Consider the following 115343-nt stretch of genomic DNA (forward strand, 5'->3'; position numbering starts at 1 on the left):
ATTAGAGCTTTCTTACCTAAAAAAACTGACCTCAATGAAATCTCAACAGAACAAATACAAGCAATCGAAGCTAAAATCAATAACAGACCCGTTAGAAAGTTTAATTACCTTAGTCCAATACAAAAACTCAAACAAAAATTAGGTGTTGCACTTATAAGTTGAACACGGCATTCATTAAACACTTATCTTCCAATTAAAAATCTCTTCTTTTTAATCTCTTAAATCAACTTTAACCTCCGGTTCGAATAGGATCGGAGGTTTTTTGTTTTTTATGATGGGTCATACCCTCTCTCCAAAGGATTAAATGCCAAAGGCATTTCCTGTCTCAGCCCAGAATTCAATTCTGGGTGTAGGTTTTCAAAAGAGTTTTAAGAGTGCCAACGGCACGATCTGTATAGATTACAAATCGCCCATTCAGGGCTCAAAATCAAAAATCAAATGTTCAAAGCCCCAAATTGAATTTGGGGCTACTATAAGTTGCGCTTTCAGCGCACTTTCACCAATTAATCCAGCACGTACCTTATAAAGTCCTTATCGTCTCATGGGAATTTGTCACTCTAACTTTTCCAAAGTGCAGAACTTTGGAAAAGTTAACTGCCCCTGACATCCATTTCTTTTCATTTCCCAAGCCAAATCCGCTATTTTGCAACACGAACCTAAAAATCGGTTTTCCGGTTTTAGAGACTTGAATCTCGCTTCTAGCATCTCAAAATGAAATCGCATCAACTCAAAGTATACAACACCCTTTCCCGCCAAAAGGAAGAATTTCAACCCATCAACCCGCCTTTTGTGGGCATGTATGTCTGCGGGCCTACAGTGTATGGAGATGCACATTTGGGCCATGGGCGACCTGCAGTCACATTTGACACAGTCAACCGCTACTTAACTCATTTGGGATACAGAGTTCGCTATGTCCGAAACATAACCGATGTGGGGCACTTGACCGGAGATGCGGACGAAGGAGAAGATAAAATCGCCAAAAAAGCCAAGCTAGAGCAGCTCGAACCCATGGAAGTTGCGCAGCAATATACGGACACCTATCATCGGGATATGGCATTGCTCAACACCTGGAAACCAAGCATCGAGCCCCGTGCCACCGGCCACATCCCCGAGCAAATCGCTTTGGTAGAAGCGATCCTGAATGAAGGCTTAGCCTATGAAGTCAATGGCTCGGTTTACTTTGACGTACTCAAATACAACAACATCTACAAATACGGCAAGCTATCCGGCCGGGTATTGGATGAATTGATCAGCGGCAGCCGGGATCTCGATGGTCAAGGCGAAAAGCGAAATTCCGTTGATTTTGCCCTTTGGAAAAATGCAGCCCCCGAACACCTGATGAAATGGGAATCTCCCTGGGGAGTAGGCTTTCCGGGCTGGCACCTCGAGTGTACAGCGATGAGCAGCAAGTACTTGGGCACCCAGTTTGACATTCACGGAGGTGGCATGGACTTGATGTTTCCCCACCACGAATGTGAAATCGCTCAGGGAAATGCCTGCAATCACCGCGATCCGGCCAAATACTGGATGCACAACAACATGATCACCATCAATGGACAGAAGATGGGCAAATCCTTGGGGAATTTCATCACGCTGCAGGAGCTTTTCACCGGCAATCATAAGTTGCTGGAGCAGGCCTATAGCCCAATGACGATCCGCTATTTCATGCTCACAGCGCATTACCGCTCCACCTTGGATTTTTCCAACGAGGCACTAAAGGCTGCGCAAAAAGGCTACAAAAAGATCATCAACGGATTGAGAATTGCCCGCGCTTTGGAATACACGCCAAATCCGGAAATATCTCCTGATCCAGAACAAATCAAGCAGGTCGAAAGCAGCATCACTGCGGCTTACCGAGCCATGGATGACGACTTCAACACCGCACAGGCCATCGGTCACCTGTTTAATCTGCTGAAAAAGATCAATTCCATTTTCACCGGACAGCTATCTTCGGCCGCGTTTGGAGAGGAGGTTTTTCAAAAAATGAAAGATACATTCATCACCTTTGTGGTGGATATTTTGGGTTTGATCGAAGAAAAAAGCGACGTGCAGAGTTCCATGCTGGATCTTTTGCTCAAGCTGTATGGGGAAGCAAAAACAGCCAGGGATTATACCAAAGTGGATGAAATCAGGGCTGGGTTGAAAGCCATGGGATTTGTGGTCAAAGACATGAAAGATAAAATCGACTGGGCGTATGAAGAATAATAAACTTTGGCTTATCGCCCTCTTGGTTTTTGCTTTGGCCTGTTCGGGTGAAAAAACCACCGAAACCCAAGCTCCGGAAGTAGTCGTCAAGCCCTACCCTGCATTCAATGCCGATTCTGCCTATGCTTTCGTCCAAAAGCAAGTGGACTTTGGTCCCCGTGTCCCCGGCACTCCGGGACATGCTGCCACCAAGACCTGGATCATATCTCAGATGGAGTCCTATGGAATGAGTGTTCAGACGCAGGATTTTCAGGTGAAAACCTACGATGGACTAAATTGGAATCTTAGCAATATTATTGCTTCCTACAATCCCCAAGCGACCAAAAGAATCCTTCTCGCAGCCCATTGGGATACACGGAGAATTGCAGATAAAGACACCGAGCGCATCAATGAACCCATTGACGGAGCAAATGACGGCGCCTCTGGAGTAGGTGTGCTACTGGAAATCGCAAGGACCATTTCCAGCCAGGGATTGAAGCCAGAAGTGGGAATTGATTTTATTTTTTTTGACGGAGAGGATGACGGAGAGCCTGAAATGTCTTCAGGAAGAAATAACTCCCAAGTGTGGTGGTGTCATGGCTCCCAATATTGGTCCAAAAACAAGCATATCCCTAATTATTCCGCCTACTATGGAATATTGGTGGATCTTGTGGGTGCGAAAAATGCACGGTTTTACAGAGAAGGCTATTCCAGACAGTTTGCAGGAGGAATTGTTTCCAAAGTATGGGGTCACGCTTCCCAACTGGGCCATTCCGGCTTTTTCATTCAAAAAGATGCTCCGGAGATCGTAGACGACCATTACTTCGTCAATGCACAGGCAGGCATTCCGATGATCGATATTATCGAGTTTTCCCCGGACTTTGGATTTGGGCATTACCATCATACCCATCAGGACAACATGGACCTGATCGACTCACGTACGCTAAAGGCTGTCGGTGAAACCGTTTTATTCACAGTTTATCAAGAATAGCGGTTTTTCTAAAAATCTTTGCTTTATTCGTAACTGCAGACGATTGCATTTTTGAGAATTAAGAAGGAAGAAGTATGAAAAAAGGGCATCAGGTCACGATGAAAGAGATCGCCAAAAAATTGGGCGTATCTGTGTCTACCATTTCCAGAGCCCTGAAGGACTCCCCTGAGCTCCATCCGGAAACCAAGCGAAAAATCGTGGAAATGGCCAAGGAGATGAATTACCAGCCAAACCTACTGGCACAATCTCTCCGGATTTCCCGATCAAAAACCCTTGGAGTCATCGTCCCTGAAATCACTTCTCATTTTTTCGCTTCCTGTATAAGCGGAATTCAGGATCATGCCAATTCTCGCGGCTACAATGTCATCATCTGCCAAAGTAATGAGTCTTTGGATCAGGAAAAGGCAAATATCCGCACTTTGGTATCCAGTCAGGTGGATGGGCTGTTGATCTCACTCAGTCGGGAAACCAATCGCTTTGAGCATTTGTATGACCTCTATGACAGAGAAATCAACTTTGTGCTTTTTGACCGGGTTCAGGAAGATATTCCCGTATCCAAGGTTACCTTCAATGATGCAGGAGGAGCATACCAAGTGGTGCAGCACCTCTTGGAAAACGGTTCCCGAAAAATCGTCTATGTATCTGGCCCTGAGGATTTGTACATTTCCAAAAAAAGGAAAGAAGGGTACCTTAAAGCCCTTAAAGAATTTGGAGTGGACGAAGACCAATCCCTGATCAAAATCACCGATCTCACAGAATCAGGAAATATTCAAGTAGCCAAAGACATCCTCAAGCTCAACCCCAGACCGGATGCCGTCTTTTGCATGATCGACCCGGTGGCTGTAGATGTCCTTACCGAATGGAAAGCTCAGGGCATTCGGATTCCTGAGGACATTGCTTTGGCAGGATTCACCAACAACCCCACCGCAGCAGTGGTAGAACCTCCACTTACCACTGTCTCCCAACCCGGCTACGAAATGGGCAAGTTGGCAGCAACCCATCTTTTGGATCAATTGGACGGAATCGCTTCCGAAGATCCGATCTCCATTGTTTTGGAAACCACCTTGGTAGCCAGAAAGTCTTCCCAGCATTTTGAAGTAAAAAAGTAATCGGATATTGTGATATCGGTTATCAGTCTCAGGTTATGCCCCGACTAGGAACCATTAACCCAATGCCTGTCCCCATGCAAGCTCAACTTACCAAAACTTTTCTATCCCATTTCGCCGCTAATCCCCTGATCACATTTGCCCCGGGAAGAATCAATTTGATCGGTGAGCACACGGATTATCAGGAGGGTTTTGTTTTTCCTGCTGCGGTAAAACAGGGAATCTGGGTGGCCATACAAAAAAACGAGTCCCCTATCTGTCGGCTTGTATCAGCAGACTTTGGACAGGAATTCAGCTTTGATTTGAACTCCTTGGCTCCGAAAAAAGGACACTGGGCCAATTACATCATGGGCATGTGTGCGTTGATGAGACAGTCAGGCTATGAGGTAAAAGGTTTTGACATGGTCCTCGCAGGAAACATCCCAGTCGGATCCGGACTTTCCTCATCGGCAGCGCTTTCTGTAAGCGTTGGAACAGCCATTTCAGCAATTTTTGACTTCGGCATACCCAAAAAAAACCTAGCGCTCTACGCCCAAAAATCCGAGCACCTTTATGCAGGGGTAAATTGTGGGATCATGGACCCCTATGCTTCGGCCTTCGGTGTGGAAGGAAAGGCTCTTTTGCTGGATTGCAGAAGCAAAACCCATCGGGAAATCCCGGTAGGTTTAGGCGACTATTCCCTAATTCTGGTCAATTCGAAAGTAAAACATTCACTGGCAGACTCGGCCTACAATGAACGGAGAGAAGCCTGCGAAGAAAGTGTCCGACTGCTCAAGACCGATTTTCCTGAAATCAACACGCTGCGAGACTTGAGCCTCTCTGAATTGGAAATGGTGAGAGCAATTCTTCCTGATGCGCTCTTTCCTAAAGCCAAACACGTCATTACAGAGTGCCAAAGGGTCCTACAATCGGCGAAGGCGCTTCAAAAAGGGAACCTTGCTTATTTTGGAAGTCTATTGAATGCCTCACATTCTAGCCTAAGTCAGGACTTTGAAGTCAGCTGTCCTGAACTGGACTTTCTATCCCATACAGCACAGGCAAAGCCTGAAGTATTGGGGGTAAGAATGATGGGAGGAGGTTTTGGAGGATGCACACTCAATCTGGTAGAAACGAAATCGATAGAAAAATTCATCGCCCAAATCCAAATTGCCTATGAAAAGCAGTTTTTTAAGTCTCCTGAATTTATCCCGGTAGAGATTTCTGAAGGTGCAAGGGTGATCTAGTCATCAGTTTCATCGACAAAATTGACCGATTGATCCATAATATTCCCCATTGTATTTCTTAGCAGTCAAGCATTTGGACTTTTTTCCTAATTTCCCCAAAAATCTTTCAAACCTTATGAATTACCCAAAAAACCTAAGTAGCCTTGGCTTGCTGCTCATGCTTGTGATTTTTGGTCTTGTTTCCTGTTCGAAAAAACGGGAAGGCAACCCCAAAGTATTGATATTCAGCAAAACAGCAGGCTATTACCATGAATCAATTCCCCAAGGCATTGCAGCCATTCAAAAACTGGGTGCTGAAAACGGATTTGAGGTGGATACCACCAAAAATGCCGAAAATATCAACGAGGAGAATCTGGCCCAATATGCTGCCGTAATCTTCCTGAGTACCACCGGTGATGTACTCAATCCAGCTCAGGAGGCGGATTTCGAACGGTACATCCAGTCGGGCGGAGGATATGTAGGTATCCATGCTGCCGCTGACACAGAATACGAGTGGGGCTGGTATGGGCGACTGGTCGGAGGGTATTTTGCCGATCATCCGGGAATCAACGATCCACATCCCAATGTCCAGCCGGGAAAAATATCCAAAACAGGAGAAAAACACCCTTCCGTTGATTTCCTTCCAGAATCCTGGGAACGTACAGACGAATGGTATAGCTATAAAAACGTCAATCCCATGACCCAAAAACTCTTGATGCTGGATGAAGCCTCCTACCAAGGAGGGATGGATATGGGTGAGCATCCGATTGCCTGGTATCATGAGTATGATGGAGGAAGAGCTTACTACACAGGAGGAGGCCATACCGATGAATCCTTCTCTGAGGAGAATTTCCTCAAACACCTCTTGGCAGGCATTCAATATGCCATTGGAGAAAATGAAGAATTGGATTATTCCAAAGCCAAATCCAAAAGAACTCCTGAAGAGAACCGATTTACTAAGACCACCCTTTCCATCGGAGAGTTTACCGAACCTACGGAAATGACGATTTTACCCAATCTGGACATTTTGGTAGCCCAGCGTAGGGGTGAAGTTTTGCATTATGACAAGGCCTCAGGAGAACTGAAGGAAGTAGCCAAATTGGATGTGTATTGGAAAGCAGAAGTCCAGGGTGTGAATGCAGAAGAAGGTTTGATGGGTCTTCAAAAAGATCCAAATTATGCAAACAACAACTGGGTCTACGCTTTTTATTCCCCATCGGGCGAAAAAGAAATCAACCGCCTTTCCCGGTTTAAGTTTGCCAATGGAACTTGGGATATGGGTTCGGAGCAAATCATTCTCGAGCTGTATTCTCAAAGAAATATTTGCTGCCATACCGGTGGATCTATTGCATTTGATGCCCAAGGTCACCTGTTTCTTTCCACAGGGGACAACTCCACTCCATTCAATCAACCCAATACCCCCTTCAGACTCAATGGGTATGCCCCTGTAGACGGAAGAGAAGGCAATAAGCAGTATGATGCCCGAAGAAGCTCCGGAAACTCGAATGACCTGAGAGGAAAAATCATCCGAATCAAAGTCAATGAAGACGGAAGCTACACCATTCCAGAAGGAAATCTCTATCCTCAAGGTACAGAAGGGACCCGACCTGAAATCTATGTACAAGGTCTTAGAAACCCTTACCGGATTTCGGTGGACCAAAAAACAGGTTTTCTATACTGGGGTGAGGTGGGTCCGGATGCCAACAATGACTCCTTGTCGGTCAAAGGCCCCCGAGGCTACGATGAAGTCAATCAGGCACAAAAAGCCGGAAACTTTGGCTGGCCGTATTCTATCGGTAACAACTTTGCCTATGTGGAATTTGACTACGAAACAGGCAAGCCAGGCAAGCCATTTGATCCCGCAGGACCGGAAAACAATTCCCCAAACAATACTGGTCTCAAAAAACTCCCGCCTGTAGAACCTGCATTTATCTATTACCCGTATGCGGTATCTCCTGAATTCCCGCAGTTGGGAACCGGTGGCCGAAACGCCATGGCTGGCCCGGTGTATTATTCGGATATGTATCCGGCAGATAGTCGGTTTCCGGATTACTACGACGGAAAACTTTTTATTTATGACTGGATTAGAGGCTGGATCAAGGTAGTCACCATGCAGGAAAATGGAGCCTTTGACAAAATGGAGCCCTTTATGAGCGGAACCAAATTCAACGCGCTGATGGATATGGAAATGGGTCCGGATGGAAAAATATACATCCTGGAATATGGAAATGGCTGGTTTTCAAAAAATCCGGATGCAGGTCTTTTCCGAATAGATTATAACGGAGGCAATAGAGCACCGGTCGTAACCAGCCTTTCTGTGGACAAAACCTCAGGAAGCAATCCCTTGACCGTGGTCCTTACCGCACAGGCATCAGATCCGGAAAAAGACCCCATAAGCTATACTTGGGACCTAGGGAACGGAGAAACCAAAACCACTACCGAACCCACCCTCACTCACACTTTCAGCAACATAGGAGAGTTTGAAATCAAAGTTACGGCTACCGATCCTTCGGGACTTTCCGGCACTAGCCCTATAGTTTCGGTGTATTCAGGAAACATTGCCCCTGAAGTTCAGATTGCCATTCAAGGCAACAAGTCTTTCTATTTTCCTGGTAAGAAAGTAGCCTACTCGGTGGCGGTAATAGACCAAGACCACCCCGAGGCCACTAAAGACCTATCCAGCCTATACATTGCCGCCGACTACCTCCAAGGCGTGGACCAGGCAGAAGCCGATATGGGGCATAAAATCATGAGCGAAGCCATGACCGGGAAATCCCTTGTGCAATCTTTAACCTGTAAGACTTGTCATAAGGAAAATGAAGCTTCCATAGGTCCGGCCTATTCAGAAGTAGCAAAGAAGTACAGGGAGAGAAACCGGGATTACTTGGTAGAGAAAATCCGCAAAGGCGGAGGGGGAGTTTGGGGTGAGACGGTGATGCCTGCTAATCCTGACCTCAAAACCTCCGAGGTGAATGCCTTGGTGACGTATATCTTATCCCTACGGCAGGAAACCAAGCCTAGCCTCCCAGTCCAAGGCTCGATTGACCCTACTCTTGGTAAGGCTCCTTCCCCAACAGGTTCATTGGTGATTTCTGCGAGTTACACCGACCAAGGAGGCGAAAACATCAAGCCTTTGACCGGATCGACCTCCGTGGTCTTGACTTCCAACTCAATCAATATGGCCCAAGCCGGCGAATTCGATGCCTATACCAAAATGGAGTTTGACGGAAGAACTTTACTGATGATTCCCAAAGAAAGAGGCGCTTTTGCATTGCCTGCGATTGATATGACCGGTATCGGGTCCATTACCTTGATGACGGCATCTCAAGAACCCGTCAAATCACCGGTAGATTTCGAGATCCGACTGGGAAGTCCTGCTGGGGAAGTGATTGCAAAAGGAACCCATGCTGCCAGTGAAGGGGTTAAGGCTCCAAACATGCCGATCTTGATGCATCAGGCGATGATCCCAGTCACAGGAACTCCCGATGGAAACAAACATAAGCTGTACTTTGTAAGTGATGCCAAAGGCGCAGAATTGGGAACTTTCATTTTAATGGGAATCACCTTTAATGCCAAGTAATTTCACAGTTTTCAAAGAGGGTATCCCAGAAGAAGGCAGTTGCTTTAAACTGATCGGAGTCGAAGTCAAAACCTAGGGATATGGATTACATTCCAACCTGCCCAAGTTCCCCCGGTCAGTTCCTCAGTATGACAAACAGTCTTGGTGAAAATATAGCTTAACTAAAAAAGCCAACTTGATTGAATTCAAGCTGGCTTTTTTGTTTTAATCCAGATTACAGAAGGAATTTTCGGGTTTCCAGATAACTCACCGGTTATGGACATCATTTCTGTAATCTCCCCGATCACCTCACCAAGGCAATCTTGATCTACCTCCAAAGGCAGCTGAATCGGATCACAGGAATTAAAGAAAAAAGACGTCCGCCCTTTTTATCTCCCATGAACAAGATAAATTAAGGCTGACCAATTTTCCTTTTTGGTAATTTCCTTGTTCCTCTGTAAGTCTTCCAATGGATTAACCGGCCCACAATCAGCCTGCCTCACCTCCGCACAGGTTTGGGAAAAAAGAATATCTGATTATCCGTAATTCTGCCGGTTACCAAATTTTATGTGGTTTCACCTCAACTTCGCTCGGCGACCGTTGCTTTCTTAGGTGGGAAAAAGAGGGAAATGAGGAACAGCCCCATTTTTCTCCACGCTCCATCAATGACTCCGATTCCAGAGGCCAAGCAAAGCCGAGGTCATTTTGATCTACGGGTATCCTTGCGGATAATCATTAAAGAATAATTGCAAAACTCCCGATTAGCTTTTTTATGACTGGAAATATTTTAGTTTTTGCCTTTAGAAAGTGAAATCCAGGAATAGGCTACAATCCCTGAAGTTTTGCTTTTCAAAGAAAAAAGGCCACCCTGATCAATTCAGCATGGCTTCCTTTGATTTTTTTGAAAATAACCGGAAGGAATCAGGGGTTTTTAGAAATATCGACTTTCGAAGGATAAATTTTGAACAACAAAAAACAAACTCTGAACCCGCTAACCACCTACTTCATCGTAGAAAAAGGCAAAGTATTGAAAAAGACGGCATCAACTTTCTCCACAATTTTACCTGATTCTTCTGAAGCATCACGCGCCTTGATCCACTCTGGGTCAGTTCTGAATCGGTCAAAAGCAGCATTAAATGCCTCTTTGGAATCATGACCAAGCAAATAGATCAATTTCGGCTGAGCTCCGTCCTTTTCTACAGTCAGCCAGTAAGGGTAATTCTTTAACCCTTGCTTTTCAAACAAGGCTCTGGTATGATCACGGAATCGGGCTTGAATATTTTCGATTTTTCCGGGAAAGCAGTGGTAAGTCCTCATTTGGAAAATCCCACTTCCGGTAGGAATCGGGGTGTCATTCAGTTCCGGTGCGAGGACCATAAAGGTTTGCTCTATGCTTTTGACCAAAGGACCATTGACCTGTGAATCTTCATAAGCTTTTTTCCAAACCGGATCATTCAAGAAGATTTCCCAGCTCTTTTCCCTTGCGGCCTCATCCGGATAGCCCAAAATATAGGTTAGGGAATTGTCCGTGTTTTCTTCAGGTACGAAATAAACGATATTTTCCATCCCGGCCTTTTCAAAAAGGTGACGGGTATGGTTTTCAAACCGCTTAATCAAATCCGGAAGTTTACCGGGGTGAGCAATGTACTTTCTTATCTCGAAGTACTTGGAAGTAGAAGTTTTGGGGAGCTGAGCAAAAGCACCAAAGCAAAGCAAAATGGCCAATGCAGAAAGAATAATTTTTTTCATCAGGTTTAAGGGTTTGGTTTTATTGGAAATTGATTTGAAATACAACGGAAATATTGCCTCCTGCGGAGGTAGAAATACCTTGGAAATACCTCTTGAAATCTATTTCTACCCTTATTTCATCGAGCGAAGCGAGTTGTATTTCTACTGTATTTCTATAGTCTTATATTTTTTACTTTTTCCATGCTTTATACAGTGCCGGGCTGAGCACCAAGGCAATAATTGCCAAGCCAAAGGTCTCGCGGTTTTCCTCCATTTCAGGAGTCTTCATGGTCAGGTCTTTCTGGGCCCATTCGTCAGCAATCCAATCTCCCACTCCTCCGGGAAAGAAATAAATAGCTCCCAAAACGGATAAAACAACGACCAGAGTCAATGGAATCTTCGGGAATATCCCTCTGACTCCGAGCAAACAAAAGATCATCGCTACTCCATAAATGCTCACCCACACCTCAGGATCGGGATCGTTAAACTGCCAATAAGCGAAGAGAGCAAACAGGAAGAACCAGGTTCCGAAGAAGTATTTGTTGAATTTCATTGAGATTAGGTTGGGATGAGATTGTTAAAACTAAGCAATTTCAAACTCAATCTATCCTGCTTGGGATATTTGGTCTGATCTGAATTTAAACAGAAATTACTGGAGTAAATTAACCCTTTCCAATCCCTCTCCCAAGCTATGCTTCAAATCAAATCTGCGGAAACCCAAGCCGAACTGCAAGGAATACTTGACCTGCAATGGGAAAATCACCTTCACGTCCTCTCTGATTCCGAAAAGAATGAGCAGGGTTTCGTGACGGTGAGACACAGCATGGAGCAACTCCAGCTGATGAATTCCATTGCTCGGCACATCATAGCCAAAGAAAGGGAAAAAGTAGTGGGCTATATTTTGGCGATGACCAAAGCGAGCAAGGATTTGGTGCCTATACTGATTCCTATGTTTACCCAGTTTGACCGATTAAACTATCAAGGAAAGAGGGTTTCGGATTTTGACTACTTGGTCGTCGGGCAGATTTGCGTAGGTAAAAACCACAGAGGGCAGGGACTTTTTGACCGGATGTATGCAGCCTATCGGGAGGCCTTCTCAGGAACTTATTCCTTTGCCATCACCGAAATTGCCAAAAGCAATACCCGGTCTCTTTCGGCCCACCAAAGAGTAGGCTTTGAAGTCATTCATGAATTTAAAGACGACTTATTCGATTGGGCTATCGTAGCTTGGGATTGGTTCTGAAGAATAAAGCAGGTCAGAGAAGGATAGTCTCTGATCAAAAGAAAAATATATTGATCCAACTTATAGGGTAATAAGTATATGATTGGGTAAGGGAACGGGAGCCGAATGGCTCCCGTTTTTATTTTGTTCAAATAAATATCTACCTTTTACCTATTCTTTGATTAAAGATCAAGAAAATGGCGATCACGAAAAAACAGGAGACCATCATTAAAAATGTAACCCGAAAATTCCAACCCAAACTTATCGGAGTTTTCGGATCCTATGCCCGTGGAGAACAAAATGAGGGTTCTGACTTGGATCTATTAATCGATTTTGAGGAAAAAATAAACCTTTTGGAACTCATTGGGCTGGAGCAAGAACTATCTGATTTATTGGGAATAAAAGTCGATTTAATCACCCAAAAATCGCTTCATCCACCGCTCAAGTCACTTATTGAAAAAGACCTAATCAGGATCTTGTAATGAAAAAAGATCCTCGAATCTATCTGGAACATATTTTATCCAGTATTCGGAAAATCAGGTCTTACACTCAAGACTTTTCAGAGTCTGATTTTCTAAGTTCCCCACTTGTTCAAGATGCAGTCATTCGTAACCTAGAGGTCATCGGAGAAGCTACAAAAAAGCTGTCTGCAGAATTTCGAGGAACTTATCCCAAGATTGAATGGAAGAAGATCGCCGGAATGAGAGACAAACTAATCCACGATTATATCGGAGTGGATCTTTGGGCTGTTTGGGCAGTTGTGGAACAAATCATTCCGGATTTTGAGGAGAAAATTGATTCAATTATTAAAGAATTGAACGGCAAAAATCTGGGCTAATTTTTTTCATCCAAAAACAGATTAAAGACCGGATTCTTAAATCTTGAATCCTTAATTATTCTTTCCAATTCCTCTACCTTTTCCGGATTTTGAGCTGCCAAATCTTTATTTTCTTGTGGATCATCCGCTAAGTTAAACAGCTCGATGGTGGTCTGGGTGGAATCCTTCACCTGATATTTGACCAGCTTCCAACCATCTTTCAGTACAGCCTGCCTGCCTCCCAATTCATGAAACTCCCAATACAAATGATCGTGCTTCGCTTGTTCAGATTCTCCCAAGAGAGCTGGCAAAAATGAAATCCCATCAATCCCATCCGGGGATTTTTGCCCCAAAATCTCAGCAAAAGTCGGCAACCAATCCCAAAAAGCAGAAACATGGTCCGATTGGCTTCCAGCTTTTACTTTTGCTGGCCACTTGACTACTAGGGGTACATGGATTCCTCCTTCATACAGATCTCTTTTCAATCCTCGGAAAGGTCCATTGCTATCAAAAAAATCATAATCGGCTCCTCCCTCAAAATGAGCCCCATTATCGGAAGTGAAGACGATCAGGGTATTTTCGCTTAGCCCCAATTCCTCCAATTTCCCAACCACTTCTCCCACATACCGATCAATCCGCTCCACCATAGCGGCAAAAGTAGCTCTCGGATAGGGATTGGATTGGTAGCCGGGAATCTTCATCTCCGGGCCATAATCACCTCCGGGAGGAGCTTGATGGGGTGTTTCATCTCCAAATTTTGCCCGATATTTTTGAAAAATCTCATCCTCGAGAGCCGCCAGTTCCGCATGGGGCATCACGATCGGCATGAAAAGAAAAAAGGGATTTTTGGCATTTTTCTCAATAAACTCCACCGTTTTTTCCTGAATCAGATCAGGAGCATAGGTGAATTTATTAGTCCAGTCATTCCCAGGAAGATTGACTTGAGACTGATTTTCCCACAAATACGCGGGATAGTAGCGATGCGCATAGCGCTGACAGTTGTATCCAAAAAACTGGTCAAAGCCCTGATTGATTGGGTCACCGGATGTGCCGATAAAGCCCAAGCCCCATTTGCCAAAGGCTCCGGTGGCATAGCCGGCTTGCTGAAATACCTTACTCAAAGTCAGAAGAGTATCCGGCATGGGATATTGCCCTTCGGGCTGTACTTCGTAATTACCTCTGACCGGCGTATGCCCGGTATGCAGACCGGTCAACAAGGTGGAGCGGGAAGGTGCACAGACTGGGGAACCTGAATAGTGATTGAGAAAAACCATCCCTTCAGCAGCCAAGCGGTCAATGTTGGGAGTTTCGATATATTGCTGACCCAGAAAACCCAAATCTCCATAGCCCAAATCATCGGCAAGGATAAAAATCACGTTGGGGGGCGTTTCTCTGGTTTCTTCTACAGGACTCTGACAGGAAAAAGACCCTATTACCATCAGAATTATCAATAGGCGCATGGACATGGTGTGGATTTTTTCAGAAATTAAGAAAGACAAAACAATAACCCCATCCTGTCCCATAATTTTTATGAAAAAGCTGATTTCATTAAGCGTTTTGCTGATTATAGTGTCTTTTTATCCTGGATTTCCTCAAGAAAAGATACCGGTGATCATTTCGACCGATATCGGTGGGGATGATCCAGATGACCATCAATCTTTGATTCACTTTTTGATTTATGCAGATCGGTTTGAAACCTTGGCAATTCTCTCTTCTCCTCCCGGAAAAGGACGTCTGATTGATATGGAAGAAGTATTGAATGCGTATCAGCTGGATTTTCCCAAATTAGAATCCACGGGGTTGGACTATCCCAGTCCGGAACTGCTTCGTAGTGTATCGCTTCAGGGTGAAAAAGAAATACAGTCTTCCGAAAAGCCGGAACGCTTAAGCGAGGGAGCAAAATATATGGCCGAGCAAATTCTGAACTACGGGAAACCTGTCTACATCCTGGTTTGGGGATCGATGACTGACTTGGCCCAGGCCATCCATTATTATCCCGAAATCAAGCGGCTGATCCGGGTCTATTCCATAGGGTCTTGGAATACACAGCAGGATCAAAAATCCAGGGATTATTTGTGGAATTACCATCCTGACTTTTGGTGGATCGAAAACAACACCACCTTCAGGGGCATGTACATGGGAGGGATTCAGGATGATCCTTGGGGGAATATTTCCTTTGTGGAGCGGTATGTGAAAGAGTTTGGAGCAATGGGTAAGCTGTTTTTTGAAAAAAAGCCGGATATCAAAATGGGGGATACCCCCAGCGTCCTCTACTTGCTCAGTGGAAATCCGGAAAATCCGGAAGGAGAAAGTTGGGGAGGTTCATTTATAAAAGATCCTGAAAGACCAGAATATTGGACTGATCGGCCCGATCCCGACTTAGTGGAAAATAATAGGCCCGGCGCAAAGACGGTCAACCGGTTTCGGTCAGCCTATTTGAGGGATTGGATGGAGCGGATGAAAGTATTGAAATGATCCCCCTCCCCCTGATTGATAGTGAAATATTTTTTTTAAAAAGGAAATATTCTTTTTCGAAAAAAAAATTAAGTAACTTATGTTTAATTAATCATTTTAAACAAACTTTTTAAACGGCTCAATACGATGAAAAACATTTACCTAACCTTTTTGCTGGTTTTTACTTTCGCATTCTTGGCAAATGCCCAAAAGAAAGATACTACATCCTTAATTTCAAGGTCAAGATTATGGGAAAGCAATCTTTCAAAGGTGGATCAAAACCAGCTTGAAAAACTAAAAAAATTACATTACCTCAATTCCGATTCTCTAATTGACATTGTAAATATTGATGACCTCATGGGTCATGGCAAATCAGGGTAGAATCACAAAATGAGCGACAAATAACCCTTTCTGTCGATAAATTAAAACCGGGAGTATATTTATTCAGCTATCAAAACTCCCTAAATGAAATTATTCACCTGCGATTCATTAAAAACTAACTATGAAATCGAGCATGACCCAAAGCGAAACACAGAGGGATGTTTATTATCCATGGGAAGATTCCTTGTGGCCTTTGAAAATCAAATTATAAACACATGAAAAAATTAATTATTGTATTAATTCTAGCAGGTGCCTTTCTTTCTTGTAATCAAGAAGATAATGAACCTGATATGAGGAACTTTAATGGAGAAATGACCGTGTTTTTCAACGGAGAAGAATGGAAATCTCCAATAAGGTTTTATTTGCAAAAACAAATAACCTGTTCACCTAGTAATTCAATTATCCCGCTTGGATTCGGCTTTACTGCTTATGACGAGAGTGGTTACTTTCAACGAACGTTAGATTTGGGTTTTATTCTTCCCACCACTAAAATCCAGTCAGCTCAAGAATTACTCAAAAACACATCTCAAAATGATCCAAATTCCGCAAATACGCTGGGGCAACCTGCACGACCAGGCTACTATACTACTATAGATTATGATGCAGGAAGTACGTATTATAAGTTGGATTCTGAACTAAGGGAAAGCTATTTCCAGTTAACGCATTATGATTCTAATAAAAAAGAAATCCACGGAGTATTTGAACTGGAGTTTTTTCTTTCATCTAAAAGTTCAAGTGAACCCAATGCTCCTGATCGAATTAAATTTACTCAAGGGAAATTTGTAGCAAAGGCGCCGCAGGAATGGTTTCAGTGGGGAAGAGAATGTGATCCTCGATAAAAATGAACTTGCCTAAAAACAGAAATGGGAAGCATTTCTTGACGAAAGCTTCCCATTTAGTGAATTGAAAACCATAGTCCCCAACCCACTCCAAGCTACAGTTAGTATGGCTTTTCTCAGTTGCCCGAGTCAAAACCGAAGGTCTGCAGTCGCTCCGAAGAGCATGTCCCCGTTTTCAGATACCTTTTTGCATTTCTGCGGTTGCCCTTCTCAGACTTTCCCGGAGGAAAGCCCCTTCATGCCCGGTATCCTGAATCTACCCTGCGGTGGATTCTAGGGCCGATCGTGATAGCACTTCTGCGGTGGTCCGTTTCAAACCGCTGCATTTGAGCAGCTGTTCCTTTGTGCCCGATGGTTTTGCTTTTCACCCGAGGGATTCAAGCACTGATTAATCCGTGGATGCACTTCTGGAGTTGCCTCTTTCAATAGGGAAATTGCTTTCCCAATCCTTCATGCCGGAACTCTAAATCCTCCGAAGAGAAACTCAGATTCAGCTCATCGTTTTTGGCACTTCTGCGGTGATCCGTCTCAGAAATTTACCTTGCGGTAAACTCCCCTTCGCGCCTGATCTCAACCTGTCAAACTACGGTCCGAAATCTTACTTTCGGCCTTTTATCTCTCACTTGGTACAATCAAAGTTGCATCAATAAAGCCCTGAAAACAAGCTTTTAACTAAAAACTTTCCCACAACTTTTCCCCGAATAAATTCCTATAAAACCACAGGATATCCACCTATTTTTTTGACTTATGCACATTTTTTGAAATATTTTTTCAAAAAGCTGACGGAGATCAGTATTTTCATTCCCTGACTGTTTTCTGTCCAATCTTTTTCGGCTATTTTAAAAATTACAAACGCCCATCCAGAACCAAAATGACCCAGCGAAGAAACTTTATCCGCCAATCCAGTCTCATCGCCGGAGGCCTTTGGCTTTCTCCGGCACTTCTTCAAGCCCGGCAGCGAATTGCATCGAGTGATCAAATCCGAGTCGCCTTGATCGGCGCCAATAACATGGGCTTTGGTATCCTCCGACACCATTTAGCCTTACCGGAAGTCAACTGCGTGGCCATCTGTGATGTGGATCAAAATGTACTGGACAAGCGACTAAGGGAGGTAGAAGAGGCCACCGGAAAAAGACCGGAGCGATACACAGACTTCCGAAAACTTCTGGAGCGGAATGACTTGGATGCCGTCATCATTGGCACTCCGGATCACTGGCATTGTCTGATTGCAGTGGCTGCCTGCCAGGCAGGAAAAGATGTCTACGTCGAAAAACCCATGGCCAACTCCATCGGAGAGTGTGATCTCATGGCCCAGGCAGCAGCTAAACACAAACGAATCATGCAGGTGGGTCAGCAGCAGCGTGCAGGACAAGCCTTTATCGAATCCCGGGATTTGGTCAAAAGTGGCTACTTGGGCAAAATCCGAAAGGTAAATATCTGGTCCAACTTCAATTATGGTCTCGGAAATGAATTCAAACCAGCCACGCCTGTTCCGGATGGAGTGGACTATGACTTTTGGCTGGGCCCGGCTACGAAGCGGGATTTCAACCCCAATCGATTCCATGGCAGCTGGAGACACTTTTGGGATTACGGAGGAGGATTGATGTCGGATTGGGGCGTACATCTACTGGATATGGCGATCTGGGTGGAAGAAAATCCCTCAGCTCCCTCCACCGTGATGACTTATGCTAAAAATGTGAATAAAGAAAATCGGGATCGGGACACCTTTGATACGATGAATGTCCTATATTCCAAAAAAGACTTCCTGATCAACTACGACATGAACGGAGGCCTGCAAACCGGCCCGTATGGCAAACCCTATGGCATTGGCTATGTGGGAGAAAAAGGTACCTTGGTCGTCAATCGAAACGGCTATGAAATCTATCCGGAATGGGATCCAGAAGCCAAAGCTCCCAAGACCGAAGCCAAAAAACTGGAAGGCATGAAGGAGTCCCATAATCTGCACGTAGCCAATTTTGTGGAATGCATTAAGACACGGAATCAGCCCAAATGCCCTCCTGAAGCAGGGAGACTTGCAGCCCTTCATGCGCACATTCCTAATATTGCTGCCCGAATTGGGGTGGAAAGTCTGACTTGGGATGATGAAAAAAGGCAGTTTATCGGCAATGATACTGCCAATGCTTTGATTTGGCCGGAGTATCGGGAGCCTTGGAAGTTGCCAAAGGTTTAGCCGTCATTGCGAGGGGCCACATAAAGATTTTCTTTTAAAATACAGTAAAGCCCCGAAGCAATCTTTTGAAGAAAAGTCCACATAAAGACGGCTTCGTCGCAGCAAAATTTGAAAATTATTGAAGGGTTATTTCTGCTCCTCGCAGTGACGTCTATCGTCATTGCGAGGGGCTTTTAGTAGACTTTGAATTTCTAAACACAGGGGCAAGCCCCGAAGCAATTTTTTGAAGTAGAGTTCCACATAAAGACGGCTTCGTCGCAGCAAAATTTGAAAATTATTGAAGGGTTATTTCTGCTCCTCGCAGTGACGTCTATCGTCATTGCGAGGGGCTTTTAGTAGACTTTGAATATCAAAACACAGGGGCAAGCCCCGAAGCAATCTTTTGAAGAAAAGTCCACATAAAGACGGCTTCGTCGCAGCAAAATTTGAAAATTATTGAAGGGTTATTTCTGCTCCTCGCAGTGACGTCTATCGTCATTGCGAAGGGCTTTTTGTAGACTTTGAATATCAAAACACAGGGGCAAGCCCCGAAGCAATTTTTTGAAGTAGAGTTCCACATAAAGACTGCTTCGTCGCAGCAAAATTTGAAAATTATTGAAGGGTTATTTCTGCTCCTCGCAGTGACGTCTATCGTCATTGCGAGGGGCTTTTAGTAGACTTTGAATATCAAAACACAGGGGCAAGCCCCGAAGCAATCTTTTGAAGTAGAATTCCACATAAAGACTGCTTCGTCGCAGCAAACATCTGAAATAATTGAGGATTTGAATTTGCTCCTCGCAGTGACGTTACTTCCTCACTTCAAGGCAATCCGCATCAAATACGCATCCGCAGTCATGTAGAGGTATTTCTCTTCCAAATCAAACCCACAATTGGCGGTTCCGTTTTCCGTCAGAATAGTTCCCAAATGCATCCCCTCTGGACTCAGGACTAGAACTCCTCCTGGACCAGTGGCGAAAAGGATCCCGCTCGAATGCACCTTTAATCCATCAGGAAGCCCTTTTCGGGTTTCACTTTGAAGAGAAGTAGCATCAAACAATACTTTTCCGGAAATCACATTTCCCTGTTCATCCAATTCGAAAGCATAATACCGGGCTTTTTCCGGATCAGACTGAGCGATATACATCGTTTGTTGATCTGGGCTAAGCGCAACCCCATTCGGGCGACTTAGCGAATCAATCAGCAAATGAACTTTCCCATCTGCATCCAAACGATACACCCCCTGAAAATCCAATTCTTTCTCGTCCCAAGGATCCATACCATAAGGAGGATCGGTGAAAAAAAGCTGGCCTTTTGAGTTAAACACCAAGTCATTGGGACTGTTGAATCGCTTACCTTCATACCCTGTCGCCAAACTTTCAAATTCCGCTTTGGGAGCATCCAAATCTCCAAGCATTTTGCCTACTTGTCTTTCCCCGTGCTGACACAGCACCAAATTTCCCTGAGGGTCCAAGGCCAAGCCATTTGCTCCGGGTTCCCGCTTATCTGTCCGATCACCCAAATACCCAGAAGGACTTAAATAAAGCGTCAGGCTGTCCTTCTCCGTCCATTTCCAGATGGTATTGGTTGGCACATCGGTGAAAATCAAGGCCTGCTCCTCCTCCAGCCAAAGTGGACCTTCAGCCCATTCGAAGCCGGAAGCCAAGACTTCAATCTTTGCATCCGAACCAATCAAAGAATTGACGGCGGAATCAAGTCGCTCGATGGAACCGATGGTTTGGAATCCGGGATTTGCTTCTCTTTCATTTTCCACTTTTGGGGAAGAGCAGGACAGAAAAATGAAAAAGGCAAGACAGCTTGAAAGGAGTTTCATGGTTTGGGAAGTTTCCCTGAATTTAACCTAATTTGATTCAAACCTAATCCAAAACAGCCTGGTCATGAGAAAATTATTCTTTAGCCTTTTGTGGTTTTTTTCGATTTTTACGACGGATTTGACTGCGCAAGCGTCTGGCCCAAACATCATTTTTATTCTGACTGATGATTTGGGTTATACCGATTTACCAGCCTATGGAAATCCCTTTCAGGAAGCCCCCAATCTGGATTTCCTGGCAAAAAACGGCTTAAAATTCACCGATGCCTATTCCTCCAGCCCAGTCTGCTCTCCTTCCCGGGCGGGGTTCTTGACAGGTATTCATTCTACCCGCTATCACCTGACCAATTTCATCGCGGGCAACCGAAAAGCGGATTCGCTATCGATCGACCCCGCACCTTGGAATCCCTATTTAGCCGGAGAACAAGTGACTTTGGCAGAACTTTTCAAAGAAAAAGGCTACCAAACGGCTATGATTGGGAAGTGGCATTTGGGAAACCAAGAAGATCAGACACCCTGGGCTCAGGGTTTTGATTACGCTAGAATGATCGGTAAAAATGGTTTGGACTATTACCATTACGGGATTTTTGAAGATAGCTACGAAAATGTATTCCAAGACTCCGGTACTCATTACCTCACCGATAGACTGACGGATTACACTTTGGATTTTTTGGAAAAAAGAGAGCAAAGTCAACCCTTTTTTCTATTCCTCAGCTATTCTGCACCTCATGTATTCATAGTCCCCAGAGGAGATAAAGTCAGCAAATATCTCAGAAAATACGAGCAGTTTGGGGGAAAATACAATCCCTACTACGCAGCCATGATTGAGTCAGTGGATGATGGAATCGGATTGATTTTGGAAAAACTCAAGGCAAAGGGATTCGATAAAAACACGCTAATCATTTTCACTTCGGATAATGGTGGAGTAGGTTTACCGGAGCTTGGGCCTATTCCGACCAACTTGGATCCTTTGCGAAAATGGAAAGGTCATCCCTATGAAGGCGGGATACGTGTTCCCCTGATTGCCTTTTGGCCGGAAAAAATTGACCCCGGAGTCACTTCTTTTCCTACAACCAACTTGGACTTCGCTCCCACTTTTGGGGAACTGGCCGGACTGACTTCCCAAAAAGCCTGGGATGGTCAATCCCTTTCCCCGATTCTTTTTGGAAACAGAACAGCCTTCAGAGAACACCCCCTTTTTTGGCATTATCCCCACTTTTCCAATCAATTGGGGATGCCTGCAGCAGCGGTCAGAAAGGGAGACTGGAAGCTGATTCTGCACTATGAAAGCCAAAAAATTGAGCTTTATAATTTGAAGGAAGACTTAGCTGAGTCCCAGGACCTAGCGGGTACGAATCCGGAAAAAGCCAAGGAGCTCTACACCCTCCTTTATGGATGGCTGAAAGAAAGCCAAGCTAACCTTCCCCTTAAAAAATCTACTGGTAAGCCCATTGTGCCAAGACCTTCCCTCTAGGGCATATTCTAGTGCTTCTACACCCCAACTTCACAAATTCATTAAAATTTATGAAGTTAACTTCATGAATTTAGCTTAATTTGTGAAGTTGACTTCATAAATTTGCTTAACTTTGTGAAGTTAGATTCAGGAATTTAGATCAAACAAGCTCGTGCAAGTATCCCGAACCATCATCTCTCAAGTTGAAGACCAGCTTTTCAAAGGAAAAGTGCTGATCCTCTATGGCGCGAGAAGGACCGGGAAAACCACTTTGGTAAAACACCTGCTAGGGAAGTTTTCTGAAAAATCGGCTTACATCAACTGTGAGCTTCAGGAATACAAAGACGCCCTTTCCACGACTAACTCAGGGCTTTTGGCCGAGTTTATCGGGAATCGCGAGCTGATCATTTTTGATGAAGCACAGCATATCGCAAATATCGGTTTGGTATTGAAAGTACTGGTGGACACCTTCCCTCATGTTCAATTTATAGCCACAGGATCTTCCAGCTTTGAACTTTCAGGAATGGTCTCCGAGCCACTGACGGGCAGATCGCGCCAGTTTCTTTTGCTTCCTTTTTCTTTGGAAGAAATAGGTCAATCTCACAATCCCATTCAGATCAAAGCCAATCTGCCCAACTTCCTGAGATTCGGACTCTATCCTCAGGTGTACAACAGTATTGGAGATGAAAAAATTGAGGAACTCGCCGAAATCTCATCCAACTACCTGTACAAAGACCTGTTCCAGTTTGAGCAAATCAAAAAGCCGGACTTGCTTTTCAAGCTTTTGGCAGCCATTGCCTTGCAGACCGGAGGTGAGTTTTCATTGAATGAACTAGCGCAAATCACAGGAACGAATGTGCATACGGTGAAGCGATACTTGGAGCTGCTGGAAAAATCCTTTGTGATTTTCCGACTGAACTCCTTCAGCAGAAACCTTCGGAAGGAATTGGCCAAAAGCCAAAAAATTTACTTCTACGATGTAGGAATACGCAACGCAGTGATCAGAAACTTCAACGAAATGAACCTCCGAACGGATGTGGGCGGACTTTGGGAAAACTTCTGCATCACCGAACGGATCAAGTTCAACCAAAACCACAGAAGATTTGTCAATACCTACTTTTGGAGAACCTACGACCAAAAGGAAATCGACTACATTGAAGAAAAAGACGGGCACCTGACCTGCTTTGAGTTCAAGTATGCAGAAGGAGCTCCTGGCAAGTTCCCGGCAGAATTTTCCGAAACGTATCCGAATTCAAGCTTTAAGGTGATTACGCCGGGGAATTTCTATGAGCTGTATAAGAGTTAATTGAATGAGGTTATCTAATAAATCGTTTCGTTGTCAGCCTGAGCACTTGAGAGACGAGAGTCTCGAAATCGAAGGCCATTTCCAGCTTTCCGGACGACATTTCGACTTCGCTCAATGTGACAAACTTCACTTTTGAGACAGCCTCATTCGATACGCTAATTAAAGCCTCAACTCCAAAATCTTGGATATTACTTCCCCATCCGTGGTCCTGCCTTCTACTTTGACACGAATCTGCTTCACACCATAAGGAACCTTGACTTGGGCCTGAAACGATCCCTCTTCTGTTTGGGCAAACGGCTCCCAATACAGCGTAGGTTTTCTTTTCAGGAATTGCTCAGCAGGGGGTTGATTGGGGAATTCGGTGAAATCGGTAAAGCCCGGGATTTCAAAAATTGTAAATCCTTCGGAATTAAATTTCCGATCGGAATCAGGGCCTGATCTGAACCCTTTTTTGGTCTCGATCATATAAACGCCCCCATACCCCAACATCCCAAAAACTGATTTGCTGATATTGTCATTGTAGACTTTGATCGACTCCACTTCGGCAGGAACTAAAGTGAGGAAAATTTCTTCAGGATCAATACCCGGAAGTTTTTGTCCATTTAGAATAATCAATGGGGGTCCTGTTTTCTCACCGAAAGTATAATTTCCAAACAAGGCCAATTGTCCAAAAACCTGCTTCCAATCTGCCATTTTTGACAATTCCTCCTCACCCATTTCCCGGTTGGGAATGCCATATCCATAATTCCGGTCTGCCATGGTCTCCCGCTCCTTAACTTCCTCCTTGACAAACTCTTCCAGTAAAATATAATCTCCCGAAGTGTCCAATAGCTGAATTTCCTGACTCAGCGCTTCGGTTTCGAAATTCAGTTTTGGAAGTGAAGTGGCAGGTCCAAGCTTAGAGAAAGAAGTCAGTTCAATCGAACCAAAGGGCCTCAAGCGCTCACTGACCGCAGAAATGGCAATTTGTGCCGTATCACGGAAATAAAGACCTGTCGCCCAAAACCTGCCCATACTATCGGACTGAACTTGTCCATAATCCTCCAGATCTCCACGAACAATGGTGATGGGCTGTGCCAAAGGCCTTCTGCGATTGTCGGGGATAAAATTTCCCCTTACGGATATCCCGTATTCGATGGGAAAGGAAAAGTCATTTGAAAAAGCGGCGGGCAAATCCGAATCCAACCAGTCAAGGGCTTTTTCCAGATCATTGTTTTGATCTATAAAAGCCACTTCTTCCCAATCGGTCAAGGAAAGAACAAACTTTGCATCGATGGGATTTTGGAATTCATCCAAAAACTTCAGGTCCAAACCCATCACCCGAAAAGAAAGAGAATCAGAAATGGAAAAGAAGGGCTGGACCGTGACTCCCCCGATAATATCTTCTTCCTCCAAACTTTCTGATATGGGCTTGAGACGGGGATCCAAAACCGGCAGCGCCAGCAGAAACTGATCTGAAGAAGGGAAATTCCTGCTCCAATTCGTGTAGGCCCGAAGTGCATAATCACCCGCGGGCAATGATCCGGGTATTTCAAAGCCTCCTGAAATCCTACCTTCCACTAAAGGGAAGGTAAAAGACTGATATACCGAATCCTGATCCAACAAATCCACATAAAGTACCCGGCTAAGGGTGTCAGACCAGGCAGGTTCCTGGAAGAGCATATGCCCTCCGATCCAGGCCGTTTCACCCGGATAGAAATACGGTTTGTTGGTGGTAAACCAAGCCTTTTCCCTAAGTCTATCCCATTTTTCAATCGGGTTTTGCTCAATTTCTGCCTCCATGGCCGTGACCATATAGGAAGATTTAGGCTCAAAATCCAAGGGAAGAATTCTGGCCATCCGTTGTCTTCCCATATACCCCGATAGCACCAATTGAGTAGGATTGATCAAGATTCCTTTTCGGTCCACATCGTAAAATCCTTCAGGAGCAAAAATCCAACTGATTGCGTAATACACATTGGTATAATAGTCGTTTTTCCATGCTTTGTCCACATGGTGAACTTCCATCCTTCCCGGAAGAAAAATTCGAAATGTCCCATCTCCATTTGGTCGTCTTAAAATGGAGTCTGTGGACATTGGGATAACTGTTTCACCTATTTCTTGGGTCAGATCGTTGGTTCGGATACGGTCCAAACGCTCCGGTAACGCATGATACACCCGAAAGTGTGCGGTATCGGGACTGTTGAGCAGGATCGCCTGATTCAAAAACCGAATGGATTGGTAGTAATTTTCATCCCGAACCTCTTCCCAGGTTTGAGCTAAAGAGTCATTGCCTATGCTTTCATAAAATACCTGTCCGTAAAATCTCGACCCTCCCCGACTGACCCGAAAATCCTGCAGGTAATAATCCACCTCATAGCCTAAAGCCTGATTGATGATTTTCAGCGGTTCTTGGGCACTTGCCTTGACATAATTTGGAGCGCCTTGAACTTTTACTCTTTCAAAGTCCACTACCCAAGGATTGGTAATCTCAATTTTGGGTTTAAAAGGATCATCAGGCAGGGCCAAAAACACTTCCTCAAACCGACGGAATTCCCTTTCCCAATTTTTGTCTCTTTTGGCTTTGAGCTGTACTTCGGTCAGATTGGATTCATTGATGGCCAACTCAAAGTCAACCTGGATTTCGGATTTTCCACGAGTGGATATCTTCTTCACCTCAGTGATGTATCCGACAAAGGAGGCCACCACTTCTATTTCCTGGGGCAAGTCGCCGGAAATCCGAAATCGGCCCTCCCGATCTGTAGCTTTGCCCAATGTGGTATTGCTGATAAATACATTGGCAAAAGGAAGCGGCAATCCCGAGCCTTTTTCCTTTACAGTGCCTATGATGGTTTGGGAAAAAAGCTTACCCAAAACGAGAAAGAAAAAAACCGATAGGCAAATTCGCATTAGATTATCTTGGGATTGGAAAAAAATTAATTGTAAGCTTATTACTGAGAAATATTACGTCAATAAGCTTTTGAAGTTCCAATTTAGGCTTAAAGCCCACTCGCCTGCGCATTCTTTCCTCTTTTGTTTATCAACTTTTCCCTGATTTTTTCCTTTCTGTAAAAAGCCAGCGGATCGGCTTCTCCTCCACTTTGGATTCTTGCTTCTCTAACCAACGCACGGACATCGGTCAAAAATGCCTCCTGAAGCACTTCCTGGGCACCCACCACATCCCCTTCATTTTGACATTGAGTCAATTTTTCCCGATCAACCAAAAGGGCTTTAGCATAAGCCTGAGAAATGGCCTCGAGCGCCTGAATCAAGTCTTCAATGGGATCTTTGACATTGTGACTCGCATCGATCATCCAGGAAATGGAATCCCAAGCCTGAGCTCCATCTGAGGATCCGCCTATCAATTCGCAAAAGATCAGAAAAAGCTGGTAGGGCTTGATGCTTCCGGTACTCAGGTCATCGTCTCCATATTTACTGTCATTGAAATGAAATCCTGCCAATAAATTTTGATGCATCAGCGTCGCCACAATCTGCTCGATATTGGTATTCGGCAGATGATGCCCCAAGTCGACCAATACTTTTGCCCGATCTCCCAATTGACGACAAATCAACGCCGAAGTACCCCAATCGGGAATGACTGTATGGTAAAAATTGGGTTCGTAGGGCTTATATTCTAACAGCAACTTCCAGTCCGACGGCATTCCTGCATAGATTTCCTTCAGGGATTCCATGGTCCATTGCAACGCCTTTCGGAAATGGGCCTGTCCGGGAAAGTTGCTTCCATCTGCCAGCCACACGGTCAGTCCTTTGCTACCCAAACTTTTCCCGATATCAATCACCTGTAGGTTATGCTCCACTGCCTGAGCTCGAACTGAAGAATCTGCATTGCTCAGCGAACCCATTTTATAGGAAAGCGCCTGCCCGTAATCCTGAAACGTATTGCTGTTCATCGCATCGAAGCCGATACCCAAGCTTGCGGCTTTTTGGTTCACCGCCTCCGCATCCTGAGGAATATCCCAGGGAATATGCAGCGAAACGGCATCAGTTCGCTTAGTCAGCTTAGCCAAAAGGCCGATATCCTCCAGTTTTTCTTCCAAATTCCTAGGCTCTCCACCAATAGAAAACCGTCCAAAACGCGTCCCTCCAGCCCCAAGCGCCCAACTCGGAGCAGCAATCTGAAAGGCAGAAATTTGAGAAATCAATTGTGAGATATCCGTTCCCTTTTTAGACAATTGTTCGGCAATAAGGGCAAGTGATTTTTGGTGGAATTGAGTGGACATGGAGGGAACTTATAGGTTTTTGAGATTTATGTTAAATGATCAAGGTTTTCCAGTTTATCTACCATTGAGAATTGGTAATTGCTAATTGAAAATTGTTCATTGTATTCGGTCATTTTTCTTCCGGCTCCGGTCTTCTGTCTTCCATCTTTTTATTAATCCAAAACGGCGCTGTGACCATCCAAAGCAGCATTCCGATTCCCATGGAAAATTTCATCCTGTCCAAGGAAGCATCTCCTATGAAATACAGAACAGGAGGGTAAATCGTAAAGATTAAGCCCAGCAAAGAGATAAATTTCAGTACCGTTTTCATGAGGCAAGAGTTTTAGTAAGCGGATATTTCATTTTTGAGGCGATGACGAAAATGAACACTGCCACAAACCAGCCCGGAAGGCCGAGAAAGAAGACTTCTACTCCATAAAGCAGATTTAAGCCCAGACAAAAGCCCAGAGTCAGCACCCAACTAAGCAAAGCCGGCCAGCTAAAATCAGATTGGGTATTCATTGCGCCTTCGGAGCGGAAACCCATTTTCGCAGCAAAATAAAAATCAGCAAAGATCACGGCTCCCATGGGCATCAAGAGTAAGCCATAGAGCGCCACAAAGTCCAGCAACTTCATTACCAAGGCAGGAAAACAAGCGGCCAAACTGGTGATTCCACCCACGATGGCGGTGATTTTCCAGGTTGGAACTTTAGGAAAAATCCCCTGCAAAGCCAATCCTGCCCGATATATGGTTGGGTTGGCAGTGGTCCAACCTGCAATAATCACACAGACCGCTCCGGCAATCCCCAAGGTCTGATAAGCAATCTGTCCGGGTGCAAATTCCTGAGAACCGGTATTTGCCTGAAGGAATACCGCATAGAGAATACCCGAGGCAATCCAAGCTACAAAATGCCCCAAATACACCCCCGCGAATACGGAAAAACCGGAAGTCCAGGATTTGGCATATCTTAAAATAGTCAGATCAGACATTCCGATATGCATGGCCATATTGCAAAACCAGGCAAAAAAGATGATATGCCAAATGGTAAACTGAGTCATTCCGGGAAGAGGAACTCCATTCCAAATCACTTCTTGAGCGATAGAAACCAAGCTTTCCGCCGATCCTACCCCTAATTGAGCCAAACCCACAATGGCGGCTGCAAAGAAAATCAGAATCATCCAAGGCGACATTACATTGGCAAACTTGGACACCTGATTATACCCCTGAATCGCTACCAAAGTAATCACCCCTCCCATCAACAAAACAGTCAGAATCCAACCTGGAGTCCTTGGCAGCCAATCCGAAAGGGTCGGCATTTCCAAATCAAAAGGAATCCCAACCGCAGTTGCCGACACAGCAATCATCGATCCAGCCAAAAAGCAAAACATAAGCGCATTGACCAGATTATACCATCGCACTACCTGTTTTCCGGCAATTCTTTCCAGCTGATAGTAAAGCGTCAGTCTTTTGGATGCTGCAATAGGTGCTGTAATCAAGGCCCAACTGAGTACTGCCAGAAGATTTCCGATCAATAGGCCTAAAACCAAGTCTCCCGCACTGACTCCGTGGGCGACAAACAAGGGTCCAATTACGAATTCCGTCCCAGCGGTATGCTCTCCTGCATACATTCCGAGAAAACTCCGATTCCCTTTTAGCTGGGAATCCGGGATAGGAGTGCGTTCGTATTCGTTGGTTTCCGATACTATTTTTTTGAAAAAAGGATTGGCCATTTGGGTGAAGATTTATTGGAAGAAAATTAAATGGGACTAGTCACCCATCCTGCGGTGTCCGAAGCCAATATTCACTTTATTTCTTATTCATTTTGTGAAAAAAGCCAATTGAGCTAGATTATAAGAATATTTAGAAAGAAATTCCAAAGAGAATTTTTTCGCATAAAAAATTCCTACCTCTCAAGACACTACAGGATACTTAAAAAACTGGATTCCCTGAAATTCAAATTATAACAAGAAGCCCTCAAACAACCATGAATACACCTATTATGAGTTTCAAGCATGTTAGCTACCTATGGGATGAGTCCAAAGCATCTGAGTTGGAAGGCAATGAAGTAGCACTTTTACTCTATCGCTCCAATATTTTGGGAGCGGACCTCAGAATCACCAATTACGGAGGAGGGAACACTTCCTGCAAAACCATAGAGCTGGATCCGCTGACCAAAGAACCGGTAGAGGTCATGTGGATCAAAGGCTCAGGTGGAGATATAGGTACACTCACCCGGTCGGGTTTAGCTGGATTATATGTAGACAAGCTAAGATCGTTGGAAGGAATTTACAGGGGAATTGAATTTGAGGACGAAATGGTCGAGCTGTTCAACCATTGCATTTATGATTTGGCATCCAAGGCACCTTCTATCGATACTCCTTTGCATGGATTTCTTCCGTTTAAGCATATCGATCACCTTCATCCGGATGCAGCAATTGCTATTGCGGCTTCCAAGGATGGTGAGCAAATCACACAGGACATTTGGAAAGGAGCAATTGCCTGGGTTCCTTGGCAGAGACCGGGGTTTGACTTGGGTTTGAAGCTAAGAGAAGCCTTGGATAAAAATCCCGGTATTCGGGGAATTATGCTTGGGGGGCATGGTTTGTTTACCTGGGCTGACACCGCCTATGAATGCTACATCAACAGCCTGGAAGTGATCGAGGCCGCTTCGTCCTATTTGGCGGCCAATTATGGCAAGAAAAAACCTGTTTTCGGAGGGGAAAAGGTAGCTTCTCTTCCTTCGGAAAAAAGAAAATCACAGGCTGCACAAATTGCTCCGGTATTGCGAGGCCTAGCCTCCTCTGAAAAGCGAATGGTTGGCACCTTCAACGACAGTGAGACCGTTCTCCAGTTCATCAATAGCCACGACTTGGGGAAATTGGCCCCTATGGGCACTTCCTGTCCGGATCACTTTTTGAGAACCAAAATTAGTCCTTTGGTTCTGGATTTGGCAGCGGATGCCGATCTCACTGACACGCAGGATTTGAAAGAAAAAATCGGATCGGCATACCAATCCTATCGTGAAATGTATGCCGACTATTACGAAAAGCACAAGCACCCCAACAGTCCGGCTATGCGCGACCCGAATCCGGTCATAATCCTTTGGCCGGGTGTTGGGCTTTTCAGTTTTGCAAAAGACAAGCAGACTAGTCGGGTAGCTTCCGAGTTTTACATCAACGCGATCAATGTAATGCGGGGGGCTGAAGCTGTATCCGAATATGTTTCCCTACCCCTTCAGGAAGCTTTCGATATCGAATATTGGCTTTTGGAAGAAGCCAAACTTCAACGAATGCCAAAAGAAAAGCCACTTTCCAGAAAGATTGCTTTGATCACAGGAAGTGCGGGAGGCATCGGGAAAGGAATCGCAGAAAAATTCGTGCAGGAAGGGGCCTGTGTGGTCCTGACAGACATCGATCAAAACAGGCTAAACGAGGCGGTGAAAGAATTTGAAAAGAAGTATGGAAAGGATGTGGTCTTGGGCGCGAGGTTGGATGTAACCGACGCCAATAGCCTTTCTGAAGCTATCCAGGCCACTTGCCTGAAGTTTGGAGGCTTGGACATTGTGGTCAACAACGCCGGCATTTCCATATCCAGAGCCTTTGAGGCACATACCGAAGAGGACTGGGCCCGACTCAACGATATCTTGGTCATGGGGCAATATCATGTCTCCAAAGCTGGAGTAAAAATCCTGAGAGAGCAGGCTCTTGGCGGTGACGTAGTCAATGTTGTGAGTAAAAATGCTTTGGTAGCCGGTCCCAAAAATGTAGCCTACGGGACTGCAAAAGCTGCTCAGCTTCACATGTCCCGGCTGATGGCCGCAGAACTGGCCGAGGATAAAATCCGAGTCAATGTAGTCAATCCGGATGCAGTTATTGAGAACTCCAACATTTGGGAGGGAGGCTGGGCCGAAAATCGCGCCAAAGCCTATGGTATCGAGGTCAAAGACCTTCCTCAATACTATGCCAACCGGACTCTTTTGAAAGAAAGCGTCAAAGTAAGCGATATTGCTGATGCGGCTTTTGCCTTCGTCAGTGGATTGCTAAGCAAATCTACCGGAAACATGCTGAATGTGGATGGTGGTCTTGCTGCGGCTTTCCCAAGATAAGACTGAAAATAGCTTGATTACCCAACAATACGACCCAAAACCCTATAACCCATGCTACTTGACAAATCCGAAAAAATCGCGGTCGACTCCCGCACGCCAAAGTACCTTCAGGTGGTCAATCTTATCTTGGAGGATATCGAAAAAGGTAAACTGAATGTTGGTGATCGGATTCCTTCGATCAATGAAACCAGTTTTGATTTTCTGCTAAGCAGGGATACGGTAGAGAAAGCATACAATGAGCTTCGGGATCGAGGAATCATCACCTCAGTCAGAGGCAAGGGGTTTTATATCTGCTCTACCAATATGAGCACCAAAACCAAGGTTCTTTTGCTCTTCAATAAGCTGAGTTCATACAAGAAGATTATTTATTATTCGATTGTGGATACCCTCTCAGGCAATGCTACTGTGGACCTCCACATCCATCATTACAACAGGAATCTTTTTGAAGACCTGCTGGAGCAAAATCTCGGGAATTACAATTATTACATCCTAGCTCCTCACTTCTTTGATAACCAAGGTCACCCTGAGACAGCTTATGATCTGATCAAGCGAATTCCGAAAGACAAGCTATTGATTATTGACCGGGCAGTGAAAGGTCATGAAAATGAATTTCCGGGAGTATATCAGGATTTTGCCAAGGATATTTTCGAAGTCTTGGAATCTGGGATTTCCCATTTGAGAAAATACAGAAGGCTGATTTTGGTATTTCCAAAAGGAGACCTCTACCCGGTAGAAATCATGGACGGGTTTAAGCGCTTTTGCTTTTTCCATGACTTCAAAAATCTCATTGTCGATGGGGTTGATGACGATGAGCCACTTGATGAGGGAGATTGCCACATTGTCCTTGCAGAGTCAGATTTGGTCAATATTGTCAAGAAATCCAGAGAGCAACTCTTCAAACTAGGACGGGATATCGGAGTCATTTCCTACAACGACACCCCCCTTAAAGAAATCCTTGCCGAAGGGATCACCACTATCTCCACCGATTTTCAGAATATGGGTAAAACCATTGCAGAGCAAATCATGGGAAAAGAAGACAGAATTCCGATCAAAAACCCATTTCGAATGACGCTGAGGAAGTCGCTTTAAATTGAAAGATTTAACAATTGAAAAATTTGAAAATTCTTCCAATGAGATTTTCCCAAATCTCGTAAATCCTAACTCGTACCTCTAAATGTCCAAAACTCCCGTTACCGCTGTCTTTGATATCGGGAAAACCAATAAAAAGTTCTTCCTTTTTGATCAGCATCTCAAGGAAGTCTACCACACCTATACTCGCTTGGAGGCCATCCCGGATGAAGATGGCTTTCCCAGTGAGCCTGTTCTCCCCATGCGGGACTGGATGCTGGACACTTTCAAGAAAGCACTGAAATTTCCCGAATTTGAAATCAAAAAACTCAACTTTTCCGGGCATGGTGCTTCTTTCGTTCATGTAGACGACTCGGGAGAGCCAGTCACTCCACTTTACGACTACCTGAAGCCCTTTCCTGAGGATTTATTAACCAGATTCTACAGCGAAAACGAAGGGAAAATGACCTTTTGCCAACAAACCTCCTCTCCTCCATTGGCTATGCTGAACTCAGGCCTTCAGATCTATTTTTTGAAATATGCCAAGCCTGATCAATTCAAAAAAATCAAATATTGCCTCCACCTACCTCAATATCTCAGCCTGATTTTTACCGGGCTTTTCGTCTCTGATTATACCAGCATTGGCTGTCATACCGCCCTATGGGATTTTGCAAAAATGGACTATCACCACTGGGTGAGAAAGGAAGGAATCGAACCTCTGTTGCCTCCTATTTTACCAGGAAACTCTATCGTACATACTAAGGCCGAGTTGGGAAGCATTCCTTGTGGAATTGGTGTTCATGATTCCTCCGGAGCCCTTTTGCCTTATTTGAGGCAAGAAAAAAATCCATTTATCCTGCTTTCTACAGGTACTTGGGCCATCAGCATCAACCCCTTTAACAAAACTCCGCTTTCGGAAGCGGAATTGTCCCAAGATTGCCTTCAATTTTTGAGCATATCAGGCCAGCCCATCAAAATCTCCAGGCTTTTCATCGGAGAAGAGCACAAGTACCAGGTAGAGCAGATGTATGCACATTGGGGACTACCCTTGGGAACCTATAAAAAACTGAAATTTGATAGATCCATTTTCGAAGAAGTATCCCGAAACACAGGCAAGCGGATCGGCTTTCACTATTTGAAGCCCCAAGACTATGGCTTGGAGAAAGCAGATAAGACAGATTGGGACTCTTTTGCCGAATTCACAGAGGCCTATTATACCTTCATTCATGAGCTGACTGATATCCAAGTAGCCTCGCTCAAGCTGGTTTTGGAAGGTGCAGAAGTGAACAGAATCTATGTGGACGGAGGATTCAATGCCAATGACATATTTCTGGAAATGCTTCGAATCAAACTTCCCGGAAAGGAAATCATCCCTAGTGATTTCCCGAATGGATCTGCATTAGGGGCGGCTATGCTCGTGAATATGGATTTTTGACCTTATCTTCTCCAAAATGAATCCATCGACTCCCCATATTGGCCTTTTTATCCCTTGCTATGTAGATCAGTTTTATCCCAATGTGGCGATAGCTACTCTGGAACTACTGGAAAAGCTTGGCTGCAAAGTGAGTTACCCTTTGGAGCAAACTTGCTGTGGCCAACCTATGGCCAATGCTGGGTATGAGCGGGACACTGTGGGTACAAGCCGGCATTTTCTGGAGGTTTTCGGAGGCTTTGACTACATCGTAGCTCCCTCTGGAAGCTGTGTCCTTCATGTGAAGGAGCATTTTCCTCCCATCCCGAGTATGGAAAAAACCCAGAGTGAAGTTCACAACCGAATTTTCGAACTCACTGAATTTGTAACGGATATTTTGAAAATAAACCGAATGGAGGGGACTTTTCCTCATCGAGTGGGCTATCATGCTTCCTGTCATGGACAACGTGGCCTTCGATTGGCTTCCAGTTCGGAGATGCATATTTCTCCCTTTAATAAGGCAAAAAAACTTTTGGAAAATCTGGAAGGTTTGGAATGGGTGGAGCTAAGCCGAACGGATGAGTGCTGCGGATTCGGAGGTACATTTTCAGTGACTGAAGAAGCCTTATCCATTCAAATGGGTAAAGACCGACTGGAAGACCATCAGGAAAAGCAAGTAGAAATCCTCACCGGTGGAGATATGTCCTGCATCATGCATCTGCAGGGTATTGCGAGTCGGCAAGGCAGTCCGATGAAGTTTATGCATGTGGCAGAAATCTTAAATCAGGCAATCCAATGAGTCATCCTCAAGCAGCAGCGGAATTTCTGAAAGATCAAGCCAAAGCAAAATGGCATGATGAGACCTTGTGGTTTGTCCGGGATAAGCGGGACAGAATCAGTAAGACCATTCCTGAGTGGGAAGACTTGCGCAACCTCGCCTCTGAGATCAAGGATCATACCTTGTCCCGATTGGATTTTTACTTGGAAGAGTTTGAAAAAAACGCTTTGAAAAATGGGATCCAAGTCCATTGGGCCAAGGATGCAGAAGAGCATAATCGGATTGTTTTGGGGATTTTGCAAAAAAAGGACTGTAAAGCCATTGTCAAGAGTAAATCCATTCTGACGGAGGAATGCCACCTCAACCCCTATTTGGAAAAAAACGGAGTGGAAGTGGTCGATACAGATTTGGGAGAGCGGATTGTTCAGTTTTTGCATCAGCCTCCTAGCCATATCGTGCTTCCGGCAATTCACTTGAAAAAGGGAGAGATTTCAGAACTTTTCCACGAGAAGCTCCACACAGAAAAAGGCAACGAAGATCCTACTTACCTTACTCAAGCAGCGAGGATTCACCTTCGGGAAAAATTTCTTCAGGCCAGAGTGGCCATCACCGGAGTCAATTTTGGAGTAGCCGAAACCGGTGAGTTTGTCGTCTGCACCAACGAAGGAAATGCAGACATGGGGGTACATCTGGCGCATGTGCATATTGCATGCATGGGGATCGAAAAGCTAATTCCAAGAAGGTCGGATTTAGGGGTCTTTTTAAGACTTTTGGCCCGATCTGCGACAGGGCAGCCCGTCACCAATTACAATTCCCATTTTAGAAGCCCTTCTCCAGGTAAAGAAATCCATGTCATCCTGGTCGACAATGGACGTACGGCCCAACTGGCCCGGGAGAAGTTTCGCAACTCACTTAAATGCATCCGTTGCGGTGCTTGCATGAATACTTGCCCAATTTACAGAAGAAGTGGGGGCTATAGCTACGGAAGCACTGTTCCCGGACCGATAGGATCGATCCTTTCGCCCGGATTGGATATGAAAAAACACAGCACCCTCCCCTTTGCCTCCACCCTTTGCGGGAGCTGCTCAGATGTGTGTCCAGTCAAAATCAACATTCACGAGCAGCTTTACGAATGGAGACAGGAGATCACCAAAACCCATGGAGAATTAGGAAAAAGCCTGTCCATGAAGGTGGCCAGTGGAATATTCAAAAGTCCTCTGGCGTATAAAATTTCAGGAAGTCTGATGAGATCCGCCTTGAAAAACTTGCCCAAATCCCTGATTTATCATCCGATCAACAGCTGGGGAAAAGGACGAAATCTACCCGAAACACCCGAGCTGTCATTCAAAGAGTGGTACAAAAGAAACAGGTCATGAGCAGCAGAGAAGCTATATTGAACTCAATCCGCGGAATTCACCGTGATCTGAAGCCTTTGCCAGATGTGCCGAGTTTTGGAATAAAAAGCGATTTGGTTAAGGATTTCACCACCTCTTTGATAGGAAACAAGGCGGAAGTGATGGATTCTTCAGCATTTGAATTTTGGCTAAAGAGCTCGGGAATGAATCGGGTTTTTTCAGCTATCCCGGAATATAAAAGCTACTCTACGGTCACCCTGCCAAAAGATCCTCACGACCTAGAAAATCTGGAATTGGCCATTTTAGAGGGACAATTTGGAGTAGCTGAAAACGGAGCCATTTGGCTGGATGACAACCAATTGCCTCATCGGGCTATGCCATTTATCACGGAGCACTTAGTCTTGATTGTGCCAAAAGGACATTTGGTAGAAAACATGCATCAGGCTTATCAAAAAATAGGAAAAGACCATGCTGGATTTGGACTCTTTATAGCGGGACCTTCTAAAACCGCAGATATCGAGCAATCACTCGTTATCGGAGCCCATGGAGCTAAAAGCCTCCGAGTGGTCTTGGTTTAAGCCGTCACTTGCCTGCCTTTTTTTACAAAGAAAAAATACATTTGCCTGACTAGAAGCGCTCTCGAAGCCCAAGGTCATTTCCAGCTTATCAGCGATTTTTTTACACAAAGGAAGCCCTAAGCCCGTTCCTTTTTCGAGTTGTGTGCCACGGGAACTCTTCACTTTAAACTCAAACAATTCATGTGAGACCTCTTCCGGGATAACTTGGCCTTCATTCTTCACCTCCCACCGAATCTCAGTAGGTCGAATGAACAGCTTAATCTCAATATTCGCTCCGAGTGGGGAAAACTTGATTGCATTGTCCAAGAGATTCTTTAGGATAATTTTGATCTCATTGACCTCCAAATCCAAAATTTGGTCATCTCCGGAAAAATGGTACATCAGATGTTGGTTTTTTCTCAAGGCTTGAACTTCCATCGTACTCCCGATTTCTTTGGTGAGTGCAAAAACGCTTACCTTTTCCAGGGTTACCTCACCTTCTTCCATTTCCGTCAGGACCCAATTGAGGGTATTGTTCAACACCTTACTGAGATGAAAGCTTTGGCCTTTCAGGTCGTTAAGGATGGTTTCCAAATCCTCTTTGTCAAACACCCCTCGATCCACCAATTCCAAGGTGGTACTTAGCGTTCCAACCGGGTTTTTCAAATCATGAGAAAGGAGAGCAAGAAGCTGGTTTTTCTTCGTGTTGAGTTCCTCAAGTTTTTCCAAAGCTTTGATTTTTTCAGCTTGGACTTCATTCATCCATTTATTTTGGGTGTGGTAATTTTTGATAAAGAGGTGAATCCCCAAAAAAGAAAAGAGCCCAGTCCATAGAAGAGTGATCCAATGATCCCAAAATAAATTTTCAAGGTTTTGGTAATGAGGCACCACTGTGAATTGTCCGCTGATTTCTCCATAAAAGAGGAAACTTATCGTACCAAAGCCAAAAAGCAACCAAAACACCTTCTGCCAACCTTCAAAAAGAATAGCGGTCACTACCACAAAGATGAAAAAAGCATACATAGAGGGGCCTTTGTACCCTTCATTGTGGAAATAATTCAGTGTAATGGTCAGGTATCCTATCAGGACCAAGGCATGCATGATGGCAGGATGATATCCCCACTTCCTCATCATCCCATAGCCGATCAAAAAAGGAAATGCCAAAACTACCTTGACCGTAACGATGAATTGACTCAATCCCAAAAAATAATCCGAAATCCCCAAAAAAAGCATGAGAAAACCTGCCAGAAATGCGAATATTTCCGATATCCGGTTCTGTAACTGGTGCAGATTACCCGCCTGATCTACTGATCTGAAAAAATTCATAGCTCAAAATCACGGATTTGTGAAGACCAAAACTAAAACTATTTGGTGAACTTCATACATCTCAGTAAGTTCGTTTTTTCTTTTCTATCAAGAAACTGGGAAGAAATTGGACTCAAAGATTAGAATGAAGGGCAATCCGATTTCCTTCCGAATCGAAAAACACACCCATAAACCCTATTTCCGGGGTAATCTGTCTTTTTGGAATCATCACCTCACCACCGGCTTTCTTCACTTTTTCCAGTTCCACAGCACAGTCTTCACAGGAAAAATAAACCAAAGGACCTGCCTCCCTGCTGGAGTGATAAAAATCTTTGTGATATACCAAACTCCCTCCTGCTCCTCCTTGACTTTCATCCCAGGGAAACCAAGCCATCTGCAAATCACCCATGACTTGCTTATTGAGCTTGCACTCAAATACTGCTTCATAAAATTGGATGGCCCGATCCATGTCCTGAACCGGAATTTCAAACCATCCTACAGTGACTGATTTCATCGTGAGGGGATTGATTAGGTGTTATTGATTTATTGGGAATTAGATAGGGCATGGGGATTAATTGATGAGCTTCCGGCTTCGTTCCTCTTACTCAGTGGCCCAGCCTCTCACACTCTGGTCAATTTGACTGGATAGGTCTTCCCGGCATTCCATTGGCAGACGTAGATATTCTCATCCTGATCGATGCACACATCGTGGCAGTGCTTGAATACAGGCTCTTTCTGCACCATCAGCTGCAATTCTCCATTGCGATATTCCGGTGCTGTCCCCCCTGGATTGGAGACTACTTGGTTATTTTGGTCCAGAATAGTTACAAAGCCGGAATTGTCGGTCTGTTCCAAATACCTCAATCGCGACCAGCAGACGCCTGCATAGAGATTTTCTCCATGGATGACCGGTCGGCATACGAAAGCTCCGGGGAGAAAAATGGTTTCGATGTATTTCCCATCCAGCGTAAATCGCTTGAAAGAGTTGTGGCCTCGGGAAGTACAGAGCAAGGTAGGTTCCTTTCCTCCTCTGGTATCAACGGCAATTCCATGTGCCGTACTGAACTGGGCATCACCCTGTCCCGGTCCACCGAATTTCCGAATGAACTTCCCGTTTTGATCGTACTGCAAAAAGTACTGGGAGCCATACCCATCAGCGATATACAAATCTCCATTGGGCCCAATGGCAGTTTCGGTAGGCACCCATCGCATTTTTTCTTCATAAACCCCCTCCTGAATCGGTGAAATCACTTCTGATACTACTACGCCATCAAGGGTAGTTTTGACCACCCGGCCACCATTGTCTACTACCCACAGGTATTCTGCATCTCCTTCATCTATCAGGGAAAGGCCGTGGGCACGGTCCAAGCCCAAGGTCCAAGAATCCAGCAGTTTACCGGCTTGGTCATAGATCAGGACATTGTTTTTGACTTCATCAGTAAGCAGGATCAATCTGCCTTTCCGGTCCATCACCATTTCATGGCAGTTGACCACAGGATATTTATCCGGGTCCAGATTTCCCCAAGATGGGTCGATTTTGTATTTGAAATCGCCGTGACCCAGTATTTGATCTTGGGCTGCAAAAAGGGAGAAATTGGGTGGAATAGTCATAGCAAGTCCTGCGAGGGAGGTATTTTGGATAAATCTTCTTCGGGAATTCATAAGTGTAGGTAATTCTTTGAATTTAAAGAAAAATTGATGGAAATGGGAAAGGAATCCTGCAGGATAAATTGGTTTTTCCTAGATTAGAGCTACCTAAACACCACATGCTATGAAATTTAAAATTCTAAGCCTTTTGTTATTTATGATTAGTTCGATAGGCCTAAATGCCCAAGAAATAGCACTTCAACTTTACTCTCTAAGAAATGAAATGAAAGTAAACCCAGTAAAATATCATCAAATGATAGCAGAATGGGGTATTTCCGCACTGGAAGGAGGTGGAGGCTACGGAATGTCTGATACCGAGTACCAAAAATTACTGGCGGACAATGACCTCAGGGTAGTAGGAGTCGGGGCAGATTACAACAAGCTCAAAACCGACCCTCAAGACATCCTTGCCGAAGCCAAGAAATATGGGGCAAAGTTTGCCACCTGCTATTGGATTCCCCATCCTGATGGCCCAATAAGTATGGAAATGACCAAAGAGGCCGTGGATTTGTTTAACAAAGCAGGAGAGATGTTTGCCAATGAGGGAGTCACCTTAACTTACCATCCTCACGGCTATGAATTTGTGGATGCTGGACAGGGAGTGCCTATGGATTACCTTCTGGAAAATGCCAAGCATTACCAGTTCAATATGGATGTGTATTGGGTGAAAATGGGAGGAGGAGATCCTTTGGCAATCATGCAGGCTTATCCGGGTAAATTCCCTCAGCTACACCTTAAAGACCGCAAAAAAGGCACTCCTGGGTCTACTGACGGCCACGGAGACGTGGAAACAAATGTAGTCTTGGGTACTGGGGACATTGATATAGCAGGTCTCATTCGCGAGGCGAAAAAGCAGGGAACGGCCTTTTTGGTGATCGAGGACGAAAGCTCACGCTCTGTCGAGCAGATTCCTCAAAGTGTGGCCTTTATCCAGACAATTCTTAAAGAATAAATCCTGAAAGAAATTTTCTTTGATAGAATTACAGGCCGATCCCATGGACTTTTTTGGGATCGGCCTGAAATTTTCCTAAACATAAACTTCCCCTTTTTTGACATGAAAAAACTTCTGTTTACCCTTTACGCCCTGAATTATGGAGCCTTCTTTGTCTTCGGACAAAACTCACTTCCCTGCGCAGAAAAAGAAAGTTTTTCACCCTTGCCTAACCATGAGCTGGTCGGATGTGAAGACCGGGAATTTGATTCGTTTACGATCTACACCCAAGATGCCCAAGGGAACAGGAATCCAGAGACCAAGGAGGGACAAAAAATTGTCACTCAATACCGTTGGAAAGGAAACTGGGACGAACGGCCCGCTAAGGCGATGATTTTTAAAAACTATCAAAATGCTGTTGAAAAACTTGGGGGCCAGCTCCTCTATTCAGGAAGTGCAGCCTATTTCTTTTTTGAGAGATCCGGTGATAAATATTGGATGGAAGTCAATTCGGACGGGAGTGGGGATTACCAAGTCACGGTCGTTCGGGAAGAGGCCATGAAGCAGTACGTCACCTGGACTGCCAAAGAAATCCAAAAAGCCATGACTGAAAATGGTCAAGTTGCTTTTTACGGGATTTTGTTTGATACGGACCAAGCCACCCTCAAGCCGGAATCCGAGGAAACCTTGAAAGAAATCGCCATCTACCTTCGTGCATACCCGCAAGTCAAAGTCTATTTGGTAGGACATACAGACAATACCGGAACCGCTGCGCACAATCTATCCCTTTCCAAAAAACGAGCCGAGGCCGCCACTCAATCTTTGATCCAAAATCATGGAGTCAGCGAGGGTCAGATTACCCCTGAAGGGGTGGGAGAACTCAGCCCGATAGCCAGTAATCTCAGTGAGGAAGGAAAAGCAAAAAACAGACGAGTGGTGATGGTCCTAAGATTATAATCTTCAATTACTTTTCATGGAGATTTACTTTACCAGCAGTTTGGTCTGGATTCCAGTGGCTACAGTCGTGATTTTTATTCTGGTGGGCCAAATGACAAAAAAATTTCCCCCCGAGGAGATTAATGGCCTAAATGGGTACAGATCTGCTCGCTCGATGAGGAGTCAGCAAGCTTGGGATTTTGCCCAAAAAAAGGAGCCGTTCAGATGATCTCTTGGGGAAAAGTCAGCCTAGTTCTGGGGATAGTCGCTCTTATAATCCCACTTTCAGGAAAATCGGGCCTCTTTTGCGGCCTCTTTTGGGTAGGGATTGCCTGTGGAGGAATGATTTATTCGGTAGAAGAGGCATTGGTCAAAAACTTTGACTAAGCATTAAATTTCTCCACTTGATCAACTTCTTCACCTTCCATTCCAAAACATCCTTTAATTTTAGAGGTTAGCAGAAAAACAAAACCCAAACTCAAATGAAAAAACAAAAACTATTTCTTCTTGCTTTTGCCCTATTCATCAGCTCTACTTTTGCAGCGATGGCCCAGCTTCAGCAGCCCGCACTGAGCCCTGCGGCAGCTGTTTCCCAAGTGGTAGGCTTTACCAAAATCAGCATTGATTATTCTTCACCTGCTGTGAAAGGGAGAAAAATTTTCGGAGAAATCGAAAAATACGGGGTGACCTGGAGAGCCGGCGCCAATGCACAAACCATCATCGAATTCAGTACAGGAGTGAATGTGGGAGGTAAAAATCTCAGAGCCGGAAAATACTCCATTTTCATGACTCCAACTGAATCCGGAGACTGGACTGTGCACCTAAACAGCAAAGCAGCTTCTGTTTTTGCTTACATGAAAGATGGCAAAATCGATGAAGAAGCAGTAGCTAAAGATGATGCTGTATCCTTCAAGGCTACTACCGAGAGAGGTGGAAATACCGAAAGACTTCAGTACCACATCTCCGCTCATGATAATAAAATCGCCCATATTACCATGGCTTGGGAAGGGGTGAAAGTGACTTTCCCGGTTGACACCCAAGTCGATCAGAAAATGGAGCAATTCAAATCCCAATTTTGATTTTAACCGATAGAATTTAAAAGAATCCTGCTTTTCGAAAAAAGCAGGATTTTTTTATGAGTCCACTTTTCCGAATTCCTTAAATTCAATTTTCAATTCAGACCGACAAATGACCAGTCCGCTTATTTCAGCCCAAGCTCTTTTGAAGATTGTAGACCAACCTGACTTGGTATTGGTAGATGCCCGATACAGTGCTTCTCCAAGACAAACTTTTGAAAACGGCCATCTCAGAAAAGCCAAGTTTATTGACCCCGACAAAGAATTGGCAGATATCAAGGAAGACTTGGCCTTGGGTGGCAGGCATCCTTTGCCCAAGGTGGAGGACTTTTGTAGGGTTTTAGGAGATTTAGGAATCAATCCAAACAGTCAAGTAGTCATCTATGACGATCAAAAAGGGGCCAATGCATCAGCCCGGATGTGGTGGATGCTGAGGGCTTTGGGGCATGAAAAAGTTCAAGTGCTGGAAGGAGGAATGCAAGCGGCCCTCAAAGCCGGATTTCCAGTAAGCACCCAACCCTTCCACCGGATGAATGGAACTCCCTATCCGGGAAAAGAATGGAAGCTGATGATCGCAACCATGGAGGAGGTTCAGTCAAAAGCTTGGGAAAAGGACCACTTGATCATTGATGTGCGAAGTGAGGAGCGATATCGGGGAGATTTTGAGCCGATCGACTTGGTAGCAGGACATATCCCTGGAGCAGTCAATGTCCCCTTAACTGAAAACATGGATTCGGAAGGGAATTTTCTGTCCTCAGAGGAACTGAGAGAAAAGTATCTCCCAATTGTTGAAGAAATACCCAATGACCATATCATCGTACACTGCGGGTCAGGAGTGTCTGCCTGCCATACTCTTTTGGCTTTAGAGCATGCGGGGCTTGGTATTCCCAAGCTGTATGTGGGTTCCTGGAGTGAGTGGAGTAGAAATGATAAGCCGATAGGTAAAACTCTCAACTTGGATCAGTGAAGTCTAAACCTGAGAAAAGACTGCAAACCCCATCCGAGGAAAAGGCAAATACTTTAACCCATGCCTTGGGGCTTATCTTGGGAATCGCTGGGATAATTATTCTTTTCAATCAGCCCCAAGACGGAAAAACACTAATTGGAACCCTGGCCTTCAGCATTGGAGTGGTGATGGTCTATGGGTTTTCCACTGCTTACCATGCCGCCAAGAATCCCGTCAAAAAATCCCGATTGCAGGTGATGGACCATGTGTCGATTTATTGCCTGATCGCTGGTTCATACACTCCCATGGTTTTGGCCATCCTCCAAACCGACAAAGCCATTCTTTTTCTTTCAATCATTTGGGGCTCCGTTTTGGTCGGTACTTTCTTTAAGATCTTTTTTACCGGAAAATTCAAAACCCTTTCTGTAGTCCTCTACTTGACTATGGGGTGGCTGGCTGTTTTCTTTTTCAATGATTTACTGGAAAAATTGAGCTTCGAAACACTTTTCTGGATTGGACTTGGGGGCCTGAGCTATACGATCGGGGTATTTTTTTATGTGAAAAGTGAGCGGATGTTTTTTCATGCCATTTGGCATGTTTTTGTTTTAGGAGGTACTGCAGCGCATTTTATTGCGGTTTTCCAGCTGATTGGCAGCTGACTTCCCTTAGATTTCTCAAAGAATTAGTATGGAGTTGTTTGCAATTTTCTAAATTCAAAAGACCCTTATTCCTCCTTCAATGGCTTCAACCCCACTTCCTACCCAAAGATTGGTTTCATTGGATGTCTACCGCGGATTGACCATGTATTTATTGGTGGCAGAAGCGGCTTTGGTTTATGAGGCCTTGCTGGAGCTTTTTCCGGAGGGGCAATCACTTCATCCGCTTTTCCTCCAATTCACCCATCATGAGTGGAATGGGCTAAGATTTTGGGATTTGATCCAGCCCTTTTTCATGTTTATCGTGGGTGTGGCGATGCCTTTTTCCCTGAATAAAAGACTGGCTCTTTCGGAAGACCGTAGCAAAGTTACCCTGCATATTTTGAAGCGCTGTTTGATTTTGTTCCTATTTGGAACAGGTCTCCATTGTGTCTATTCGGGGAAGATGGTATTCGAACTCTGGAATGTGTTAACCCAGCTTTCCTTTACCATTTTGGTCACTTACTTCCTGCTGAGCAAAGGCTGGAAAGTACAGCTTGGGGTTTCCTTGGGACTTTTGGCTTTGACCGAATTTCTCTACCGGGCCTATAATCCCGAGGTTCCTTTTGAGCACGGCACTAACTTTGGCAACTATACCGACCAACTCCTCATGGGAAAGATCAACAAAGGCGGTTGGGTAGCCATCAATGCCATTCCGACGGCTGCCCATACAATTTGGGGAGCGATTTGTGGGAATCTTCTCCTTTCCTCAAAAGCAAGTCAGGATAAAATCAGGGTGTTTTTACTAGCAGGATTAGTCGGCTTGATCATTGGGTACGGACTGGACATCTCGGGCATCACACCCATCATCAAACGAATCAGCACGGTTTCCTTTATATTTGCCTCTGGGGGATGGGCCTTGGTGGCCTTGGCATTTTTCTTCTGGTGGGTGGATGTGAAGAATCGTAGAAAAGGGATTTTCCCGTTTTTGATCGTGGGGATGAACTCGATTTTCATTTACCTTTTTGCCGAGACGCTGGGAAGATGGATGAATAAGACAGTTGGGATTTTCACCGGCGGAGTCTTTGGCTGGATGGGATTTGGAGAACACGGGCTATTCCTGATCGCTTCCTTTGGAGCTTTGGCAGCCATGTGGGGACTATGCTATTTTCTGTACAGAAAGGGGATTTTCTTTAGGATTTAGGTCTTTCCAAATCGAGGTACTTGGCCAAATAAGAAACAGCATACAGCGGGAAATTAGTCATCCAAGACTCCTGCCTGAAATCAGACATTGATGTTCTTACAGGAAAAGTATCCGGAAAATTTTCTGCCACTACCTTCAGGCTTTTGGCTTTTAAATTTTCTTCTGCCTTCACCTCCAAAGGAACCACTGTCCCTTGATCCTGAAGAATAAAATCGAGTTCAGCCACACCCCGCTCTGCTGACCAATAATACAGGGTATGTCCCGCGGTGATTAATTCCTGTAGGACAAATTGTTCGGTCAGCGAGCCCTTGAATTCCGTAAAAAGTCGATTCCCTTCCAAAATGGTCCGGGCATCCAAATCCACCATGGCTCCCAAAATCCCTACATCCAATAAGTAAACCTTGAAAGATGAAAAATCCTCATACGCTTTTAAGGGCATTCCGGGCTTGCTCACTCTGGAAATTTTATGAATCAATCCACAGTCACGAAGCCATTCCATAGCCAGTTCAAATTCTTTAGCACGGGCACCCTGCCGTAGCTGACCAAAAATGAACTTCTTATTTTCCTTAGCCAACTGACTAGGAATTGAATTCCAAATCATCCGAATCCTGGGAACCACTTCCGCTGGAGCATGTTTGGAAAAATCCTGTTCATATGCCTCCAAAATACGCTTCTGAATAACCCTCACTTCAAAAAAATCCTGCTTTTCGGCATAGGTTTTTACTGCCTCAGGCATTCCTCCGATGAAATAGTAAGTCCTAAGGTGATAAATCAGCTTTTCACGAAATGGAGACAAAAGACTCCAATCCAAATTGGAAATCAGGTTTGCTAAGGATTTTTCACCTATTGCTTCCAAAAACTCGGAAAAAGAAAGAGGATAGAGATCCAGGAACTCAACTTTTCCAACCGGAAATGAAGTGTTTTGGTGTAAGGCTACGCCGAGCAAAGAACCCGCTGCAATGATGTAATAATCAGTCAACTGCTCCTGAAAATACTTCAATGAGGTCAACGCATCCGGACATTCTTGAATCTCATCAAATATCAACAAGCAGTTTTTGGCATCGATAGATTTTCCAAGTTGAATCTCCAAACCCTGAATAATTCGGGCCAAATCTAATCCCTGTTCAAACAAAAGCTGAGCTGTACGATTCGTCTCAAAGTTGATGTAGACCAAATCTGAAAAGTAAGTGGAGCCAAACTCATTCATCAGCCAAGTTTTACCCACCTGTCTAGCGCCTCGGATGATGAGTGGTTTTCTTCCCACAGTATCCTTCCAAGTCAGTAGCTTGTGTAAAAGTTCCCGTTCCATTTTCCTGATTTAAAGCGCAAAGAACGGAGTAATTTACATTTTTTCAAACGAATAAATGTTAGATATCACACTTTTTCAAATGAAAAAATGTAAAACCCAACACTTTTTCAAATGAATAAATGGAAAAACAAGCCCTCCAAGGGGTTAAAACACTTGGAGGGTGGAAGACTTATTTTCCAAAATTTCCCGAATCCACATCCTTGATAAACTGGATCACACCGGGGAAAAAGTGCTCCGGATCGTCGTATTGACTCAAATGACTTCCGTTGGGGCAAAGTAAAAATCGGCCATTGCCTACTTGGGTGGACATCCATTCCATATGCTTTGGATCCATGGTATCATGAGAAGCTCCAACCACCAAGGTAGGAACAGTGATGTTTTTCAGTTGATCCTTCACATCCCATCCTTCCAAGCTCGCTCCCGGAGTAATGCCAAATTCGCTGTACCCTTGCATGTAGACATATACATTGGGATTGACTTGCTCAAGAGCCTGATTGATTTCTGCCGGCCACTGATCTATAGGCATGCGAAGTACATGCAGAGGATAATGATGCTCCATCAGCAACTCCATATAGCGGGGATTTTCAAAGTCCATATTCTTTTCAATTTCCATCAGTTCCGCAAAAACCGCGGGAGGCATTTGAGGTCCGAGGACTTCTTTGGCATATTTTTCATACTCATCCAGGCTGGCCATCATATTGCAAATAATCAGTCCTTTGAGCTTGTCCTGATGCTTAAATGCATACTCCATCGATAGCATTCCTCCCCAAGACTGACCAAGCAGGTAAAAGTTGTCCTTGTTAAGCCCCAGAGCTTTACGTACCTGCTCCACTTCATCCACAAATCGCTCAATCGTCCAAAGGGTGGAATCCTCCGGCTGATCCGAATGAGCAGAACCCAGCTGATCGTACCAAATAAACTCAATTCCTTCCTGAGGAAAATAATCCTTGAAATTGGCGTACTGCAAATGCGACATCCCTGGACCACCATGAAGAAGCAAGACCTTCATTGTAGGATTGTCTCCAACTTTCTTGGTAAAAACCTTGAATTCTCCTTTTGGGGTTTGAATTGGGATCATCTGCACTTCATCCTCAAGAGCTAGCTCAGTAGATTCACCCTGAATTTCATCAGTTTGAGTTTGGGATTGGCAGGAGAATAAAGCCACTACCAAGGCTAGATACAAGAAACCATATTTTCTCATGTTGAATAATTTATTTGGTTGATTCCAAGTTAGCCGAAAGGAAGCTGGAATTCAAATTTTCCGAATCAACCCAATTTCCTTGAATAAAAAGAGCCCAAACTTTTCAGTTTGAGCCCTTTCAGATTTTAAAATTCAGCCTTCATCCTTTCACACTTTCTCCACCCAATCTACCCCGGTGTCTTTCCAAGCCCGATCACGAGCAGAGTCCAATACGGCTTCGCAGACTTTCTGAGTTTCAAAAGCATCTCTAAAGGTCGGATGACAAGGCTCTCCAGACTGAAGGCTGTAGAAAAAGTCCGCCACCTGATGGATAAAGGAATGCTCGTAGCCAATGGAAGTCCCAGGAATCCACCAGCGATGCATGTAGGGGTGATCTCCATCCGTGATGTGAATGGACCTCCAGCCCCGAACTTTTCCTTCGTCGCTGTGATCAAAGTATTCTAATCGGTTCATGTCATGCAAATCCCAACGGATGGAAGCATGCTCCCCGTTGATTTCCAAGGTATAAAGCGCTTTATGACCACGTGCATAACGAGTGGCTTCGAAAAGCCCCAAGGAGCCGTTGTCAAAATGGCAATGGAAAATACAGGCATCGTCAATTCCGACTTTTTGCACTTGTCCAGTCCCTTGATGAACCCGCTCTTTGACAAAAGTCTCCGTCACGGCAGATACATCTTTGATTCCCCCATTGATCCACATCGCTGTATCGATGCAGTGTGCAAGCAAGTCACCCGTCACTCCAGAACCAGCAGCATCCACATCCAATCTCCAAAGGGCATCTCCTCCTTGGGGCAGATCAGGATTGATGGTCCAGTCCTGAAGGAAGTTGGCCCGATAATGGAAAATCTTACCCAGTTTGCCGGAGGCTACGATATTTTTGGCAAGCGTCACCGCAGGAATTCTTCGGTAGTTGTACCAAACGGTATTTTGTACACCTGCCTCTTCCACCGCTTTGACCATGCCTTCAGCCTCAGCTACCGTTCGGGCTAAGGGCTTCTCGCAAAGGATCATTTTTCCTGCTTTAGCGGCGGCGATGGCGATTTCGGCATGGGTATCATTGGGGGTACAGATGTCTACCGCATCGATATCGTCCCGCTCGATGATTTTTCTCCAGTCGGTCTCATAGGAAGCATAGCCCCAACGCTCCATAAAAGCCTTGGCATTGGCCTCTCTTCTCGAGCAACAGGCCTGAAGGACGGGTACATATTCGTATTCCGGGAAAAAGTCGGCTAATCTCTTGTAGCCATTGGTATGGATGCGGCCCATCAGTCCTGTACCGATCAGGCCTACTCGGATTTGTTTTTTATTGCTCATGATTGAATGATTTAAAGATTGGAAAATTGAAAGATTTGAAGATTGGTGATGAAACAAACATTCTTACTCAGAAAAGAGATTTACAATGGTTTAAGTCAGAGGAATTCAATTACTGCTCAACTTTAATTTGATCTCGCAAATCGTAAATCTGCCTTCGTAAATCCTCACAGCCTTACCATCCATGTGCTTCTCGCACTTTGACCATGGCCGCAAGGATATCATTCCAGGTTTGCTGTTTTTCCATCACTGAATTTGGGAACATGCATCCATCCCAGCAGATATGCTGGAATGCTTTGGTCAGATTTCCGTTTTCATCCCGAAGCCAGTATCCCGCATCGTGAGCGATATCCAGAACTCCATTAGGATCTGTGGCTTGGCAGTGACGCCCAGTCTTGTCATGGGAGCCCGAACCAAAAACGGAGCCATCGTTTTGGGCGACATGGAAATCGATCGTCCAAGGACGAAGTGTATCTGTCACCACTTTCAAGGCGGCTTTGACCGCATCCCTATCCTTAATATCCGCATTGGCAGGAAGGATCCTATGCTCTGGCGCATTGTATCCCATGGTGTATAGGAAGGTATGCGACATGTCTGCCTGGAATCCAATATTCGGTCGGTCTACCATCTCCAATAGCTCCACCATATGCTTCCAACTGTGCATGGCACCCCAGCAGATTTCACCCTCAGCAGCCAGTCTCTCTCCAAATCCAGCCGCTACGTCACAGGCCTCGCGGAATGTCTCCGCAATCAGTTTGGTATTTCCCACCGGATCTTTTGCCCAATCGGAAACCCCTGCAGCAGAGTCGATCCGAACTATGCCATAATGCCTTACGCCCAGCTCTTTTAGTTTTTGTCCAAATTCACAGGACTTGCGGACCATCTCAACAAATGTTTTTCGCTGATCTGTAGTACCCATGGCCGAGCCAGCCCAAATAGGAGCTACCAGAGAACCTACATTCAAATTATACTTAGCCACTTTATCTGCTAGCTTCTTGGGTTCGTCGGGATTGTTGAGATCAAAATGGGGTTCCAAAAGCCCTACATCGATCCCGTCAAACTTCACCCCGTTTACTTCCGCGGCGGCAGTCATTTCTAATAGAGAATCAAAGGGAATCACCGGCTCGGAATCAGGGCCCTTGCCTACCAATCCCGGCCAAGTGGCGTTGTGGAGTTTAGGAAAGTTGTTCATGGTTATTTGGGATTTGAAAATTGAAAGATTGGAAAATTTGAAAATTGCCTCTCATAATAGCTAGAAGCAATGTTTTTATAAATAAAGACTTACAATACAACAAGATCAGGGTTATCCGGACCGAAATGTTTAAGCATGACGATCGGGTCGGTTTTGGACAAATTGGTGATTTTTACTCCGGCTTTGGCAGCATCTTCAGACACGAAGTATTCATCATGAGTCAATTGGCCGAAGCGGATCAAAGCTGGAGTCTCAATATCCCAAACGCCCATTTTGCCATAGCCCTGCATCATGATAAATCCATAGGCCGCATTGTCCTTGATCACCACTGTTTGACCCGGATAGACGGTCAGTTCCTTGGCGCTGTAGTCACGGGACCGATAGCAAATCCAGTTTTCATGGTATCCGGCTGCATGCATTTCCTCCACCGCATGGACCGGCTTGGGCTCCATGTAGTGGTTGTCCATCAGGTTGGGGTTAACATTCAGGTCCCAATCAATCATTTCTACCAGCAATTCATAATCACCCCAACGGTTTTTTGGAGTCGCGTTCCAAAGCAACTCCTCAGGAATGATCGCCTCGTTCACCAGACTTTGGTACATGGCGAAGATATCGGAGGCCTTTTGCGGCTCATAGGTACAGAGTGAACCCGGCGCATGAAGCATTCCCGGAGGCACATCCCAACCCGTACCCGGCTGTAATCTGAAAGCCTGCGAGTAATTGGTAATTTTGTTGTCCCCTTTACTGAAGTTTTTCAGACAATCCAAAATGATGTCTTTGGTTGTCCCCGGAGCAATGCCGAAAAAGGTATATGGAAAGTCTCCTCCATGGTTATTGACCTGAGGAGGAAAATAGTAGGCCTCGGGTTTCCCGTTTTGTCCGGTCAATGCGCCAAATTCATCACTAGGATGAATGTGGTGGGGCAAAGGGCCCATGTTGTCAAAAAACTTGGAATACATCGGCCAGGACTTGTACTTATCCCAAAGTCTGGATCCGATGATTTTTGCTCCCAATTCATCGATTGCATCCTTTAAAAGAAAGAGCTCAGTTTTCCCTCCATCCTCAAAAGCCGCATGGCTTAAGCCTTCATTTTTAGAAGTCAAAGGACCATTTTGAGCAGAAGTGGTGGAAGCAAACCATCGCTCATCGATTCCTCCCCGGTTTCCGCCAAGGGCATAATAGTCATCCGGATGCAGTTTGATTCTTCTTCCGGGTACACAAAAGGATCTCGGTACCCAGGTTGGGGTCAATCTCAGTATTCCTTCGCCCTGTTCAAGGGCCTTTTTGGCTAGACTCATTTTATTGGTTGTTAGGTTATTGAGTTACATTTTATTGTTCAGTGTTCAGTATTCAGCTTTCGATATTCGACGTTATGAAAGGGCAAGGTTCGAAGTTCTTGGTTCAAGATTTCCATTCTAGGAAAAGGTCGTAAATCGTAAATCGTAATTCTTAAATCGTAAATCCCTTCGCTTTTTCTCCAGTCAGCACCTCCAAAAGAAGATCATAAGTTCGGCTGTCTCCAGGCTCCAGCAGAATCAAAGTGCCATTTTCTCTTGCTGCAGCCTGTCCAATCGGAGGATGAGTGGCAGGTTCGAGAGCTGTCACGTACTCATTTTTTCCCCAATGCTGCCAGTTGATCAACCAAGGCATTTGGGTTTTGGAAAAGGTAATCTTAAGAGCCAAACCCAAGGAATCATTGGCGTAGCCGCAGACCACCTGATCTTGGGAGTCGGCTTTGGGATCAATGAAAGCCACATCTTCGCCAAATCCAGCATGCGCATCCATCGGAGTGGCACAACGGGTAAACTCGTATTGGCGATTGAATTCGGTGTTATTTGCATCGGTTGGCTTTGACTTTTTTTCCCCTTTCCACACGATCCTGGTTCCCTCATCGATCAGAGGCCAACCACAATTGATATGGTAAAGCAACATATGTGGACTAGGAGCATTTCCACGATTGGACACCGTGTCCTTGATCCGGATTTCCGCAGATCCGAGAGTGCCTGAGATGCTTCGGTGCATTTCGAGACTGGGACCGAAAGTGGTCGTTTCCCTGACTTTAGCAACGATTTCAAAACTCAAATCACCGGAGAAGATATCGGGCTGTTTGATTGAAATCAACTCTGCCGGTGTATTGGAGTAGTTTCCGTGCAAGCCACGAGCACCGCCTTCATCGGAATTGGGTGGACCGGCATTAGACAAGCCACAAGTCGTCAGCAAACCTCCTCCGAAGGTACGAAGCCAGTCAATTCCTTGATTGGAGAAAGGCTGTGGAGCAGTCAATCCGGCATGGGAAATCCAAGTCAGACTGTTTTCATTAAAAAATGCATCCAAAATATCCATTCCCCGGTCCATGACCAGCTTGTATCGGAGTCCTGTTCCGGTATTGACCCAGGCAATTCGACCCCCTTTTGCAGCCCCATTGTCCAAAATGGAGGTTTCAATCCCGCCTATTTGCTGGACATGGGAGAGTTTATCTTTCCAGATTTGGGAATTTCCGAGGTTCATTTTGGGTAGTGAATTGAAAAGGTAACCTATTAAAAAGCCACTCTGAGACTATCCTGCCCTATATGGGTAAGGCACAACAGCCTGACTTCAAGTTAACCAAAAGAGCAAAGAGAATTTTGCCATTGGTCAAAAAGAGAATAAAAAATAGCACAAAGAAAAAGGCGCTAAATCAGTTTAGCGCCTTTCTGCCATTGTGGCCTTTCATTACATTTGCTTCAACTGAATATTCCTAAACTTTACTGTCATCGGAGGCCCTACATGCATCTGCATGCCCATCAGGCCTTTCAGCATCCGGTTTTTTGAATCTTCGTCGTGGACCTCACTCATCAGCGTTCCATTGACATAGTGTTTCAGCACATTTCCTTGAGCTACAATGTGAATCGAGTTCCAATCCCCTGCTTTGATCAGCTGGCCCAATTCTGCACGATCTCCAAGATCTTCCACCAGATTGAGGCCTTTCCAGGCATTTCTGTCTACATAGTCTCTCAAATTGGTGATATCATCCGGCTGAGAAGTGATTCGGGTTTTTTGACCTCGATAGGCCAAAGTAGTTCGCTTCCTTTCCTCGTAATTCTGTCCTGTGTAGCGATTGCCTCCATCTATGTCAGCCTGATAGCCTCTCAGGGCGTAAGGCACTTCAGTAAACCGGTCACTTCGGTATTGCACACCTGAGTTTCCTGTTTCAGAAATCCAGTAGTCCATTTTCAGTTCGAAATCACCCAGCTCTCCGCCTTTCCAGATGATAAACGTATTGGCTTTGAGGGGATTTTCAGCAGTAGTCTCCCCATGAATGACCCCATCTGTCACTTTCCAATAAGCTGGATCAAACTCCCAGCCTTCCAGACTTTTTCCATCGAAAATGGGTACAAAATCAGCTTGAGTTGTTTCTTTTTCCCCAAAGGAAAGGAAGTCAGTAAAGGTCAGACTGATCCCTATGGCCAGAAAGGCCGCAGGGATCAGAGATTTATAGGTCAGAGAACCGGTCATTTTTGTGCAGTGGCTTTGTTTTGAAATACCTCATGGTCGGGATTACCGGAAGAGATCAGATAGGCCATCAGGTCCTTGAGTTCTTCCTCGTTCAGACGGTTGATCAGACCCGGCATCATGATCGATACTTCTGCGTTTTTCTTCAGCACTACCGAGCTTTTCGCGATGGTTTTGATATCGTTGGGAGCAAAAGGGTTCTGTGAGATGTAATAGTTTTGACCATCTTCATCATTTAGCTTACCCACAATGGATCCCCCATCTTTCAGCTCCAAAACAGTAGCATGATACTGGTCAGAGATCGTTTCGGAAGGATTGATGGTCGCCACCAGAATGTCCTTTGGAGAAAAGCGGGTGCCTAACTGAGTCAAGTCAGGACCGATCGCCCCTCCTTCCCCCTGCATGGTATGACAGGACTGACATAGGGTCGCAGCATACATGGCTTTTCCTCTGACAAAATCCCGTCCGCTCAGATCTGCCATCAAAGGTTCGGCCTGCTCCACGGTCCATCTTCGGCCTGGGCCTTCTGGCTGGATGCCTGGTTCCACGATATCGTTACCACTTGAAGTAAGCAATTTACCCCCTGACATTTCATCATACTTCTCAAAGTCTGCCTGATCTACGGAGGCCAGAGCCATTTTTCTTGCTCTATCCAAGAAGCCCACGTAGCTTCTACCTCCTTTGTAATTGGTCAGGGCATTTTTCACCCAGGCGAAATACTCCTCCCGCTGTCCTGCAGTCCAGCCTTTATCCGCTCCACCCAAAACAGTGGCATAGAAGGTAGCCTGAGCAGGTGGCACATTAGCCAGCATATTGGCGATGTCCATTCCGTATTGAGGATTTCTGAAAATCAAATCCGAGGAGGCAGTGAAGGTCTTCTGGTAGTTGGGATCGTCTTTGGCATTTTTGAGGAGAGCCAAGGTCTTTTCTACCGCTGAAGGCGCATCCAAATGAACCATCAGGATCGAAAGGGAGCGATCCAGCATATTGTCATTGGCAGGATAATTAGGATCCAAATAGGCAATCAGTTGCTGCTTGACAGGCTCGGCCCCTTTGTCATAGCGATAGAGAATCACCTCGATAGTCCGCAGCAGGTCCTGCTTGTCTTTGGCAGAAAGCCCTTTGTAATCAATCTGCATCAGGCTATTGAGCATAGCGGCGGCATCTGCGTCGGAAGCATGATGGGCCAAAGCCAAAATCGCATGAATCTTTTTGGCCGGATCTGTCTCAGCAATCGCTTTATCTTTCCATGAAGCGACTGGCTGATGCTCCAATACCAAGCGTGCTGCATACTGAACATAGCGATCAGCATTTCCCAGCTCCGCCCAAGCCTTGTCCAATCCATCAGCAGGAGCACCGGATACATGGTACTTCTCCAATTCTCTCCGAGTCTTGGCTGCCTGTGGAAGATCGGCTTCAGTCATTGGCGTGTAGGTATCCAACTCCCCGGTATAATACACCCGATAAAGATCTGATTCCAGCCTTCTTCCTCCAGTGGCAAAATACATCGCCCCATCAGGTCCAATAGCTCCATCCGTAAGTGGAAGAGGAGAACCGGAAATGAATTCCTCAGCTGTAGCATCATAGGTCGCTCCATTGGGAGTAAGGTGAATGGCGTAAATCATCCCAAAACTCCAATCAAACGCATAAAGGGCCTTGCGGTATTTGGTTGGGAACTTGGCATCGTAGCCAAACATGGCATTGACGGGAGAACCTTGTCCGATATTCAAAACAGCAGGCAGGTTGTCAGGATAGTTGGGAGACCATTTGGAATTGCCTGTTCTCCACCCAAACTCTGCTCCGCTGGTCACATGGTTGATCCGGGTAGGGCGATACCAAGGCATCCCAAAGTCCCATTCCATATCTGCATCGTAGGCGAAAATATCCCCCACTTCATTGTAATCGAAATCAAAAGCATTTCTAAATCCAGCTCCAATCAGCTCCCAATCAGTTCCTTCAGGATTAATTCTAGCGATCCATCCACCCGGAGCCATTCGATTATTGGCATGCCCGCGTGGATCTTTGATCAGAGGAAATAGGTTGTCTTCCTGCCAAACAGGCGGCAGTCTATAGGAATTCATTTCCGGCACGTCCACGTGATTTCCTGCAATCAAATAAATGCCTTTTCCGTCGGGGGTAACCCGCATACTATGAGGGCCGTGCTCTCCTTGCTGTCCTTTGAGTTCCCGGATTTGGGTTATTGTCTCAAATTGGTCATCTCCATCCAAATCCTGGATTCGATACAATCCTGTGGGCTGACTAAACGTCTCATTGGGATTGTGATTGACCATCACATAGAGACTGTTGAAGGCGTAAAGCAAGCCTTGAGCGTAGCCCATCCCGACTTGAGGCTCAGAGACATTACCCACGATGAGCTTTTCTACTTTAGGCTTAACTGTGGAATCCGACCCAATCGGTGGAAGCTCCAGCCTGTACAGGAATCCGTATTGATCTGAGGTGATCATTCGGCCCTTGTCATCAAAAGTCATGGCTACCCAGGAGCCTTGGTCATGCTCTCCGGGGCTGTAAAGCAGCTCCGCTACAAACCCATCAGGGAGTTTAAGCTTGTCTATCTTAGGATTCCCGGTGAGTTTTCGTTGAAATTCTTCTTTTTTGGCACAGGAAAAAAGAAAAACCGAAACACCCAAGATTAGGATAAAGGATTTGGTTAATCGATTTAGAAACATAAGGTTAAGGATTTATTGCTTTCATATGAGGTGATCGCCTATTTTTCAAATTGGGAATATTTTGACAGAAAAAGGAGCCATTCACAAAGGCTATTTACTATTTATCAATTTGTTCACTGTCCTGCTATATCTGCCAAAAAATAACCCTGTTCCAATATAATTCCCGGGAATTTGAATTGGATACAGGGCTATCTGAATTGAAGAAAACCAGCTTAGAAATGTGGGGTCAGGTCAGCCTCCAGTGAAGGATAAGGGTAAAATTTATCCAATACCGTGAACGCATTGCTCGGAGGAATTGCTCCGGGCACCGGCGGATAGTAGTAATCCAAAGGATTGGCGATGATTCGCTGACCATAAGGCACTATGATTTCCTGAATTCGATCCGTTCTCATGATATCAAACCAGCGTTTGTTTTCAAAAGCAAGCTCCACCCTCCTTTCTTTGAAAATCGCTTCTCGGACACCTGCCTGCCCGGTGGCAGTGGAAGCCCCCAAGCCTGCCCTTTGTCTGACCAGATTCAACAAGCTCACTGCCTCTCCGCTTTTGCCCTGCTCATTCTGTGCTTCTGCCATCAGCAGCAAAACTTCGGCGTAGCGATAGACTGGCCAATTCATCCCGTGATTGTTGTGCTGTACATGATTGCTTTGAAACTTCTTGATGTAAGGATAGACCTTATCATCACGGAAGCTTGCAGATAGGAAGATATACCCGATGGATACTTCTTCCCTAAGATCTCCGTCTTCATAGGCAGCAATCAAATCAGGAGTAGGTACCGCAGGGCCTTCGCCACCCAGCTCCTGGGGATTAATGGTACCCATGATTGGCGCCAGCTCTACGATGGAAATCGGCCTGGGCATAAACTGATACATGAAATTGCCCTGAAGCCCTTCAGGACCTTCTTTGAATTGAACCTCAAATACTGATTCAGCATTGTTTTTATTGTTCACACTTTCTGAAAACGCCATTTCATAAGAAGGCATAAGCATGTATTCACCAGAGGAGATCACCGGAGCCAGCACCTGCTCTGCCTCAGCCCAACGCTTCAGATAGATGTATACATCTCCCAATAAGGTCCTTGCAGAACCTTGAGTAACTCTTCCGGGTAATTGCTGAGACTTTTGGGGCAAAAGCGGAACCGCCTCGGTCAAGTCAGCGATGATCTGAGCAAAAACCTCCGACTCTTCAGAAAGGGGTAAGGCTGATTGATCTCGGGTCGCCACCGGCTTCAGGTGCAAAGGAACTTTCCCAAAATAGCGGGAAAGGTGAAAATAGGAGAACGCTCTCAAGAAGAGGGCCTGACCTCTCACATTGTTTTTGGAGTCTGCATTGAAATTCACTGCATCTATCCTGTCCAAAACCTGGTTAGTCCGTGCAATGGTCAAATACAGGTTTCTCCAAGCATTGAGCACATGGACATTGGGTGTAGTCCCTCCCGAAATGGGTACTGCAAAGTCGGCCAGATTCTGATGATTTTCTGTGGCTCCGAACAGGATATTTCGCCCATAGTAGAGATTGTCCGAATGAAGTTCTCCCAAAAGCCATGCCCGATCATTGTAGTAGGGACGTAGGGGAGCATAGGCCGCATTGACCGCTTGGATAAAGTCTGCTTCTGTTTGGAAAAAGGTGGCCGAACTCAGGGAGGTTTCGGGAACCACCGTCAGGAAGTCTTCGCAACTGCTAAACAGGAAGGCTAAGGACAAAAGGAATACATTATATTTTTTCATTTTCTTTTTCATTTTAGTGGGTTGATCAAATACAAGGATCCTTATCAGAAATTGATATTGGCACCGAAGGTGATCGTACGTGGTACAGGATAGGGTGCCAAATCCACCCCTGGGCTGAGATTTCCGCCGTCTCCCTGGCCATTGTTTTGCATACTTACCTCAGGATTGGATCCTCCCCAATAGCTGGTAAAGACAAAAACATTCTGAGCAGAAGCATAGATTCGGGCTGATTTGATCGCCTTGGGAAGTTTGGTAAAGGTGTAACCCATGGTGATGTTTCGAATGGTGAAAAAAGAAGCATCCCAGACAAAATTGCTGTTTGGCCAGTCCCGTTCCACTCCGGTGACCACCCCACCCCCTACCGTAGTCCCAAAGATTCCCTCTCCGGGATTGGATGGAGATCGGAAACGGTCACCTGCTCTTCGGACCATATTGAATACCCCGTCAAGGTTGGCCGTAGAGAATAGGTGCCGCATATAAAGTTCATTGCCATGAGAACCCGAACCGATGATGCTGAAATCCCAGTTTTTCCAGTTCAGATTATTGGTAATGCCGTAGACAAAATCAGGGAAAGGATTTCCAATGATGGTTCTGTCATCGTTATTTCCTCCAAACGTGATGACTCCATCACCATTGATATCTGCCAGCTTGATACTTCCGACGGTAGACCTACCGGGAATGATCGGAGAATTGGCCAAATCTTCAGCATTAGCATAATTACCGAGTTTTTTCAAGCCATAAAACTGGGCAAATGGTTGACCCACTTGGGTAATATGGTAATCCCCGAATACCCGGTCAATTCCATCAGCCAAGGCAATCACCTCGTTTCTGTTGAAGAAAATATTGGCATTGATGGTCCATCTCAGAGCTCCTGTAGTCGGAATGGCGTTGATGGCGAATTCATGCCCCCAAAAACGAATCTGACCGATGTTGTCGTTGAAATTGGTGAATCCGGATTCCTGAGGGATCTGTACTGCATAAAGCAGGTTGGTGGTATTTTTCACAAAATAGTCGTAGGTAAAGGAAATCCTATCATCCAAAAATCCCAGATCAAACCCAATGTCAAACTGGGCCGTGGTCTCCCAACCCAAATTGGGATTGTCCAAGGTGGTCACCGCAGCACCGGGGATCACATTATTTCCAAAGGCCACATTCACTGTATTGTTGACCAAGGCATACTGGGTGAAGTTGCCTATATTATTGTTGCCAGTGACACCAAAACTTGCTCTTAACTTCGCAAAGGAAAGGGTGCGATTATTGGCCAGAAAGTCCTCATCAGAGAGCACCCATCCAGCAGAGGTAGAAGGGAACACCCCCCAGCGGTTGTTTGATCCGAATCGGGAAGAGCCATCCCCTCTCACTGCTGCAGTAAAGAGGTATTTCCCTTTATAGTTGTAGGTAAATCTGGAGAATACAGAGGTGAGTGCCCATTCCTGCACATCATTTCGAGTACCCCCTCTATTGATATTAATGGCTCCCTGTATGGTTGGGAGTCGGTCATCTGCATAGGTGTCAGCTTGAATCCGGGTGAAATCACTTCGAAAACGCTGATTAGCCAACCCTGCCAAAAACTCAAAATTGTGCTCATTGAATGAAGTCCGGTAGGTTGCGATATTTTCATTCAACCAAGAGAGATTGTTGGCATTTTCTCTGATGGATACTGCCACGGTCGGGATGGCCACATTGATGGCGGAAGTTGCCGTAGAAGGATTAAAGGTAAAGAACTGGGAAGTATTGATCTCTGTATTGAAGGTGGTCTTCAATGAGAGCCCCTTGATGGGCTTCCACTCCAAATAGGTGTTGGCCAGAACATTCAGTCTGGTGGTTTCATTGACAATTTCCTGTGCAGAACGTACCCAGTTTGGATACGCAAAGATGTTTCCGGTATTTCCGGGGAATCGATTGAAGAAGGTAAGTTCTCCCTCCTCGTCATAAATGGGCATCACCGGCCAGGTATGGAGTGCGTTAAAAAGAATACCTGTTCCCCGGGTTCCGTCCGTTCTCGGGGTATTGTCATAGACATAGTTGGGAGCTACATTGAGTCCGATATTGACTTTGTCCGAAAGCTTATAGTCCGTATTCAACCGAAGGGAAAATCTCTGAAAATCCGTATTGATCACCACTCCGGTTTGGTCAAAAACACCCAAAACTACTGCTGTATTCATCCGGTCTGTATTGGAAGTGACAGTCAGGTTGTAGGAAGAAATCGGAGCAGTCTGCAGTAGTGCATCGTACCAATCGTTGTTTTCATTCCTGTATTGAGCAGGATTCTGAAATTCAACCGGCACAGCCTGACCCGCATCCTCAAAATATTCCTTTTTAAACTGGGCGAATTCTTCTGCATTCATCATTTCCAACCGACCCTGCATCGGTACATTCTGAAAACCGGTAAAGACATTGAGGTTAACATTGGTCTGACCTGCTTTTCCTTTCTTTGTCGTAATCAAGACTACCCCATTGGCAGCCCTCGATCCATAAAGTGAGGTGGATGCGGCATCCTTAAGGACGGTAATGTCTTCTATTTCGTCAGGGTTGATTGCGTTGATATCCCCTGTAATGGGGAAACCATCCACCACATACAGGGGATCACTTCCGCCGGTGACTGAAAGCTGGCCCCGAATCCTAACCTGCATTCCCCGGCCGGGCTGTCCGGTAGTCTGATTGATCTGAACCCCCGCTAATCTTCCTTGAAGCTTTTGGGCTACCGTGGATACAGGCATATCCCGGAGGGTTTCGCCTGATACGGATTGAATAGCTCCTGTCACTTCCTTTTTGATCTGGCTACCGTAGCCTACTACCACCACTTCGGATAAATCTGAGGTGGAAAGGGGTAAATTGATGTTTACTGTAGTTTGTCCGGCTACTACCGCTACCTCTTGGGTCGTATAGCCCACAAAGCTGACCACAAGAATTTCTCCCGGTGAGGCCTCTAAGGAATAAGACCCGTCAATATCGGTGACGGTTCCTTTTTGGGTGCCTTTGATTAAGACCAAAGCACCCGGAACGGGCTGTTTGTCCGGTTCAGAAAGAACTACTCCGCGAACTGTCTGAGTCTGTGCCATTGACTGCAAACTCAGACAAACAAAAAGGAGTAAAAATCCCAAAAGACGGATCCTTACCTTGGATAGATAATGGTTATTCATAAGGTCGGGTTTATTGATGTGAGATAGATTATGAAAGTGAATTTTGATTTTTACCCCTTCAATCCTATCCTGCTGAATCCTGCATAAACCAAAGTAAATCAGGACCTAACACACAGGACACGGCAGGACACTCCGCCATTTGCCCTGATCTTCAAGCTGCTTCACCCACCCTTATCCCAGGCCTCTCCGGCCTTCAAAAACAGGACGCAACAGGATTGTATTTGCCATATTTTTCAGCTAAATCCCATCTCTTTACTTCTATAAAAACAATTCCCTATTCCACACTACCCCATATCTCATTTATTGAAAATTGGTTAGAATCTACCTATACTTATGCCCTATAATCTTTCCTTCATGAAAATAATCCAGAACTGGTTTTTGGCTGTATGTCTCGGGATGAATATCCTTTTTTTTACCGCATGCTCATCCGAACCCACCTTGCCCCTTCGAAACAACTCCAGCATCGCCTTGGTAGGGAATAACCTGGGTTCTCGAATGATGGAATTTGGGCTTTTTGAGACCGAGATGCATTTGCGATATCCAGATAGCACGCTTTTCATCCGCAACCTCTGTGACCCTGGAGATACACCGGGATTTCGTCCCCGATCAGCCTCCAATGATCCTTGGGCTTTTCCGGGCGCTGAAGAGTTTCAGGAGGAATTCGCAACCTATTCCAATAGTGAAGGTTTTTTGGAAAAACCCGATCAATGGCTTTCCCGGCTCCGGGCAGACTTTGTCATCGGTTTTTTTGGCTTTAATGAATCTTTCCAGGGAAAAGAAAAACTTCAAAACTTCAAAGAGGAACTTGAGGCTTGGATCACGCATACTAAAAACCAACAATACAACGGAAAAAGCGCCCCTCAAATCGCCTTGGTCTCTCCCATCGCTTTCGAAGACCTGAGTACTTCCCTCGATGTGCCGGATGGAAAAAAGGAAAATGAAAACCTAAAGCTCTACAGGGACGCCATTGAGGAGGTAGCCAAAAAACAAAAAGTCCTCTTTGTGGATGCTTTTGGGCCCAGCCAAAGCTGGTATAAGCAGAGTAAGGAACCCCTGACTATAGACGGTAGCCAGCTCAATGAAGCCGGCTATGCCCGATTTGCCGAACTCTTGGCAGACCGGTTGTTTGGAAAGGCAGAAAGAAAAGCAGAAGCCAACCGAGAACTAATCCATCAGGCTGTAATGGAAAAAAACTGGCTTTGGCACAACGATTACAAAATCCCCAACGGAGTCCATGTATATGGACGTCGCTATGATCCCTTTGGCCCGGATAATTATCCCTTCGAAATAGAAAAAATCAGACAAATGACGGCCATCCGGGACACCGCGATCTGGGAGGCCAATCAAGGAAGGAAAAAAGACCTTGCTGCTGCCGATGCCAAAACCCGAAGTTTGCCCGAGGTAGAAACCAATTACAATCCCCAAGCCAACGGAAGTCTGGAGTACAAATACGGGGAAGAAGCCCTAAAAACCATCCAAGTCCCTGAGGGTTACCAAATCGAACTTTTTGCTTCCGAGCAGGAATTTCCAGATCTGGCCAACCCCGTGCAGCTTTCCTTTGACAACAAAGGGAGACTTTGGATAGCGACCATGCCCAGCTATCCCCACTACAAGCCCGGAGATCCCAGACCCCAGGACAAACTGATCATTTTGGAGGATACAAACGGAGATGGAAAGGCTGACAAGCAAACCACTTTTGCGGATAATCTTCATATCCCTGTAGGTTTTGAACTTGCTCCAGAAGGAGTCTATGTCTCTCAATCCCCAAATTTGATTCTTTTGGAAGACACAAATGGGGATGATAAGGCCGACAAAAAAACCGTCCTGCTTTCGGGCTTCGACGACCACGACACGCATCACGCCATCTCGGCCTTCACCACCGATGAAAGCGGGGCGATTTACATGGCTGAGGGGGTCTTTTTGCATACTAATGTGGAAACCTCCTATGGACCGGTGAGGGCTACCAACGGGGGGTTTTACCGGTATGAACCCAAGCGGCATAAACTTGAGCGGGTCAATCAGGTGAGCATTCCCAATCCTTGGGGCATCGCATTCGATGATTGGGGTCAAAACTTCTATGCCGAGACCTCAGGCCCAAATGTGAACTGGATGCTTCCCGGGTCCACTTTGCCCCGCTATGGCAATTCCAACTTCAAAGGCCCCAATCTGATCGAAAAAGACCATATGGTGAGACCAACCTCCGGATTGGAGTTTATTTCCAGCAGGCATTTTCCGGAGGAAATCCAAGGAGACCTGATTATCAATAATACCATCGGCTTTTTAGGTACCAAACAGCATCGGATGATAGAAGATACCGTGGGATTCAGCACCCAATGGAGACAGGACTTAATCAAATCCTCGGATCGGAATTTCCGCCCTGTGGATATGGAAATCGCTCCGGATGGTTCGCTCTACATCGTCGATTGGCACAATATCCTGATCGGCCACATGCAGCACAATGCCCGCGATCCTCTCAGAGATCATGTCCATGGACGAATTTATCGTCTGACTTATCCATCAAGGCCTTTGGTCACCCCTGCAAAAATCGACGGAGCAAGCATCCCCGAATTGTTGGAAAATCTTAAGCTTCCCGAATACCGAACACGATACAGAACCCGCAGAGAGCTGCGAGGTAGAGATGTGCAGGAAGTTTCCGAAGCGATTAAAACCTGGCTAGCCAACTTGGATAAGAATGATCCTCGGTACGAGCACCATCGATTGGAAGCACTTTGGGTCACGTGGGGAATCAACCGGGTCAATCAGGACTTACTAAAAGACCTGCTCAAGTCATCAGATTACCGGGTAAGGGCGGCATCTACGCGAGTTTTGAGATATACAGGACATCAAGTCCAAGATCAGGCAGAACTACTAATGGCTGCAGTCAAGGATACGCACGGAAGGGTAAGAATAGAGGCGATCGCCGCGGCCTCCTGGCTCCCAAAGGAGGTCGGACTCCCCATTCTAGCTGAAGCTGAAAAACAGCCAAGCGATAAGACTTGGATACCCAGAACCTTAGAGACTGCTGTCGCTCATTTGAACGGACTTTCGGTAGCCGAAAAAAAAGAAGAAGACATCAAGACCTCGCTAAGCGGTTCGGATAGAGAGCTTTTTGTCCTGGGTAAAGAAATTTACGCCCGGGAAGGCTTCTGTGCCACCTGTCACCAATTGGATGGAGGCGGATTGACCGCTTCCCAATTTCCTCCGCTTCGAGGTACGCCTTGGGTGACCGGAAGCCCTGAACGATTGGTCAAAATCGTTCTCAAAGGGATTATGGGGCCTATCGAAGTAGCTGGAAGAGAATATCCAGGGCAGGTACCCATGACTCCGTATGAAGGCATGCTCAATGACACCGAAATCGCCGCCGTCTTGACCTATGTGAGAAATTCATTTGGTAATCAAGCCTCTCCCATTTCCCCGGACTTGGTCAAAAAAGTGAGAGATGAAGTCAAAGACAAGGAAGGATTCTGGAGTCCGGAAGAATTGCTCAGGATGCATCCGATGGAGAAATAGTTGGAAGTCCGATGTCGGATGACCGATGTCCGATGAATGTGTCATGTCATGTTATTCGTCTTTATTGAGTTATTGGTGGCATGGTTTTTTAGATCATTCCACCAATACTTGTTTTCGGGAACCAATTAAAATACAGATTTGAGGTTCCTATTTCGGTCGTAAATCTAAAATCGTAAATCGTCAATGAAAGCCCTTCTATCCCTACTGACCTTAACACTTCCTTTTCTTTCCTTTTCCCAGACCAAAAATCTCCGCTTCGAAAAGCAATTGATCGCCTACGAAAGCTATGAGTCTGTAGGCATCCTAGATGTGGACAAAGATGGGCACTTGGATTTGGTATCGGGAAGCTACTGGTACAAAGGCCCTGAATTTTTGGATCGACAGCTGATTGGTCAGGTCAAACGCTTTGGGGAATACTATGAGGATTTTGCCACGATCCCCATGGATGTGAACGGAGATGGAAATATGGATTTTATCACCGGAGGCTGGTTTGAAGGAAAACTGATCTGGAAAGAAAATCCCGGCAAAAACGGAGAATGGAAGGAACACCTAATTGCTGAAACCGGGAATATTGAAACCATCCGGGCTTGGGATTTGGACGGTGATGGTACCTTGGAGATCGTCCCCAATACGCCTAGAAAGCCCTTGGTTTTTTACAAGTGGGTAGGACCAAATCAGTTTGAAAAATATGAGGTCTTCGAGACCCAAGGCCATGGACTGGGCTTCGGGGATATCAACGGAGACGGATGGGGAGATTTGATCAGCTCCATGGGCTGGTATGAAGCCCCTGCGGATTTACGCTATGGAGAATGGGTTTTTCACCCCATGGATGGATTCCAAGATTTAAGTATCCCGATCATCGTGACGGATTTGAATGGCGACGGAAAAAACGACCTGATTCTAGGCAATGGCCACGACTACGGCTTGTTTTGGATGGAGCAGATCGAGCGGGAAGGCCGAATTGACTTTATAAAACACGATATTGACCCCTACCACTCCCAGTACCATACCTTGGAATGGGTGGATCTGGACGGAGATGGTCAAAATGAACTGATCACAGGCAAGCGCTACCGGGCACACAACGGAAAAGATCCCGGAGGAAAAGATGAAGTGGGACTGTATTATTTCAAGTGGGACGGAAAATCCTTTGTGAAAAACGTCATAAGCTACGGTCCATTTGGCGAAGGGAAAGGTTCGGGGATTTACTTCGAAGTGAAAGATCTCAACCGAGATGGAAAGCTGGACATCGCAGTGGCCGGGAAAGATGGGTTGGCGGTGTTTTTTCAGAGATAAGTCTTTGTATTCAAAAGATTTACCAAAATAATACGATTTTGTACGTCCAAAAAATTATATATTTACACGTACAATTAAAAAATCATGGATACCAAGCTCACTCTTAAACTGGATAAAAGTGTTATCGAAAAGGCAAAAGCCTATGCATCCGATCAGCAGGTGAGCCTTTCAAAATTGGTAGAAAACTATCTAAACTCACTCACCTCCAAATCCACAGAAAAAGACGAAATCTCCATTACTCCGTTTGTGAAAAGTCTTACTGATGGAAATACGATTCCTGCAGATTATGATTACAAGAAGGATTACCGAGATTATCTGGAGGAAAAATACCGATGAGGAAAATCTTTTTGGACACCAATATCATTTTAGATCTACTGGCTGAAAGACATCCCTTTTATGAGCCAATCGCCAAAATCGTATCCTTGGCTGACCGGAAGGAGATTTCCTTATTTACCTCCCCTATTTCTTTCACTACAATTGAATATGTTTTATCAAAATTTGAATCCAAAGAGTCAGCCCTACTCAAGCTTCAAAAGTTCTCCATTCTTTGCCAAGTGGCAGAAGCTAATCAGGAAACAATAGACAAGAGTCTTTTTTCATTTTTCAGCGATTTTGAAGATGCAGTCCAATATTTCTGCGCACTTCAGTCCAATTGCGACCTCATTTTAACGAGAAACAAAGCGGACTTTAAAAACTCAGCACTTCCGACTTTTACCGCATCCGAGTTCTTGGCTAGTCTTCTCAAGTAAAAAGGGTTGTTACCGATTTATCAAAGACCCGATCAATTAAGTCCCCCATTTTTGAGGATATAAACCACTTAATGACTTCCAATTATGACTATTCTGAATGCTACACGCATTTAGGAATTTGAACTTATTTCAAAGAATTAAATCCCCCTAGCCCCCTTTAGAAGGGGGAATTTGCCAAAATCTAGCAACGAACCTTTAAATCCTTTGGCTACGTGCAAGATTGAGGATACTCATTTTTCCAATTTATTCAACCCAATTAAACCCGCAATATGCATGAGACTTCCTTTTCTCAGGTCTGGGGGAAAAATCATTTTATTCTAAAATATTTTTTTTCAATACTTATTTATTGTTTTTCAATAAATTTTTACTGACTTTTGGAAAGTCAATTTCAACACTATGAAAACTCTAACAGAACAATGGAAAGAAAAATGGGTCAATCAGCCTTCGCTGATGCTCATTACCGTGGTCATTTGGTCCATCTTTATCGGACTATGCATTCAGGCAGGAGCCCTGCTTTTTACCTTTATCTACAGCTGGTTTAATCCTATCGTAGCTCAAAATCTATTTGACGGATTGAATCTCTATTCCCTGAAAGAGGCCAATCCTTGGTATTATGGAGGGGTAATTTCGATGGTGCTGTTTATCATCGGATTGAAAGCCTATCTTTTTTACCAGATCATCAGGATATTCTTGAAAATCAATCTGGTGCATCCATTCAGCCAGGAGATTTCCAAGCTTATTTCAGCAGTCAGCTACACCGCATTTCAGATTGGAATCGGGATAATTTTTGCCTCGGCCTCCTTCAAATGGCTGGCAAAAAAGGGGTACGAACTCGATCAAGTCTATTCCTTGATGGGAGGAGCTTATGAATTCCTCCTTATGGCAGCGATTCTGGTGGCGGTCAGTCAGATCTTCAAGCGGGGAGTTGAAATCCAGGAAGAAAGTGAATTGACTGTGTAACCTGCTACCAACATGTCCTCAAAAACCGACCTCGTCATCAAGTTTCTCCACGTGATCTCCTGGATCATTTTCATAGCCCTCTGCTATCAAACAGGAGCCTTGATCTTCAACTATGCTTTCATGCAATTCCGGGTTTTTCCACCGGAAAATCAGTACTTGATTTTGGATCTTCGCGAACTCTTCACCCAAAGTGAACTCTATTTTGGGATCCTATTTGGTTTGGCGATTGGAGTAAATGGATTGAAGGCATATACCTTCTATCTGATCACCCTGATTTTTCAATACCTAAATCTGCACAAGCCCTTTAGTCAGGAAATGTCCCTTCTGATCTCCAAGATCAGCTACTACATCTTTGCTGCGGGCATCCTAGGAGCGATCGCTCAGGGAGTTTCCGATGAACTGGCCAAAAAGGGCTTTCCGGTCGCCAATGCCAATCAACAATGGGACGATTATTCAGCCTTCCTGATGATGGCTGCGGTAGTATTCGTGATTGCTCAGATTTTCAAAAAAGGGCTTGAATTGCAGGCTGAGAATGAATTGACTGTCTAACTATTTCATCATGAAAAAAACCACAAATACCCTTCTCTGGGTCATTGACGTGATTTCCACTCTGATATTCTGCGCGATGTGCGCCACTTCAGCCTATTTACTCATCTTGTTTTTTTACCACCTATTCGATTCTGAAGGGGCTAAAGACTGGATGATAGGAAAGGATATTTCCCAGCTATTTAAACTGGACAATGTCCATGTTGCGATTTTATTTAGCTTCACTTTAGCCATCAGCTTGATGAAAGCTTTTGCATTTTATTCCACCATAAAAATTTTCAGTACACTCAATCTTGTCAAGCCCTTTAGTCCCGAAATCGCGACGCTGATTTCACGGATAAGTTACATGATCCTGGCCATTGGGATACTAGGCATCATCACATTTCGCTATTCGGAAATACTGGTAACAAATGGAATGGATCTCAATGAACTTCAGAGTAGGTGGAATGACAATTACGCCTACTTGTTGATGGGATCCATAATTTTTGTAATTGCGCAAGTATTCAAAAAAGGGCTGGAATTGAAGGCTGAAAACGACCTAACCATCTAAGCTATGCCCATAATTGTCAACTTGGACGTGATGATGGCTAAGCGGAAAATGTCCCTCAACGAGCTTTCCGAAAAAGTAGATATTACACTTTCCAATCTGTCCATCCTCAAAACGGGCAAAGCCAAAGCCATCCGCTTCAGTACACTGGAGGCCATTTGCCAGGCCCTAGACTGTCAGCCGGGTGATATTTTGGAGTTTCGGGAGGAATAAGAGCGTGTTTGGTTATTGAGTTATTGGAAAATAGTTCGAAGTTCGAAGTTCAAAATTTCCCATTAATCGACAAGTGGATGAACTTTGAACCCTGAACATCGAACCTCTCAACCTTTAACCCCATGAACCCCCAAGTCGACCTGTTTCTCCTCGAAGGCTGCATGCGTTGCCCAAAAGGAGCAACACCCTCCTGTAAAGTTCATCGATGGACTGAAATACTGGAATTTCTGCGGCAACTTTTATTGGAAACCGAACTGAACGAAGAGCGGAAATGGGGAGTGCCCACCTACACGCTTCATAGAAAAAATGTAATCATGCTGGGTGTTTTTAATGATTCTTGCGTCCTGAGTTTTCTGAAGGGAAGTTTGATGCAGGATCCAAAAGGAATCTTGGACTTACCGGGTCCCAATTCCCATGAGGGAAGAATCATTCGATTTACGGAGCTGAAACAGGCAGAAAAGCTCGAAAAGGAACTCAAAACCTATATCCTCCAAGCCATCGAAATCGAGAAGTCCGGTAAAAAGCCGGAAAAACCCGAGCCATCTGCCCAAGAAATCCCCAAGGAACTCACTCAAAAATTTGAAGAACACGAGGGCTTGGAAAAGGCCTTTTTTGCACTGACTCCCGGACGTCAGCGGGGCTATCTGATCCACTTCAGCGGGGCCAAACAATCCGCTACCCGACTCAGCCGGATCGAAAAAAGCATTCCGAAGATCATGGCAGGGAAAGGAATGATGGATTAGGCAGCCTTTGCATTTCCTTGATCCAGGTGGAATACAGGATTCAAGATTCACTAATTCCAAATCGCATTCTGACTTTTTTTGCGAATCGAACAAGCTGAAGTTCATCTATTTTTGAGCAGGGCACTTTTGTTTTCACCATGAAAAGGACAGCTATTTCGGCGATTTTTCTGTTTCTGTTTTTCAGTATAGGATCGATGAAGGCTCAAGACCTGAGTGCGCGAGTCTTGGAGTCGGTATTTTTTGTCTATCCTAATGGAGGAGGGCAGGGTATGATTTCAAGATTTGATCTTGATTCTGATTCTCTCTTTACGGTTATGGAAAGCAAAGTCCAAGAAATACTCAATCTGCAATCCATCTCCTCTGCCCAACCTGCCCCTTTTATTTTTTCCAGACGAAAAAAGAAATACTACAAAGCCATGGGGTCGGCGGATCAAATGCTGGCACAAAATCAACCTGCTGACCTATATCTCCTCTTTCTATTGACTGTGGACCCACCCTATCCCAGCATGATGACCAATCACCTGGTCAAAACCGCAGTGACATTTGACGTTTTTATTTTTGACAGAAATTACCAGCTGACGGAGCGAATAAGAGGGCGAAAAAGAAGTACAGGCTTATCCAGTGATTCTGGAGAGGATGGGGAAGATTTGGACTTAAGTTTTTTTGATTTGGATCGGGAGAGTTTCCTTTTTTTATTTGACAAGGCCGTCTCCAGGCTGGGCAAGGGAGACTGATATTCTCATCTCCTTTTGAACAAAACACGTCTGCCATCCATTTTCCCCAAAAACTCTTCAACATGAGCAAAACCAAATGGCTGAGTATAGGCTACCAACTAGTTGCAGAGTCGGGGTTCCAAGCCTTGAAAGTAGAACCCTTGGCCCAAGAGGTCGGAATCAGCAAATCCTCATTTTACCATCACTTCGCAGACCTGGAGGTCTTTACAGAAGCCTTGCTTGACCACCACTTGAATCAGGCCAAAGTGATGGCAGAAAAAGAAAAAAAAGCGCAATCCATCGATCCGGAGCTAATTGAGATTCTACTTGAGCATCAACTTGACCTGCTCTTTCATCGGCAGCTGAAATTCCAACAAAACAGAAAGGACTTTGCCTCCACCATTCAAAAAGCCAATGAATTTATCGGAGAAGAATTATTGATGCTTTGGATTCGTGATTTGAACCTACCCCTGACACAAAAACAACTCGCCGGGGTTTTTGATCTGGCCATGGAAAATTTTTTCCTGCAGGCGAATGCAAAAAATCTGAATGAAGTCTGGCTTCGAGGTTTTTTTGAACAGTTGAGAAAAATTTCTTTGGCTTTGGTCTGAGTTGTACGGTGTCGTCTAAAAAAATCTTTCTCCCCAACCTAACTAGGGAGAAAATAAAGATACTACCATGACTCACTGGAACACCCCAGATTTTCAAAGAAACTACCTTAAAATCACAGCCCTTGTCATTGCGGCCTTTGGCCCTGTCTTCTTCTTGGGTAGCATGGCTTCCACTTCCGAGCCCGCCCGCTGGGCGTTGGACTTTTTGAGTTGGCCCTTGGATGGGGTCCAAACTTACGCAGAGCCCACCACCCGATTCCTATCCGCACTCACCGGAGGATTTCTTTTGGGTTGGGGAGTCACCATTTGGTGTCTGCAAAAATGGGTCTATCCTCTGGCTGCAGAAGGGGTCCGCAAATCAGTGCTTTTTGGCACTCTTTCCTGGTTTATTCTGGATAGCTCCGGTTCCTATCTTTCAGGCAATCCTTCCAATGTCCTGTTCAACGTTTTGGTCTTATTGATCGCTGTGGGCCCTCTTTGGTGGCCAGCCAATTCCTGATGGCGGATCAGTAAAAAAATAAGCAGTGATCAGGCTCCTAAGGCAGTTTGAGAAATCAGAAAGCGTATAAAGGAAAGCGTGGTCAGTCTCAGTAGAAAGAACTGGAAACTTGGACTTTCTATTGATCACTCCCACCCTGAGGAAAATCCTACTTTGCGTTCTCTTTTTAATCTTTGCGAACTTGGCGGTTAACCTTTTACGTCAATCACATACCGCACATACCTCGTCATCGGATGCACTCCATTGTCTTTCACTTCTGCAATGACATGGAGCTGGCCCGTGGAGTGTGCATCCAAATTCACCTCCACCTGATTGCCTTCAGCAAGGAGAGTTGCTTGACCTGAATAAGTCCCGGATTCCTGATAGATCCAGAAGCGGGTTTCCAATGAGTCCCCATCCGGATCACTGCTTTCAACAGCCAGAGTAAAGGTTTCTCCAGGTTTAGCAAAACGCCGATCAGAACCCACAGCCTTTACAACCGGAGGGTGATTGGCATCAGAATAGTCCATCACGCACCAGTCAGCCCTGGCCGCAAAATCCAGCTGTATGGTCTCTAACCAACGGACCTGAGGATAAGTCGCATCTAGGGTATCCTTGAAAGGACTGTAATCCAAGACACTTGCCCCATCTTCCCATCGGTTAGCTTGCTCCGTGCTTTGCACAAGGCGACCTCCCCAGCCTCCCCATTCGGGATGATCCAAATTATCCAGTCCCACATCGATCAGGTGCAAATAAGCTGGAGAATCCCCCTCGGAGATAAAGTCATACACCCCAAAAGTTCCCCATTGGGCATTTTCCAGGCGGGTCGGATCTCCGTGGATATGCTCGTCATCTCCTTCCTGCACCTGTCCATCCCCATAGCTGTAATATTGCTTGAGCAGTGGGCCATGGTTGTTGATGATCTCTTCCCCCATAAACTTCCCCTCAAACAGGTAATGCTGAGACTCCGGCACGGCTCTTTTCCAAGCATAGGCAAAGCACCAAAACTGGCTGGAATTGTAATAAATCTTCAAATCTGGCCAGTTGGGAGCTACATACTTTCGGTAGGTGGCATCCTGATCCAGAATCGCATAGATAATTCCCTTATCCACAACCTTCTGATAAATGGATTCCCACTCTGGAGTATCCTTAAATTCATCTTCAATGGACTTCAGCGCCCGGGCGATGGTGTTGGTTCCACCCCAAGCTTGCAGATAGATCGGCTGGGTAGTTTCATCCAGAAGCTTTTCTTTGATAAAGTCCGAACCAGGCGTGTCCTTATCCATTTCCCCTTCAAAGTCAATATTCCCCACTCGGACTACTGAGCGGAGGTACTCTGCCGTCGGAAATCCTTCGGCATGTTGGCTAAGTTTGGGATAAACGGCCTCATAGGCATCCAGTAGCGGATTCATCCACTCCACTCCCGGCCAGCGGAGATCTGTCTTGGCTCCGTACATGTTTTTGGTCATTTCCATTTCGGAGGTAAAAAGGGTTCCTTTCCCATCTCCCGCATAGTGCCACATAGAAGAGGAGTAAATCAAGCCCTCGATTTGAAATTCATTGGCATAGAGCAGCATGCGGATAAAGGAGTCCACATCGTCAATCTCTCCGTCCGTGGTGACGATGGTCCGGGGTTTGGCCGGAGCAGCAGGGCTTTTGGTCTGATTCTCGACCTTTGGTTGACAAGCCAAAATCAAGGCGACCGGAAGTAGACGAAAAAGAGATTTCATAGGATATTGAGTTTGATGAAGGGAAAATAGGAAAAGGCTGGGAATAATCCATTGCTGAGAAACCCAAGCTTGGAGAAGTAAGGGAATGAGAGTATTTTAAATTAGAATTGAGGAAAGATGAGAATCAACACCAAAGAAATGGCAGACCTTCCAGCTCGAGACAAAACCCAGACCTAAAGAATCGACAGAATGTATGCGCAAATTCAACGGTCCTTGGCCAGGTTTATCGACCTAAATGAGGACGAATTTGAAATTTTTCAAAATTTCCTGACCAGCAAACACTTAGCAAAAAAGGAAATATTGCTCCGAATAGGTCAGGACTGTAGAAACATTTACTTCATCAACAAAGGTTGTATCCGATACTATTATCTCGTCGAAGGGGAAGAAAAAACTGCTCAATTTTTTTTTGAAAATGGCTGGTTTACCGATTATGAAAGCTTTTTGACGGGTAGTTTTGCCGAAAATTTTGTAGATGCACTGGAAGCAACCGAACTGCTTTGCCTGGAAAGAGACAACTTGGCCCAACTATACCGACTGGTGCCCAAATTTGAAAAATTTGGAAGGATCATGGCCGAAAATGCCTACTTGGGTATCCGGCACCGAACCAAAAACCTAACTACGCTCTCAGCAGAGCAGAGATACTTAAACCTGATGAAGGAGAGACCTAAGATTTTTGAGCGAATACCCCAACATTACATTGCCTCTTACCTCAATATCAGGCCACAATCCCTCAGCCGGATTCGAAGGCAGCTTTCCCAGTCTGCTAAGCACGAGTAATTTTTCAATCCCACTCCTTTCTTAACCTAGGTGAATGTCCGGGGCTTCCGGGCGGGATAGTTTTGTATCGAACATTAGCCGATACAGCCATGAACGAATTCCTTATCCTCCAGGCGTTTGACGGTATATTTTCTCCAGATTCTAAGCAAAGTTTCGCCTTTTCTAGGCTTCAAACTCAACTCGGAATTAAGATATCTCTCCTGTCCTCGCACTCCGATTTCAACCAAGTAAAGCAGGGTATGAATCCCAATCCTGTCAGCTATGTATTCCTTCCCATTCTATCCAATTTTACCAACTAAAAATACAAAATTATGAAAAAGGTAATCCTCGCGCTCGGAATGAGCCTAACTTGCATTTTGGGCTTTGAAGCCAATGCTCAAACCACTTCTGAACTCAAAGTGCTGAGATGGGGTATAGAATACAATGTAGTCTGGCCCTACGTACCTGGGGTGGAGATTTACACCTTAAGGGCTACCCGTACACTTTGGACCAAGGAAAATTCCCACGGTGATTTGACTTTTGGGCTTTTGTGGAGACCCGGCACGGATGAGGACGAAAACGCAGAAGAATTCTCCGAATTTGGAATTAACCTAGGCTACAGGCATTACTTCTGGAAAGGCTGGCATGCGGAATTAGCACTTTACCCCTCCCTCGCCAGCGAAAAGAGGAACAAAATTGACGGGCAGGATTACGAAGGATTTGCATTGACCACTGAGTTTTATGTAGGGTATAAATTCGATATCATCAAAAGATCCACGCACAACTTCTATTTGATGCCTCAGGCCGGAATGGGATACAATGCAGTGTCCAATCTCGGACCGGAGACAGAAGCGAACGCTCCATTTCCGACCTTAAACCTTCAAGTGGGGATCAATTTTTAATCCCTCTTTCTTGTTTTGGATGAATACACGCCTTGTGAAAAACAAAAGCTTTTCAGCTTGTCCTCTAATAACCTGAAGAGGATATAAATAGCTGTACACTCCACGTTTCTTGCCTTGGCCTAAAGAGTACATCACCAAGGACCGATTGGAAAATGGCTTTCCTCTTAAAGGATTCAGAAAGACATGCTTTTTTGGAGGATAGGCTTAGTCACAACTTGTAGCTTGATGTTTTTTATGAAAATCCTCTTTCTTTCTCAATTATTGAAGTTCTGATAGGAATATGGAGGACAATAGACCGAGGGCAGTGGACGATATTTAAGAATATTTCCGCGGTGAATCTTCCATCAAGGTAGGATTGTGGATAATCGGATGGCATTTTCAAAAAAAGTTCTCGGAAAAGAATTCGACCAGTGGTAAGAAGGGGAAGAGCGGGAATTTCTCTCCAAAAAATTAATCTCCAAATCACTAGGATAAGATGCTGGTTTTTTCTCTAGCTTTATCGGGATTTTGGATCGATGAACAGGAAATTCCTCCTTTGCCTGCTTGGCCTATTCACCCTACTCTTCTTTGCAAAGGAGCTTTGCCCTTCTCTGCGGAAGAACATCCAAGTCCAATACGATAAGGGACCTGCTCATCTGCAGGTTTCCGATCATTTCCAAGGCGACCTTCTTCCGCTCCATCCCTCAGTTTCCTATTCCAATTTAGGCAGACGACAGGAAAAATCTCCAGAGGAATACCTCTCGTTGATGCAAATCGGAACAGGATTTCCGGGATTCGGTTTGCTTTTGGATTTTTCTACTTTCTGCGCACCTAGTACCCTAACGGAATATCTACCCAGGCCCAGGATTTTTTTACTCAATCGGGTTCTGATAATTTAAACAGGCTTTTTCCATACCCTTCTTGCCTTTTCCAAAAGGCCATCCATCCTGTTTACTTTCTTTCCCTATGAAAAATTACCTAATTTCCATGATGGCAGGTATGCTATTGTCTGGGCAACCTGTGCTATCACAAACCTATTCCACTCCTGACACGCTTTCCCAAAACACCAAAGAAGAGCCCCCCCTCATTCAAATCCCATTGTCAAAAGGAAACCTGACTTTCAACCTATATGGGGATTTTGGCTATGTTTTTGGCCCTCAAAAGACCCATACCTATTTTGATCCGATTGCTGACGAAACGGTTACCGATTTCGGACGCAGAGATTTCACCAGTTATCCCTTGTATGCCAATCAGTTTTCCCTTTCCTACGGGTTTGTTCAGGGGCAATACGAGTTAAAGGACAAGTTAAAGTTTAAGTTGGCTTTCCATACCGGGCATATCGTAGATGCACTTTATCTGGAAGAGATTCCTTCCACCCGCATCATCCGTGAGCTTTCCTTGTACTACCATCTGCATCCCAAATGGGCCCTGGAAATCGGGATTTTCCCTTCCTATTTTGGGGCTGAGATCGTCCTCAATAAGGAGAATCTTCATGCCACCCGAGCCTACATTGCTGACTTTACCCCTGACTATGAAGCCGGAGTCCGACTGCATTACAAGGCCGACGAACACCACACCTTCTCCGCCATGCTGCTCAATGGCTGGCAAGTGATCAAAGAAACCAATGCCACCAAGGCCTTTGCTCTGGCCTGGACCTTGAACAAACCCGGGAAAATTGTGGGCAACTGGAACCTGATGTTTGCCAATGAGCAACCGCTAAGTGCTCCTCAGCCCCTATTTAGGCACTATCAAAATATCTACTTCCGAATCTGGCTCAGCAATCGACTGATGATCTTACCCGTGCTGGACGCTATGATTGAGCAAAAACAAGGAGATCAATCTACCGGCTGGAACAAAATGATCGCACCGGCATTCTCCGTCCGGTATGGATTGGGCGAAAAGCTGGGAGTAGCAGGAAGATACGAGCGCATTTACGATCCCAAAAGCTTGATTCCGGAGTTAAAAACGGACTCACCCAGCGGTTGGCAGAATCAGGCGGTCACGCTGACCTTGGAATACCTTCCCCTGAACTTGGTCACTTTCAGGATCGAGGGCAAATACGGCACCCATAAAGACGCAGTATTTCGAAACAGCACCAACCAACTCGTCAGAGAGGACTGGTATGGAATCGTCAGTTCTTCATTTTATTTCTAAAAAAACCACCCATTCAAAGCCCGGAAAAGTAACTTCGGGCTTGTTTATTCTTGCTAGCATCTGATTTTACCCTTTCTTCCACATCAGATTGAAGGGGTGAAGCAATATCGAGAACGCAATCCATGATTAACGCTTTTCCAAATTGAGTCTTCCAGTTTTTTTGGATACATAAATCGAGTCCAAAAGCCAAAAAATCATTTACCCAGGAGCTATTTCTTCCCATAACCATACCTTTTATCGAAGCAGCACCGAAGACTTTTTGGAATTTTTGAAAGGGGCTAACTTTGTTTGTGAACACAATATTCTATACCATGATTTGAAATACATCGGGAAAACCTTCACCAAAGCAGGAATTCCCGGTCAAAATTGCATTGACACTCTTTTTCTCTCTTCAAAATAGAATCCCTCTAAATTGAGAGGGGCTTTTTGGTCGTTTACAATCAGCTCAACTTGGAGTACCTGGAGTGGGACAACCGTAAAAAATACACCTTGGTGGATTACCAAAAACTGAATCAGTTTTACGAAAACAAGGTGCAGAAAATGAGTAGATCCTTGGATAAGATGACCGACACCTCAACTTCAGAGTTTCTCTATTTTTAGATCCAAAAACTCAAGATGCCACAGAAAATCGCCTAGTCGTTTCCTTCACGGAAATTTTCAACAATTGGTTGGGCAAACTGTATTTTCTACCTGTAAGGCCGTTTCATCAATTCATCGTCCCAACAATGGTAAAAGGAAAGATTAAGGAATTGGAAAAGAAGAAGTAAATCCAATGGGGACCAAATCTGGCAAAAATGTATTTTGAGGCTTTTTCAAGCAACCGGAATCCTCAAGTTGATCCTTTTATTTTTCCGATAGAAATAGGTAGGCAGCTTTATTTTGTCCCAAAAAGCTGAATGGTATACTCCAACAAGTCCTTTCCTCCTGCTTCTCCATGCCCTGGAATTACCAGCTTTATCTCTGGAAATCCCACTTTCACGCGGCTTACCGTCTCCGACCAAGTCCCCACATTGGCATCTCCCAAAAAGCCTTCGGATGCACCCAAAGCCTTGATCAGACAGCCTCCAAAAAGCACCCGATCTGACAGGACAAAGGAAACCACATTGTCCCGGGTATGACCTTCTCCGAAAAACCGGGATACTACTTCCAAATCACCCACCCGCTGACTCAACTCATCCCCAAAGCCATTTTGAGGCACTGATTCACCTGCTTTTTGTGCCAAATCAATCGTCCGATCAGAAGCAAAAGAAGGGATTCCCCGAACGTGAAAAGCATCCAATCCACCCAAGCAATCGTCGTGAAAGTGGGTAGCCAAAACCCCATTTACCTCTATTTTTTTCTCCACCAACCATCCGATTAGCTCCTCACTGACTTGGTCACTTGTCGGCGTATCAAAAACCAATGCTTCCCCATGATCTATCACTACCATCCCGTTGCAGCCTACTTTTCCAAAATCCTGCGTTTCCAAATAGCTGACATGAACAAACACACTTGGACTGACTTGCCTGATTTGAAGAGTTTCCGATTGGTAGACAAGGGAATCTTGCTGTGCAACAAGCGGGAGGCTTATCCATTTCAGGAGGAAAAGTCCAAATAGAAATCTTTTGGTCATGGTTGGGAGTTTAGAATTGGAAAAGTACAAATAATCGTTCTCCCTTCCTGATCCGGCTAATTGAGAATGGCCTACCTTTTTCCTAACTTATTCTGGTTCTTTCTTTAATTGCTAATCTCATGGATAGCCTTGTCATCAAACCGCCTTTCCAAAAAATCACCGAAAGCTCCCGCCTCTATGTGGCTGACGCAGGGCCCAAGGGCCGGGGAGTTTTTGCCGGAAGGGCATTTAAAAAAGGAGAAATCGTAGAATCCTGTCCGATAATTCCCTGGGAACAAGAAGAACTCTATCGCCTGTCAGGACACTTGCTGGAGCGGTATGTATTCCTATGGGATAAGAGAAACAAATCCCTTGCTGTGGTTCTGGGTTTTGGATCTCTTTATAACCACTCTTCCCAGCCTAATTGTGGCTATTCCAGACAAATCAAAAACCGTCTGATTGTATTCAAAGCCAAAAGAGCCATTGGTCCTCACGAAGAACTCACCATCCATTATGGACCATCTGCGGCCTCATTTCACGAAATCCCCTAATCCCATGACCAAGCGAAAATCCAATCCTTCCCCTGCTGAAACCAAAAAAACCATCCTGCCCATTGGATCAGAGGTTCCGATAGAAGGCATCCCGGTTTCCCAGCCCAAAAAAGGCAAAAAGAGATCCGGGAATCCGGAAGAACTTTTCCAAAAAGACGACGGCTTTGGCCCCAAAATCGGCCCAAAAGGGGTGATGCATAAAATAGATGCAAGCTCCGCAAAAGGACTTCCCGATCTTTCGGCCAAGATGGCTGGGGGAGGAGAGTTTGATAAATGACCCCAAAACAAAGAGTTGAAAAGAAAAAATCCCCCAAAGTGGTTTCCCCAGCTTACTTGATTTGGTTTTAGGATTTGGACGCATCCTGTCTTTTCTTTGTAGGCCCAAGCAATCCTCTTTCTACTCATGAGCAAAACCATCCTCATCCAGCAGGCCAACATAGTCAACGAAGGTAAAATCCAAGTAGCCGACGTCCTTATTTCCGGCGAATTCATCAAAAAAATCGGTCAAATCCCTGCCGAAGAAGCGGAAGTCATCGTGGATGGAAGAGGCAAATACCTGCTTCCCGGAGCCATTGACGGACAGGTACACTTCAGAGATCCGGGATTGACCCACAAAGCAGACCTCCGGTCAGAAAGCCGGGCTGCCGTGGCAGGTGGCGTCACCTCCTTTATCGATATGCCCAATACCCGGCCCAATACCCTTACTTTGGAGTTGCTGGCAGAGAAGTACCGGATTGCCGAAGAAAAATCCCTGGCTAATTATGCTTTCTTGCTTGGCATCAATGGAGAAAATCTGGAAGAAGTCCTTCAGTGGGACACTTCCGATCTCTTGGCTATCACGGACGATGGGCTTTATTTTTCAGGAAAAGGAAATATCCTCGCTGACCGACCCGATATGCTGGAAAGGATATTTTCCTCACATAAAGGAATCTTGGCCATCCATTCAGAGAAAGAAGAAATCATAGAGAAAAACGAGGAGGAATACAGGGAAAAGTACGGGTACGATGTCCCGGTGAAATTCCATCCGATCATCCGCAGTGAACAAGCTTGCTATGAAGCTACTGAGCGGGCGATAGCTCTGGCAGAGAAGCATGGAGCTCGACTCCACATCCTCCACTTGAGCACAGCCAAAGAGACCTCTCTTTTCAGAAATGACATCCCTCTCAAAGAGAAAAAGATCACCACCGAAGTTTCGGTTCATCACTTATGGTTTTCCGACAAAGACTATGAATCCAAAGGAACCCTGATCAAATGGAACCCCGCGATCAAAACCCAAAAAGATGCAGATGGCTTGTTGGAGGCCCTTTTGGATGACCGAATCGATCTGATCACCACGGACCATGCCCCTCATGCGATTGAGGAGAAACTCAAACCTTATTTCCAGTCCATGTCCGGTGCTCCTTTGGTCCAACATTCGGTGGTTTGCCTACTGGAATTCCATAAGCAAGGCAAAATCTCCCTGGAAAAGATCGTGGAAAAAATGTGCCATAACCCCGCGATTCTCTATCAGATCGACCGAAGAGGTTATATCCGGGAAGGGTATTTTGCAGACTTGACTTTAGTGGATTTGGATTCCCCCTGGACGGTGAGCAAGGACAATATCCTCTACAAATGCGGTTGGTCTCCTTTGGAAGGCACGACTTTCCACAGCCAAGTGCTCAAAACCTGGGTCAATGGTCACCAAGTCTTCGATCAGGGCAGCTTTGATGAAAGTGTAACAGGAAAAGCACTGGAAAAATCCAAGGTCTAAACCTCCTCTCATGTTTGCCGGCCGCACCCTGATTTTGGCTACCAAGCACCAAAAAGAGCAGGTCTTAGGGCCATTGTTTGAAAAGGCTCTGGGAGTGAAAATAGTTGTCCCGGAAAGTTTGGACACGGATTTATTGGGCACTTTCTCTGGAGAAAAAGAGAGAGAGGAAGACCCACTGACTACAGCCAAAAAGAAGTGCGACTGGGCCATGGATCTTTTGGGTGCAGACTTGGCCTTAGCCAGTGAAGGCTCATTTGGGGCCCACCCTTCCTTGTTCTTTTTGCCTGCTGATGAAGAATGGCTCGTCTTTTCCGACCGAAAAAACGGTTGGCAAATCCATATCCGTCATCTGTCCACTGAAACCAATTATTCCAGCCTAGAATTTGATACTTGGGAGCAACTGGAAACCTTCGCGAAACAAGTAAATTTCCCCAGCCATGGACTGATTTTAAGAAAAAGTCCTGAAAGTTTGGAAGGAATGAGCAAGGGAATCATCTCTTGGAAGGAATTAGAGCAGAAAAGTCGATTCCTACTCGAGACCTACGGAAAAGCCTATGTGGAGACCGACATGCGGGCCCACCTCAACCCCACCCGAATGCAGGTAATAAGTGAAGCGGGCGAAAAGCTGATTCAAAAAATCTTATCGCTTTGCCCTTCCTGCCAAACTCCGGGATTCGGGGTGACGGAATTGGATTCAGGCCTTCCCTGCAGCTGGTGTGGTAGCCCTACCCGATCGATTTTGGCGGAGATCAAAACCTGTGCAGCATGTGGTCATCGTGAGCGAATTCTCTTTCCCAAAGGAAAAACAGAAGAAGACCCCATGTACTGCGACCGGTGCAATCCTTAAATAGCCTAGGGTTTTGCCTCAGGTAAAAGTTTTTTCCGATCCTTCAAGTACCGGTCTATTTGATTTTCCAATTGCTTTCGGAGATGCACCAGGGTAGCCTGATGAGCGGGGTTTTCTGCCAGATTGTTTTTTTCCAAAGGATCCATTTCCAAATCATACAGCTCTTCCCAATCCGGATCATTGATGTAGCGGAAGTACTTCCATCGCTCCGTCCGGATCGCTTCACTCGGTGCAATGATCGGCGTCTGCCAAAGATGTTCCGTGAGAAACTCCTTCCGCTTGGCCAAATCTTTAGAAGTCAGAGATAATCCCTGCCAAGATTTGGGCGTAGAAATTCCAGCCAAATCCAAAATGGTCGCAGGAACATCAATATTCAGTGCAAAAGACTGACTGCGGATCCCTCCTTCTTTTCTCGGATCAAAAACCATCAAAGGAACTCGGAGAGAATTATCATACATCAGCCACTTTCCTGCCAGCTGCCTTTCGCCCAGAAAATATCCATTATCACCCATGAGAATAATCACAGTATTCTTATCCAGCCCTTTTTCAGCCAAAACTCTTCGAATCTTTCCGATTTCTGCATCTACTTCGGAAATCATTCGGTAGTAACCCTTGACGCTATGCTGATACTTTTCCGGTGTGTCATAGCGCCAATGCCAGCGGGTCCGATTTTCTCCACTCCGAACGTACTCCGGCTGGGCCAAAAACTGGTCCTCAGAGGCCAGGATTGGGTCAGGAATAACCACATCATTATACAAGAGGTCAAATTCCGGAGACCAGAAATACTGCAATTCGGCAGGGTCATGAGCGTGAGGTGCACTAAAGCTGAGCGAAAGCATAAAGGGCTTTTCGCTGGGAGCATTCTTGATAAAATCAATGGCTTGCTGACCAGTATACCGAGTCAGATGAACCGTATCTTTTTGGATGGTTTTGAAAAAATACCCTCTTCGATCCTTAAATTTTCCATTTCGGTCATAGTCTTCTCCTTCATCAAACAGTTCCGAAAAGCCTGGATAATTCACGCCAAATTTCCCAAAAAACCCGATATGGTAGCCTGCCTTTCTCAGCTCAATCGGATAGGACTGATTCATAAAGGGCTGCTTGATATCTCCCTGCCCAAACGTGTAGCCATGGGTGCGTTCGTAGAGTCCGGTCAGGATACTTGCCCGACTCGCGGCACAGATTGGGGTAGTAACAAAGGCGTTTTCGAAGTAGATCCCCTCTGCTGCCAATCGATCCATTTCGGGAGTTTGAATTATGGGATTCCCGGCAAAACCCAATGCATCCCAGCGCTGATCATCGGTTAGGATGAAAATAATATTGGGTCGGGTTTGTTGCGCAAAAGATGAAAAACACCCCAAGAGCAATAGGGCTACAAAGATAAATCGGTTCATCCTATAAGATAGCCAGAAACCTACTAATCCAGTACCCTGCTCTATCCCGAAAAGGTTGAATCAGAATGCCGCAGTCAGGGATATGGTAAAGCGAAGATTGTCTCCGGAATCCGGCAAGGAATACGGACCATAGCGGTAAAAGAGGCCAAATCCCCAACCTTGGGCATTGAATCCTGAATTCAGTTTGATCAGATTTGCCAGTTCGAGACCCGATTCCCAAAAACCTCTTTCCATTGTTTGAAAGCTGACAAAATCATACCGCTCTGGGTCAGATAAGGTGCCGATAGCAAAGCTCTGATGAAACTTCAGCTGGGGGGCGATTGCTAATCCCTGGAGTTTTTTGGTGAAAAGTGGCCCGGTCAAATGAGAATAATTTACGTGAATACTCCTGTCCGCCAGAAACTCATAAACTCGCATGGTCTGTAAAAATCCCGGAAAAACCAAAGGCAAATCAAATCGATCTCCCTGCTGGACTTTAATCCCATAGCCTGTATTCAGGTAAGAAATCGGAAGGTCGGAACCCCAGATCCCATGGGCAGTAAGATGAACCTGATTCAAGGCATTTCCGGTGCTCCACTGATGTTGAAATTTGAATTCAGTATTCCAAAAGTCCAAATCCCCTCCAAATAGGGAAGGAACGGCCTTAGTCATTCGCAGGCCAATCACCGGATACGAAAGGGTCATGGAGACGATATCGTTTCCGATTCGGGTCGTTGATTCACCTCCTAGGTAATTCAATTCCACCCCTGCTTCGGTGGCTGTAAAATCGACAAAAAACCCATCCGGAGGACTTGTTTCTGTGTAGTCCAAAATAGAAATCCGGTTTTCGACCGATCCGATCAACTTATAACGAAAGCCTTTGAATGGCATATGACCATAGCTGAAAAAATAACGCTGTACCTCATCAACCCTACTCATAAGAAAACTTCTATAAACCGATCCTGAAGTGCTGAATGACTTACCCCGGGGTAGCAATGACCTTCCGGGCTCTTCAATATCCTGGCTGTAGCCTACTTGGAGTCGAATGTCTTTTTCAGGATCCAGCAAAACACCGAGGGAGCCTCCATATTTCCACGCCTGATCCTGAAAACCATAGCGAAAATATCCCTCCACCCGAAACAGGTTCGAAAGGGTCTCGTTACTAGATAATCCCAATCCCAAACCAAACCGCTCGTATTGATTGAAGCGGAAAATTCGATTGGGGATCAGGTCCACTACACCAAGTTTGACTCGGCCCGTACTCAGGTAGGCCAATAGATTGGCTCCGTTGTTAAGTCTTCTTTTGACCTTGGGATCCAGTCTTTCAAACCTATCGTAGGTCAGATATTCCCGACTGCTCAAGGAATCCAGCCGAAGCTGATTCCAGTCGTACTCTCTTTTCAGATCAAAGGTCACTCCTATCGCACTTATTTTTTCTTTTGGATCCAGGTCATTGATTCCAATATCTGTAAGTAGGGTCTGATTGATCAATTTGACTTGTCTTCCTTCAAAATCAAGCTCTGAAAAGAGGTAAATGCTATTCATCTGCTCAGGAAACCAATGAGTTCCGTCAAAACTATTCTTTTGTTGGATTTCAAAATTAATCTGCCCGATATCTTCGGCTGGCTTGAGCAGGAAATTCTCCAGGGCATAGTGCCTGGAGGAGATATAAACCAAGCCTTTGCCCAAGCGATAAGTTTTTCCGCTTTTGGGCTGATAACTGATCAGGTAGGACTTGCCCCAATCCGTCTGAAGGCTATCCTCGAGGAAATAGTCGTATTTCCTCATTCCATCCTCCGAGATGGGGTTTACAAAGGGGATTTCAAGGATTTTGATGTGGTCAGTGTAGATCGAAAACGGCTGAAAGCTAGTGGAGACGGCTGCAAAAATCGGATTTTCTATTCCTGAGATTTTGGAAGCCTTGACGGTTTCATTCCTTTTGTTTGGTCTTTTGAACTTCACTTCCGAGTAGCTTTCCGACAAAAACAAATGGCCTCCCTCCAGAAAATTGGCCAATTCATCATCTACCTCAGGGTTTTCAGAAAGTCCGTCTAGCGTTGCCACCATTTTATTGTAGCTGGCGTAGCGATAGGATTCCAGTTTTTCGGGATTATTCCTTTCCCTGTTTCCAATGGCTTTTCGGACTAGAGGCAGCGCCGGATTTTCACCTGCCGTAAATTCAAAAAGTAGCATATCCTGCGTTTCTTGGACGAGATAGACAACTGGATTTTTCAGAAGGAGAGAAAAAGGGATTTCCCTTCTTTGATAGCCAACATGGGAAAAAACCAAAACATCTTTCTCGTTGAAAATGCGTCCTGAAAATGCTCCCCGCACATCAGAAGTAGTCCCCGTACTTTCTCGATTGAGTGCTTTGATGTGTACAAAAGGCACAGGTTGACCGGTGGATTGGTCGATAATTTGGAAACTCAACCGATCCGATTGAGCAAAAACCGGGATGCACGTCACCGAAAAAACCAACACAAGAAAAAAGAAACGGGTCTTTGGCATTGTACGCATAGGCTAAGGATTCGAATAAGGAAATCAACTGACCTTTGCCCTCCAAAGTTGTCTTCATTATACCAAAGCAGAAAATTTGGGTTAAATGAAGAGATAGGCCTTTTGCATACCCCTACACTGCCCAAATTCAAACGGGATCTGGTAGGAGTTCACCTTGTCCCAGCGGAAAAAAAGTAAGGATTCTTCTAAGACTTAGTCAAATTATTTCATCTTTTGAGTCTCCAAAAGCCTGATTCTCTTGGTATACTGTAGAATATTCGCAAGATTTAGTGTAGACAAGTGGGAGTTTTTTATTCCCTAATCTTTCCACTTATCGCAACCCCTTTGACCTGGCCACCCCATGTTTATCATCGAGACATACACTACAGCGGTTTTATTCAGTCTGATTACCATGGTCTGTTGGGGATCTTGGGCCAACACCCAAAAGCTGGCTTCGTCCTCTTGGAGATTTGAATTGTTTTATTGGGACTATGTTTTGGGTATAGTCTTGCTTGCCCTGGTTTTCGGGCTGACTCTTGGGAGTATAGGTACAGGAGGGAGGGGTTTTATCCCTGACCTGATGCAAGGGGATTCAGGGGCTCTTTTTTCGGCACTTTGGGGAGGCATTGTTTTTAATGCAGCCAATATTCTTTTGGGAGCTGCCATTGCTATTTCCGGCATGGCTGTAGCATTTCCGGTAGGAATTGGTCTCGCCCTCGTCATTGGGGTTGTCGTAAACTATCTGGAAAATCCCATTGGCAACCCTGGGATTCTATTTACCGGAGTAGCTTTGGTAGCTGCTGCGATAATTCTTAATGCCAAGACTTACCGAAGCCTAAACCAAGCCCGATCCAATCCCCCCACCAAGGGACTTCTCCTGTCTTTGATAGCTGGAGTATTGATGGGGTTTTTCTACAAATACGTGGCAGACTCCATGTTTTTGGATTTCAATCAACCCATTCCGGGGAAATTAAGTCCCTACTCGGCCGTTTTCGTGTTTTCCCTCGGTATTTTATTGAGCAATTTCCTTTTCAACACGCTATTGATGAAGAGACCCTTTGTAGGTACACCTGTGAGCTATTCTGACTATGGCAAAGGCACATTCAAAACCCATTGGACGGGAATTTTGGGTGGGGTGATTTGGTGTGTGGGGATGTCTTTCAGCATCATTGCGGCAGACAAAGCAGGCCCTGCCATTTCCTATGGCTTGGGCCAAGGTGCTACCATGGTGGCAGCCTTTTGGGGAGTAGTTGTCTGGAAGGAATTCAAAGGCCTTCCACCCTCCAAAAGCTATTTACTTTACCTGATGTTTGCCTGTTTTCTGAGCGGTTTGGGCTTAATCATTTATTCCAAACTAGCCTGAACACGTATCCTAACCAAAGAAAAAACATGGCAAACATTCTGATCGTCGGCAGTTCCAATACAGATTTGGTCGTCAAGACCCCGCGATTTCCCAAGCCGGGAGAGACCTTGACCGGGGGAGATTTTTTCCTTTTCCAAGGAGGAAAAGGGGCCAATCAGGCAGTGGCAGCCGCACGAATGGGTGGGCAGGTTAGTTTTTTGACCAAGTTGGGCAAGGATCTTTTTGGTGAACAGACTCGAGAAAGTCTGGAGCAGGAAGGGATATTTCCGGAATTGATTTTGGAAGATAAAAACACCTCCTCAGGAGTGGCGCTGATTATGGTAGATCAGGCAGGTGAAAACCAAATCGTAGTTGTCCCCGGTGCCAACGGAAATCTTCTTCCGAAAGATTTATCAAAAGCGGATGATGTCTTAAAAAAAGCGGATATAGTCCTCTCCCAGCTTGAAACTCCCCTGACTACCTTGCTCAGCCTCGGCAAATCCGTGGAAAAAACAGGAAAAAAACTGATCCTTAATCCGGCTCCGGCGCAAACCCTACCGGATTCTATTTACCAAAACCTTTTCCTGATCACACCTAACGAAACTGAAGCTTCTCTGCTAACCGGAATATCTTTGGAAATTGAAACTGCTCTTTCAAAAATTGGGAACTGGTTTTTGGAAAAAGGGGTCCAAAATATCATTGTTACTTTGGGAGAAAAAGGGGCCTATTTTCATTCCTCAAAAGTGCAGTTTTTAGTCCCTACTCATCCTGTCAAGGCAGTAGATACCACCGCTGCTGGAGACGTTTTCAACGGCACTTTGGCTGTAGCTCTGGCAGAAGGAATGAACTGGGAAAAGGCCATCCAAACCGCCAACAAGGCCTCTGGAATAGCGGTCACCCGAATGGGAGCTCAACCTTCCATCCCTTTTCGAAAAGAAGTCTTTTAACAAAAAACCCATACCCATGAACCTCACCTCCTACCTGACAATCGCCCTGTTTATCTTTCTGATTTTAGGATGCGGGAGCAAATCGATACCTGACCCGGTACCTTCAAGAAATCCTACCTTGACCTATGCCACTTACGAGCCAAAAGACCTTGATTTTGTCCTGGACCGGGCGGAATATGCAAGCCGACTGGAAGGGTTTTGGTTGGGCACCTGCATTGCCAATTGGACGGGCTTGGTGACCGAAATGGATAAAATAGGAAACATCGGGGAGAAAAAGACCGGGGCATTTTACACTCGGGAAGACTGGGGAAAACCAGATCAGCCCAATATCTGGTCAGGTGAAGAACCCAGTCCTTTTTCTCCCACCATCGATTTTGTTTTTGCTGATCCAGACACTATCTGGGGAGCAGATGACGACACCGATATAGAATACATGTATCAGGAACTCCTCCTTCGAAATCAGACATCTTTACTCACCGGAGAGCAAATCCGCGAGGGCTGGCTCAGACACATTAAGGAGGAAGAAGAAAACTTCCTCTGGGTTTCTAACCAGAAAGCTTTGGACTTGATGAGAGAAGGCATGGTGCCTCCTGCTACAGGAGATCCGAAGCATAATCCGGAATATGAAATGATTGATGCCCAGCTCACCACCGAAATCTTCGGGCTCTATGCTCCAGGAAGACCTGATTTTGCACTAAAAATGGCTCAACTTCCAATTCAAACGACAGCAAGAGAAGAGAGTCAATGGATTTCTGAGTTTTACGTAAGTCTATTCTCTCTTGCTGCTGCCTCAGATCCCAACTTGCCCATCAAGGATCGGCTGATGACTATTGCCGAGCAATCCAAGATGTATCTTCCGGAGGGCTCCTATCCTGCCAAGATGTATGAATTTGTCAAATCCAAGTACAGTGAAGGGATTACTTGGGAACAGGCGAGGGATTCGGTCTACTACCGATATCAGGTCCAACAACTTGACGGCTACGACATGACCTCAAGAAATCTTCCCTGCAATGGATGCGTGGCGGCAGGAATCAACTTCGCCGCGAGTTTGGTAAGTTACTTTTTTGGAGAGGGAGATTTGATCGAAACCATCAAAATCGGCGCTTTGGCGGGATGGGACTCAGATAATCCCACGGCAACTTGGGGAGGATTGATTGGATTTATGCTGGGCAGGGAAGGGGTAGAAGAAGCCTTTGGCAGAAAGTTTTCGGATCGGTTTCATATTCACCGTACTCGAATAGGCTTTGAAGGGGAAGGAATCGACACCTTTCAAAATATGGCCAAAAAAGGGGTTTGGATCATTGATCGAGTCGTTCAAGAGGAACTCCAAGGAGGGGTCGATCTTGAAGCCAACCGATGGAGAATTCCCGGATCGACCCAATTCTAAATCATTGAATCTGCTGCCTTCATGACCAAAGTCCGTTCTGTTTCGCCCTTTCGGAAACGACTTTTGCTTCTGGTAATCTACCTTTCCTTCATCAGTCTAGGACTTCCTGACTCCATCCTTGGAGCAGCATGGCCGGCCATGTTTGACCATTTGGGGGTACCGGTAGACTACGGCGGGATCATTTCCATGATTGTAGCCGCGGGAACGGTCATTTCAAGTTTACTGAGTGGAAAAATCATCCATCGCCTGGGCTATCATCTGATGATTACGCTCAGTGTCCTGACGACGGCTTTAGCCTTGATGGGATTTTCTTTATCGGGGCATTTCTTTTTCCTGTGCATACTGGCAGTTCCATTGGGCTTGGGTGCCGGTGGAGTCGACGTCGCTCTGAATAATTATGTAGCTATCCACTACCAAGCGCGCCAAATGAACTGGCTACACAGCTTTTGGGGAGTGGGGGCAGCGATTGGCCCCATGATTATGGGAAGCTATTTGGCAAAAGGAGAATCCTGGTCTACCGGGTACAGTACAATTGCTTGGATTCAGCTGGGCTTGGTGTTGATTTTGGTGCTTTCTCTTCCGCTTTGGTCCAAAAAACAACCAAACGAACAAGAATCTGGGGATGAAAAACCGACCCGTTTAATCTCCTTACTCCTCAAGCTGCCCGGCTTGAAGCAAGCTCTGGTTGTCTTTTTCTGCTACTGCACCATAGAGGCCACCTTCGGCATGTGGGGTGCTAGTTTTCTGGTATTTACCAAAGGTTTTGAAACCGATCAGGCAGCCAGGATGACTTCGCTTTATTTTCTCGGGATCACACTGGGAAGGTTTTTATCCGGATTTTTGACTGCTCATTTTTCCAATCGGCAATTGGTCTTTCTGGGACAAGGTGTCATCGGTTTGGGTTTGGGAGTTCTTTTCTTGCCCTTTACGGTGACTATTCTCCTTGGATTTCTGCTGGTTGGCTTGGGTTGTGCACCGATATTTCCAAGTTTATTGCATGAAACCCCTGTCAATTTTGGGGAAAAGCATTCCCAACGAATTATGGGACTTCAGATGGCCAGTGCTTACGTGGGCATTACGCTGATGCCTTTTCTTTTTGGTAAAATCGCCTATTTCACCGGACATGGGTTTCTTTTGGGCTTTTTGGGAATTTTCTTGGTGTTGATTTTTGGGATGACCAAGCAGATGAATTCAAAAGTAGATTCACCCACTTGAATTTGACCCTCAAATCAACGAAAGCCGCAAAGATCCGGAAAGCTGATCCTGCTTTCTTGTCCAAAAAGCAATATAGAAGCAAATTTCTAGGCTTAATAAAGCTTGACAAAAAATAAACCGAATAAACCTCTTTCGATTATCGGCAATCCTACCAGCGAGGGAAATCCAAGGTGTCAATGTTGAAGATAATCGTCCACATCACCATCAGTTGTGCTTCTTTCTGTGTGTGATTCATTAGCTAGTATGGAAGTGGGTTTAGGTGAAAACGTAATGCAAATAAAAAAATACTTCCTCTGCCTAAATTTCTATTTCAATTTTCATGTTGGGCTTGAATAAAATTCAATCCGGATTTGAGAAAAATAATCAGATTGGATAGCTTAACCGAGTATTTGTTGATTTTCACTGCTAAACAGAAGCCATTCCGGTATGAAAGATTTTTCTCCTTTGAATCAATTTCTCCGTCTTTGGATGGGAATTTACATTCTTCTGATTGCTTTTCCTTTTCCCATACAATACATCCCAATTCTTAATCTGCTGACCACCTATCTCTATGATATTCCCAAAGAATGGGTGGTTTTGTTTTTTGGGCAAAAAATCTTGGGCTGGGAGGACATTTCCAAAATCAAGCTTACCGGAAGCGGGGACACCACCTTTGACTATGCATTTTTGGTTTTTGCGATAGTTTCCTCTGTTTTGACGGCGGGAATCATTTTTTTATCAAAAGCCAGTAAGTCCGAATACAGCATTTTTTATCGTTGGACTCTTCTCTATGCGAGATATTTCGTAGGACTTTCCTTGTTTTCATATGGAGCAATAAAATTCTGGAATGGACAATTTCCCGGACCTGACATTGGCAGCATGGAAGTGATGTATGGGGAAATGTCCCCTATGGGATTGGCATGGAGGTTCTTTGGGTACTCAGACACATACAAATTCTTCATGGGCATATCGGAAATCAGTGCCGGACTTTTAATCCTATTTCCCAGAACCAAAGTCTTTGGAGCCCTGCTTTCCATTGGGGTTTGCCTAAACATTGTTTTGGTTAATTTTTCCTTTGATATCCCTGTGAAAATATTTTCCAGCCACCTGCTGTTCTTTTCCATTCTGACTGTTCTTCCTTTTGGCAAGTCTTTGTTTGAGTTGTTTTTCCTGCATAAGCCAGTTCAATTGGAAAAGGAACGGGCTTATTTTCAAAGTAAACGAGGCAAAATAGCCTGGTGGATTGTCAATTTCTTTTTAGTGGGATTCATTTCATTCGGCACTTTGGCCAATCATCTCTACTTTCAATTGAGCTATGTCCCCACCCATCCCTGGCAGGGCTTTTATTCTGAATTCCAAACGGAAAGTCCTTTTCCCTTTGAACGACTTTTGATCGACGATAAAACTATTTCCTGGGGAAGTGAATCCAAAATCACCCAGTATTTTGTCATCCAAAAAATGGATGAAAAAGGGCTGATTGTCTTTGCAAAATCCCTGAATGAACCCAATATCAACACTTTAGAGGTTCAAGAAACTTCAACCGGGGAAGTTTTGCTTGTCCTCCAGATGGACAATCAGACATTTAAGGCTCAAGCAAAAAGGAAGAGGAGAGAGGAGTATCCACTAATCCAACGTGGGTTTAATTTGATTCAAGAATATCCTTATAATCGGTAAATTGACTCTGCGCTTCCCTTTCAATCTCAATACTGCACTTGCTCCTCTCCTTTCCAATTCCAAACCAATACAAACTCTACCTTCCGATGAAACTCCTTTTTCTCATTTCCCTCTACTTTTGCTGCATCTGGAAGTGTTTTCCTCAGGAAGACCTTCAGTCCACCAAAAACAACCTAATCCAACTGGATTTAGGTTGGGAAAAAGCCCTTTTGTCTTCAGATGTTAGTTTTTTGGAAAATATTATGGCTGAGGAATTTATCTGGGTGCACAACCATGCTGCCTTGATTGATGGTAAGGAAGCGGTTTTGGCACGCGCCAGACGGATTCAGGAAGGCCAAACCGATGCCACGAAAGGCCGAAAATCCCGTGATCAGCAAGTGGTCATCTTAGGTACGACTGGAGTCGTCAGTGGATACACGGTGGTGGACCGGGGCCCCAGTCCTACGACTTATCACTTTATGCGAACTTATTCTTGGATAGATGGGCAATGGAAGCTTTTGGGTGCCCACACCATGGCGATACCGGAAGAGTAGCCCCTACTTTATCGATCAACCCTCTAAAACTCCCATTCGAATGTCTATGAAATCCATCTCTGCCTTCCTGAGTTTAGTCCTTTTGGCTTTGATTCCTTTCCCCTCCAAATCCCAAGACTATGCTAAGGTCCTTGAATCAGAAATCACGACCTCTAACCCGGGAATCCTTTTTACCATTGAATCTGGAGATGAGAGCCTCTCTTGGTCAGGAGCCGCAGGAATCAACGACCTTTCTATTGGGGACTCTTTATATGTGGAGCAAACCTTTCGGATCGCCAGCGTCACCAAAACCTTTGTGGCTGCAGCAATTCTTCGACTGATGGAAAAAGGAGCATTGAGCCTGGAAGACCCGATTTCAAAGCATATTTCATCTGAACATGCGCAAATCCTTGCACAGGATTACCCCATCGACCAAATCACTATCCGACAAATTCTAAGGCATTCAGCAGGCCTTTTTGACCACACCAATGCTCCTGAGTTCTTTGACATCGTCCTTGGCACACCTGAGCACGAATGGACTCGCACCGAGCAACTCCGGATGTGTGTCGAAAAAGGAGAACCCATCGGTCCTCCGGGTGGGCAGTTTAGCTATTCGGACACAGGGTATGTGGTCTTAGGAGAATTGGTAGAAACCTATACAGGAAAAAGTTTGGATGGAGGAATCAAAGAATTGCTCGGATTGGACAATCTTGGATTGGAACGGACTGATTTTGAGCGCATGGATCCACAAACCGATGAGCTAAGGATTCACCAGTATTTGCAGGGAAGGGACACTTATAATTTTAGCCCCACCATGGATTATTTCGGAGGAGGTGGAATCGTATCCAATTCCCAAGAATTGGTGGATTTCTTTCAGGCCTTGTTTCAGGGAAAAATCTTTGAAAACCCAGAGACTTTACAAATCATGCTGGAGCCGGTCAGCTATTCCGAAAAGGCAAGAATGGACTATCAAATGGGCATGTATCGAGTCAAAGTCAATGGATTGGATGCCTACTGCCACTCCGGATTTTGGGGCACCCAGGTGATTTATATTCCGGAACTCGATCTCTACATGGCTGCCAATTATTCCGGTGGCTGGAGAGGAAGTGCGGTGGCACCGATTTTCGGGAAGGTCCTTTTGGAAAAAGAGAAAAACCAACCCAAACCCTAATGTCGTAGACCTCAATTCTTGACTTTTTAAATATTTGGCTTTCAAGGAATCCTATGTCCAGTCCACCCAAATATTTCAGATAGTTTTCTTATCTTTTCCATAAACCAACTCCCATCCTATGAAAGCTTTTTATCTCCTTTTGATCTGTCTAATTGGGATTTCTTCTTGCCAAAAACCTCAACAATTCGATGTTTTAATCAAAAACGGACAGATTCTGGATGGTTCTGGCAATCCATCTTACATCGGCGATGTGGGAATCAATGCAGATACCATTGCAGCCATCGGCAAACTGGAAAACGCAGTAGGCACCTTGGAAATTGATGCCACAGAACTGGCCGTGGCTCCCGGCTTTATAAACATGCTCAGCTGGGCTGTGGAATCCTTGATTGAAGATGGCAAATCCCAATCCGATATCCGGCAGGGGGTCACTTTGGAAGTATTTGGGGAGGGAAACTCCATGGGCCCGCTATCAGATGCGATGAAAGCCGACGAACTGAAATCCCAAGGGGATATTAAATACCCAATTTCCTGGACCACGCTAAAAGAATATTTGGAATTTTTGGAGAAAAAAGGAGTGGCTACCAACGTAGCCTCATTTGTGGGCGCTACCACCGTCCGAATCCACGAATTAGGGTATGAAAACCGGGCTCCAAGTACCGAAGAGCTGGAAAGAATGAAAAATCTGGTTCGCCAGGCAATGGAAGATGGAGCCTTGGGCGTAGGGTCATCTTTGATTTATGCTCCAGCTTTCTATGCCAGCACAGAAGAGTTGATTGAGCTGTGCAAAGTCGCAGCAGAATACGATGGGATGTATATCTCCCATATGCGAAGCGAGGGAGTCCGACTGTTAGAAAGTCTGGACGAACTGATCCGGATCGCCTCCGAGGCAGGGATTCGCGCGGAAGTCTACCACCTCAAAATGAGTGGAAGGGACAATTGGAGCAAATACGATCAGGTGGTAGCCAAAATTGATTCCGCCAGAGCCGCTGGGCTTGAGATCACCACCGACATGTACAATTACGTGGCAGGAGCAACTGGACTAGATGCTGCTATGCCCCCATGGGTGCAGGAAGGAGGCTACGATAAATGGGCAGAACGTCTTCAGGATGCTGCCATCCGAAAAAGAGTCTTGCAGGAAATGATCACTCCTACTACCGAATGGGAAAGCCTGATGCAGGCTGTCGAAGGACCGGATAAAATCATTTTGGTCGGCTTCAAAAATGACAGTTTGAAATACCTGACTGGCAAAACTCTAGCTGAAGTTGCTGCCATGAGAAACACCTCCCCTGCCGAAACGGCAATGGACTTGGTGGTCCAGGACGGAAGCCGGGTTGGAACGGTCTATTTCCTGATGTCAGAAGAAAATGTAAAAAAACAGATAGCATTGCCCTACATGAGTTTTGGTTCGGATGGGGGTTCTTTGGCCAATGAGGGGGTATTTCTAAAGTCAAGTACGCATCCTAGGGCATTTGGTAACTTTTCCCGACTGCTCGGAAAGTACGTCAGGGATGAAAAAGTGATTTCCTTGGAAGAAGCGATTTACAAGCTCACCACTCTGCCAGCTACCAACCTGAAAATCAAAAATCGGGGAGCCCTGAAGGAAGGCTACTTTGCAGATCTGGCGATTTTTGATCCGGCTAAAATTCAGGATCATGCCACCTTTGAAAACCCCATGAAGTACTCCACAGGAATGGTCCACGTCTTAGTCAATGGTACCCAAGTGCTCAAAGATGGAGAACATACCGGAGCCCTACCCGGGAGGGTAGTCAAAGGACCGGGAGCCAAAGAATAAATCCACAAAAAATCCCCGCCTATAGAAGAGCGGGGATTTTCTGGAAAGATTCGCTAGTCGAGATTTGCAATCTCGACCTATTATCTCGGGAATTTGCAATTCCCAAACCGAATTCACAATCCATACTTTTCCCCCATCTCTCGAATTAGCTTAAACCCATTTTCAGCCATATCCCAAGGTGCAGAAAACTCTCGCCACACCCCAATAGAATTGGCAAAGGCCGGATCATTTCTGGTGAATCCTTCAATCGTCAGCCAGCCTTTGTAATTCACCTTTTTCAATGCCGCGAAGGTTTCGTCCCAAGGCACATGTCCCGAACCGGGAGTTCCTCGGTCATTTTCAGAAATATGGAAATGACCCAATCTAGGAGCAATCTTTTCAATAGCCGCCCCTAGTTTTTTCTCTTCCATATTCGCATGGTGGGTGTCAAACATCGCCTGTACGTTGGGATGATTCACTTTTGCCATCAAGTAATCCAACTGATCCATGGTATTTGCCAAATAGCACTCGAAGCGATTCAGGGCTTCTGGAGTCATCAAAATTCCCAGCTTTTGCGCATGATCGGCTACCGAGTGAAGTACTTCAGCGGACCAATTGTACTCTTCCTCGATAGGAGCTCTACTCGCAAAAGTGGCAAAAGCCGAATGGTAAGGACCACATAGCACTTGAGAATTCAGATCAGCAGCCCGGTCGAGAATCCAAAGAAGCTTTTCTTTGGCTTTTTCCCTAACTTTTGGATCCGGTGAAATGGGATTTTCATCCGGCCCCATCACGGTGACAGTGGTGACTTCCAGCCCGATATTTTTGCAATGATCACCCACGGCTCGACAGGCTTTTTCATCCGTCCCTCCTATAAAAAACTCCGCTCCGTCGTAGCCAATGGCTTTCAAGCGATCCAGAATCGGAAAAAGATCCTCAGAAATCTCCGCTGACCAAGCCAGCACGTTAAATCCTATTTTGTTCATTTCTTTTGAAGTCAATTTTTTATTTGCCTCTTCTTTTCTTCATCATTTGGCGTTCGACATTCGATATTAAAAAAGACATGAAATGTCGAATATGGATTGAGTCTATGTCTCTTGTTTCTAGCTTCTTGTTTCTGATCTTGATACCAGCTACTTGCTACTTATTTAAAATCCGCCACTTTCATCCCTTTTCGGAACGTATCAAATCCAAACATGGTGGGCTGATATTCCCCTACATAGTCCACATTGAGATCAGGGGTAATCGTTTCGGGCATTTCCAAAAGCCAAAGGGAAGCATTCACTATCAACCTTCGCAAATCTGCACTTTGGAAACCCATGGATGAACCCATCGTAGAGGCAAAGGCCATTCCTTCCTTTCCCCCTTCCAGCTGATAAGGCTTGGTCCAGGCAATGGGCATCACGGACTTTTCCCAAATCAAAGGAGCTTGATCATCCATTCCCGCTGTGGACTGTCCATGAATAAGTACCGTGGAATTTTCAGGAAGTCCTTGGATTCCATACACATCTTCCGGCACCCAGATATCTTTGACTCCCCGCAAAACCGGATGATCATTCATCTGCTGAACCCCATCGATCAAGGCACGACAGCCCTCTTTGGCGTGAATACCATGATGGTTCACCCAAGTTTCTCCGAAAATCCGCTTACCAAATCCCTTTTCCCAACCGGGTTCTTTCCCGTTCCAAGTCCACTTGGCAAACTTCGACTCCTTGTTTTTCTGATAAGCAAAAGCGTGAGTGGACGTTCGGAGACCGATTATAGGCTTTCCGGCTTGGAGGAAATTTTCAATGTATTGGGTTTGCTCGTCAGGAAGCTCCCGGAAGCGAATCAGCATAATCATCAGATCGGCTGACTCCAAATGCTCCAGTCCGGGAATGTTATTCTGATAGTTGGGGACAATATCTCCGGTTTCCGGATGAATGGGAAAAAGAACCGTTGTCTTGAAACCATGCCTTTCAGAAAGGATTTTGGCAAGCATAGGCATGGATTCCTCGGAGCGGTATTCATCATCCCCTGCTACCAAGACGATGTGCTTTCCTTTTCCAGGTCCCACCTTTCCTTCAAACTGAAGAAAAGTGACTCCGTTTTGGGCAATCCCCTCCGAGATCAAGAAGTAAAAAAGAAGGATAAATGGAATTCTGAGTCGGGAGAGGTAGCTATTCATCTGGTTTGGATTTTGGGCCTATGGAGTCTTTTTGCCTTTGATTTTCTTAAAAATAAGAATTGGCTGCAAAATCACTATCCCGACAGCCAGCCCAAGGACAAAATCTTTGATTATTCCAGGCCAAGTAGGAAGCAGATGATGGAAAAAATCAATGTTGTGGGAAAAGATTCCTCCAGCCACCAAGAGTAAGGCGATGGTCCCGACAAACCCGATAATTCGAATCAGGTAAGGCAGCGCCTGAACCAGCAGTCTTCCGATTTTATCCGAAAATGTGTTGTCCTCAGGATTGAGCGCGATCAGCTTGTACCCAAACTCATCCATCCTTACGATCAAAGCGACCAACCCATACACCCCAACTGTGGCAAGCAAGGCAATAATGGAAACGACCACGATCTGGGTACTAAGCGGCTGATCGACCACCGTTCCCAAGGCGATAATGACAATCTCCACGGAGAGAATAAAATCCGTGGTGATGGCAGATTTGACCTTTTTCTTTTCCTGAGCCAAAACCTGTTCAGGGGTGATATCTGCTTCCAAGTCAACTTTTTCATGCCCATGCGCATGAGGAAAAATCCATTCCAAAATCTTCTCTGCGCCTTCATAGGCCAGATACATCCCTCCCAAAACCAATATCACGGTAACCACCACAGGCGCGAATGCACTGAGCAAAAAGGCCACAGGGAGTATAATCAACTTGTTGACTAACGAGCCTTTGGAAATAGCCCATAGCACCGGCAACTCTCGGTCTGAAATAAACCCGGAGGCTTTTTCGGCATTGACTGCTAAGTCATCGCCCAAAATCCCGGAGGTCTTTTTAGCTGCAACTTTGGTCATGGTGGCCACATCATCCATGATAGTAGCGATATCATCAAGCAAGGCAAATAGTCCTGAAGCCATGTGTATTTACGAATTACGATTTTGGAATTACGATAATTTTTTTAGCCCTCAACCCTAATTTCAAAAATCAAGAAGCCTGTTTTGAAAAAAGGTAAAAAGGTGAACGAAACTAAAAAGAAGTTGGGCTTTTGGGTAGAATCTGGAAAAATATTCTCCAAAAAATCTCTGAAGTAGAAAACCCAATTTTCAAATCTTCCAATCTTTCAATTTTCCAATCTCTTCGGATCAAAAACCAAAGGAAAAAACTTTCCTCCCATTTTTTCTCCTTTGGGGATCACAGGAACACCTTCCAAAAGCGGTTCATTGGTATCCGAGACGGTGCCGTCTGCAAAGACATTGAGCACAAAAGCCTTTCTGGATCGGGGAGAAAAGTTGGCAAAACTGCCGTGCACCAAAAGCGGATGATGAAATGCCGCGTGACCGGCTTTGAGGGGAATAGCTACAGGTTTGAAATTCGCCTTTTGCTCCTCAGTCATCATAGCCATCAAGCCATCCATTTCTCCGGCAAGTGCAGGCTTCTCCAGCAATCCCCAACGATGCGAGCCCGGCACGTACTGAAGACAGCCATTTTCCTCAGTAGCATCATCCAAGCCACACCAGCATGTCAGGTGCTGCATTTCGATCGTACGGGTCCAGTAGCTGTAATCCTGATGCCAAGCCACATTTCCCCCATGATGGGCCGGCTTGCAAAAAAGCTGATCGTGCCAAAACCGAACCGGCCGATCTCCTAACAGTTGGGACGCGACCATGCGAAAAGCCGGGTTCCAGATCACATCATGGAAGGCCTCGGCTATTCTCCAATGGCCTAAAGAATGAAAAAGGACCTTATTCGGATCTCCCGATTCATTGCTGTGAAACTCGTGAAAAAGATGATGCATGGGATGCTTTGGGTCCATGACCTCATCGAGTGCTTTTTTCAAGGCTTCGATTTGGGTTTCATCCAGCAGCTTGATATCTGCCAAATAGCCATTTTCTTTGAAAAAGTCGATTTGCTCTGGGCTGAGACGGTATCGGTCCCAGTCGGAAACAGATTTGGGTTGGGGAAAAAGGTCGGTTAGCGGATGATGAAAGTCGGCGAGGTCACGCATTGGTTTGGCTTTTTGGGAATAGAAAAGTTAATAAAAATGCAAAAGAAACAGGTCTGATTTAAGAAATATTGCCTCCGCAATGGTTTCCGTTGATTTTTTGCGGTAAGTCAAAAATTATGGGAGGGTTTGGGTAGATTAGATCGGTAAAATAACTGACCCAAAATCATCCTATTATGTCCACCAATCGAAGAGACTTTCTCATATCCGGTGCTACGGCAGTACTCGGTCTTTCCGGTCTTACGATCGTTTCACCCCAAGTTTTAGGCAAATCCCACGGCTACGTCGCACCCAGTGACCAAGTCAAGCTAGCCTGTATAGGCATTGGAAACCGTGGAGCGGAAATCATCAAGGCTCTTCATAAAACCGGATTATGTAACATCGTAGCGCTTTGCGATGTGGATATGGGTGCCAAGCAGACCCTGGAGGTGATGAACATGTTTCCTCAGGCCAAAAAGTATCAGGACTTCCGAAAGATGTTTGATGAGATCGGAGGGGAATTTGAAGCGGTAAGCATTGCCACTCCTGACTTTTCCCACTTTCCGGTGACCATGATGGCTTTGGCTGAAGGGAAGCATGTCTATGTGGAAAAGCCCATGGCGAGAACTTTCCTGGAAGTGGAACTGATGATGGCTGCTGCCAAGAAAAACCCCAAACTGGCTACCCAGATGGGAAATCAGGGCCATTCCGAAGGAAACTACTTCCAGTTTAAAACCTGGAAAGAAGCAGGAATCATCAAGGATGTCACAGCCATGACTGCCCACATGAACAGCCGGAGACGCTGGCATGGATGGGATCCGAATATCAGTCAATTTCCCGCTGGGGAAACAATTCCTGACACCCTAAACTGGGACGTATGGACTTCTCAGGCGCAACCTCATGCATTTAACAAGGACTATCACAATGGACAGTGGAGATGCTGGTATGACTTCGGTATGGGTGCCTTGGGCGACTGGGGAGCACACATCATGGATACTGCGCATGAGTTTTTGGAATTGGGACTTCCTTATGAAATCAATCCTACCAAACTCAGCGGTCACAATTCCTTTTTCTTCCCCATGTCCACGACCTTGGAATTCAAATTTCCTGAGCGGGGAGCTATGCCACCCATGACGATTACTTGGTACGATGGGTTGGACAATATTCCTGCTGTCCCCGATGGCTATGGGGTATCGGAGCTTGATCCCAACATTCCCCCACCGAGCAACGGACAAATCCAACCTGCCAAGCTCAACCCCGGAAAAATCATTTACAGTAAAGAATTGACCTTCAAAGGAGGATCCCATGGAAGTACACTTTCGATTATTCCCGAAGAAAAAGCCAAAGAATGGGAATCCAAGCTCCCGGAAGTACCGCAAAGCCCTTCCAATCATTTTGAAAACTTCCTCAAAGCCTGCAAAGGAGAGGAAAAAACCCGATCTCCTTTTGAGATAGCAGGACCACTTAGTCAAGTATTCTGCTTGGGCGTGCTGGCGCAATGGACGGGATTAAAGCTGGAGTTTGACAGGGAGACCAAGCAAATCACCAACAACTCGATGGCCAATCAACTGCTGATGGGATTGCCTCCGAGAAAGGGTTGGGAAGAGTTTTACAAAGTATAGACGCTAGACGTTTTGGACTTGTCTAGAGAAAAATTGCTGTTGGAGAAATCTGACAGCTTTTTTTATGGTCCTAAAATCTTTCCAACTTTTCCACCTTACCACTTCCAACTTACTTCTCTAGCTTTTCCAATCTCTCCAAAAGAGGCGGATGGGAATAATTCACAAACACATACCAAGGGTGCGGATTGATATTGCTTAGGGACTTAACTGAAAGGGCTCAAGGACTTCTGTCTGAGGGCGAGCAGCGAAGGTTTCTTTGGCGATGGTTGATAAGTTTGGATTATAGGAGATTAAGAGTGCATATTCCGCAATCACTTAAGATTTGAAAATTAGTAGAAAACAATTACTATTCAGTTAGAAATTGTATCCTAGTCCTATTCCTGCGTGAATGGCCTGAAAATCCCAAGATTCATCCATTTTGGTAGGTATTGAGAAAAAGGGTGTATAACCTATTCGGAAAAAAAAACCTTTGTTAGGCTTTTGATATCGATAGCCTATTCTGAATGGAATTAGGGCAGCAAAGAAACTGTCTCCTTCCGTCTGAACTATTCCCCCTGCGGTAAATTCAGAATCAATTTGAGATTCTATGAATGAAGTAAATCCAACTCCCAATTCAAGGTGATGTCTTTTTTTCCCAACCAGAGCAACCAACTCTACTGGTAAAGCTGGTTTCCAAATGGTAGAACCTTCAATTGGGTCAGCCCAAAACGAAAATCCCAAACTACCAATCAGTTTGACATTTCCATTTTGGTGAAATGTTCGACCATAGTTAAAGGCATACTGCCCAGCATTACCACCAATTTCAAGGAAAACGCTGTTTTTTGGATCCCCTTGAAATGAATCTTCTTGTGCGAATAAGTAGGAAGGAATAAAGATTAAAATCAATAAGAAGATTTGAATAAGCTTAGTCATAATAATCGCTTTTTACGGTCTTTATTGAATTACTATTTGTTCCCTGATAATTTCTTTACCATGAAAAATATGTAGGTAATAGGTACCAGAATTTAATCCACTCGTATCCAACCTTATTTTGCCATTCTTAGTCTCTCCAGATTTGACCAGCTGCTCTGATTCGTTGAAAATCATAACTCTAAACTCCTTTTCTTCAGACTTCATTACAACTACAGTATCTGTTGATTTTAGTTGAGTACCCTCCAAGTTATCATTTGACACAAATTCTACATTCAAAACACCTCCATTTGATGGGTTCGGGTAAATACTAAAATTACCTCCCGACATCATGTAATTGCAGGGGAAAACCGTTGGCCCTACGAATGAGCTTGAACCGCACCCATTGTTAATTGAGACCCTAACAGGACCATAATTGGAATTATAGGAAGGTAGATAAAGCCTAATAGTATTTGCCGATTGATTTTGAACAGTCCAACCTGATGGATATGACCAAGAATAGCTATAACCAGGTTTATGGCCCCCGGGTACATTTGCAGTATAAGTGTATGAATTCCCATTGCAAACAGATAATGAACCATTAACCTGAATTTGCGCACCATTCAGAGAACCAACCTGAACGATGTAAGTTTGTGGATCACTGTACCAGTAACCAGCTTGATTGGGTTTTGGAATTCTTGATTCAACTGAAATTTCGTAAGCTCCATTCGGGGTTCCATGTGGTGCCTTTATATTTACAGTTTCTGAAGGTGTGATTTTTGAACTGCCAGAATTTTCAATAGACCATCCTGCTGGAGCTGTCCAGCGATAATCAAAATGCCAAAAACAAGATGAAGACTGATCGTTAGGGTATAATTCTGGCAAGCCAGGCAGTGTGGTAAATGAATAGTTTTGTCCTGGCGTACACATAACAGGTCCAGCAATTGGGCTTGGTAAGGGTACTCTTGAATTTACGGTAATTTCGTCTTGTCCGTTGAAATAAGGAGAACATCGAGAAGCCACAACACCAACCGTATAATCACCAGTGTCATCAAATGTATAATTCAAAGTAGTTCTGGTACTTTCATGGATTAGAATTCCATCTTTTTTTACACCCCACAAGTACTCACCGCATGTATTTACATCCCACCCAAATGGCTGTTGATAAGTGTTTACAGTGTAAGTATGGGCTCCTCCAGGAATGGAATTACCAGGGCAAACTTCAGTTGGTCCATCTATAACGAGTTCAACAGCGGCAACGAACTGGCAGAAAGTGATAAGAAATATAATCAGCAGGTAAAAATTTTTCATTCTTAAAAAATTATTAATTTTAAAGCAATATTAAGTTGAAGAAAAAAACGAATTTTCAAACTTTTCAGAAAAAAAATTCTAAAATCTTAGTTTAAAAATACTTCTCTATTTATCTGATAAACAATAGTTTACATTTGATTTTAATGACTAATTATTTTTTTTCAAGTTTTTCAAGCCTTTCCAACAAAGGAGGATGCGAATAATTCACAAACACATACCAAGGGTGCGGGTTGATATCGCTGAGGGTTTTTACAGAAAGTGTTTTCAGTGCCTCTGCCAAAGGTTTTCCGGAGAAAGTGCTTTTCGCGAATGCGTCCGCCTCAAATTCATTTTTTCTGCTCAACCAATTCATTCCTATGCCCAAGACCATAGAAATGGGTGAGAAAAGCATGGTAAACCCAATAATATTCAGTTCCGGCGACCAAGAATTCCCTCCTAGAGCTAAGCTCATTTTTTCCGAAAATATTACTTGGCCCAGGAGAAAAAGAAGCAAACCTACATGGGCAATAGCAATGACCATACTCCAGAGAATGTGTCTCTTTTTGTAATGCCCCACCTCATGCGCGAGGACAGCCACCAATTCGTCCGGCGGGTGCTGTTCGAGAAGCGTATCGTAAAGCACCACTTTCTTTCTCGAGCCAAAGCCTGAAAAAAAAGCATTGGCTTTGGAGGAGCGTTTGCTTCCATCCATGACAAAAATGTTTTCCAGTGGAAAGTTGACCGAGCGGGCGTAACTGATGATTTTTTCTTTCAGCTCCCCATTTTCCAAAGGTGTCAGCTTATTAAATAGAGGAAGAATCCATGCCGTGTAAAAAAGATTGACTGCTACCATAAATGCAGCAGCAATCAGCCAAAACTGCCACCAAAAACCCTGTCCCATCCGGTGAATCAGCCAAAGAAAAACCAGGAGTAGCCCACCGCCGATTACTATGGAAATCAGGTATCCTTTCACTTTGTCGGAGAAAAAAGTCCCAAGGGTAGTTTTATTAAACCCAAACTTTTCCTCGATTACAAAAGTGGAATACCAGTCAAAGGGAAGGCTCAAGATATCCGAACCGATAAAAACAATCCCAAAAAAGACTAAAGATTGGTAAAGAGGGTCGATTGAAAAGCTTCCGATCCAAGTGTCCAAAATGCCAAACCAGCCAAATAGGATGAAAATCAAAGTTAGCAGAAAAGAAAAAGTACCAGAAAATAGACTGAATTGAAAATTTTCTTTTTGATAGGCTTTTGCCTCCCTGAGTTTGGTATCACTCAGGTATTCACTGAGGTTTTGGGGAATAGCGGGAATCGGTTTGCTGACATTGAGCAGATTTAATGCTTTTCTGACCAGAAAGCCAAATACCACTACCCCTACCAGGAGGTATTTCAATTCCTCTGAACTCATGCGATGATTTAAAATTTAGGACAAGGCAGGATGGTATCCCTGCGTGAAGGCTTTCCCTGATAGCTATTGGGTAAGGTCCAGGAGACACTGATTTCGTGTGCGCCTCCGGTCTGAATTCCCAACTGGGAAATGGTATAATCAAAGCTATACCCGATATTGAGTCCACTCAGCAGATTCACACCGACCATCATGACAACTGCGTCTCGGTTACTTTGGTTTTCTATCGGTCGGTAGGGAACTCCCCGGTACCATAGACCAAACACTATCGGCTCCAAGTAAAGGTAAGCTCCCAGATCTAGCTGCTCAAAAGGTCCCTGTCTTTTGTAATTGACCGTTGGAGTAAGAGAGCGCTGTCTTCTCATATGGGTAAAATCACTTCTCATCGTGCCCTCTCCCAAATCTATTCTATAGCCTCCATGAAAAGAAAGCTTCATGGGAAGCGGACTCAAGCCATCGATGAAGGACTGATTGGGCTGATTGACATGGTGGGCTGAAAAACCTGCCCAAAGGTTTTGGGTAAAAAACAGCCCTCCCACAGATAAAGAGAGCATCCCTACCGGATCCCCCAATCCAGGGATATCCGTTGGGAAATTGATCAAATCCCCAAAGGGATCAGCATCATTGATATTATTGGCAAAAACCAGATTTTCATAAAATCCGATTTCTCTTCGGATATAACCTGCCTGAAAACCCGGACGGAAGTAGCTGTTTTCGCCTAACTTCAGTTCATAAGAATACATCAGGGAAACCGAAGTAGACCTGAGCTTAGCTGCCCCTTCGGTATCCTGCATCACGTGAACGCCTATCCCGCTATTGTAGTCAGGCAGATAGGTATCATAAAAAGCCGAGAAGGTAGTGAACTGTGCATCAATGCTCGGCCATTGATTTCGATAATTAAACCCTACCCTACCTGTGAGCTCTCCTCCGGCCATGGCAGGATTGAGATAAAGAGGGGCGGCATAGTATTGGCTATACTGCGGGTCTTGTCCAAAAGCTTGGGCTGCCCCAATAAATACGGCAGAGATAAAAAAAACCAATCGAAGCAGAGACCGTAACAAGGATTTGTTCGTTTATTTGAATATTCAGTCAGCTTCTAAACGTTTGCGCACTTGGGTTGTTTTAGAAGCAGTTCGAAAAATATGAAAAGCAAATCGTATTCCATACTTATCCCGTTTTTTTTCAGCTTGCTCACGACAATTTTGTGGCTGGGAAATGCTAATACCTCTTTCAGCCAAGGCTTCAACAACAATGAGTGGATTTTTGGATACTGTGGAGCTTCCACTGAAAACAATTACCTCTCTTTTGGTAAGGGGGGGACTGCAACTGTTCAAACCCTGCCTTCTTCGGTCTTGGTGGGAACCAACAACAATTCTTTGGCGATCGATCCGATTACCGGTCAGCCTCTTTTTCTTACCAATGGCGAGTTGGTCTACGATTTCGGATCCAATCCCCTGCAAGGCAGTGCACCTGGCCTGAATGGGGATATCGATGGAAGGCAGACGGTGGCTTCAGGTTTTTTGGAATATGATCCAAATGGAAATCGTCTTTTCTATATTTTCTACCTCTCTCCCGGTGGGCAGCTTCAATATGCCGTGGTAGACATGAATGCCCCGGGAGAAGCCGAGGGTAATGAACCTGCCTTGGGAGAAGTGATCGCCAAAGACATTGTAATCGGCCCTGCCCAAGGTGCCGTTTTGGTGGTGAAAACTCCTGCTTCACCTTCCTATCTCATCAGTTTTTCAGGAGGAAATCTGATTTCAAGAAGGCTGGAATCCACTCAAGGAGATTTTACCACGACGGACACGGATGGGATCCCTTTTACTCCCAAAGCGATCATCTTTGATGAAGAAAACAGCAGACTGCTCGTAATCTCCGAGAATCCGGGAGACGATATCCTTGTGCTTTCTTTCGATTCTGCCAGCGGAAATTTCGGCAACCCTACACCTATCAGTGAATCAGGAGGAGTGGGTGAAATCGGTGGAGCGGATTTTTCTCCGGATGGAGAATTTATTTACTTCTCCCGTGGCAATGAGCTCTTCCGTGTACCTTCCTCTGATCTCAGTGCTACTCCTGAGTTGATTCCCACCGATCCCGCTCTGCACCAGATCTACGATGTAAAAGCAGGCCCTGACGGTCAACTATACTACATTTATGAAGAAGTTCCCGGCGGTCCCCAACTCCTGGGAAGGGTAACCAATCCCAATGAACCCGACTTGACGGCTTTGGTCGTGGAAGAAGATCCATTTAATGGGACGGATTTCTGTGGAAAAATCTTTCCGACCTTCGCTCCCAATGCTGATATCAATCCCACAGTGGACTTTACTTGGGACCCATTGGAGCCCTGCGCGAATAATCCAGTTCAGCTGACCAGCGAGATTACTCCGCAAAATTATCAGCCTGTTTCTTTCAATTGGGAATTCACCCCCCCACTTACCGACTCGGACGGTAATCCGCTCCCGGCGGATTTTAATCAAGAGCACTTTTTGATTCCTCAGGATGCTGCTCAAGAATCCAGTGTAACGGTCACCCTTACCGTAGAATTTGCGGATGGCACGACTCGGGATGTCACCAAGACCATTCCTCTCACTGAAAATAATCTGGAGGCAAATTTTACACCCTCAGACACGACTGTCTGCGAAACCTGTCTCGATATCGCTCCTTTCCTTCAGGCACAAGCCGCAGGAGGGGAAGCTCCTGGAGGGTCAGGCGCCACTTACGAATATTTTTGGTCCAACAAAAGAGATGAAGGATGGATCGGTCAGCAGCCCAATGAGGTCTGTAGACCCGGTTTGTATTGGGTTTTGGTGAGAGAACCCGGCTCACAGTGCTATGCCTATGCAGAAATCCGCATCCGGATGTGGGACCTGCCAGATCAGACCAATAATATCTGGTATTTTGGGGATGGTGCAGGGTTGGATTTCAATCCTGATCCCGATGATGAAACAGCACCAACTCCCCGCCCGATAGCTCAGCGACATCCTCAGAATATCCCCGCGGGTACTACCACCATTTCTGATCAGACTGGACAGGTTTTGTTCTTTACCGATGGATCCTCAGTCTGGGATCTGAACGGGCAGCTGATGGAAAACGGAGACAATATCGGTGGAGACAATACTGCCAGCCAATCTGTGATTGCTGTGCCTGTACCTACCCAGCCCACCTTATTTTACCTATTTACTACACAGGCTCAATCAGGAGGGTCAAATACAGTCAGCTACACCGTTGTGGATATCAAGTCTGAAAATCCTACCGGAGTAGGGAATGTGACCACCAAAAACAACTTCCTTTTCAGCCCAAGTACCGAACAAACGGCCGCCCTGACATCAGGGGACACCACTTGGGTGATGTTTCACGAGCTGGGAAACAACACTTTCCGTGCCTATCCGGTCACAGTCAATGGGATCGGCCAGCCGGTTCTAAGCTCAGTCGGAAGCAACCATGGCTTTAATTCAGGGGTGGGAGCGATGAAGTTTAGCCCAGATGGAAGCAAATTGGCAGTAACCATTTCCGAAGGAGGGTGTAACCGGGCCGAAATCTTCGAGTTTGATCAGCAGACTGGAAGGATGACCGAATATGCCCGACTGGACCTAGGTTGCAACGGAGATATCTATGGATTGGAATTTTCCAATGATTCTGACCGCATCCTCGTCTCCTATCGCAATGGAGGTCCTGGAGTCGAGGAAATGATTATAACTCAAGTAGCCAACGACGATCCGGATGCAGCACCTTGTCCTGCTTGCTTTGCCAATGCTACCACCAGACCCCAACGGGAAGCGTGTATCCTCAGCACCAAAAATCAGGTAAGCGGAACAGCGGCCTTGAATCTCGGAGCACTTCAGATCGCTTCAGACGGACAAATCTACGTAGCAGTGGTAGGAGACAATCGAATCGGTCAGATACAGGTAGGCAGTGGTTGTTCCGGCACTAGCTCGTTTACCCAAGATGCTGTTCAACCCATGCCGGGAACTTCCAATCTGGGGCTACCCAATTTTGTGCAAAATTCCGGCAGCTCTATCCCAGAGCCTGCGCTTTCTATCCCCACACGGCTCTGTCTGGACCCTGCCCTAGGAGTAGAAGCTATTTTTGAAGGGGCTGGAGAACCTGATATCGATTCCTACTTTTGGACCATTACAAGAGAGGACGGAATAGTTATTTTGAATGAGTTTGGGGGACCTGGAGAAGAATTCCAGACCTTGGAGCAGATAATCAATGAACCTGGCAGATACACAGTCAACCTGCGTGTGGACCGATGTGCCGAGGCGAACTATTTCCAAGCGGAAGGGGAGTTTGAGGTAGTGGCTCCTCCCGTTCTGACTTTGGGATCGGATGCCACGCTTTGCGCTGGCAATCCTGTCACCCTTACCGCAATTGATGGCTATGATCCAGCGAGTGGATTGTACGACTTCCAGTGGACCAATGCCGCTGGGGTGATTTTCGGAGATGAAAATTCAAACTCGATCACAGTTGACGAAGAGAGCATTTACACGGTCAGGGTAAGTTATCGACTCCCTGACGGACTTTCTGATGATGAGGCCTTGTTTTTTGAAACCTGTCCGGCCACTGCTGATATTTTTGTAGGTCCTGCATTTGAATTTGAAGTCAATGCTTCTGCCGATGAGGTGTGTTTCGAGGATGTTGTGGTCACCTTCGCACCGGATACACCTTTGGAAGGGGAGTGGTATTACACCCTAAACGGTGATCCCACCCGGGTTTCATTGGGTGAATTTTTCGAATTGGAGCTGTTTGTGATCAATCTTCCGGGTCCAGGTCAATACGAGATCATCTTTGTAGGAGAAGACCCCATTTTACCGGGTTGTATTTTCGAAAAGACCAGCAATCTACTGGTCAATGAACTCCCTCTTTTGGTCCCTACTTCCACTAATCCGGCTACAGATTGTGCTACAGCCGATGGTGCGTTTGAAATCCTCATGCAAGCCAGTGCAACAGAAGTTAGGATTCCCGAATTAGCCTTAACTTTCAGCAATGTCAATGCTGGAGACATCTTGCCTGTTCCTGATGTGCTTCCGGGAGTATACACCATTGAGGCAGATAATGCATCGGGTTGCTTTTTCTCCTCTTCCGTCACCGTGGAAAACCTAAACCCTCCTACCCTCTTCGCATTTACTGTAAATGCTCAGGATGAGACTTGTGCAACTACAGGAGTCACGCCGGGCATCCTGACTATTTCCTTTGATTCTGGAGTGGCACAAATCGGAGAATATGAAATTGTGAGACAAGGAAACGGACAGGTATTCACAGGTCCACTTCCCAACTCTGCAAGCTTTGATGTAGCAGTACCTTATGGAGAATATTTAGTGGAGGTAAGGGATCAGTTTGGCTGCGCGATTCCTGATCCCATGGTCTATTCTATCGCACAGAAACTGGAAGTGCTTTTCTCTGTTCCAACCTCGGTGACGGCTTGCGAAAGCTTTACTTTTGCTCCTTCAAGTCCTAATTCTTTGACTTTCACCGCTACAAATTCCAGCGGAACAGCCTTCACTCCAAACGCGTCCGGGGAATTTACCTTTACCCAATCTGATACTTACACCATTCGCGGTGAAGACCCTAACGGAGTGGATTGTCCTCGGGAAATCCAAATGCAGGTAAATCTCTCCCAGACTTTGGACTATGAGCTCTCAGGACCAGTCATAGATTGCCAAAGTGGAATTCGATATGAGGCCGTATTGAACAATGCCAACCCTGCAGATGTGGTTTTCTTGTGGAGAGATGAATTGGGGGTAATTGTAGGAAGAAGACAAACTTTTGTTCCCAGTCGGGCTGGTCAATATTCCCTGGAAGTACAGCCAGCTGCAGGAGGACTTTGCCCTACCAATCCCATTCCATTCACTGCCGAGGTCCTGACCGATCCGGTAGCTATAGCTCTGGATGTGCAACCCTTCTGCATTGAGCTTTCCAGTACCACTATCCAGATCAATGGGGACTTGAGTAATGTGGGAGCTATCGAATGGTTTATTGTCAACGGAGGGACCCGGACCCGAATTCCCCAATTTGACGATCTGCCAATTGTGGACGTAAATCAGGAAGGCACCTATGAAGTGCTGATCCGAAGTACTTTAGGTTGTGAACTGGGAAGAGCAAGTGGCAATGTGGTCCGATCCACCATCATCCCTCCCGTAGTGCCTCAAGGCCCCATCACCATCTGTGCAGTAGAAGGAGTAACTACCAGCATCAACCCTGGGACTTACGACAACTATTCCTGGAAACTAAACGGAGTAGAAGTGTCCACCGAGGGGATATTTACTCCAGAAAGACCAGGCCCATACGAACTCACCGTATCGGATAATCTGGGATGCGAATATGTGGCTACTTTCACCGTCCTTGAAGACTGTCGCCTCAGGGTAAGGTATCCCAGTGGGGTGGTTTTGGATGATCCTAATAGGAACTTTATCCTCTATGCCAATGAGTACATCGACGAAGTAGAAGTATTCATTTTCAATCGATGGGGAGAGCTGATTTTCTATTGCGAGCATGAAAACCTCGAACCCAGGCAGCCTTTCTGCCCTTGGGACGGCATAGTCAACGGAAAATTTGTCCCCAACGGAACATATGCGGTGCTAGTGAAGTTTTATTCCCGAGATCAAAACCTCACTGAAACCGAAACCAAAGCGATTACGATTATCCAATAGCATGCTGATTCTTATTTCTCCTGCCAAAACACTCGATTACTCCACTCCAGAATTCAAAAACCACTCCCACCCGGAGTTTGTCTCAGATATCAATAATCTGGTCAATGTCATGAAAAAAAAATCGGCACAGGAAATTGCCGATTTGATGCAGGTCAGTGAAAATCTGGCAACCCTTAATGAAGCGAGGTATAAGACTTTTCAAAAGGAATTCAATCCGGAAAATGCCAAGCAGGCGCTTCTTGCCTTCAAAGGCGATGTTTACACCAAAATTGAGGTAGAAAGCTTTTCCCCGGAAGATTTTGAATTTGCACAAAATCACCTAAGAATTCTATCAGGACTCTATGGGCTGCTTAAGCCTTTGGATTTAATCCAGCCCTACAGACTGGAAATGGGTACTCCTCTCTCTACATCCAAAGGGAAAAATCTCTATGAGTACTGGGGCACCAAAATCGCAAAAGCCATTCAAACCACCGCTCAGGGAAAGCCTATCGTAAATCTGGCCTCTCAGGAGTACTTCAAGGCGGTAGATCAAAAGGCCTTGAAATCACCTGTGATTACTGTACATTTCAAGGAGTTTCGAAACGAAAAATACCAAACAATTGGTCTTTATGCTAAGCAGGCAAGGGGGATGATGACCAATTTTGCCATCAAAAATAAAATCTCAGATCCTGCGCATTTGAAGGCATTCAATGAAGAAAAATATGAGTTTTCAGAAGGTTTGAGCTCAACTTTCGATTGGGTCTTTGTCAGATAGGATAAATTCCTGCAATTTTGATTTAACTACCAAGTCCACGGATTTTTTGCGCGCCCAAAAAATAGTAGCTTAGTATCAGAATTTCAGGTTTTTACTCGTGATTTCAATCCAATCTTCCATTGTTCTTTTTGCTTTTTCATTTATCCTGTCAGGTCCTGTATCTGACGAGAAACTAGCGCTTGCCGGGGAGGAAAAATCTGCAAGTATTGCATTTGACCCTGAATTGACCGGTCCAGACCGACTTTGCAATGTCTTCGGGAGTATCCTTGCGGATTATTTTGGAGGAGGAAATCCGGCCACGGATGTTTACTCCTGGGAGCTGACTGGGCCATCAGGGCAGCTCCTGTTCAAGGGATCCGGAGGAGCGGGTTTTCAAACCCTTAGTTATACCTTTTCCTTGATTGGAGTTCATCAGATCAAATTGGTGGTTTCGAGGGGGGGCATAATCATCGGGAATCTTTCAAAAGAGGTGGAAGTCGTCCAAGGCCCATTGATCTTGCTCAAGCCCAATTACACCATCTGCGAAAACCAACCCATTTTTATCTCAGCCATAGACCCTACCAGTTCCAATTTTGCCAAATATACTTTTGAATGGAAGGACGGAAGCGGGAATGTCATCGGCAACCAAAACACGGTGGAGGCAGCTAATCCCGGAACATATTCTGTTTCTTTTTTCTTCGAAAATACCTCAGGCATAGACGACTGTGTGACCAGTCTTTCTACTCAGGTCAACCTCGCTCCCTCCTACTCCATTACCTCCAATGCCTCATCCCTGTGTCCTGATCTATCCATCACATTTAGCTCATCCCCTTCGGCCGAAGGAGAGTGGTTTTATCAAAAAGTAGGGGATCCGGAGCTGATTGCCTTAGGTCCCGGTACTTCTAAAACTCTCTCAGCAGGCAAAATAACCAAGGGCTTCGGCGATTATCTTGCAATTTTTAAGGTTCCAAACCCCAACAATCCCGCTTGTATCCAACAATCCCAAAGCACCTTCACCTTCAATCCACTCCCGGAAATCGAATTTGTCAGTGCCAATGGGGCCACCGAATGCTTGGTAGCCGACGGTACCCTTATCTTGGAGGCGGTAACTTTCATTGACCTGATATTCATTGATGGATTAGGAATCAGTATGGGTCCTTTTAATCCAGGAGATCCTATCCTTATTCCGGGCCTAAAATCCGGCGCCTACACGATCACCGCTCAACTGGGCAATTGTACCAACTCCCTAGCTTCCGTGGTGCCCTTACTGGACCCTCCTGTAGAATTAACTTTTGAAATCGAAGATATAGAACCCGAAAAATGTACCGATACCGGCAAAATCAACGGCTCATTTCTCGTAAAACTTCTCAATGGCCCTGTAATTGACGGATCATATCGAATCCTCAATTCAAGAGGGGGCATCTTCCAAAACCAAGCCTTGGGCAATGAAACAGAATTGCTTTTTGATGTGCCAGGAGGCAGGTATTTTTTTGAAATTTATGACAAAGACAGCTGCAACCTTCCAAAATCGGAAGTGATTGACGTTCCTAGCCTGCAGCAAGTGGCTTTTTCTATTCCTGATTCCCTGTCGATCTGTCAAAGCTTTGATCTGATTCCGGAGACCAGTCAGGCTTTGGAGTTTTCATTGCTATATCTGGTGGATGGGTCAGAAACCGTACAACCTGCCGGTGAAGCCTTTACCCTCACTCAGCCTGGAGAATACAGCCTTGTGGGCAGACTTCCCAATCAGGATTTGCTTTGTCCCCTGCAAAGAAATCTTACGGTAACTGTAGTAGATCCTGTGGACTTTGAACCGGTTCTGATAGACCAGGATTGCTTTGGCAACAGAACCTATGAAGCCAACCTCTTCGGCAGAGATCCCGATTCAGTGCTATTTCGTTGGTTGGATGAAAATGATGATTTGGTGGGTACAGGGCAGTTTTTGAACCCGATTTCCTTCGGTACTTACAAGCTGGATGTCCAGCCGGCAAACAGCACTGCCTGCCCGATTCCTCCTTTGGAATTTGAAATCAGCCAGCCTGTGCTTTCCGTTGAGGTGACCCTGACCTCCACCAAGCTCTGTGAATTTGGTCCAAGAGCGATTATCAGCCTGAGTACGACTTTTCCCGAGGAAATCACCGATATCGAGTGGAGACGGTACGATGATTTGGGAAATATTGAAAACCTGCCACAGTACAAAAACCAAAATGAAATCACGGTAGATGTGGCAGGGAACTACGAGGCTGCTGTATTTAGCCGAATCCCTTCCATCAATAAGGACTGCGAATTGGGAAGGAACAGTTTGGATTTGGATTTGATCCCGAACAAGGTTCCATTTACCGTTGTGGATTCCCTTTCGATCTGTGATCCTTATTCTTTGATTCCAGAGTCGGAAGAACCCTTGGAGTTTGAGTTGATATTCCCTGATGGAAAAACGGAAATCAAAGGCTGGAATGAGGCTTTTTCCTTGGATCAGGAAGGGACCTACACCATTTTGGGCTATGATCCAACTATCAGCGGTCCCCTTTGTCCCGATCAAAAAACAATTGAGGTGAAAATCAATCCTCGGGTAGTTTTTTCCCCTCAATTAACCAATCAGAGCTGTGTAGGAGAATACGAATATCGGGCAGAAGTAGAAAACTATCCGGCTGACTCAGTGGATTATTTTTGGAGAAATCCGGCAG

93 protein-coding genes and 2 pseudogenes (1 of these 95 running past the window's edge) are annotated in these 115343 nt (G+C 45.3%); 60 read left to right on the forward strand and 35 right to left on the reverse strand.

The window, feature by feature from the left end:
* The 6 genes and pseudogenes from AAA943_RS21905 to AAA943_RS14200 form a co-directional block, all read left to right on the forward strand.
* Positions 1-162: pseudogene (locus AAA943_RS21905) on the forward strand (IS30 family transposase); the annotation flags it as partial.
* A 549-nt stretch (positions 163-711) separates the two neighbouring features.
* The gene (gene cysS, locus AAA943_RS14180; RefSeq protein ID WP_338224921.1) at positions 712-2205 is read left to right on the forward strand and encodes a cysteine--tRNA ligase; all 1494 of its coding nucleotides are present in this window, start codon (positions 712-714) and stop codon (positions 2203-2205) included.
* On the forward strand, positions 2195-3175 hold the full coding sequence (locus AAA943_RS14185) for a M28 family peptidase (RefSeq protein WP_338224922.1): 981 nt from the start codon (positions 2195-2197) through the stop codon (positions 3173-3175). The genes cysS and AAA943_RS14185 overlap by 11 nt, the downstream gene beginning before the upstream one ends.
* A gap of 74 nt (positions 3176-3249) precedes the next feature.
* Positions 3250-4284 carry a LacI family DNA-binding transcriptional regulator gene (locus tag AAA943_RS14190; RefSeq protein ID WP_338224923.1) on the forward strand — a complete coding sequence of 345 codons (1035 nt, stop codon included), beginning with the start codon at positions 3250-3252 and terminating at the stop codon, positions 4282-4284.
* 35 nt (positions 4285-4319) lie between these two features.
* Positions 4320-5504 carry a galactokinase gene (galK, locus tag AAA943_RS14195; RefSeq protein WP_338224924.1) on the forward strand — a complete coding sequence of 395 codons (1185 nt, stop codon included), beginning with the start codon at positions 4320-4322 and terminating at the stop codon, positions 5502-5504.
* A gap of 115 nt (positions 5505-5619) precedes the next feature.
* A complete protein-coding gene (locus AAA943_RS14200; protein ID WP_338224925.1) occupies positions 5620-9063 on the forward strand; it encodes a ThuA domain-containing protein in 3444 nt (1147 codons plus the stop codon).
* 978 nt (positions 9064-10041) lie between these two features.
* On the opposite strand, the gene AAA943_RS14205 is transcribed toward AAA943_RS14200, so the two are convergent.
* Together AAA943_RS14205 and AAA943_RS14210 are read right to left on the reverse strand one after the other, a co-directional pair.
* Positions 10042-10791 (reverse strand): NIPSNAP family protein, encoded by a 750-nt coding sequence (locus AAA943_RS14205; protein ID WP_338224926.1) that lies wholly within the window; start codon positions 10789-10791, stop codon positions 10042-10044.
* Positions 10792-10960: 169 nt separating this feature from the next.
* A complete protein-coding gene (locus AAA943_RS14210) occupies positions 10961-11323 on the reverse strand; it encodes a transmembrane 220 family protein (RefSeq protein ID WP_338224927.1) in 363 nt (120 codons plus the stop codon).
* Between the two features lie 138 nt (positions 11324-11461).
* Here AAA943_RS14210 and AAA943_RS14215 point away from each other — a divergent pair, with 138 nt between their 5' ends.
* From AAA943_RS14215 to AAA943_RS14225, 3 genes are all read left to right on the forward strand, one after another.
* Positions 11462-12013, forward strand: a complete 552-nt coding sequence (locus AAA943_RS14215; protein ID WP_338224928.1) for a GNAT family N-acetyltransferase — start codon at positions 11462-11464, stop codon at positions 12011-12013.
* Positions 12014-12189: 176 nt separating this feature from the next.
* A complete protein-coding gene (locus AAA943_RS14220; protein ID WP_338224929.1) occupies positions 12190-12474 on the forward strand; it encodes a nucleotidyltransferase family protein in 285 nt (94 codons plus the stop codon).
* The gene (locus AAA943_RS14225; RefSeq protein ID WP_338224930.1) at positions 12474-12830 is read left to right on the forward strand and encodes a HepT-like ribonuclease domain-containing protein; all 357 of its coding nucleotides are present in this window, start codon (positions 12474-12476) and stop codon (positions 12828-12830) included. The genes AAA943_RS14220 and AAA943_RS14225 overlap by 1 nt, the downstream gene beginning before the upstream one ends.
* Here the strand turns inward: AAA943_RS14225 and AAA943_RS14230 are convergent.
* A complete protein-coding gene (locus AAA943_RS14230; RefSeq protein ID WP_420915609.1) occupies positions 12827-14275 on the reverse strand; it encodes an arylsulfatase in 1449 nt (482 codons plus the stop codon). The genes AAA943_RS14225 and AAA943_RS14230 overlap by 4 nt on opposite strands.
* A gap of 64 nt (positions 14276-14339) precedes the next feature.
* On the opposite strand from AAA943_RS14230, the gene AAA943_RS14235 reads away from it, so the two are divergent.
* Complete coding sequence (locus AAA943_RS14235; protein WP_338224932.1) at positions 14340-15284, forward strand: nucleoside hydrolase-like domain-containing protein; 945 nt, start codon at positions 14340-14342, stop codon at positions 15282-15284.
* Positions 15285-15859: 575 nt separating this feature from the next.
* Positions 15860-16483 carry a hypothetical protein gene (locus AAA943_RS14240; RefSeq protein ID WP_338224933.1) on the forward strand — a complete coding sequence of 208 codons (624 nt, stop codon included), beginning with the start codon at positions 15860-15862 and terminating at the stop codon, positions 16481-16483.
* A gap of 236 nt (positions 16484-16719) precedes the next feature.
* On the opposite strand, the gene AAA943_RS14245 is transcribed toward AAA943_RS14240, so the two are convergent.
* Complete coding sequence (locus AAA943_RS14245; protein ID WP_338224934.1) at positions 16720-16851, reverse strand: hypothetical protein; 132 nt, start codon at positions 16849-16851, stop codon at positions 16720-16722.
* Between the two features lie 503 nt (positions 16852-17354).
* Between AAA943_RS14245 and AAA943_RS14250 the strand changes: the two genes are divergently transcribed.
* On the forward strand, positions 17355-18674 hold the full coding sequence (locus tag AAA943_RS14250; RefSeq protein ID WP_338224935.1) for a Gfo/Idh/MocA family protein: 1320 nt from the start codon (positions 17355-17357) through the stop codon (positions 18672-18674).
* A 793-nt stretch (positions 18675-19467) separates the two neighbouring features.
* Here AAA943_RS14250 and AAA943_RS14255 read toward each other — a convergent pair.
* Positions 19468-20484, reverse strand: coding sequence for an SMP-30/gluconolactonase/LRE family protein (locus AAA943_RS14255; RefSeq protein WP_338224936.1), 1017 nt, complete (start codon positions 20482-20484; stop codon positions 19468-19470).
* A 64-nt stretch (positions 20485-20548) separates the two neighbouring features.
* On the opposite strand from AAA943_RS14255, the gene AAA943_RS14260 reads away from it, so the two are divergent.
* Entirely contained in the window at positions 20549-21955 is a 1407-nt protein-coding gene (locus AAA943_RS14260; protein ID WP_338224937.1) for a sulfatase, read from the forward strand.
* A gap of 151 nt (positions 21956-22106) precedes the next feature.
* Positions 22107-23240 (forward strand): ATP-binding protein, encoded by a 1134-nt coding sequence (locus tag AAA943_RS14265; protein WP_338224938.1) that lies wholly within the window; start codon positions 22107-22109, stop codon positions 23238-23240.
* A 159-nt stretch (positions 23241-23399) separates the two neighbouring features.
* Here the strand turns inward: AAA943_RS14265 and AAA943_RS14270 are convergent, their stop codons facing one another.
* The 4 genes from AAA943_RS14270 to AAA943_RS14285 form a co-directional block, all read right to left on the reverse strand.
* A complete protein-coding gene (locus tag AAA943_RS14270) occupies positions 23400-26129 on the reverse strand; it encodes a carboxypeptidase-like regulatory domain-containing protein (protein WP_338224939.1) in 2730 nt (909 codons plus the stop codon).
* An 89-nt stretch (positions 26130-26218) separates the two neighbouring features.
* On the reverse strand, positions 26219-27460 hold the full coding sequence (locus AAA943_RS14275) for a sugar isomerase (RefSeq protein WP_338224940.1): 1242 nt from the start codon (positions 27458-27460) through the stop codon (positions 26219-26221).
* 109 nt (positions 27461-27569) lie between these two features.
* A complete protein-coding gene (locus AAA943_RS14280; RefSeq protein ID WP_338224941.1) occupies positions 27570-27770 on the reverse strand; it encodes a hypothetical protein in 201 nt (66 codons plus the stop codon).
* Entirely contained in the window at positions 27767-29170 is a 1404-nt protein-coding gene (locus tag AAA943_RS14285; RefSeq protein ID WP_338224942.1) for a purine-cytosine permease family protein, read from the reverse strand. The genes AAA943_RS14280 and AAA943_RS14285 overlap by 4 nt, the downstream gene beginning before the upstream one ends.
* 254 nt (positions 29171-29424) lie before the next feature.
* Between AAA943_RS14285 and AAA943_RS14290 the strand changes: the two genes are divergently transcribed.
* From AAA943_RS14290 to AAA943_RS14315, 6 genes are all read left to right on the forward strand, one after another.
* A complete protein-coding gene (locus AAA943_RS14290; RefSeq protein WP_338224943.1) occupies positions 29425-31545 on the forward strand; it encodes a bifunctional aldolase/short-chain dehydrogenase in 2121 nt (706 codons plus the stop codon).
* A 51-nt stretch (positions 31546-31596) separates the two neighbouring features.
* Positions 31597-32634, forward strand: a complete 1038-nt coding sequence (locus AAA943_RS14295; protein ID WP_338224944.1) for a GntR family transcriptional regulator — start codon at positions 31597-31599, stop codon at positions 32632-32634.
* A gap of 85 nt (positions 32635-32719) precedes the next feature.
* A complete protein-coding gene (locus tag AAA943_RS14300; RefSeq protein ID WP_338224945.1) occupies positions 32720-34048 on the forward strand; it encodes an FGGY-family carbohydrate kinase in 1329 nt (442 codons plus the stop codon).
* Positions 34049-34064: 16 nt separating this feature from the next.
* The gene (locus AAA943_RS14305; RefSeq protein ID WP_338224946.1) at positions 34065-34823 is read left to right on the forward strand and encodes a (Fe-S)-binding protein; all 759 of its coding nucleotides are present in this window, start codon (positions 34065-34067) and stop codon (positions 34821-34823) included.
* Positions 34820-36178: a lactate utilization protein B gene (locus AAA943_RS14310; protein WP_338224947.1), complete on the forward strand. Its 1359-nt coding sequence runs from the start codon at positions 34820-34822 to the stop codon at positions 36176-36178. Before AAA943_RS14305 ends, AAA943_RS14310 begins: the two co-directional genes overlap by 4 nt.
* Entirely contained in the window at positions 36175-36735 is a 561-nt protein-coding gene (locus AAA943_RS14315) for a LutC/YkgG family protein (RefSeq protein WP_338224948.1), read from the forward strand. Before AAA943_RS14310 ends, AAA943_RS14315 begins: the two co-directional genes overlap by 4 nt.
* Here AAA943_RS14315 and AAA943_RS14320 read toward each other — a convergent pair.
* From AAA943_RS14320 to AAA943_RS14330, 3 genes are all read right to left on the reverse strand, one after another.
* Complete coding sequence (locus AAA943_RS14320) at positions 36682-38040, reverse strand: sensor histidine kinase (RefSeq protein WP_338224949.1); 1359 nt, start codon at positions 38038-38040, stop codon at positions 36682-36684. The two genes, AAA943_RS14315 and AAA943_RS14320, sit on opposite strands and share 54 nt — an antisense overlap.
* Positions 38041-38152: 112 nt before the next feature.
* Positions 38153-38533 carry a VOC family protein gene (locus AAA943_RS14325; protein ID WP_338224950.1) on the reverse strand — a complete coding sequence of 127 codons (381 nt, stop codon included), beginning with the start codon at positions 38531-38533 and terminating at the stop codon, positions 38153-38155.
* Positions 38534-38640: 107 nt separating this feature from the next.
* A complete protein-coding gene (locus AAA943_RS14330; RefSeq protein ID WP_338224951.1) occupies positions 38641-39681 on the reverse strand; it encodes an NHL repeat-containing protein in 1041 nt (346 codons plus the stop codon).
* A 109-nt stretch (positions 39682-39790) separates the two neighbouring features.
* On the opposite strand from AAA943_RS14330, the gene AAA943_RS14335 reads away from it, so the two are divergent.
* The 6 genes from AAA943_RS14335 to AAA943_RS14360 all read left to right on the forward strand — a co-directional run bounded on the left by AAA943_RS14335 (position 39791) and on the right by AAA943_RS14360 (position 45394).
* Positions 39791-40618, forward strand: coding sequence for a sugar phosphate isomerase/epimerase family protein (locus AAA943_RS14335; RefSeq protein ID WP_338224952.1), 828 nt, complete (start codon positions 39791-39793; stop codon positions 40616-40618).
* Between the two features lie 102 nt (positions 40619-40720).
* Positions 40721-41554, forward strand: a complete 834-nt coding sequence (locus AAA943_RS14340) for an OmpA family protein (protein WP_338224953.1) — start codon at positions 40721-40723, stop codon at positions 41552-41554.
* A 461-nt stretch (positions 41555-42015) separates the two neighbouring features.
* Positions 42016-42612, forward strand: coding sequence for a DUF2911 domain-containing protein (locus AAA943_RS14345; RefSeq protein WP_338224954.1), 597 nt, complete (start codon positions 42016-42018; stop codon positions 42610-42612).
* 109 nt (positions 42613-42721) lie between these two features.
* Positions 42722-43576, forward strand: a complete 855-nt coding sequence (locus AAA943_RS14350) for a sulfurtransferase (protein WP_338224955.1) — start codon at positions 42722-42724, stop codon at positions 43574-43576.
* Positions 43573-44214 carry a PAQR family membrane homeostasis protein TrhA gene (gene trhA / locus AAA943_RS14355; RefSeq protein ID WP_338224956.1) on the forward strand — a complete coding sequence of 214 codons (642 nt, stop codon included), beginning with the start codon at positions 43573-43575 and terminating at the stop codon, positions 44212-44214. Before AAA943_RS14350 ends, trhA begins: the two co-directional genes overlap by 4 nt.
* A gap of 79 nt (positions 44215-44293) precedes the next feature.
* Positions 44294-45394, forward strand: coding sequence for an acyltransferase family protein (locus AAA943_RS14360; RefSeq protein ID WP_338224957.1), 1101 nt, complete (start codon positions 44294-44296; stop codon positions 45392-45394).
* Here AAA943_RS14360 and AAA943_RS14365 read toward each other — a convergent pair.
* The 10 genes from AAA943_RS14365 to AAA943_RS14410 form a co-directional block, all read right to left on the reverse strand.
* Positions 45384-46703: an ATP-binding protein gene (locus tag AAA943_RS14365; protein WP_338224958.1), complete on the reverse strand. Its 1320-nt coding sequence runs from the start codon at positions 46701-46703 to the stop codon at positions 45384-45386. The two genes, AAA943_RS14360 and AAA943_RS14365, sit on opposite strands and share 11 nt — an antisense overlap.
* Before the next feature lie 169 nt (positions 46704-46872).
* Entirely contained in the window at positions 46873-47904 is a 1032-nt protein-coding gene (locus tag AAA943_RS14370) for a proline iminopeptidase-family hydrolase (protein ID WP_338224959.1), read from the reverse strand.
* Between the two features lie 147 nt (positions 47905-48051).
* Positions 48052-49218, reverse strand: coding sequence for a Gfo/Idh/MocA family protein (locus AAA943_RS14375; protein ID WP_338224960.1), 1167 nt, complete (start codon positions 49216-49218; stop codon positions 48052-48054).
* A gap of 172 nt (positions 49219-49390) precedes the next feature.
* Entirely contained in the window at positions 49391-50407 is a 1017-nt protein-coding gene (locus AAA943_RS14380) for a sugar phosphate isomerase/epimerase family protein (protein WP_338224961.1), read from the reverse strand.
* Between the two features lie 89 nt (positions 50408-50496).
* Entirely contained in the window at positions 50497-51705 is a 1209-nt protein-coding gene (locus AAA943_RS14385; protein WP_338224962.1) for a hypothetical protein, read from the reverse strand.
* Between the two features lie 151 nt (positions 51706-51856).
* The gene (locus AAA943_RS14390; protein WP_338224964.1) at positions 51857-52915 is read right to left on the reverse strand and encodes an aldose 1-epimerase family protein; all 1059 of its coding nucleotides are present in this window, start codon (positions 52913-52915) and stop codon (positions 51857-51859) included.
* A gap of 204 nt (positions 52916-53119) precedes the next feature.
* Positions 53120-53902 (reverse strand): 3-keto-disaccharide hydrolase, encoded by a 783-nt coding sequence (locus AAA943_RS14395; protein WP_338224965.1) that lies wholly within the window; start codon positions 53900-53902, stop codon positions 53120-53122.
* Positions 53899-56586 (reverse strand): c-type cytochrome, encoded by a 2688-nt coding sequence (locus tag AAA943_RS14400; protein ID WP_338224966.1) that lies wholly within the window; start codon positions 56584-56586, stop codon positions 53899-53901. Before AAA943_RS14400 ends, AAA943_RS14395 begins: the two co-directional genes overlap by 4 nt.
* Positions 56587-56798: 212 nt before the next feature.
* Positions 56799-58310 (reverse strand): RagB/SusD family nutrient uptake outer membrane protein, encoded by a 1512-nt coding sequence (locus AAA943_RS14405; protein WP_338224967.1) that lies wholly within the window; start codon positions 58308-58310, stop codon positions 56799-56801.
* A 44-nt stretch (positions 58311-58354) separates the two neighbouring features.
* Positions 58355-61453: a SusC/RagA family TonB-linked outer membrane protein gene (locus AAA943_RS14410; RefSeq protein WP_420915610.1), complete on the reverse strand. Its 3099-nt coding sequence runs from the start codon at positions 61451-61453 to the stop codon at positions 58355-58357.
* Positions 61454-61807: 354 nt separating this feature from the next.
* On the opposite strand from AAA943_RS14410, the gene AAA943_RS14415 reads away from it, so the two are divergent.
* The 12 genes from AAA943_RS14415 (at position 61808) to AAA943_RS14470 (ending at position 71837) form a co-directional block, all read left to right on the forward strand.
* On the forward strand, positions 61808-64963 hold the full coding sequence (locus tag AAA943_RS14415) for a PVC-type heme-binding CxxCH protein (RefSeq protein ID WP_338224968.1): 3156 nt from the start codon (positions 61808-61810) through the stop codon (positions 64961-64963).
* Between the two features lie 183 nt (positions 64964-65146).
* On the forward strand, positions 65147-66256 hold the full coding sequence (locus AAA943_RS14420) for an FG-GAP repeat domain-containing protein (RefSeq protein WP_338224969.1): 1110 nt from the start codon (positions 65147-65149) through the stop codon (positions 66254-66256).
* 84 nt (positions 66257-66340) lie between these two features.
* Positions 66341-66592, forward strand: coding sequence for a DUF6364 family protein (locus AAA943_RS14425; protein ID WP_338224970.1), 252 nt, complete (start codon positions 66341-66343; stop codon positions 66590-66592).
* Complete coding sequence (locus tag AAA943_RS14430) at positions 66589-67005, forward strand: type II toxin-antitoxin system VapC family toxin (protein ID WP_338224971.1); 417 nt, start codon at positions 66589-66591, stop codon at positions 67003-67005. Before AAA943_RS14425 ends, AAA943_RS14430 begins: the two co-directional genes overlap by 4 nt.
* A gap of 396 nt (positions 67006-67401) precedes the next feature.
* The gene (locus AAA943_RS14435; protein WP_338224972.1) at positions 67402-67965 is read left to right on the forward strand and encodes a DUF2975 domain-containing protein; all 564 of its coding nucleotides are present in this window, start codon (positions 67402-67404) and stop codon (positions 67963-67965) included.
* Positions 67966-67977: 12 nt separating this feature from the next.
* On the forward strand, positions 67978-68514 hold the full coding sequence (locus AAA943_RS14440) for a DUF2975 domain-containing protein (RefSeq protein ID WP_338224973.1): 537 nt from the start codon (positions 67978-67980) through the stop codon (positions 68512-68514).
* 10 nt (positions 68515-68524) lie between these two features.
* Positions 68525-69061 carry a DUF2975 domain-containing protein gene (locus AAA943_RS14445; RefSeq protein ID WP_338224974.1) on the forward strand — a complete coding sequence of 179 codons (537 nt, stop codon included), beginning with the start codon at positions 68525-68527 and terminating at the stop codon, positions 69059-69061.
* Positions 69062-69064: 3 nt separating this feature from the next.
* On the forward strand, positions 69065-69271 hold the full coding sequence (locus AAA943_RS14450; protein WP_338224975.1) for a helix-turn-helix domain-containing protein: 207 nt from the start codon (positions 69065-69067) through the stop codon (positions 69269-69271).
* A gap of 122 nt (positions 69272-69393) precedes the next feature.
* Positions 69394-70014 (forward strand): YdeI/OmpD-associated family protein, encoded by a 621-nt coding sequence (locus AAA943_RS14455; RefSeq protein WP_338224976.1) that lies wholly within the window; start codon positions 69394-69396, stop codon positions 70012-70014.
* A 137-nt stretch (positions 70015-70151) separates the two neighbouring features.
* Complete coding sequence (locus AAA943_RS14460; RefSeq protein WP_338224977.1) at positions 70152-70748, forward strand: hypothetical protein; 597 nt, start codon at positions 70152-70154, stop codon at positions 70746-70748.
* A gap of 62 nt (positions 70749-70810) precedes the next feature.
* On the forward strand, positions 70811-71338 hold the full coding sequence (locus tag AAA943_RS14465) for a TetR/AcrR family transcriptional regulator (protein ID WP_338224978.1): 528 nt from the start codon (positions 70811-70813) through the stop codon (positions 71336-71338).
* A gap of 67 nt (positions 71339-71405) precedes the next feature.
* The gene (locus AAA943_RS14470; protein ID WP_338224979.1) at positions 71406-71837 is read left to right on the forward strand and encodes a hypothetical protein; all 432 of its coding nucleotides are present in this window, start codon (positions 71406-71408) and stop codon (positions 71835-71837) included.
* Between the two features lie 188 nt (positions 71838-72025).
* Here the strand turns inward: AAA943_RS14470 and AAA943_RS14475 are convergent, their stop codons facing one another.
* Positions 72026-73546 (reverse strand): DUF1593 domain-containing protein, encoded by a 1521-nt coding sequence (locus AAA943_RS14475; protein WP_338224980.1) that lies wholly within the window; start codon positions 73544-73546, stop codon positions 72026-72028.
* 189 nt (positions 73547-73735) lie between these two features.
* On the opposite strand from AAA943_RS14475, the gene AAA943_RS14480 reads away from it, so the two are divergent.
* The 4 genes from AAA943_RS14480 (at position 73736) to AAA943_RS14495 (ending at position 77337) form a co-directional block, all read left to right on the forward strand.
* Positions 73736-74323: a Crp/Fnr family transcriptional regulator gene (locus AAA943_RS14480; RefSeq protein ID WP_338224981.1), complete on the forward strand. Its 588-nt coding sequence runs from the start codon at positions 73736-73738 to the stop codon at positions 74321-74323.
* Between the two features lie 311 nt (positions 74324-74634).
* Complete coding sequence (locus AAA943_RS14485; protein WP_338224982.1) at positions 74635-75204, forward strand: hypothetical protein; 570 nt, start codon at positions 74635-74637, stop codon at positions 75202-75204.
* 515 nt (positions 75205-75719) lie between these two features.
* Entirely contained in the window at positions 75720-76082 is a 363-nt protein-coding gene (locus AAA943_RS14490) for a hypothetical protein (RefSeq protein ID WP_338224983.1), read from the forward strand.
* Positions 76083-76149: 67 nt separating this feature from the next.
* The gene (locus AAA943_RS14495) at positions 76150-77337 is read left to right on the forward strand and encodes a porin (RefSeq protein ID WP_338224984.1); all 1188 of its coding nucleotides are present in this window, start codon (positions 76150-76152) and stop codon (positions 77335-77337) included.
* A 13-nt stretch (positions 77338-77350) separates the two neighbouring features.
* Here the strand turns inward: AAA943_RS14495 and AAA943_RS14500 are convergent, their stop codons facing one another.
* The gene (locus AAA943_RS14500; protein ID WP_338224985.1) at positions 77351-77635 is read right to left on the reverse strand and encodes a hypothetical protein; all 285 of its coding nucleotides are present in this window, start codon (positions 77633-77635) and stop codon (positions 77351-77353) included.
* Between the two features lie 152 nt (positions 77636-77787).
* On the opposite strand from AAA943_RS14500, the gene AAA943_RS14505 reads away from it, so the two are divergent.
* Positions 77788-77937 carry a hypothetical protein gene (locus AAA943_RS14505; RefSeq protein WP_338224987.1) on the forward strand — a complete coding sequence of 50 codons (150 nt, stop codon included), beginning with the start codon at positions 77788-77790 and terminating at the stop codon, positions 77935-77937.
* 20 nt (positions 77938-77957) lie between these two features.
* A pseudogene (locus AAA943_RS21910) lies at positions 77958-78104 on the forward strand (DUF2867 domain-containing protein); the annotation flags it as partial.
* A gap of 107 nt (positions 78105-78211) precedes the next feature.
* On the opposite strand, the gene bla reads toward AAA943_RS21910, so the two are convergent.
* Positions 78212-78949, reverse strand: a complete 738-nt coding sequence (gene bla / locus AAA943_RS14510) for a subclass B1 metallo-beta-lactamase (RefSeq protein ID WP_338224988.1) — start codon at positions 78947-78949, stop codon at positions 78212-78214.
* Between the two features lie 119 nt (positions 78950-79068).
* On the opposite strand from bla, the gene AAA943_RS14515 reads away from it, so the two are divergent.
* The 4 genes from AAA943_RS14515 (at position 79069) to AAA943_RS14530 (ending at position 82076) form a co-directional block, all read left to right on the forward strand.
* A complete protein-coding gene (locus tag AAA943_RS14515; protein WP_338224989.1) occupies positions 79069-79479 on the forward strand; it encodes an SET domain-containing protein in 411 nt (136 codons plus the stop codon).
* A 4-nt stretch (positions 79480-79483) separates the two neighbouring features.
* Positions 79484-79756, forward strand: coding sequence for a hypothetical protein (locus tag AAA943_RS14520; RefSeq protein WP_338224990.1), 273 nt, complete (start codon positions 79484-79486; stop codon positions 79754-79756).
* Positions 79757-79882: 126 nt separating this feature from the next.
* The gene (locus AAA943_RS14525; protein WP_338224991.1) at positions 79883-81229 is read left to right on the forward strand and encodes a dihydroorotase; all 1347 of its coding nucleotides are present in this window, start codon (positions 79883-79885) and stop codon (positions 81227-81229) included.
* Positions 81230-81239: 10 nt separating this feature from the next.
* Positions 81240-82076, forward strand: a complete 837-nt coding sequence (locus AAA943_RS14530; RefSeq protein ID WP_338224992.1) for a DUF6671 family protein — start codon at positions 81240-81242, stop codon at positions 82074-82076.
* Between the two features lie 5 nt (positions 82077-82081).
* Here AAA943_RS14530 and AAA943_RS14535 read toward each other — a convergent pair whose 3' ends face one another.
* Both AAA943_RS14535 and AAA943_RS14540 read right to left on the reverse strand, forming a co-directional pair.
* On the reverse strand, positions 82082-83470 hold the full coding sequence (locus tag AAA943_RS14535; protein WP_338224993.1) for a sulfatase family protein: 1389 nt from the start codon (positions 83468-83470) through the stop codon (positions 82082-82084).
* A 60-nt stretch (positions 83471-83530) separates the two neighbouring features.
* A complete protein-coding gene (locus tag AAA943_RS14540) occupies positions 83531-85966 on the reverse strand; it encodes a DUF5686 family protein (protein WP_338224994.1) in 2436 nt (811 codons plus the stop codon).
* 340 nt (positions 85967-86306) lie between these two features.
* Between AAA943_RS14540 and AAA943_RS14545 the strand changes: the two genes are divergently transcribed.
* The 8 genes from AAA943_RS14545 to AAA943_RS14580 all read left to right on the forward strand — a co-directional run bounded on the left by AAA943_RS14545 (position 86307) and on the right by AAA943_RS14580 (position 95964).
* Positions 86307-87308 carry a GRP family sugar transporter gene (locus AAA943_RS14545; RefSeq protein ID WP_338224995.1) on the forward strand — a complete coding sequence of 334 codons (1002 nt, stop codon included), beginning with the start codon at positions 86307-86309 and terminating at the stop codon, positions 87306-87308.
* A gap of 26 nt (positions 87309-87334) precedes the next feature.
* Positions 87335-88234 (forward strand): ribokinase, encoded by a 900-nt coding sequence (gene rbsK, locus AAA943_RS14550; protein WP_338224996.1) that lies wholly within the window; start codon positions 87335-87337, stop codon positions 88232-88234.
* Between the two features lie 16 nt (positions 88235-88250).
* Positions 88251-89621, forward strand: a complete 1371-nt coding sequence (locus AAA943_RS14555) for an ADP-ribosylglycohydrolase family protein (RefSeq protein WP_338224998.1) — start codon at positions 88251-88253, stop codon at positions 89619-89621.
* A 21-nt stretch (positions 89622-89642) separates the two neighbouring features.
* Positions 89643-90836: an MFS transporter gene (locus tag AAA943_RS14560; RefSeq protein ID WP_338224999.1), complete on the forward strand. Its 1194-nt coding sequence runs from the start codon at positions 89643-89645 to the stop codon at positions 90834-90836.
* A 426-nt stretch (positions 90837-91262) separates the two neighbouring features.
* Complete coding sequence (locus tag AAA943_RS14565; RefSeq protein WP_338225000.1) at positions 91263-92489, forward strand: hypothetical protein; 1227 nt, start codon at positions 91263-91265, stop codon at positions 92487-92489.
* 86 nt (positions 92490-92575) lie between these two features.
* Positions 92576-93022, forward strand: a complete 447-nt coding sequence (locus AAA943_RS14570; RefSeq protein ID WP_338225002.1) for a nuclear transport factor 2 family protein — start codon at positions 92576-92578, stop codon at positions 93020-93022.
* A gap of 46 nt (positions 93023-93068) precedes the next feature.
* Positions 93069-94172, forward strand: coding sequence for a serine hydrolase domain-containing protein (locus AAA943_RS14575; RefSeq protein ID WP_338225003.1), 1104 nt, complete (start codon positions 93069-93071; stop codon positions 94170-94172).
* Between the two features lie 118 nt (positions 94173-94290).
* Entirely contained in the window at positions 94291-95964 is a 1674-nt protein-coding gene (locus tag AAA943_RS14580; RefSeq protein WP_338225004.1) for an N-acyl-D-amino-acid deacylase family protein, read from the forward strand.
* Between the two features lie 113 nt (positions 95965-96077).
* Here the strand turns inward: AAA943_RS14580 and AAA943_RS14585 are convergent, their stop codons facing one another.
* From AAA943_RS14585 to AAA943_RS14600, 4 genes are all read right to left on the reverse strand, one after another.
* Positions 96078-96929: a sugar phosphate isomerase/epimerase family protein gene (locus tag AAA943_RS14585; protein WP_338225005.1), complete on the reverse strand. Its 852-nt coding sequence runs from the start codon at positions 96927-96929 to the stop codon at positions 96078-96080.
* A gap of 158 nt (positions 96930-97087) precedes the next feature.
* A complete protein-coding gene (locus tag AAA943_RS14590) occupies positions 97088-98110 on the reverse strand; it encodes a ThuA domain-containing protein (RefSeq protein ID WP_338225006.1) in 1023 nt (340 codons plus the stop codon).
* An 18-nt stretch (positions 98111-98128) separates the two neighbouring features.
* The gene (locus AAA943_RS14595) at positions 98129-99007 is read right to left on the reverse strand and encodes a DUF808 domain-containing protein (RefSeq protein WP_338225007.1); all 879 of its coding nucleotides are present in this window, start codon (positions 99005-99007) and stop codon (positions 98129-98131) included.
* 203 nt (positions 99008-99210) lie between these two features.
* Positions 99211-100095: a phytanoyl-CoA dioxygenase family protein gene (locus AAA943_RS14600; RefSeq protein WP_338225008.1), complete on the reverse strand. Its 885-nt coding sequence runs from the start codon at positions 100093-100095 to the stop codon at positions 99211-99213.
* A 173-nt stretch (positions 100096-100268) separates the two neighbouring features.
* On the opposite strand from AAA943_RS14600, the gene AAA943_RS14605 reads away from it, so the two are divergent.
* The gene (locus tag AAA943_RS14605; protein WP_338225009.1) at positions 100269-101693 is read left to right on the forward strand and encodes a Gfo/Idh/MocA family protein; all 1425 of its coding nucleotides are present in this window, start codon (positions 100269-100271) and stop codon (positions 101691-101693) included.
* Between the two features lie 354 nt (positions 101694-102047).
* Here AAA943_RS14605 and AAA943_RS14610 read toward each other — a convergent pair whose 3' ends face one another.
* The 4 genes from AAA943_RS14610 to AAA943_RS14625 all read right to left on the reverse strand — a co-directional run bounded on the left by AAA943_RS14610 (position 102048) and on the right by AAA943_RS14625 (position 106337).
* On the reverse strand, positions 102048-102605 hold the full coding sequence (locus AAA943_RS14610; RefSeq protein WP_338225010.1) for a hypothetical protein: 558 nt from the start codon (positions 102603-102605) through the stop codon (positions 102048-102050).
* A gap of 21 nt (positions 102606-102626) precedes the next feature.
* Positions 102627-103892: a T9SS type A sorting domain-containing protein gene (locus AAA943_RS14615; RefSeq protein ID WP_338225011.1), complete on the reverse strand. Its 1266-nt coding sequence runs from the start codon at positions 103890-103892 to the stop codon at positions 102627-102629.
* A 151-nt stretch (positions 103893-104043) separates the two neighbouring features.
* Positions 104044-105279, reverse strand: a complete 1236-nt coding sequence (locus AAA943_RS14620; protein ID WP_338225012.1) for a M48 family metallopeptidase — start codon at positions 105277-105279, stop codon at positions 104044-104046.
* Positions 105280-105287: 8 nt separating this feature from the next.
* Positions 105288-106337: a PorP/SprF family type IX secretion system membrane protein gene (locus AAA943_RS14625; RefSeq protein ID WP_338225013.1), complete on the reverse strand. Its 1050-nt coding sequence runs from the start codon at positions 106335-106337 to the stop codon at positions 105288-105290.
* Positions 106338-106418: 81 nt separating this feature from the next.
* Between AAA943_RS14625 and AAA943_RS14630 the strand changes: the two genes are divergently transcribed.
* The 3 genes from AAA943_RS14630 to AAA943_RS14640 form a co-directional block, all read left to right on the forward strand.
* Positions 106419-111926, forward strand: coding sequence for a T9SS type B sorting domain-containing protein (locus AAA943_RS14630; protein WP_338225014.1), 5508 nt, complete (start codon positions 106419-106421; stop codon positions 111924-111926).
* A gap of 1 nt (position 111927) precedes the next feature.
* Complete coding sequence (gene yaaA, locus AAA943_RS14635) at positions 111928-112680, forward strand: peroxide stress protein YaaA (RefSeq protein ID WP_338225015.1); 753 nt, start codon at positions 111928-111930, stop codon at positions 112678-112680.
* 97 nt (positions 112681-112777) lie between these two features.
* A protein-coding gene (locus AAA943_RS14640; RefSeq protein WP_338225016.1) for a T9SS type B sorting domain-containing protein crosses the window boundary here: on the forward strand, positions 112778-115343 show its 5' portion. The gene runs 914 nt beyond the window's last position; the window shows 2566 of its 3480 coding nt (coding positions 1-2566); the start codon lies at positions 112778-112780; its stop codon lies beyond the right edge, outside the window.

This window comes from Algoriphagus confluentis (genome assembly GCF_036245625.1).
GTDB lineage: Bacteria > Bacteroidota > Bacteroidia > Cytophagales > Cyclobacteriaceae > Algoriphagus > Algoriphagus confluentis.

Bases quoted from the DNA above. Each gene is read 5' to 3' on its own strand.
- AAA943_RS14290 (WP_338224943.1), top strand. From the start codon at position 29,425: ATGAATACACCTATTATGAGTTTCAAGCATGTTAGCTACCTATGGGAT.
- AAA943_RS14275 (WP_338224940.1), bottom strand. From the start codon at position 27,460: ATGTCCACTCAATTCCACCAAAAATCACTTGCCCTTATTGCCGAACAA.
- AAA943_RS14205 (WP_338224926.1), bottom strand. From the start codon at position 10,791: ATGAAAAAAATTATTCTTTCTGCATTGGCCATTTTGCTTTGCTTTGGT.
- AAA943_RS14210 (WP_338224927.1), bottom strand. From the start codon at position 11,323: ATGAAATTCAACAAATACTTCTTCGGAACCTGGTTCTTCCTGTTTGCT.
- AAA943_RS14415 (WP_338224968.1), top strand. From the start codon at position 61,808: ATGAAAATAATCCAGAACTGGTTTTTGGCTGTATGTCTCGGGATGAAT.
- AAA943_RS14305 (WP_338224946.1), top strand. From the start codon at position 34,065: ATGAATCCATCGACTCCCCATATTGGCCTTTTTATCCCTTGCTATGTA.
- AAA943_RS14490 (WP_338224983.1), top strand. From the start codon at position 75,720: ATGAACAGGAAATTCCTCCTTTGCCTGCTTGGCCTATTCACCCTACTC.
- AAA943_RS14390 (WP_338224964.1), bottom strand. From the start codon at position 52,915: ATGAACCTCGGAAATTCCCAAATCTGGAAAGATAAACTCTCCCATGTC.
- AAA943_RS14285 (WP_338224942.1), bottom strand. From the start codon at position 29,170: ATGGCCAATCCTTTTTTCAAAAAAATAGTATCGGAAACCAACGAATAC.
- AAA943_RS14595 (WP_338225007.1), bottom strand. From the start codon at position 99,007: ATGGCTTCAGGACTATTTGCCTTGCTTGATGATATCGCTACTATCATG.
- AAA943_RS14235 (WP_338224932.1), top strand. From the start codon at position 14,340: ATGAAAAAGCTGATTTCATTAAGCGTTTTGCTGATTATAGTGTCTTTT.
- AAA943_RS14255 (WP_338224936.1), bottom strand. From the start codon at position 20,484: ATGAAACTCCTTTCAAGCTGTCTTGCCTTTTTCATTTTTCTGTCCTGC.
- AAA943_RS14560 (WP_338224999.1), top strand. From the start codon at position 89,643: ATGACCAAAGTCCGTTCTGTTTCGCCCTTTCGGAAACGACTTTTGCTT.
- AAA943_RS14515 (WP_338224989.1), top strand. From the start codon at position 79,069: ATGGATAGCCTTGTCATCAAACCGCCTTTCCAAAAAATCACCGAAAGC.
- AAA943_RS14585 (WP_338225005.1), bottom strand. From the start codon at position 96,929: ATGAACAAAATAGGATTTAACGTGCTGGCTTGGTCAGCGGAGATTTCT.
- AAA943_RS14335 (WP_338224952.1), top strand. From the start codon at position 39,791: ATGAAATTTAAAATTCTAAGCCTTTTGTTATTTATGATTAGTTCGATA.
- AAA943_RS14520 (WP_338224990.1), top strand. From the start codon at position 79,484: ATGACCAAGCGAAAATCCAATCCTTCCCCTGCTGAAACCAAAAAAACC.
- AAA943_RS14365 (WP_338224958.1), bottom strand. From the start codon at position 46,703: ATGGAACGGGAACTTTTACACAAGCTACTGACTTGGAAGGATACTGTG.
- cysS (WP_338224921.1), top strand. From the start codon at position 712: ATGAAATCGCATCAACTCAAAGTATACAACACCCTTTCCCGCCAAAAG.
- AAA943_RS14385 (WP_338224962.1), bottom strand. From the start codon at position 51,705: ATGAGTCTAGCCAAAAAGGCCCTTGAACAGGGCGAAGGAATACTGAGA.
- AAA943_RS14455 (WP_338224976.1), top strand. From the start codon at position 69,394: ATGAACCCCCAAGTCGACCTGTTTCTCCTCGAAGGCTGCATGCGTTGC.
- AAA943_RS14530 (WP_338224992.1), top strand. From the start codon at position 81,240: ATGTTTGCCGGCCGCACCCTGATTTTGGCTACCAAGCACCAAAAAGAG.
- AAA943_RS14325 (WP_338224950.1), bottom strand. From the start codon at position 38,533: ATGAAATCAGTCACTGTAGGATGGTTTGAAATTCCGGTTCAGGACATG.
- AAA943_RS14495 (WP_338224984.1), top strand. From the start codon at position 76,150: ATGAAAAATTACCTAATTTCCATGATGGCAGGTATGCTATTGTCTGGG.
- AAA943_RS14410 (WP_420915610.1), bottom strand. From the start codon at position 61,453: ATGAATAACCATTATCTATCCAAGGTAAGGATCCGTCTTTTGGGATTT.
- AAA943_RS14250 (WP_338224935.1), top strand. From the start codon at position 17,355: ATGACCCAGCGAAGAAACTTTATCCGCCAATCCAGTCTCATCGCCGGA.
- AAA943_RS14545 (WP_338224995.1), top strand. From the start codon at position 86,307: ATGTTTATCATCGAGACATACACTACAGCGGTTTTATTCAGTCTGATT.
- AAA943_RS14465 (WP_338224978.1), top strand. From the start codon at position 70,811: ATGAGCAAAACCAAATGGCTGAGTATAGGCTACCAACTAGTTGCAGAG.
- AAA943_RS14435 (WP_338224972.1), top strand. From the start codon at position 67,402: ATGAAAACTCTAACAGAACAATGGAAAGAAAAATGGGTCAATCAGCCT.
- AAA943_RS14630 (WP_338225014.1), top strand. From the start codon at position 106,419: ATGAAAAGCAAATCGTATTCCATACTTATCCCGTTTTTTTTCAGCTTG.
- AAA943_RS14535 (WP_338224993.1), bottom strand. From the start codon at position 83,470: ATGAACCGATTTATCTTTGTAGCCCTATTGCTCTTGGGGTGTTTTTCA.
- AAA943_RS14485 (WP_338224982.1), top strand. From the start codon at position 74,635: ATGAAAAAGGTAATCCTCGCGCTCGGAATGAGCCTAACTTGCATTTTG.
- AAA943_RS14600 (WP_338225008.1), bottom strand. From the start codon at position 100,095: ATGCGTGACCTCGCCGACTTTCATCATCCGCTAACCGACCTTTTTCCC.
- AAA943_RS14425 (WP_338224970.1), top strand. From the start codon at position 66,341: ATGGATACCAAGCTCACTCTTAAACTGGATAAAAGTGTTATCGAAAAG.
- AAA943_RS14395 (WP_338224965.1), bottom strand. From the start codon at position 53,902: ATGACCGGTTCTCTGACCTATAAATCTCTGATCCCTGCGGCCTTTCTG.
- AAA943_RS14375 (WP_338224960.1), bottom strand. From the start codon at position 49,218: ATGAGCAATAAAAAACAAATCCGAGTAGGCCTGATCGGTACAGGACTG.
- AAA943_RS14590 (WP_338225006.1), bottom strand. From the start codon at position 98,110: ATGAATAGCTACCTCTCCCGACTCAGAATTCCATTTATCCTTCTTTTT.
- AAA943_RS14320 (WP_338224949.1), bottom strand. From the start codon at position 38,040: ATGAATTTTTTCAGATCAGTAGATCAGGCGGGTAATCTGCACCAGTTA.
- galK (WP_338224924.1), top strand. From the start codon at position 4,320: ATGCCCCGACTAGGAACCATTAACCCAATGCCTGTCCCCATGCAAGCT.
- AAA943_RS14345 (WP_338224954.1), top strand. From the start codon at position 42,016: ATGAAAAAACAAAAACTATTTCTTCTTGCTTTTGCCCTATTCATCAGC.
- AAA943_RS14200 (WP_338224925.1), top strand. From the start codon at position 5,620: ATGAATTACCCAAAAAACCTAAGTAGCCTTGGCTTGCTGCTCATGCTT.
- AAA943_RS14400 (WP_338224966.1), bottom strand. From the start codon at position 56,586: ATGTTTCTAAATCGATTAACCAAATCCTTTATCCTAATCTTGGGTGTT.
- AAA943_RS14185 (WP_338224922.1), top strand. From the start codon at position 2,195: ATGAAGAATAATAAACTTTGGCTTATCGCCCTCTTGGTTTTTGCTTTG.
- AAA943_RS14610 (WP_338225010.1), bottom strand. From the start codon at position 102,605: ATGACTAAGCTTATTCAAATCTTCTTATTGATTTTAATCTTTATTCCT.
- AAA943_RS14480 (WP_338224981.1), top strand. From the start codon at position 73,736: ATGTATGCGCAAATTCAACGGTCCTTGGCCAGGTTTATCGACCTAAAT.
- AAA943_RS14330 (WP_338224951.1), bottom strand. From the start codon at position 39,681: ATGAATTCCCGAAGAAGATTTATCCAAAATACCTCCCTCGCAGGACTT.
- AAA943_RS14440 (WP_338224973.1), top strand. From the start codon at position 67,978: ATGTCCTCAAAAACCGACCTCGTCATCAAGTTTCTCCACGTGATCTCC.
- AAA943_RS14580 (WP_338225004.1), top strand. From the start codon at position 94,291: ATGAAAGCTTTTTATCTCCTTTTGATCTGTCTAATTGGGATTTCTTCT.
- AAA943_RS14310 (WP_338224947.1), top strand. From the start codon at position 34,820: ATGAGTCATCCTCAAGCAGCAGCGGAATTTCTGAAAGATCAAGCCAAA.
- AAA943_RS14280 (WP_338224941.1), bottom strand. From the start codon at position 27,770: ATGAAAACGGTACTGAAATTTATCTCTTTGCTGGGCTTAATCTTTACG.
- AAA943_RS14340 (WP_338224953.1), top strand. From the start codon at position 40,721: ATGAAAAAACTTCTGTTTACCCTTTACGCCCTGAATTATGGAGCCTTC.
- AAA943_RS14370 (WP_338224959.1), bottom strand. From the start codon at position 47,904: ATGAGAAAATATGGTTTCTTGTATCTAGCCTTGGTAGTGGCTTTATTC.
- AAA943_RS14315 (WP_338224948.1), top strand. From the start codon at position 36,175: ATGAGCAGCAGAGAAGCTATATTGAACTCAATCCGCGGAATTCACCGT.
- AAA943_RS14350 (WP_338224955.1), top strand. From the start codon at position 42,722: ATGACCAGTCCGCTTATTTCAGCCCAAGCTCTTTTGAAGATTGTAGAC.
- rbsK (WP_338224996.1), top strand. From the start codon at position 87,335: ATGGCAAACATTCTGATCGTCGGCAGTTCCAATACAGATTTGGTCGTC.
- AAA943_RS14605 (WP_338225009.1), top strand. From the start codon at position 100,269: ATGTCCACCAATCGAAGAGACTTTCTCATATCCGGTGCTACGGCAGTA.
- AAA943_RS14460 (WP_338224977.1), top strand. From the start codon at position 70,152: ATGAAAAGGACAGCTATTTCGGCGATTTTTCTGTTTCTGTTTTTCAGT.
- AAA943_RS14380 (WP_338224961.1), bottom strand. From the start codon at position 50,407: ATGAACAACTTTCCTAAACTCCACAACGCCACTTGGCCGGGATTGGTA.
- AAA943_RS14300 (WP_338224945.1), top strand. From the start codon at position 32,720: ATGTCCAAAACTCCCGTTACCGCTGTCTTTGATATCGGGAAAACCAAT.
- AAA943_RS14240 (WP_338224933.1), top strand. From the start codon at position 15,860: ATGAAAAAATTAATTATTGTATTAATTCTAGCAGGTGCCTTTCTTTCT.
- bla (WP_338224988.1), bottom strand. From the start codon at position 78,949: ATGACCAAAAGATTTCTATTTGGACTTTTCCTCCTGAAATGGATAAGC.
- AAA943_RS14190 (WP_338224923.1), top strand. From the start codon at position 3,250: ATGAAAAAAGGGCATCAGGTCACGATGAAAGAGATCGCCAAAAAATTG.
- AAA943_RS14470 (WP_338224979.1), top strand. From the start codon at position 71,406: ATGACTCACTGGAACACCCCAGATTTTCAAAGAAACTACCTTAAAATC.
- AAA943_RS14540 (WP_338224994.1), bottom strand. From the start codon at position 85,966: ATGCGTACAATGCCAAAGACCCGTTTCTTTTTTCTTGTGTTGGTTTTT.
- AAA943_RS14570 (WP_338225002.1), top strand. From the start codon at position 92,576: ATGAAACTCCTTTTTCTCATTTCCCTCTACTTTTGCTGCATCTGGAAG.
- AAA943_RS14620 (WP_338225012.1), bottom strand. From the start codon at position 105,279: ATGAGTTCAGAGGAATTGAAATACCTCCTGGTAGGGGTAGTGGTATTT.
- AAA943_RS14420 (WP_338224969.1), top strand. From the start codon at position 65,147: ATGAAAGCCCTTCTATCCCTACTGACCTTAACACTTCCTTTTCTTTCC.
- AAA943_RS14260 (WP_338224937.1), top strand. From the start codon at position 20,549: ATGAGAAAATTATTCTTTAGCCTTTTGTGGTTTTTTTCGATTTTTACG.
- AAA943_RS14525 (WP_338224991.1), top strand. From the start codon at position 79,883: ATGAGCAAAACCATCCTCATCCAGCAGGCCAACATAGTCAACGAAGGT.
- AAA943_RS14565 (WP_338225000.1), top strand. From the start codon at position 91,263: ATGAAAGATTTTTCTCCTTTGAATCAATTTCTCCGTCTTTGGATGGGA.
- AAA943_RS14555 (WP_338224998.1), top strand. From the start codon at position 88,251: ATGAACCTCACCTCCTACCTGACAATCGCCCTGTTTATCTTTCTGATT.
- AAA943_RS14220 (WP_338224929.1), top strand. From the start codon at position 12,190: ATGGCGATCACGAAAAAACAGGAGACCATCATTAAAAATGTAACCCGA.
- AAA943_RS14450 (WP_338224975.1), top strand. From the start codon at position 69,065: ATGCCCATAATTGTCAACTTGGACGTGATGATGGCTAAGCGGAAAATG.
- AAA943_RS14270 (WP_338224939.1), bottom strand. From the start codon at position 26,129: ATGCGAATTTGCCTATCGGTTTTTTTCTTTCTCGTTTTGGGTAAGCTT.
- AAA943_RS14475 (WP_338224980.1), bottom strand. From the start codon at position 73,546: ATGAAATCTCTTTTTCGTCTACTTCCGGTCGCCTTGATTTTGGCTTGT.
- AAA943_RS14575 (WP_338225003.1), top strand. From the start codon at position 93,069: ATGAAATCCATCTCTGCCTTCCTGAGTTTAGTCCTTTTGGCTTTGATT.
- yaaA (WP_338225015.1), top strand. From the start codon at position 111,928: ATGCTGATTCTTATTTCTCCTGCCAAAACACTCGATTACTCCACTCCA.
- AAA943_RS14445 (WP_338224974.1), top strand. From the start codon at position 68,525: ATGAAAAAAACCACAAATACCCTTCTCTGGGTCATTGACGTGATTTCC.
- AAA943_RS14215 (WP_338224928.1), top strand. From the start codon at position 11,462: ATGCTTCAAATCAAATCTGCGGAAACCCAAGCCGAACTGCAAGGAATA.
- AAA943_RS14295 (WP_338224944.1), top strand. From the start codon at position 31,597: ATGCTACTTGACAAATCCGAAAAAATCGCGGTCGACTCCCGCACGCCA.
- AAA943_RS14405 (WP_338224967.1), bottom strand. From the start codon at position 58,310: ATGAAAAAATATAATGTATTCCTTTTGTCCTTAGCCTTCCTGTTTAGC.
- AAA943_RS14615 (WP_338225011.1), bottom strand. From the start codon at position 103,892: ATGAAAAATTTTTACCTGCTGATTATATTTCTTATCACTTTCTGCCAG.
- AAA943_RS14430 (WP_338224971.1), top strand. From the start codon at position 66,589: ATGAGGAAAATCTTTTTGGACACCAATATCATTTTAGATCTACTGGCT.
- AAA943_RS14230 (WP_420915609.1), bottom strand. From the start codon at position 14,275: ATGTCCATGCGCCTATTGATAATTCTGATGGTAATAGGGTCTTTTTCC.
- AAA943_RS14360 (WP_338224957.1), top strand. From the start codon at position 44,294: ATGGCTTCAACCCCACTTCCTACCCAAAGATTGGTTTCATTGGATGTC.
- AAA943_RS14225 (WP_338224930.1), top strand. From the start codon at position 12,474: ATGAAAAAAGATCCTCGAATCTATCTGGAACATATTTTATCCAGTATT.